Source organism: Celerinatantimonas diazotrophica (assembly GCF_004339545.1).
Classification (GTDB): domain Bacteria; phylum Pseudomonadota; class Gammaproteobacteria; order Enterobacterales; family Celerinatantimonadaceae; genus Celerinatantimonas; species Celerinatantimonas diazotrophica.
In genome coordinates, this window is sequence record NZ_SMGD01000019.1 from 57672 (window position 1) to 171519 (window position 113848).

Below are 113848 nucleotides of genomic sequence, written 5' to 3' on the forward strand. Positions count from 1 at the left end.
GCGATTGTACTCGGGGGGAATGTTGGTCTTGAGCTGGCGATTAACGCGACAGGATTGTCACTGACCGTGCCTTTCACACCCGGCCGCGGCGATGCAACCCAAGAGATGACCGATGTTGAATCGTTCGACGTTCTCGAACCACTAGCAGATGGTTTCCGTAACTGGCAAAAAGAGCACTATAGCGTCAAACCTGAAGAATTGTTGCTCGATCGCGCTCAGTTAATGGGACTAACAGCCCCAGAAATGACTGTACTACTTGGTGGTTTGCGTGTTCTTGGCGTAAACCATGGGAATAGTCAGCATGGCGTCTTTACCGATCATGTCGGAGCACTCACAAATGACTTTTTTGTCAATCTAACCGACATGGCGAACAGCTGGGTTCCCACAGGTCGCAATAGCTACGATATCTGTGATCGAGAAAGCGGTGATGTGAAATGGACTGCGACTCGAGTGGACTTAGTGTTTGGTTCAAATTCTATCTTGAGAAACTACGCTGAGTTTTATGCTCAAGATGATAACAAAGAGAAAATGGCGCGTGATTTCGTCGCGGCCTGGACCAAAGTGATGAACTCAGATCGATACGACGTTTAACTGAATCACTCATAATCGGAAAAGCTGGCGAAAATCTTCGCCAGCTTTTTTATGCATCCGCTCCGCTAGCCTCAGTTCTAATCACTAAGCCAACATCCATAATATGTTGATGCCCCCACTTTAGAGTCATACACGAATCTATCAGTCCAAAGTGATCCGAAGACACAGAAATAATAGTTTTCCTACTGCACCAAATGCAATACGAAAAGCGACTGTCACATAGAACTTGGTCAACACCAAAAGCAACGCTCAGTGAGCGATCTCGGCCCTTCAAAGGCAACATCGAGACAGCAACTAGATAAAAAATTTAATTCATTTATTCACAGTCTTTAGGGAGAGCGAGCTCTCCCTATTTTACCGCCGTATCATTGCTTCGCGGCTGGCCACAATGAGGGCGAATGAAACGCCCGATCCAGCTCATCGCTAAACCAACGCCCGTTCAAAACGGTATGAATCAGCTCCATTTTGGTAGCCTGAGGCAGGCTGTGATCTTGCTTCATCGCCGCAATGAGTTCTTTCTCATTATAAGTTTTAGCAGACATCGTCATCACAGCCTTGTACTGGTTGGCATTTAGGATCATCAAAGACTGCCCTTGTTGTTGATGCTGTGGGCTCCAACGTAACCACTTAGGTTGCTGGGCAGCGCGGTTAGGATTGCCATGGCGAATAAATGCGGCTAAATATTGCCGAAAATGCGCGGATAAATCCAATGCGCCGGCTCGCTGAAATGCCTTGCCGAGTAGCTTCTGGTTCCAGTGGTGATCCAGCAATGGCATAAATACACCATGAAATGCCCCTAACAGCGACATTGTCGCCCCTGGAGTGACATAATTATTACGTCCTAAAGCCACCTCAGTCCCATAAATAGGTGCTGGATAATGGGGATACATCCGTTCTGCCGAACGTTGCACATTAAACAAACTATAAAGCTGCCCGCCATAATGATAGACAAAGCGATACTGCTGCAGTAGTGAAGGCGTTTTGAGTAACGTACCATCATGCCAAGCTTTGGCAAAATGAGGATCACCTAAAGCAAAGAACGAGAACTCAGTTTGTCCACTGAGCATGATCACTGGCACAGCGTTGTAATGGGTCGTTTTAAACCCCTTTTTAGGTAATACGTAACCATCTCGATAAAGATGGGGGAAGGCACTCATGCGGATCCCGGCGTTGGTCATCAATGCGGCCAGCCTAGAGGCGGGAAGTTTCATGAGGTATTTTCGTACCGCTTGATCCCCCTGAGCTAACCAAGTCTTAGCCGCAGCCAGATCGGGTTTCATCTTATCCTTAACCACCAACGGTGCCAGCGCATTGATAAAGATCTTTTGACTCGCCGCTACTGGAGCAGTCGTCATCCCACCACTAAATACGATCGCTCGCTGGAATGCGCCTTTAAATAACGGTGAAATCAACATCGCCATGACATCTCGTCCACCGGCGGAAAATCCAGCTACGGTCACCTGCGAAGGATCGCCACCGAAGGCCTTAATATGTTGATGAACCCATTTTAAAGCCGTGCGTTGATCTAACAGTCCAAAATTACCTGACGCCTGAGCCGGGTTGGATGTTTTGATGGCTTTAAGAGGATTAAATCCGAGAACACCGAGACGGTAGTTAATCTGCACCACAACTGCATTCAGTGCTTTAGCAAGTTCAGTCGGGTCAAACTCATGCGCTTTCCCCCCTTGATTATTCCCGCCGTGCACATAAACCAGCACTGGCAATGCATGTGAATGAGTCGCCGGTCGATAAATATCCAGATTCAAACAGTTTTCCTGACCAATATACTGGTCATTGTGATACTGCGGACAAATGGCTCCTTCATGAGTGGCATTAAACGTGCCCGCAGGCAGCTTATCCAACTGAGCCACCTGCCAGCGGCGCCCCCCAACAGGTGCTTTTGCATAGGGTATTCCTAAAAAGGACTCAACGGCATGTTCGCTTTGCCCGGTGACATGGACTCCATCTGACAAGGTCACTTGTGGCGCAGCTATTGCTAAGCTGCTCACTAACCCCAAAGCCCCAATGAGCGCTCGCTTAAATAAATAAGAGTGCATTAATGTGCTCCTTTGACATAAGTCTGAATATTTACCCTTGTTAATTTGTTAGCCGCTAGCGAATGAAATAGAGGCCAGCTAAACCTAGCTTATTTTTGAATATACCAAACGACTTATCCCCCATTGGAAGTGCTGTGAATATCGGTGGATTAAAGACCTTGCTGACGATAAAAACGTTGCTTCATTGCTACCTTCACTTGCTTAGGTGTTGCTCGCTCTTTCATCAATTCAAATATCCCAACCATTCGAGGAATGGTGTGAGTAAAATAAGTCTTATATCCATCACAAAAATAGTTTCGATTCGGTCGACCATCACTGGATAATTCAAACCGATGCTTAGGGCACCCACCATGGCAGGCCTGGCGCACTTCACAGTCCACACAATCACAACTGATATTTGATAATTTATTCTCACCAAACAAAATATTCTGTGATGAATTGACTAAGTCGGAGAGCTCATCATCATTAATATTGCCGAGTTGATGTTCTGGATATACAAAATGATCGCACGAATACACATCACCATTGGCTTCAACAGTCAAGTCACCACCGCAAGTTTTACTAAAAATACAAGCCCCTGGGCGACCAATCATCTGGGCCATCGTTTGCTCAAAATTCATCACAAACACTCGCCCAAAATCATGCTGAACCCAGTAGTCAAAAATAGTATTCAAAAATTTGCCATATGCTTTCGCGGGGACAGACCATTGTGTCACTTCACATTGCCCCTCAAATGTCGGTTGAATCAGCGTTAAACCATTTTCATCTGGCTCATTCGCTCGACGTTCAACCAGAGGGATAAACTGCATATAACGACTACCAATGCGCTTTAAGAAGTTATACACATCCATAGGACGACGGACATTTTCCGCATTTACAACCGTTAAGGTATTAAACTCAACCTTGTATTTCTTTAACCACTCAAGCCCTTTTAAAACTTGATCAAACGTACTCTTTCCCGAACGAGTATGCCGATAGGTATCATTACTAATCCGATCACCGTCTATCGAGACCCCCACTAAAAATTCATGCTCTTTTAAAAATTTCGCCCACTCTTCATCAATCCGAGTCGCATTGGTCTGGAAAAAGTTCTGCACCTTTTTAGAACCGCGATATTGCTCCTGAAGGGCCAAAGCTTTCTGATAAAATTCGATGCCTAACAGAGTCGGCTCTCCCCCCTGCCAGATAAAATCAACGATATTTGCTTTCTGGGACTCAATCTGTTGACGAACATAACTCTCTAGCGTCTTCTCATCCATCTTCCAATGGCTTTTACGCTCTGGGTAAAGCTTCTCTTTTTCCAGGTAAAAGCAATATTCACAATCAATATTGCATACTGAGCCACTGGGCTTAGCAATCATCTGAAAATTTTTAATCTCTTTCACTTCTGCACTCCTCCACAGTTGAGTACTTTTGGAGAAAATCAATTTCTTGAAGGCACAAAAAAACCTGATAAGTGCTTTCAGAATGAAAGCACTTATCAGGTTTTGCCTGTATCAATACAGTTACAATCCTAGTTAATTTAATACTACTAGGGAGTAATCTATCCAAGCAACAGGTAGACTTAGAAAATGTGATACACCCCTTATCTGTTATCTATAGAAGCAACCTTCGCGACTCGTCAATGAACAAGCCATAGTCAAGCTATGGCTTGTTAAGATAACTGTCAATTAGTCATTCAGACCATCTGACATATGGTTGAACTTATACAATACCGGATTAGGCTTAATAATTGGTGGATTGCTATATTTTCTTGCCTCTTTCCACCATAATTTTTTCATCTCCTTCAATTTTTCAGGATATTTTTTAGCTAAGTCAGTCGACTCAGAAAAGTCTTTTTCAGTATTAAAGAGCTGCCATTGATCTTCAGAGAATGGGGCACCTAAACGATGCATTGCTACAGCACGCCACTTGCCATCTGTGATCGCCCGATCACCACGAAGAGAAAAGAACTGAACTGAACGCGTTTTAGCATTCTTATCTTCAAAGGTTTTCAAAAATGAACGGCCAGCCACTGGAATTTGCTTAACACCGTCCACTTTTTTGGCAAATTTGGTTCCAGCTGCATCTAACATAGTTGGCGCCAAATCCACGACATTGACATACTGATCTCGAACCGAACCTGGCGACTTAATATGACCCGGCCAAGACACGATCAGTGGCGTACGAACCCCACCCAAATATGGCCATAATTTATAACGACGGAATGGAGTATCGTCAGCATAGGCCCAAGGACGCTGATACAACATGTACGTTTTCGGTCCACCAGCTTCATCTAAATGGGCATCCATTTGAGCAACAGTCGTCCGATCACCATAGGCTGTTCTAAAGCCACCGTTCGGTCCACCTTCAGAAGCTGCCCCATTATCAGTGATTAACATAATTAGAGTATTTTTATATTGATGGGTTTTCTTCAGATATTTAATTAAACGGCCAATTTGCTCATCTGTTTGTGTCATAAATCCAGCATAAGTCGCCATAAACCGGGCAAATACTCGTTTATGCTGTGCATCTAAAGAATTCCATGCCGCATCCCCCTTCCCTCGAGGAGGCAAAACAGTGTTTTGAGGAATAATCCCTAGCTGTTTTTGACGGATAAAACGCTCTTGACGCAGTTTATCCCATCCAATTGCATATTTACCTTTATATTCATCAATATAAGATTTAGAAACTTGCAAAGGCGCATGTGTCGCCCCCAAAGCTAAATAGAGAAACTTAGGTTTCTTACTATCAGGTTTCATCAGATTAATCGCATGATCAACCAAATCAACTGACAAATCATACTTAGGATCTTGGGGGGTTGGTAACTTGTGGTTATCTTCAATCAATAGCGGATGATATTGATCAGTATGACCACTGATAAATCCATAATAATAGTTAAAACCACGCTGCAGAGGCCAAAATGCTTTGTTCCGCTTCACGTTGTCGACATATTCAGGTGCTAAGTGCCACTTTCCTAGTGCATAGGTTGAATAACCAGAAGCTTGGAAGGCCTGAGCGACATTTTCGGCATTCGTAGGAATTTCACCGCTAGTTGCAGGCCCCGAACCTAACGGAACACTATTAGCAGGTGCTTTCGAACGAGTAATCTTCATGCCACCATTTGGACCTGGTTTGATAACGATTTTAGGTGGAAGATCTTCCATATTAACCGTTTGAGGATTACGCCCAGTAATTAATGCCGCTCTGGTTGGCGCACTAATGGCTGCTGAATCAAACCGGTTATACCGAAGTCCAGAATAAGCTAGCTGGTCAATGTTAGGCGTTTCGATTTCGGAACCAAAGGCACCTAATGAGGCGAACCCTGCATCATCAATAACGATCATGATAACATTGGGCTTTTTAGCATGATTCCCCGTCGCTTTTGTATGCGAACCAGCCGCTAAAGCAGGCATAGCTAAGCAAGAGACGAGTGCTCCAGTTCCAAGCAATTTCAATAGATACTTCTTAGAAAAAGTATTTATTTTAGGCAGCATTCCGCTCATTTCAGACTCTGACACAGTACTTAATGACTGCCTCTTATTCCTAATATTATTAGTTATGAAATTTCTATCCATAACGTATCCCTCTCAATATTAATAATGACTATGATATTTTCTATCTATAGCCATGGGTACAAAGATAATTGTATTGAATTAAATAACCCTATGTATAAGTTAAATAATTTAATAACACTAAGCTTCCACCCGTATTGCATGGCCCAAATATAAACTCTTTCTCACCACACCAAGGTAAAAACTATCAATATACATATTCCATTTCTTTTCATTTTAGTGGCAATTGATTAATATACAATTCACTCAATTAACAATAAATCAAAAATCCCACTGAGCTTCCAGTCTGATATTATCATCAGTTCTTTGCTCCCAAGTATAAGATAACCACGCTCTTAAATTAGGAGAACCAAACCAATACTCAACTTGGGGGGTTACACTAAATTTACCGAGCTCATCCCATGTGTTATATAAAACATATGCAAAACCATCAGCATTTTTTGGGAAACGCTCTATCCCAACAGTTCCTGAAAATCCTAAACCTCCTTTAGCATATCCCTGACTCAGTATTTGTTCATAGCTTTCACTATTATCCCGTCGTGAATATGCAAATTCACTCACGAGTCTATATTGCATATTGTAGTTATAGAAACTAGATATTGCGTAGGTGAATAACCTTGGATCTGTTCTTGCGTATGGAGTGTCACTATTAGAAGTATGACCAGCTTTGGTTTTATTTATATCGACATTACCTATAATAGGTTTATTTTGAGCAAACACTGCTGGCTGTCCATTATGAATGGACATATAAAGACCGTAAGTATTAGGTTTAATTTGATAAATATCAGTTTGCTGATAACCGATATCTGCCCCCCAAATGTGTGAGTTGCGGTCATAACTGGCAGCCAAAAATAATCCATTATCCATAAATTTTTTATATAAGAACTTGCCGGAATCTTTTCCTGCTGCTTCAGCCTGTGTATCATAAAGCCCTTGAGACCCCATATCTACAGTAAAAAATGACCAAGTTGTTGTATGCTTACCAAACATAAATGCACCTAAGGTGTCATTCTCAAACCCTATCCTCATCTGCTCCCATTTGGTGGTTTCATTAAAGTCATCAAATTTATTAACTACAGTTCCATCTTTAACATTATAGTTTTCAATAGCTCTAAACCATAAATCTCCAATAATCCCCCAATGATCTGAAATATATTTCTTCCCCCTTAGCCTAGAATTGAATTGAATATAATCAGAATTATTATCTTTATAATATCTATTACCTCCTTTAATACGGAAAGTAGCGTACCACCTAGATTTGTCTTTTGTATTTGTTATAGATGGAACAGTGCTCCCAAGATTATCATTAAGGTAGTTACCTACTACATCTGACTGCTGTTTATAAATTTGACCAAATGCACTGCTACTTCCTACTAATAACAGCAATGCTAATGAATTAATATAACTTCTTCGTGATAAATTGCTCATAAAAATTCCTTTTAAATTATTAAATTCCAAATTTATTTTATATCCCAGTCATAACCATTTAAGTCGACATACATTTTTGCTAAATCGGCACATCCAGCAATCAAGGCTAACGGCATCATTCCTGCCGTTAACATGACTCCGAAAATAACACTGGCAGCCCTACTTTTTTGCATTCATAATGATGGTCCTTCATCATAGCCACAATAAATGTGGCTATATCCTTAATCTTTTTTTTGGCTTTTAATAAAATTTTGGTACCAATAAAAACTTTTTTTACGTTTACGCTCTAACGTGCCATTGCCATCATCATCACGATCCACATAAATAAAGCCATAGCGTTTCGACATTTGGGCTGTAGATGCACTGACTAGATCAATCGGTCCCCAACTGGTATATCCCATCACATCAACGCCATCTTGAATCGCTTCACCAATTTGATGGATATGAGCACTTAAATAATCGATACGGTAGTCATCCTCAATCTCCCCTTTTTCATTGGGAACATCTTTAGCACCTAAGCCATTTTCCACCACAAACAAAGGTTTTTGGTACCGATCCCAAAGCATATTAAGTAGGATCCGCAGCCCTTTAGGATCGATCTGCCAGCCCCATTCAGACGACTCTAAATAAGGGTTAACAATCATCCGCAGCATATTGCCCTGAGCCTGTTGCTGCTGATTTGGATCGGCACTGGCACAGCCTGTCATGTAATAACTAAATGAGATGAAATCGACCGTCTCTTTTAAGGCTTCCCGATCATCGGCACTGATATCAAGATTGACCCCCAGTTCGGCAAACTTACGACGCATATAGCTAGGGTAATAACCACGAGCCTGTACATCCCCAAAGAACAACCAATCATGATTCTGTGCTTGCGCTTTTTGCACGTCATCTGGATTACAGGTAAACGGATAGATCAACGCCCCTAGCATCATATTGCCGATTTGTGCATCTGGAATAAGTTCATGACAGGCTTTAACAGCCTTAGCACTGGCCACCAGCTGATGGTGAATGGCCTGATAGCGTGTTTGTTCCGAGCAATCTCTTGGCAAACCTGAACCGGTGAAAGGTTCATGCAACGTCACGTTAATCTCATTAAAGGTCAGCCAATGCTTCACTTTTTTGCCATAACGAGAAAAAACAGTCTTGGCATACCGCTCGAAGAAGCCAATGACCTCCCGACTAGCCCAACCCTGATAATTTTTGGCCAAATGATAGGGCATTTCATAGTGAGACAAAGTAACCAGCGGAGTAATATTATATTTAGCCAGCTCATCGAAGATTTTGTCGTAATAGGCCAGACCTGCTTGATTAGGCTGCTCATCATCACCATTGGGGAAAATTCGACTCCAGGCAATGGATAGTCGCAAGCAGCTAAAGCCCATTTCAGCAAACAATGCGATATCCTGTGGATAGCGATGATAAAAATCGATGGCGATATCTTTAATATTAAAGTCGCCATCTTGGCGTTCCACTATTTCATTAAAAGCGCCATTTGGGCAAACATCTGAAGTTGAAAGCCCTTTGCCATCGCTCAGATGACTCCCTTCAACTTGGTTCGCGGCAATTGCACCACCCCATAGAAATGATTCTGGAAAACGAAAACTCATTTTTACTCCTTCATTTTGTACAAAATGTTCAGCGACTCTCTATCAAATAGAGAGCCATACCTATTTATGATTTAGCGACATCTCCAGAGGCAGAAGTAGCAACCACTGCACTGGGGTCGTTGTTAGCTTGAACAGCAGGCTCTCTTTTCAACCCAAACAAGAAAGTCAGCGTTGCAGCAACCACGATAGCAATCACCGATGCAATCACTGCGGCCCAGACACTGGCATTCATCCCTGTTGGAGGGATCAACTGTGGAAAAGTTAAAATACTGGGTAACCCGAATGAATAGATGTGGGTCTGATAAAAACCAATAATCGCAGCCCCAATTGCGCCACCAATGCAACCGAAGATGAAAGGCCGTTTATGAGGTAAGTTAATCCCATAGATGGCCGGCTCGGTAATGCCGAAAAGCCCCGATAAAAAGCAAGAACCAGCCAAGGTTTTCAGTTTACTATCCCGGGTGCGCAGGAAGATCCCCAAAGCGGCCCCCGCTTGAGCAAGAACAGCTGGAATCAGTAGCGGCATCATGCTGTCTGAACCCAACACGCTTAAGTTGTTGATGATAATCGGGACAAATCCCCAGTGCAGACCAAAAATCACTAAGATCTGCCAACAAGCGCCCATCACCAGACCCGCAACAACCGGACTCACTCCGTAGATCAACTCATAAGCATGAGCCAACAATTGACTGAGCCATGTCGCCACTGGGCCGATCGCCAAAAATGTCAGTGGCACCACCACAATGATGCACAATAATGGGGTGAAGAAATTTCTGACAGAGCTGTGTAACAGACGATTGAATAAGCGTTCGAGCCGACTACTCACCCAGCTTGAGAAGATAATCGGGATCACCGAAGAGGTATAATTCATTAAAATGACCGGGATCCCTAAAAATAACATAGGCGCCGCATCCGGAGCCTGAGACGCATGAAAAGCAGCCGTCATAGCCGGATAAACCAGAGCACCACCAATCACCATGGTCACAAATGGATTACCACCAAACTTCACACCGGCGGTATACCCCAAAATAATCGGGAAAAAGTAAAACAGCGCATCGCTACCGGCAAATAAAATTTTATAAGTGCCAGTATCAGTGGCAAGCCAGCCGCAAGCGACCAATAGAGCCAACAGCCCTTTTAAAATACCGGAAGCAGCCATAATTCCGAGTAACGGGGTAAAAATCCCAGAAATAATGTCGATAAAACGAGCCAATATGCTGTCATGGCTTGATTGTTCGGCTGCATTGGAGGTCTCACCTATATTGCCTGCTTCTAAATTTTGCAGTGCGGCAAAAACATCGCCAACGTGGTTGCCAATAACAACCTGAAACTGCCCGCCACTTTCAACCACCGTAATCACTCCAGGATTGGCTTTTAACGCATCCCGATTGGTCTTCTCGTGGTCTTTTAACTTAAATCGTAGTCGTGTAGCGCAATGGATCAGACTGACTATATTTTCAGACCCGCCCACACCCTCAATGATTTCGGCAGCCAACTCTTCATACGCCATATAGCTTTACCCCTAATTGATTAATATACATACAGAATTAACTGGACCAATGAAACTCAATGCAAAAAAAACCTGGATTAACAGCTATTTAAGTAAACTGTATAATCCAGGTTTTGCCCGATATTGCCGGTTACAATCCTGTCTGAACACACAAATTTTTACCAAAAAAAAACCTGATAGATGACATTGCTTCACTATAAGCAACTCAGCTATCAGGTTTTGCCTGCGAAACGCAGTAACAATCCATCAATGTTTATATTAACGCTCATGGACAAATAAACTGCAAACAGGGGCAATAAAAAATGGGACTTATCTCACTAATAAATTTCAATCTAACGCTATCTTGCGTATTGTCAAAATCAGCTATTTGAACTTTATACTCATATATTTCATATAGTTATATACAATTCCAATCCAAAACAAGCCATTGCTAAGAAAAAATATATTTTGGGATAGTTATCACATCCTAAAGGTAGGCCCCTACTCTCGTGTAGCGAATACTGCTATAAATGCCCGCTAAGGGACGTAACTATCTTGTTAGGCGAAACCCGATTTCAGCGCTTAGAACTATCTTTATCTTATGAGCACTGAAATCGGGTTTTTTAGTCGCTAATTAAGACTTATTTAGAATTATGGATCGACAACTTCTAACACAACTTATTCTTGAGCTCATCGGCGGTGGGAGAAACCTGCTCACCCTTGAGCTCACCCATGCCACATTAGTCGTCCAATTAAAAAAGCCTGACCAAGTACAAACTGATAGTTTAACGGCCATCAATGATATTTTGAGCATGACGCTCCAAGATCAACAACTGCGCCTTGGACTGGGCCCTAACTGCCGTCAGGTTTACCAACAATTATTAACACAAACTGGGCTCACTGAATCCACTGATGGTTTTGCCCAAGTCGTCAAAAAAAACGGGCTAAGCCAGCTGATTGATATTCTTACTGACTTATTCCAGCCATTGATTTATGTCCTTATAGGCGCTGGTATCACTAAGGGAGTGATTGATGTACTGCTCGCCTTGACCATCATCCCACCAGCCAGTATAACCGCCATTATTTTACAAACGGTCAGTAATAGTCTGTTCTACTTTCTTCCTATTTTCATTGCGGCCACTGCTGCGAAGCGCTTTCAAACCGACCAATTCATCGTCATGACGATTGCCGCAAGTCTAGTCTACCCTGGAGTAATGCAATTCATGCAATCAGTGTCGTCCCCACAGTTTAAAGGGGCCGCGATCATTATGGCCAATAGTAGTCGCTATATCTGGCCAATAGTTGTTTGTGTCTATGTCAGTAGTTTACTAGGCCGATGGCTCAACAAACACTTCCATGAATCATGTCGTACCCTGCTCACGCCATTCACTCTGTTAGCCGTTATGATGCCGGCAACTTTAATCATCACAGGTCCATTACTTAACACCGTTCGGCAGCTTGTGATGCACGGGGTTGATATCACTCAAACGATTGCGCCTATGCTGCCGCTCGGCATCTTGGCCAGCAGCTGGCATTTATTACAAATTTTAGGCATTGGGTCGCCTTTAGCTAATGAAGGATTGACGTTTGCGCAACTCCCTCGAAGCCAGTTGGCCCTCATTCTGATACTAGCCACTTATTCTCAATCGGGAGCTATCTTAGGGGTATGGATTAAAACACACGACCTACATTTAAAGCGTCTTTGCGCCGGTTCTTTGCTCGCAAGCCTGCTAGGCGTGAGCTTGCCAGGTATTTTTGCCGTCACACTACGTTATAAAACCCCGTTTCTTTGCGCAATGGTCTCTGCGGGTATAGGGGCGCTGGCCATCGGATTACTCAGTCTGATCTTGCGGGTTCCCCCCGCAACACTGCCAGAAAGTGTCTCTTATTGGCCCATAGCTATCAGTGCCACTGTGTTAACCGCTATGTGTAGCACTGTATTAAGTTATTGGTGTTATCAGGAGCACCGTCCCCATCACAAACAGCGCCATAAAGCGGATCTAGAAACGATATATGCCCCATTCAACGGCCACTTACGGCCGCTAGAACAACTCGATGATGGCCTGTTTTCGATCGGCGTCATGGGACAAGGAATTGCGATTACGCCGATAAATACACAACTGCGAGCCCCGGTGGATGGGACCGTCACCCAAATCGACAGCCATACACTGACACTCACCAGTCATACTGGTATCGAGTTGCTCATTCAAACCGGCCTCAACAACCATCGCTTAGATGAGCCCGGGCTGATGGCCCACTGTCAACGGGGCGATCAAATTACTCGCGGACAACTATTAGCGGAGTTAACACACCCATCCCATGGGGACGAAAAGTTAAACCTTGACGTCCCCATTGTGATTACCAATTCGGAGAACTACCATGTTACTTTTCCAGAACATCAGATAACCGATGCCACCTTTAACCAGGTGATCATGACGGTTAATTAGCGCCGATTGCAAAAATAATGTAATGACGATACCGGTGATGTAGTAAGAAGTTGTTTATCAAGGTAGGTTATCTTATGAAAATTATTAAAATCTTAAATAACAATGCAGTGATCGTTCTCGACCACAAAGGTCAGGAAAGCGTAGCGATGGGTCGCGGCATTGGTTTTGGTAAAAAAATTGACGACTCAATTGATCAGGACAAAATCGAGAGCCAATTTTTACGTAAAAAAGGCGATTTAAATGAATTTTTCACCGAGATCCTTTCAGAAATTCCGCCAGTATTCTTTGCCATTAGTGAAGCAATCATCAATATTGCCCATCAGCGGTTGAATGTTAAAATTCATGACACGCTTTTTTTGGCACTCAGCGACCACATTAATTTCGCAGTCGAGCGGGCCAAAGAAGGCTATCCAATCAAGAACAAAATGCTGTGGGAGATCCAAAATTTTTACCCCAAAGAGTTTCAGATTGCCCTCGAAGCGCTAAACATTATTGAGCAAAAAACCGCAGTTACATTGCCAGAAGACGAAGCCGGGTTTATTGCCTTACACATCGTCAATGCAACCGCCGATAGTGACATGCAAAAAGTCGTAGAAAGCACCCAAATTATTCGCGATATGCTCAATATTGTAAAACATAAAATAGGGGTGCAACTGGATGAAAGTACGCTTGATTACCAGCGTTTTGTCACACATCTGCGCTTTTTTGCCCAGCGCATGCTCAATCGAGACCAAGTACATCATGACGACCTCGATCTTTATGACAACTTAGATCAAAAACTGCCTGAAGCCTGGGCCTGTGCACTGCATTTAGCCAGCTATATTAACAGTAATTACCAGCACAAACTAACCACTGATGAGCTGTCATTTTTAACGATTCATATCGAGCGGTTACGCAAGCGTCGTGCAGCTGATCCCCGTATATCCTAAGCACTGCTAGGCCTAACTCCTTAACAGCACTCTTACCAGAATTGGCTCAGCTTGATGACATATGAGTCCCGCAGCCAAGCAAGTTCAATACGTTCATTGCTATTATTGATTATTTTAATTATTACTAACAGCGAACTGATACCATTCATCCTATACCCAATCGATACTTCCAAACAGCTCCTGTGATATCACGTGAACACAGGCGGCTTAGAGGTAAAAGTGAATCGTCAGGAACCTCTGAGAAAGTTGCCCCAAAAGGTGGTCATGAGCCATAAATATCATCCCGAAGAATTAAAAATTGAAGTAACTAAGTAAATCATTCTTCTCAATACCTTATCTCTCAGAAAGGTATTGAATGTATCCGCTTCATGTGAGCACTTAAATTTGCGTGACTTTAGAACGAAGACAGTAGATCAGTGTTAATTCTCATCTTAAAATGAGTTATATAAGCATAAGAATGTTATATTTTATCTAAATTAGGGTTAAGGTAGATATCAATTTGAGTATAAAATCTATTCAAAAACAAAATGTTGTATCTGCAGTATACGAACAGATTCGAGAAAAATTACTAGATGGTAGCTGGCCTCCAGGCAGCCGATTACCCTCAGAGGCGAGTTTAACGACCGCATTTAACGTTAGTAGAGTCAGTATTCGTAGTGCAATGCAGCGTTTTCGCGATTTAGGAATTGTTATCACAAAACAAGGGAGTGGAAGTTTTGTGAGTGAACGATTCACTCCGAGCATGCTAGATAAAGATGCTCAGCCAATCATGCATCTAAGCCGAGAAGAATTCTATGACATGATGGTATTCCGCCAAACAGTAGAATTTAAATGTATGGAATTGGCTGTTGAAAAAGCCACTGCCGAAGATATAGACAGGCTTGAACAAGCATTAAACAATATGCTCTCCAATAAAGATGATTATAAAAAGTATTCCAAAGCAGATTACGAATTCCATCTGGCCGTTGTAAATGCATCACATAACAAAGTTTTTTATAACATAATGGAGTCAATTAGGGATATTTATTATTATTATTTAGAAGAATTAAACAGAGCTATAGGGATCACATTAGAGAGTGTAGAAGCTCATATAAAAGTTTTCATGGCAATAAAAAATCGTGATTCATCAGCAGCAGTCGCAATATTAAATGAGGCAATGCTAGAAAATAACTTCTCTATTGAAAAACTAAAAGAAAATGAAACCATTGATTAACACTTACAAAGACGCCCCATCTTCTGGGCGCCTTTTAACTCAAATTATATCTTATTCAAAATTAATAAGAACTTTGGATGAGATTTCTTTATTTCCAGCCGTAATCAATGCTTCCTGAACTTGATCAGGAGAAAATTCAGCGCTGATTAAAGGGGTAGGATCGACTCGTCCTTGTTCTAACCACTGCACAGAGGTTGCAAACTCATGGACAAATCGAAATGACCCTTTGAAACTGATCTCTTTTGCCAGCATTGAAGAAACCGGCCATGTCATTGGGCTTGCTCCCATACCGATTTGCACAATAACACCGTTAGGATGAGTAAAATCAACAGTCGATGCAATGGCTGCTGATGCACCAGATGCTTCAAAAACAACATCAAAGTACCCTCTATTATTCTGATAATAAGAGACTTGTGAGTCATCAGTAGGATCGAATACTGTACTAGCCCCCATTTGGGATGCTAGCTCCCGACAACGTTGACTCAGATCAGATGCAACCACAATAGATGCGCCCGCACATTTCGCGGCCGCTAAAATCAAACAGCCAATCGGACCAGCGCCAATGACTAAAACTTTTTTACCCGTTAATTGCCCGGCCACATTGACAGCATGAATCGCAACGGAAAGTGGTTCGGAAAAAGCCATCACTTTAGGTGAAACTTGCTCACTGTATGGGAGACACTGTTCAGGTTTAACCGCAACATACTCAGAAAAACCACCATTCACATGGGGATTGAATTGCGCACTTCCCATAAACCTCATCGACTGACAGAGGTTTTGGTGTCCGGTTAAACACTCTGGACATTCGTTACAAGGTCTCGAAGGGTTAACAACAACCGGTTGACCAACACAAAATCGCTCATCATCGCTATTAACTTCACACACCTTACCCACAAATTCGTGACCAATAATCATCGGATGGTGTAAAACTGACATTCCAGCTCGACCATGCTGGTAATAGTGAACATCTGAGCCACAAATACCACCGCATGTCACTTTTACTAAGATCTCTCCTTCAGCTAATTTCACTTGATGAGGTTCAAAATGAATGTCACCTTCCCCATGAACAAAACAAGCGTTACATGTTATTTCTTTTTCACTAAAACTCATACAAACCTCTTTATTTAAAAGTCATCGTTCCATCTAAATCACTATCTATTAAATCTGATGATTTATCTGATTCAGGAGAAATAACATCTATTTTTCCGACAAGGAAGATATATGCTAATAACCCTATCCCGGCAATACCTGCTACATATAAGATGGTATAATCAAAATTACCTGTACGTTGTAATATGTATCCAATAATCATAGGACTAACAATGCCAGATAAATTCCCACAAACATTTAAAATACCACCCATTGTTCCCAAAAAGTTACGTGGAATAACATCACTCCAAACAACCCAACCTAAATTTGAGAATGCATTAGCAAAAAAGGCAATAGATAAAAGTGTAATCGCTATAATAGGACTATTATCAAAGAAATTAACAAAGATAATAATCATTGTGCCACCTAGTCCTAGCATAATAGGAAGTTTCCTAGCGAAAGTTCTAGATTTTCCTCTTTTCAATAGAATATCACTTAATGCACCCCCACATAATGCACCGAGCATTGCCATCAGGTATGGAAAAATTGCGCCAAAGCCCGCTTTAGATATAGATAAATGCAATCCTTTTTCCAAATAAACCATAAACCATGTTAAGAAGAAATAAAGCGTAGATGAACAAGAAAATTGTGTAATAAATAGTCCCCAAATAGTTTTGTTTTTAAGGAAAAACCGAACATCATTCCAACTTATCTTGTCTTTTACCATCAATTGATTTTCTGAACCATATCCACCACCTGCTTTAATGTAGTCCAGTTCGGCTTGATTAGCAGATGGACTATTTTCAGGGTCTCTATAAAAAAGTAACCAATATATTCCAAATAGAATACCTACTACTCCCGATATATAAAATGACATTTCCCACCCATAGACTACTACAATATATGAAAGAACAGGTGTAAGGAGAGCCAGTCCAATATATTGGGCACTTGAATAAATAGCAGTAGCTCGAGCACGCTCATGGTCAGGGAACCAATTCGCGATTATCTTCGTATTACATGGAAATGATGGTGATTCAGATATCCCAATTAAAGCTCGACAGACTAATAACATTATAAATGAAGCTGCAGTTGTTGTGAAAATATGGTGTGAAGAAAGCCCCATCATAAAGGTAAATATACTCCATAATACAATTCCTCCACCATATAATATACGGGACCCAATACGGTCTAATGCATAACCGACTGGAATTTGACCTACTACATAAGCCCATGTAAACATAGAAAATAGCAGTCCTAATTGAGTCGGTGATAGATGAAATTCAGCTTGTAAACTAGAACCTGCCACAGCTAAATTAGCTCTATCAGTATAATTTATTGCCGTTGCTATAAACATTAATGTAAGAATAAATAATCTTGATCTAGAAGCCTTCATAAAATGTTCCTATCGCATTAAGATTTTTATTTAAATATAATTTTGACTGCGACATAGATTTGTAGGGACAAAGTTAATCTAATAGTCAATAAATTAGAACTACAATACAGCTAGCCAGCCACCATCAACATAAATAAGCTGTCCATTAATATAATCAGAAGCTTTAGACGATAAGAAAATCGCGGTACCAATTAACTCTTCAGGATCCCCCCAACGTTGAGAAGGATTACTGCTTTTAACCCATTTATCAAAATCTTTATCTTCGATTAAAGCAGTATTCATATCTGTTAAGATATACCCAGGACCAATAGCATTAGTCTGAATATTGAATTGAGCCCACTCAGCAGCCATAGAACAGGTGAGCATTTTGATACCACCTTTTGCGGCTGTGTATGGTGCGACCGTCGGTCTAGCTGCTTGGCTTGTGAGAGAACCAATATTAATGATCTTGCCTCCAGAATGACGATTAATCATTCTTTTTGCGGCAGCTCGAGAAACTAAGAACGCGCTAGTTAAATTGGTATCAATCACTTTTTGCCAATTTTCTAACTCCAGTTCTACCATTGGTTTGCGATATTGAATCCCTGCATTATTAATTAATATATCAACTTTAATTCCCTCATCATCTAATGCTAAAAAACATTGTTCGATCTCTTCTTCATTTGTTACATCAAAACGTTTACCTAGAGCCTCGTATCCTTTATTTCTTAGATTACTAACAGATTCTTTAAGTAACTCGTCTCTAATATCATTTAAAATCACACGAGCCCCAGCACCGGCCAGCCCTTCGGCATACGCGAACCCCAACCCTCTTGCTGAGCCTGTAACTAACGCTGTTTTACCTGACAAATCAAATAAGTTTTGCATAATATCCCCGCAACATAAATTGTATGACAACTAACATATAAATCGTATTTGCGCCCCTTCGATAAAGCAACGAACTTATCGCCATTTTTTGATTAAGGTAACGTTTTTTAGAAAAAATAATTTGATATAAAAATAAATATTTATATTTTTCATATAGTTATATGATATATCTCAAACATATTAATTTAATTATCTTTACCCCCATATTTTATAGATATAAAAAATGCTACATTTAAATATGTAGGACAACATACATATGTACAGCGATATTCTATGCGATACATTAGATTGTTAGAAGCATGTAAGCGAACGAATGGGGAATGATGAAAGTGAATAATCTTCGAATTACAAATGTTAAGACGATTTTGACTGCGCCAGGAGGGATTGATTTAGCAGTGGTTAAAGTCGAAACGAATGTTCCTGAACTATATGGATTAGGTTGCGCAACATTTACGCAGCGAATATCTAGTGTTAAAAAAACCATCGACGACTATATGGCTCCTTTTTTAGAAGGAAAGGACCCCTCTCGCATTGAAGATATATGGCAGTCAGCAGCAGTCAGTGGATACTGGCGTAATGGACCTATTATGAACAATGCCCTCTCGGGTATTGATATGGCACTATGGGATATCAAAGGAAAACTTGCCAATCTTCCTGTATATGAATTATTAGGCGGAAAATGTCGTGATGGGATCCCTCTTTACCGTCATACCGATGGCAAAGATGAATTTGAAGTCGAAGATAACATTCTAGCTTGCATGGAAGAAGGCTATCAATATGTAAGATGTCAAATGGGGATGTATGGCGGAGCAGGTACTGAAGATTTAAAACTAATTGCGACAAAATTAGAAAGAGCGCGGAATATTCACCCTAAAACGTCCCCCAAAAATAAAACTCCTGGCATTTATTTCGATCCTGATGCGTATGCAAAAAGTCTTTCTAATTTATTTGATCACCTGCGAAATAAGTTAGGTTTTGGCATTGAATTTATTCACGATGTTCATGAACGAGTATCACCTATCAGCGCTATAAATATTGCTAAGAATCTTGAGCAATTCCAACTTTTCTACTTAGAAGATCCCGTTGCCCCCGAAAACATTGGTTGGCTAGACCTGTTACGGCAACAAACAAGCACACCGATCGCTATGGGAGAGTTATTTGTAAACATAAATGAGTGGAAGTCCTTAATTGATAGAAAATTAATAGATTTTATTCGTTGCCACGTGAGTACCATAGGAGGGATCACTCCAGCGAAAAAACTTGCAACCTATGCCGAATTTAATGGTGTCCGAACAGCCTGGCATGGTCCTGGTGACATATCACCAGTGGGAGTCAGTGCAAATATGCACTTAGATTTGAGCCTCTCGAATTTTGGTATTCAAGAATACACGCCCATGAATGACGCTCTGCAAGAAGTTTTCCCTGGCTGCCCCACCATCGAAAAAGGCTATGCCTATTTAAATAGTCGTCCAGGCTTAGGAATTGATATTAATGAAACAGAAGCTCTAAAATATCCGTGCCAAGGGGGATTACCGTCTTGGACATTAGCAAGAACTCCGGATGGAACAATAGCACGACCGTAAACGCATAGTTGGAGCTCATAGTAGTGGCCAAGTAACATGGCCACTAAGTTTTAGTATAGCCGAATGCCTTTGTGGCTAGGTCGCGACTAAATTAAAAGAGACCGGATCTAACTGCCTCCTCGTGAGATAATTACTCTCACATGAGCACCGCTGTTCGGGGCCAATCGGGGCGATCAACAATGACGCCAGTGCCATCAGTCATATCTTACTATCTGATCAAAATACTGGCTTTTTATATGTATACGGACTGAAAAAACTATGAGCTCAACTCAGCGATGATCTGTATATCTGCTGAGGTAAAAATTTCTCGATCTTTTAGCGAGTGGCTTACAAGCATTTTTTGAACCATATCCAAACGCAGTAATCACAGTATCAAATCTCGTATCACCCTCCTTAAACTCAATATCTCCTACTAGCCGAACGATTCCGGGTGATTGCCCCATCGCAGAGCAAATGCTTTTGGGTGATAGTCTTGTTCATTCATTGATAACCACTCAGCCACAACGTACGCGATCAACGGTATTGATGCATTCACCAAGCAATCAAATCAATATAAGTGGGCTTGTCATAAATAAGTAGAATTCTATATCCCTAACTTACTTTTTAAACCGACACGGTTCTCGTTCGACTTTACATAATAATAACAATCAGTGGTGGCAATGAAATAAGCCAATGAATATAAATAGTTGTCAATTTTTCCACTTTGTATTGGTATTCTATCGCCCCTTAAATAACAATTAACACTATAGATAATAATAATATTTAAAATGTATTATTATTGAATTAATAGATTAAGTTTAAGTCGAACTATTGGTACCAAGGGTAGTACCGAGTACAAGGAATCATAACAACCCAGTTACACTGAACTCAATGCCCAAAACTACGGGCACAAGGCCTTTCACCATCCTGCGCAGAGTCCTCAAAAAAATTTTTATCTTCATTCATTTATTGTGCTTTCTTTTTAATCACCATTTTTATTTTGTATTAAACTAAATAATATTGAAGTCGAAGTTGCGAGTAAAAATCCAACGGGAGCTGACGGCTCAACTATGGTTTATTTAGCTGTGCCGAATCGGTCCTATTCTGAACAACACACATAGCTAGATAGGGAAATCAAATGTTTAAAAATTTTAAGATCAGCTTAAAAATGGGACTAGGATTTGGCTCAATCCTAGTGCTATTGGCAATTGTGTTAGCGATTAATATCACCTCTTTTCAAAATACCAATGACGGTATTGATCAGTATCGAAAACTCGCGAGTAATTCGAACCTTTCCAGCCGACTGTTCGCAAATATGCTGATGGTCCGTATGAACGTTAAAGATTACCTCATCACCAAAAATGATAAAGACTTTAAAGAATACAATCGTTTTTATGCAATCATGCAAGATTATTTACAAAAGGCGAAGCGTGACATTCAAAACCCTAAGCGTGCAGCATTAATCTCTAATGTAGATTCATTAGTGAGTGAGTATGAAAAATCGTTTAATCAAGTTGTTAATTTAGTTAAAAAAAGAAATGAAGTTGAGGAACAATTACTACTCCCTAATGGCGATAAAATGCGAACTCTGATCAATGATATTCTTGAGTCTGCTTATCAAAGTGGGGATAAAGAAGCTGCCTATTATGCGAGCCATGTTCAGCATAAAATGTTAGTGGGTCGTCTGTTTGTCGTGAAATTTTTGCAAATGAATCGAAAAAGTGACTATGAGATGGCGCTCGAAAATATGAGCAAGTCATTAGGTAAGGCCATCGCAGACCTAGATCAGCACCTGCAAAATCCAGAACGGCGTCAACAGTTTGCAAAATTTGTGAGTGCACAGAAAGGCTACATTAAAGGGATGAAAGACATCCAAGATTTAATCGTCGAAAGAAATAATATCATCAATACAAAGCTCAATATAATTGGCCCTAAAGTTGCTGAAGATTTAGAAAATATCCAATTATCTATCATGAAGGACCAAGATACACTTGGGCCTGAACTAAAAGCAGATACAGAAAGAAGCATCGAAATCGCCCTCATATTAGCAATTATTGCTATCGCATTCGGTATCATCGCGGCATACCTATTAACAAGAAATATCACTAAACCGATTCGCACAGCGGTCAATGCGGCCAATCGACTCGCCCAAGGCGACCTGACGGTGAATGTGACGAGTGACAGTAAAGATGAAACGGGTATGTTGTTGAATGCAGTGCAACATACTGTGTCGAATTTAAAACAAATGATCTTAACCATTACCAGTGCGAGTCAGGAATTGGTTTCGGCCTCGCAAGAGTTGGCAGTCGTAACGGAGCAAATGTCAAAAGGTATCTCGCAACAAGAATCTGAAACCGATATGGTCGCAACGGCAATGAACGAAATGTCGGTAACCGTTCATGAAATTGCTGACAATGCCGCTAACGCAGCGAATGCCGCGAATCAGGCAGATAAAGAAGCGGAAGGTGGCGCTCAAGTCGTCGATCAGACGATCACTTTGATTCACTCCCTCTCAAAGAGCGTTAATGATTCCACGGATAAATTAGATGCATTAAAAACCGAGGTTCTGAATATCAGTCAGATATTGGATGTGATTAAGGGGATCGCTGATCAAACTAATTTACTGGCACTTAATGCGGCAATCGAAGCGGCACGGGCAGGAGAACAAGGTCGAGGATTTGCAGTTGTCGCCGATGAAGTTCGTTCTTTAGCAGCAAGAACGCAAGGGTCAACCTCTGAAATTCAAAGTATTATTGAGCAACTTCAAGTAGGAACTCAAAGTACCGTAGACGTGATGGGGCAAGGTAAGGTTCAGGCAGACAGCTGCGTTGAACAAGCTGGGAAAGCTAACGCAGCACTTCAAGCCATTACTCATGCCGTCACAGTGATCAATGATATGAACATTCAAATTGCCAGCGCCTCTGAAGAACAAAGTTCCGTGGCTGAAAGTATCAATGAAAATATCGTCAATGTGAAAAATATCGCTAAAGAAAACTCGGCTGCATCCAGCCAAACTCAGAGCTCAAGTGCAGGCATTGCCCGCTTGGCCGAACAGCTCAAACAACTTGTCGCGCAATTTAATGTATAGGCGGTAGAATTGAAAACATGTTTAATGTCAATAAATGAATAAAAAACACCCCTAACGATGAATGGCGTACAAACAAACGCCATTCATCAAACAGATCGGCAATCAGCCTGTGCGTCATCGAAAATCGCTTGAGGGATCAAGTCTGCGAGGTTCGTATTGAGCCTTGCAACGTTCATTGAATAGAATAAATCCACCAATACGAGCTAAAAATACAGGCCAAGTTACATTTTCAACCTGATCAAAACAATCAGCCCGTGTTGCCCTTGTATGATTATTTTTGCAGTAATTGCCTTCGCTTCAATTGCACTCAACCATTTACACCACCTGCCCGGCAGCCCAGCCACTGCTCCAGGCCCATTGGAAGTTATAACCACCAAGCCAGCCGGTCACATCCACGACTTCACCGATAAAATACAATCCGGGCACTTTCTGGCTTTCCATGGTTTTAGATGAGAGCTCGTTGGTATCGACGCCACCCAGCGTCACCTCTGCAGTACGATAACCCTCGGTGCTATTGGGTTTTATCTGCCAATGATTTAACAAATAAGCAAGTTCATCGCGCTGAGTACTTGGCAGTTGGCCAATCGCCACCGATGCCGCCGAATGCTCCTCGACCAGCTGCTCCACAAAGCGTTTTGGGAGCTTCTCACTGAGCAATGTTTTACAGGTAACTTTGGCGCGCTCACGCGCCATCGCTTTAAGCCATTGCTGAGCATCAAAGCCATTTAAAAGGTCAACTTCAATCGTTTCACCGGGTTGCCAGTAATTCGAGGTTTGTAAGATCACCGGTCCGGATAAACCGCGATGGGTAAATAACAGGCTCTCAGTAAATGACGGGCCATGAGTGCTGTGTATCTGAACCGGAATACTTACCCCAGCAAGACCTTCAAAACGCTGTTTATCATGCTCGTGCAACGTCAGCGGCACTAAACCCGCGCGTGTCGGATAAACGTGATGACCAAAATGCTCGGCAAGTTGATAGCCAAAAGGCGATGCGCCCAGTTTGGGCATCGACAACCCACCCGTGGCAACCACCAAAGAGTCGCACTCAAGAGGGCCTTGATTCGTCGTTAACTCAAACCCCACCGAAGTTGTGCTCACATCAAGGACTTCACAGCGCATTTGCAATTGGGCACCAGAGTATTGCAGTTCAGTCAGTAGAATATTGAGCAGATCTTTGGCGCTATCCTGACAAAACAGCTGCCCGAGCGTTTTTTCAAAATAATCCAAGCCATGACGCTCAACAAGTTCAACAAAATCATCGGCACTAAAGCGTTTCAGCGCTGATTTTACAAAATGAGGGTTATGACACAAATAAGCAGAAGGTTCAGCATGCAGGTTGGTAAAATTACAACGACCACCCCCTGAGATAAGAATTTTTCGGCCGGGTTTTTTACCATGATCCACCACCAGCACTTGCCGACCTCGATAGGCGGCCTGAGCGGCGCACATCAATCCAGCAGCACCCGCGCCAATCACGATGACATCCCAATGTTGCATGAGCAATCCCACTTTGCAAAAAAGCGCAATCTATATGATTTTCACCCAAAAGAAAACGGGAGAAGCAAAAGCTTCTCCCGTTTTCGGTCGGTCAACAAAGGTCAGATGTTATCTCTTTCCATTACCACGCTATCCTTGCGCGATACAATTAATCTAGTCCGCCCCAATGATAAGTGCAAATTTCTGAACCAGATTTGTACTAGAAATTAGAGCTAAATCACTCAATTACGCCGATAACCCTTTCGTCAAGGCAAATAAATATCAAAACGATGGTTTTTAGTTTTCAACTCAGCTTGCGGCTTTTCATGGTTCAGCGGTTCAGCATAATCCGGTCGTTTTACCACAATCCGTTTGGCATGCGTTGCGCGAGCAGCAGCGAGTAATCCGTCAGCATCGAGATCATCCCCCACCAAAAGTTGAAACAACCGCATCTCTTTTTTAACTTGCGCCGATTTCTTTTTATGTGGATACATCGGATCAAGATAAACGGCATCCACATCACTTGCCACATCGGCTAACGTTTCAAGACTACTGGCATATATTAAGTGAAGTCGCTCACCAACCCAGCCTAAATCGGCATTTAAGCGTGCACGTTCTAAGCCATCACTTAACAGCGCTGCGACGGGCGCACAGCGTTCCACCATCGTCACAGAACACCCCAGCGACGCAATCACAAATGCATCACGACCTAAGCCCGCAGTTGCATCGAGCACTCGTGGACGAAAGCCTTTTTTAATCCCGAGGGCTTTCGTCACCGCCTCGGCACCACCATGTTTGCGTCGATAACCGCTACGACCATGCACAAAATCAACCTGAACGCCTTTCAATTTGGGCTCGTCTGCGTACATCAGCGTTAACCCTTCGCTGTTATATTCTAGATATAACCCATTTCTCGGGCGCGAGCGCACCACTTCCAATGCAAACTGCCCTGCCAACGCATCAACCTGCGCTTTAAAAAAGGGATCTCGATAAAACAGTGGGGTCACGCGTTACTCCTGCTCTCAATTATTCTCGGCAGTTTATACATTAAGCAAGTATTGGACAATACACCGCGATAAGCGCACCGTGAAATGCGGCTTGTAACATGACAGATCGCATTCGATGGTCCAACAATTTGAACTTGTTTGTTTTTATCAGACATAGAAATTGCTATTGGCGTTGAGGCACTTTAAAATTTCATAGAGACTCTTAAGAACAGGATATCCAGATGATTATTGTCACCGGCGGTGCCGGATTTATCGGCTCAAATATAGTGAAAACACTTAATGATCAAGGTTACACCGACATTATTGTTGTCGACGACCTTAAAGATGGTACTAAGTTTGTAAATTTAGTGGACTTAAAAATTGCCGATTATCTGGATAAGGACGAATTCATCGCGCGCATTGTTTCCGGTGAAGATTTTGGTCCGATTGAAGCTATTTTTCATGAAGGTGCCTGTTCTGCGACAACGGAGTGGGATGGCAAATTTATGATGGAGAACAACTACGAGTACTCCAAAGAACTACTGCATTACTGCCTGGAGCGTGAAATTCCCTTCTTGTATGCTTCATCAGCTGCCACATATGGTAAAACCGAAACCTTTATCGAAGACCCAGCCTATGAGGGCCCGCTGAACGTTTACGGTTATTCAAAACTGCAGTTTGATAATTATGTTCGTCGCCTGTTGCCCGAGATTGACTCTCAAGTTGTGGGATTTCGTTATTTTAATGTTTATGGCCCTCGTGAACAGCACAAAGGCTCCATGGCAAGCGTTGCGTTCCATTTAAACACTCAGATTCAAAAAGGGGAAAACCCGAAATTGTTCGAAGGCATTGATGGCTATCCCAATGGCGGCCAAAAACGCGATTTTGTCTATGTCAGCGATGTTTGTGATGTGAATCTTTGGTTCTTGCAACACCCCGAACAATCAGGCATTTTCAACCTCGGCACGGGCCGGGCTGAACCATTCCAAGCCATCGCAGAAGCAGTACTTGCTTATCACCAAAAAGGGCGTATTGAATACATTCCTTTCCCCGATCACCTGCGAGGCCGCTACCAGAGTTTTACGCAAGCCGATATTCAAAAACTGCGGCAAGCAGGTTATGACAAAGAATTTAAAACCGTCGCGCAGGGCGTCGGCGAATATATGGCGTGGCTGAACAGAGCATAATCTTATTTGGCCAGGCGAATAAGCCTGGCTGATAGCCACCGTTAGCTCTCTGCACAGGATATCTGTTAATGAATATTCTCGTTATTGGCCCCGCATGGGTCGGTGACATGGTGATGTCGCACAGCCTATATCAAGCTCTGAAACAAACCTATCCCGATGCAAATATCGATGTTATGGCACCCGATTGGTGTCGACCACTATTGCAAAGAATGCCCGAAGTTCGCCAAGCGATTCGTATGCCACTGGGACATGGGGAATTTAAACTCACAACTCGTTGGCGATTAGGTCGTGCTCTCAAAGGCCAATATGACTGGGCAATTATTCAACCTAACTCGTTAAAATCAGCCCTCATTCCTTGGTTTGCCGGAATCAAAAAACGCACCGGTTGGAAAGGTGAAAGCCGCTACATCCTGCTCAATGATCTGCGCGCTAATAAACGCGATTTTAGCCGAATGGTTGACCGCTATGTATCTTTGGCCTACCCCAAGGCGCAAATGCAAAGTGAACGCGATCTAAAAGCAATTGCATCGCCCTATCTTAAGGTCGACGCAAGTGATCAAAATGCGGCACTGGCAGCTTTAGAGCTTAACACTGAGCGCCCCATTCTTGCGATATGTCCAGGAGCAGAATTTGGCCCAGCCAAACGTTGGCCTGAAAACCAATATGCCAGCGTGGCCGCTCATTGGATCCGTCAACGACAAGGACAGGTTTGGATCTTTGGCTCTAAAAAAGACCAATCTGTCGCGCAAGATATTCACGCACAACTGGATGTTGACCAGCAGCACCACTGCCATCTGCTGACTGGACAAACATCATTAGGTCAAGCCATTGATCTGATGGGGTTAAGTGCCGCCATTGTCAGTAACGACTCAGGACTAATGCATATTGGTGCAGCCTTGCAGCGCCCTATTGTGGCTGTTTATGGTTCAACCTCGCCCCAATACACCCCTCCACTGAGTGAAAAAGTCGCCATTTTGCATACCGATATCGAATGCCGTCCGTGTTTTCAGCGAACCTGCCCATTGGGCCACATGCGCTGTTTAACCGAGCTGCCCGCAAGCCAGGCGATTCAGGCGTTAGAGCAATTGTTGCCGGTTGGAGCCATCAGTGATTAAGCGACTATTCATTGCCCTGCTCTACAATCTATTATTAATTCCCGGCTTATTATTTGCCTGCTATAAACTCTATTGGCCCCGCGAGGGGAAAACCCCGTTTGGCAAACGCGCGGTAGAGCATTTTGGTTTCGGAGGCAGAGTGTCGCGCCCAGATGTCTGGCTACATGCTGTATCGGTTGGCGAAGTCATCGCCTGTGTGCCTCTGGTCAAAGCACTGCTGAAGGAACATCCGAACTGGTGTGTGCTGGTCACCACAACCTCTGCCACAGGTGCTCAAGAGGTCAAACGACGATTAGGCGATACGGTCATTCACCGTTATAGCCCTTTTGATCTACTGCCTTGCATCAGTTTATTTCTATTGAAAAACCGCCCTAAACAACTCTGGATTATGGAAACTGAGCTGTGGTTAAACTGGCTGCTGTTGTGTCGTTGGTTACATATCCCGGTGAAATTGATCAATGCTCGGTTGTCCAATCGCAGTGCTGAGCGTTATCAACGCTTCGCCAGTTTTGCTCAAATGTTGCTCAGTCGCATCAGCTGGATTGGCGCGCAATATGACCATGACCGAGCAAACTTCATTCGCTGCGGAGCGGCCCCTGCCCATGTCCAGGCCATCGGCTCAATTAAGTACGATCTCAACTTAGATCCGCAACGTATCAAACAAGCTCGGCAGATACGACAAGCGCAATGGCAGGCGCGAAAAACGCTGATCGCCATCAGCACACATCGCGGTGAAGATCAGATCATGCTGGATATCGCGGCCAAACTGCGCGACACATTTGCAGACTTACTGCTGATTATAGTCCCCCGCCATCCAGAGCGTTTTGATGACGTTGCTAAACTCATTGAAGCTCAAGCCAATATGGCCCGACGCAGCCAAAACCAACCCGTCAACGCCCAAACGCAAGTCTACTTAGCCGATACGATGGGTGAATTAATCGACCTCTTGGCAATGAGTGATATTGCCATTATGGGCGGAACTTTTGACAACATCGGTGGCCATAACTATTTAGAGCCCGCAGCTCTGGGGTTGCCCTGTGTCAGTGGCCCACACGATTTTAATTTTCAAGAAATCAGTCAGCAGCTACAACAAGCCCAGGCACTGGTTTTAAATCAAAATATCGAGACGTTAATCGCTCAGTTAACACTGTGGTTTAACGACCGCCAATGCTATCATGCGGCAAGCCAAGCCGCGCTTAAAACCGTTCAGGCCAATCAGGGTGCAACCGCTCGAACGCTACATGCACTCGTCTTTGATATGGAGTCATAATGACCAATTCTCTCAAGAATCACACCTCCCGAGCGACACTGGGGGTTGCCATGATCACCAAAAATGCAGCCGCCGATCTCGAGACTTGTCTGAGTCGTTTAGAGAGTATTTATGATCAATTAGTGATTGTTGATTCAGGCAGCAGTGATGAAACCGAAACCATTGCCCGGCGTTACACCCATGAATTTTATACCCATGACGACTGGCCAGGGTTTGGCAAGCAGCGTCAAAGAGCGCAGCAATACCTCACCACCGACTGGGTTTTATTTATCGATGCTGACGAGTTTGTCACGGATCAACTCAAACAAAGTATTATCCAGGTTCTAACTGAGAACCCCGCAGATAGCTGTTACAAAATCAACCGGCTCTCTATCGCATTTGGTAAAGCCATTCGCCACAGTGGTTGGAATCCAGACTGGGTGACACGGTTATATCGACGCGAACAAACGCATTACAACGATGCACTCGTGCATGAACATTTGGTGATCCCTAAGCATATTAAGGTTAAACCGCTGGCCGGACGCATGGAGCATCTGACTTGCCGCAATATTACCCAGTATGTACAAAAAACCCAAGGGTATATGAAGGCCTGGGCCGATCAACGTGAAGGTAAAAAAAAGGCATCATTAGGTTCAGCAATCAGCCATAGTCTGTTCCGTTTTATCCGTATGTATATCCTTAAATTAGGTTTTTTAGATGGCCGCCATGGCCTATTAATATCGATTCTGAGTGCCTACACTGTATTTGTTCGTTATTCAGATCTCTGGCTACGCCAGAGTGCTACCCGCAAAGAGGATAACGATTTATGAGAGTGCTACATGTCAACTTAGCCTCTGGTTTTAGTGGTGGCGAAAGTCAAACCCTACAACTAATTAAAGAACAACAGCGCCTTGGCTATGAATTAGCCGTTGTTGCCAATCCTAAAAGCCCATTTGCCGAACAGATCCGTCAACTCGATATTCCTGTACATGAATGTCGCCACTTTTTACTCGCGCATCGAAGCGCCATCACTAACGGTGCGCAGCTTATTCATGTGCATGAGGGCAAAGCCCTTTACTGGGCGATGTTACAAGGCTGGGCCTACAAGGTTCCTTATCTGATTACCCGACGCATTGATAACCCGATCAAAAATAAGCAATTGCTGCGCTTCGGATATCGCCAAGCCAGTGCGGTTGTGGGACTGAGTCATGTCATTGCCGAGCGCATCAAAGAAGCCACCGCACACCCTAATATCCATATTATCCCAAGCTCGCCAGTCAGTTATCCAGTCGACCAGCGTGAAGTTGCCGCCATTAAAGCACGCTTTGCGGAGCGTTTTATTGTGATTCAAGCGGGGAACCTACTCAAACATAAAGGGTTTGATGTCACGATTAAGGCCGCTCAACAACTCGCCAAAGATTCTCCTCAAGTGCAATTGGTTCTGTTAGGGGACGGACCAGAAATGTCTGCGCTCAAAACCCAAGCAAAAGATCTTCCCAACATCACCTTTGCCGGCAAACAACCCCGTGAAATGATGGGCAACTGGTTTGCTGCCGCCGATTTACAAATTCACCCCTCTTATAGCGAAGGGCTTGGTTCGGTAATTTTAGAAGGGATGCAAAGCGGACTGACCGTGATTGGCACTCGAGCAGGTGGTATCGTCGACATCATCAAAGATGGTGACAATGGTTTTTTAATTGAACCAGGCGATGCCAACGCACTCGCCGCTAAAATTCAACTCTTAGCCCACGACAGCCAGCTTAACAGTCAAATGCAAAAACAGGCACGTCAATCGATGAAAAGTTTTTCTATCGAACATACCGCGCAAATTTATGGTGATTTATACCGCCATATTGCATTGCTTTAAAAGGTTAAGTGTACTGCCAATCATCTAAGAAAATATTGGATTCACCATAACAGCGGCTCAGGTTCAGATAACGGCTAATCACCGTGATCGCGATAGTATTCTCTAACGCTTCATTTTGAAACTGGGCTACGTAATGCTGAGCATTCGCGATGATCTCGGCCGCTTCTCGAGGATGAGACAAGTAATAGTCCATCTGCTGTTCTAGATCGGAATAATCATCTTGCACTTCAACATAATGCACCCCACCTTGCAGGCGCCCTTCCATAAACCAAGTTTCAAATTTAGGTTTGGGCATCACCGCCAGTGAGTTCGACGACATAATCCATTTGAGATTTGATGCGACATCATTGCCTTCTAGCGACAGAACAAACTTATACTGCAATTGTTCACTGATGGTCATCCGCTCTTTCATCCAAGCGTGATTATCACAATGATTCGTCTGGCCAATATTACAACGCGGATGATCAATGTAACGTGCCATAAACTGTTTACGATGGGGTTGATAAGCGGCTCCCCGCCAAACTAACAGATCTTTTTTCCGAGCATATGGCATGACATCATTGGCATGAATAAAATGCCTGATTTTATTCAGATTTAATAAAATGGAGGAGTGGTTGCCCGCAACGATCGGACGACTTTTAACAAAGGTAGGGCATTCTGGAACATCTCGCACATCACCAAATTTATAACAAAACCGCGCCTTAGGAAATAACCGAATATAACGGTATAAATCGAAAAAATAGGTCTTTCTAGCGTGTCGGCGAAACTGGGCCAAACTCACAGCATTATCATCCAATGAGAACGGACTTGACCAGCGGTGGTAATAGTTAACACGGTCAGCAATTGCCACCTGGTTTGCCGCATTCACCGGGGCACAATTGAGCATTTGTTTGTGCAACCAATCCGGAGCAGTTAAGCTCAGATAATTATTTAAATAATAACGAAATTTGCTATTTTTAGAGGGATCTATCCGCGATAAAAAATCCAACATATTCGTTTACCCATTGCATCCATACACATACCGCTGTCCAATAAATATACACAATATGTGCCAAAAGCGACAAAATAATGACAAAAAAAGTATCAGTATTATTAGATGATGCAGAAATGGGGGAGATAAACTTCGCGCCGGAGAGACGACCGCTGAGCACAGCTCGGTGGAATTTAACGCTAAAAAACCGACCTCACCAAAGTTCAAAGCGCTTTTTAAAGCACCTTAAACCATAAAAAATCAAGTAAGCCGCTAGGTCGCGGCATCCGTCAGCCCTTGATAACCTTTTTTCAGTAATGCCCAATCCGATTTGAGCCAATACCAATGCGGCAATTGTTGCCGCTCTTTTTCAAGAGAGCGATATAATCGTTCCAAGTTCGCTCGCTGCCATGCAAAAGCGGGTTTACGCAGGCAGCTTTTATCCAGATCGATGATCCAAACTTTCTCATCCTCATCCAACATAATGTTGTGAATATTCAAATCGCTATGATCAACTCCCGCATCATGAAACTGACGGATCACCCGCCCGACCTTCAACCAAATGTCACTGGAAAGCCGCTGATGAATCAATAAAGTTGAGAGATCACGAGCGTTGGGGATCAGCTGAGTAATCAAATCAGCCCGATAAAACAAGCCCTCGCGAATTAGCCGAATCGCCACCGGGATTGGTGCCGGGAGCCCCAACTGATTTAATTTTCCTAACAAGGCAAATTCACGCCAAGGACGTGAGCGTTTTTTTCCGGTAAAAAAATAACGATCATCACTGAACAGCTGTCCCACTAGACCACCACGGCGATAATGCCTTAAAACAAACGATTGCTCCTGATAAGAAAAAAACACCACCTGCCCTCGACCTTTCGCCTGGCCGATGATAGCGTGCTGGTTTTTCCAATAACGAGGTTCAAAAAAATCCACAGGACATTGCTGCCATATATCGCCATCAAACCAAATACGGCAATTTTTTTCAGCTTGTTTAATGATATTCATTCGATTCTTGATTAATTCCATTATCAAGGATTTTACATTGCTCAACAGTATTTGCATAATGCAATGCATAGCCGATTTTCGACAACCCATATGCATCCTAATTCGCAAAAAGTTCCTAACATATGCATCATTCGCCTTTCTGCCATTGGTGATGTGTGCAATGCAGCCACCATTATCAACCGCATTCGCATGCAATGGTATGATGCGACCATTACTTGGGTCTGCGGCACTCAAGAAAAAGCCCTGCTGGAGATGATCCCGAATCTAAACCTGATCGTCTATGACAAAAAGGCCGGATTCAAAGGGAATCGCCAAGTTTGGCAGCAACTCCGGGGGCAATCATTTGACTTACTATTGCATCTACAAGCCTCGTTCCGAGCCAGCATTTTAACACTGGGAATTAAAGCCAAACGGCGCATTGGGTATCACCGCAGCCGAGCCTACGAAATGCAATGGTTATTTACCCGAGAACACACCAAAGCGCCTCAAGGTTGGCATGTTGTCGATAATTATCAAGCATTTGCAGACTATCTTGGGTGTCCCGCGGCCCCTGTAAGCTGGCCATTTGAACTGCCCGAAAACGCCATAGCAAATGCCAATGAACATCTTAAAAATGTCCCAAAACCTTTTATTGCAATCTGCCCGGGAGCCAGTAAAGCTTATAAGAACTGGCACAGTGATGGCTACGTGACGCTCATCAAGGCTCTGGCTCAACAAAACTGGCCCATTGTATTGGTTGGAAGCCCGGCCGACATAGAAGTTAAACTAGCGAAGCGCATTGAAAACGCATTGGATTTTCACATCACTAATTTAGTAGGTCGCACGAGTATTGCCGAATTAGTTGCACTACTCAATCAAGCGCAGTTACTCATTACCCCCGATACGGGGCCAGCCCATCTAGCCGCCTCGCAACACACCCCCGTGATTGGTTTGTATGCCCACCACAACCCTGAACGCGTGGGCCCATATGGCTATCTTGATTTGGCTGTTAGTCACTGGGGACAATTGATTGAACAGCAAACCGGAAAAAAACCTTCACAACTGCCTTGGAGAAGCCGTGTCAAAGACGCCAAAGCCATGCAAACCATCACGGCTGATGAAATTTTAGCTAAGATACCTCAAGCGCTTGAAGCTGCGAAAACCAGCGCCGGATCCGAACCGCCGAATCCGTCATGTTAATCAGTGAGATATCCTCTTGAGTTAACCGCCCCGACGGTGGCGAAAACATCAGGCACCGCTGAGGATTGGCAATCGGATGACGCAATACGTCGACTCCCAGCGGCAAAGCACCAAAACCAACGCAGGGCACATCCAGTGCTCCGGCAAAATATAAGAGCATCCCTTTTTCTGCGATAACCAGATCACACTGTGCGACCATTTTCGCCACCTGGTAACTGTCATTATCCAGCTCATTGATACGCGCCTTGATATCATATTTGGCCAGACATTCGCATAAATACCGGCAATAAGACAGCGACTCAGTCGAGCCACACAAAATAAACTCACAGCGCTTACCAATGAGATCTAAACTGCACAAGAGTTGTTCGTACTGTTCCGCTAACAAATGCTCATGTGTTTGCGGTACCTGCGGATGGACCACAATCTGTAGCGGACTATCAGCATGCACGGGCAAATCGGTAAAAACCAAATAAGGAGGCTGGACCGCAATACATGCTAACTGTTTAGCGCTCAAGAAACGTTGCACGAGGGTCTCATAGCTTTGCCGAATCGTATTTGGCTGTGCCACTCGGCCAATGGCTTCACCATCCCATAACAGACGCTGTCCAAAGCCTGTAGAGTAGCGCTGAGCGATACCAAGTCGCCAACCTAACCAACGATGCCGACGTTCAGGAGAAAGGCAGATATACGAGGCGTAACCGTTTTCTTTGAGTTGCTGATACAATCCCTTCGCTGAGATAAAACCACTCTCATCGATAACATTGAGCGATTTACAAAAAAGCTGCGCCATTAAACGCCCTTGAGGGCCCGTTAACAAATCAACCTGATATGAAGATTGCGCCAAAGAACGGACCAAACAACTTAAAGCTGGTAATGCTAATAAACCATCAGTGGCATCATCACTTATTACAACTAAAATCCGTTCTTCTTTTGATGTCACGCGCGTCACTCCTTAATGGTAAGCCCCAATTTTGACGAATTAATCTTATCGACTCAAGTCATTCCACCACTTTATGCAAGTCGTTATAATGTGCCTTTGATCAGAGGCAAAGAATAAACAGGAATAGCCATGACAAATCGCGTAATTTATCCAGGAACCTTCGATCCGATCACCCACGGCCACAGCGATTTAATCGCTCGTGCAGCCCGACTTTTTGATGAAGTTATTGTTGCTATTGCCTCTAATCCGACCAAAAAGCCACTATTCACACTAGAAGAACGCGTTGCACAAAGCCAATTGGTCGTCGCCGCATATAAAAATGTTAAAGTGATCGGTTTTAGCGGACTACTAGCCGACTTTGCCCGAACGCACCAGGCCAATATCTTACTTCGAGGGTTACGAGCAGTATCCGATTTTGAATATGAATTTCAGCTAGCTAACTTAAATCGTCACCTCAATAGCGAGCTTGAAAGCGTCTTTTTAACCCCTGCCGAACAATACTCCTTTCTCTCTTCAACCATCGTCAAAGAGGTTGCCATACACCACGGCGATGTCTCAGGGTTTGTCGCACCAGAGATTGAAGCAGCACTAAAAGAGAAATTCAAAAATTAACGCCGTTTCTGGCAATTCGGGCAATAAAATGTATTACGCTGGCCAATCCGCATACTTTGAATTTGGCACCCGCAAACGGGGCAAGCTAAACCATCCCGCCCATAGACGGCAAGCTCCTGTTTAAAATAACCGGGCTTGCCATCTGCCTTGGAAAAATCGCGCAGGGTTGTTCCGCCCTGCTTAATAGCCTCGGTTAATACCGCTTTAATTTCCCAAGCGAGTTTTTCATAACGCTTCAAGCCAATTTGACCGGCACTCAATTTTGGATGAATACCCGCATGAAATAGTGCTTCGTTAGCGTAGATATTCCCCACACCAACGACAACCGCATTATCCATGATAAATTGCTTTACGGCTAAAGTTCGCCCTCGTGAGCATTGATAAAGCCGCTTGGCATTAAAAGCATCGGTCAGAGGTTCAGGGCCCAACTTACTCAATAAAGGATGCACCTCGAGTGGTAATTCCCACCACAGCACGGCACCAAATCGACGAGGATCACACAAGCGCAGCACATTCCCATTGGCCAGACACCAGTCAACGTGATCGTGTTTACCTACTGGGGTGCTTTTATCGACAATCCGCAAACTGCCAGACATCCCTAAATGGATGATACACACCCCCGCTTTTGTTTTTAACAACAAATATTTGGCTCGGCGTTCAACCGCATCAATGACCTGCTCATTTAAATGGGCAATAGTTTCCGGAATCGGCCAGCGCAATTTTCGCTGGCGCACGATGACGTCGCTCACACACTGATGCAACAGATATGGAGCAATCCCCCGACGGGAGGTTTCAACTTCAGGTAATTCAGGCATTTTATGATAACGGCGATTTTACAACAGCCCGTATGATAGCAGATTGTTCATAATCTGCACGTCGTAGCTATCGCCTTTATGGCGAGTCACTAAACAGTGCCTGATAGGTCACTTGATCCAGTTTTAATAACTTACCCTGCCAATTGGTCAGAAAATACTGTTTTCCTTTGCGAAATAAAGTTAACTGAATTGGCTCACTGCGATGGGCAACAAAAATCTGAATCGACTGGCCCGCCACCCCTGCCCCAATCGGCTTTTTCCATTCATGCAGACGCACATGGAGCCACGCATCGACCGTCACCACCGGACGAGATGCGGCTGGAGAGCTTTGCCAGCCAGTGCCAACGCGTTGAATGGTGCGATCAGGCAAATCAATCTCTAGCACGGTGGCACCGGGGGGTAATAATGACAGCCCAGAGACAGCCTGAGGGCCTTGCTGAGTGTCTTGCGCCTGTTTTTGACTATTGTGCTCAAGTTTCTCTCCGGTCAGGCGAAAAATTAAAATCATCGCTAACACGACGAAAATTAAGACATTATTCCACCCTCGCCGACCTAAGCGCATATCAACCCCTTTCTCATATCCGTTGCTTGAAAATCAAACTCATCGCTAGGGACTGTTGACCTTTTGTGATTAGTTTTGCAGAAATCTGAGAGGGATTTAGGCAAGGCAAACGTTGTGCCGTTATTCTCCACAAAGAACGTTTAACGCTGGATAAATTCCTCTCAGATACTGCCCTTGGGGTTCATTTAAACGCATCCTGAACTTTGTTGCCCCCTGCTTGCTTAACTCATTAAGCGACGCAGGGGGCGCCGCGTTCAAAATACGTTTAATTTGAACAAAATTCAACCACCAAAGATCAACAGTCCCTAGGTGCTATTCACCTTTTGAGTTCATTTAAACGCACCCTGAGCTTTATTGCCCCCCGCATGCTGCACTCATTTAAGCTGCACAGACTACGCTGGGTTCAAAACGCGTTTAACTTAAACCAAATTTACCCCAAAAGGATCCCCTAATGTAGGGAAGTATAACGAGGGTTTGAAAGAAATACCTCACCAGGCTTCTGATTTACAACCTTTGCTCTTAAGCAATTAACGGTGAGAAATAAATTTTAGGCAAAAAAAACCCGAGAATAAATCTCGGGCTTTCAAAGAAGTTAATCAATTACTTGATTTTGCCTTCTTTGTAGACAACGTGTTTGCGAACAACGGGATCGTATTTTTTGATCTCCATTTTTTCAGGCATATTGCGTTTGTTTTTATCAGTCGTATAGAAATGACCTGTACCAGCTGAAGAATTCAAACGAATTTTTTCACGTGCACCTTTCTTAGCCATGATTTAAGCTCCTTAAACGTTTTCGCCACGACTACGGATATCAGCTAATACAGCGTCGATACCTTTTTTGTCGATGATCCGCATTCCTTTGGTAGAAACGCGTAGTTTAACAAAACGTTTCTCGCTTTCGACCCAGAAACGATGTGATTGCAAATTAGGCAAAAAACGGCGACGAGTGCGGTTTTTTGCATGTGATACGTTGTTACCAACGGCTGGTTTTTTACCAGTAACTTGGCATACTTTAGACATGTCAGTCTCTCCAAAAATTACTTCTGCTCGAGCATCTGTTTGCCCCGTGAGGCCGTCGCCCGGGACGACAGAAAGGCCGCATTTTATACAGCAAAACACACGCAATATCAACTAAAATATCACATTATGCTGGATTTTTAAGCTAAATCCACCCTCGCTGCGCAAACGAGACGATTTGCCCACATCCAACAACGATATGGTCCAAAACTCGGACATCGATCAAATTAAGTGCTTCAATCAACTTATCGGTAATAGCCCGATCCGCATGACTGGGCTCAGCGACCCCCGATGGATGATTATGCGCCAATATCACGGCTGCGGCATTGTGCTCCAATACCTGTTGAACCACAACCCGCGGATAAACACTCGCCGCATCGATGGTTCCAAAGAAAATCGGCGCGAATTGTAACACTCGATGCTGATTATCCAAAAGCAATAATGCAAATACCTCACGGTTAAATCCACAAAGTTCACTTTGAAGGTACTCAAATACCTGCTCAGGGTTACTCATTGAGTCTTTGATTGTTAACTCTGAGCGTAAAAATCTACGACTCATTTCAAGGGCCGCCTGTAACTGACTATATTTGGCGCTACCCACACCATGGTGGGCACAAAAGGCCAACTCACTGGCCCCAAGCAACGCTGGCAGCGACCCAAAGTCATTTAATAATTCCCGGGCCAATCCAACCGCATCGGTTCCTTGGTATCCTGTGCGTAAAAAAATTGCCAGCAATTCGGCATCGGATAAGGCTTTAGCACCTTTTTCAAGTAATTTTTCACGTGGCCGCTCTGTCACGGGCCACTGCGAGATCGCCATGGTTGGGATCCTTAGATAGCTTTATATTAATAAATATATCAATAAATATAAATTCCCAATTTGTCAATGACATGCTGCCCGATCGCCAACATGAAACCAATAAAATGAATCGTCTTAGCACTGGAGTAACACTGTGTTTTTTAAAATTTATGGTACAGTAAAACTAGTTTTTAACTATGGCTGAACTCCCCGTGTTAGAAGGAAAACAGATACTCATCGCAGGCAGTGGCGGAATTGCTGCCTATAAACTTCCCGAGCTAGTTCGGGCGTTTGTCAAACAAGGCGCAAGTGTGCGAGTAGCGCTCACCGAACATGCCAGTCACTTTGTCTCGCCGATGGCTTTGCAGGCAGTGAGTGGCTATCCCGTGGCGCAAGCATTAATGGACCCACACGCAGAACTGTCGATGAGCCACATTGAACTGGCCAAATGGGCCGATGTCGTGCTGGTCGCACCCGCAACGGCAAATTGCATCGCCAAACTTGCCCACGGCATTGCCGATGATTTAGTAAGCACCCTATTGCTGGCCACACCCTCTCCCATTGCCATTGCGCCCGCGATGAATCAGCAGATGTATCGCGCCGCAGCGACCACCGAGAATTTAGCGATCTTAAAAAAACGCGGAGTTTGGCAACTCGGCCCGGCAGCGGGTGAGCAAGCTTGCGGTGATGTTGGCCCCGGTCGGATGCTGCAGCCCGAAGAGCTCGTTTTAGGCGTGATTGAACACTTAAAACCACAGTCGACGCCATTAACTGGCAAACGAGTTACCATTACCGCCGGTCCAACTCAAGAAGCCATTGATCCAGTGCGTTATATCAGCAACTACAGCTCCGGGAAAATGGGCTATGCGCTGGCCAGAGCGGCACGCAATGCAGGTGCGGACGTGACCCTTATCAGTGGTCCAGTTAGCCTAGCAACCCCTCAAGGATGCCAGCGGATTGATGTTAAAAGTGCCCGCCAGATGCATCAAACAGCACTCGAGGTCGCCACGCGCAGCGATATTTTTATCGCTTGTGCGGCAGTAGCAGATTATCGGGTCGGTGATATTGCTGAGCAAAAGATCAAAAAAAGCAATGAACAAATGCAGCTGACGTTAGTTCGTAACCCTGATATAGTCGCCGCTGTAGCCAGTTTAGCGCAACGTCCTTTTGTCGTTGGCTTTGCCGCAGAAACCCAAGATGTGGCCCGCTACGCAAAAGATAAAATGCAACGTAAACATCTAGATATGATTGCCGCTAACAATGTAGCGTCACCCGATAGTGGCTTTAATGTCGATGAAAATGCCCTCCAGGTGTTCTGGGCCGATGGTGAAAAAACTCTCCCTCGCGCCAGCAAACAGCAGTTGGCAGATCAATTAATTAAACTGATAACGACTCAATACCAGCATGAAACAAATTGAACTGAAAATCCTCGACCCACGGGTCGGCCAAGAATTCCCTCTGCCTTCATACGCAACAGCAGGCTCTGCCGGAATGGACCTGCGAGTTTGTCTGGATGAGCCGGTGACCTTAAAGCCAGGCCAGAGTAAACTGTTGCCAACCGGTCTAGCGATCCATATTAAAGATCCAAACTTAGCCGCTACCATTTTACCGCGCTCCGGCCTTGGTCATAAACATGGTTTAGTCCTGGGTAATCTGGTTGGTTTGATCGACTCTGATTATCAAGGCGAGCTAAAAATTTCATTGTGGAATCGCTCCGATGCTCCTTACACTATCGAACCGGGAGAGCGTGTTGCCCAACTTGTCATCATGCCTGTTGTTCAAGCGCAATTTGCGCTCGTGGATGACTTTGATGCAAGTGAACGGGGAACCGGCGGCTTCGGCCACTCTGGAGTTAAATAATTTCTTACGTGTCGCGCTAATCAGATAACCAGGAAGTCAGAATGGCGGGTAAAACCAAAACAAATCGTCGAGAACAGATCCTTCAAGCACTTGCAGTGATGCTGGAAACCAGCCCCGGGAAACGGATCACAACCGCCCGGCTGGCCAGTGAAGTTGGAGTTTCAGAAGCTGCTCTTTATCGCCATTTTCCAAGTAAGGCGCGCATGTTTGAAGGACTCATCGAATTTATTGAAGATTCGCTGCTCTCGCGCATTAATATCATTCAAAGCGAAGAAAAAGATACGCTGACCCGTTGTCAGCATGTCTTGCAATTGTTGTTAGGATTTGCCGAGCGCAACCCCGGGATCACTCGACTGCTCAACGGTGATGCGCTGCAAGGTGAACATGAACGTTTGCGCACTCGGGTGGATAATCTCTATTCAAAGATTGAATCACAGCTGAAACAAATTCTGCGAGAAAAGCGCATTCGCGAAGGACATGGATTTAATCTGGATGAAGGCCAGTTAGCGAACTTTTTACTTGCGTATGCTGAAGGCCGTATTGCTCAGTTTGTGCGCAGTAATTTTGCGTTAAAACCCACTGAGTATTTTGAACTACAATGGCAATTTATCCATCAACAACTTTTACAAAGTTAATCCTCATTCGGATGCTTCATCACTCGGCATCCGGTCCCGCTACACTTCCAAAAACAATCGTAGCCCGGATGCAATGCACTGAAATCCGGGATATTTGTGCACAAATCTATTCGAAGCAACGCAATATCCGGCTCCTCGCCATCTGCTTCGCTTCTAGCGGGCTACACTTTCAAGAACAAGTAGCCCGGATGGAATGCAATGAAATCCGGAGGATTTGTGCTCAAATCTCTTCGAAGCAACGCATTATCCGCCTCCCCGCCATCCGCTTCACTTCTAGCGGGCTACACTTTCAAGAACAATCGTAGCCCGGATGGAATGCAATGAAATCCGGGGGATTTGTGCATAAATCTGCTTAAACTACGCGGCATCAAGATCCCCGCCATTCGCTTCTAGCAGGCTACACTTTCAAAACACTCGTAGCCCGGATGGAATGCAATGAAATCCGGGATATTTGTGCATAAATCCGCTTAAGCTACGCGGCATCAAGATCCCCGCCATCCGCTTCGCTTCTAGCGGGCTACAATTCCAAAACAATCGTAGCCCGGATGGAATGCAATAAAATCCGGGGCCGGGCAGGCGCTTGTGCGCAATACAAAGCCAACAAGAGTGTAGATATACAGAGATTTCTGGCTTGAGCTGGCGTCAATTACCTACTAATGAGATCCATGCAAATATAGCGCATGAAACTGATTCTTATGCTAAATTCAAATTTTAGCAATTTTTCTTAAGCAAGGAACGTTATGGACATTATCAACCATGCTTCAGGCTGGTTTGCAAATAATGAAGAACTGGTATTGCAGTATATTGTCAATGCCGCATCCGCCCTAGTCATCATTGTCGTAGGCTTTATCGTTGCTGGCATTATCGCTTCTAGCATCGAAAGGGTCATGAACAAGCGCAAAGTTGATAACACCATTAGCTCATTCACTGGCTCAATGGTGAAATACTTACTGATTGCTTTTGTTATTATCGCAGCATTATCTCGAGTGGGTGTTCAAACTGCTTCGTTTGTAGCAGTGTTAGGTGCAGCAGGTTTAGCGATTGGTTTAGCTCTGCAAGGCAGTCTATCTAACTTTGCCGCAGGGGTTTTAATCGTTGGGTTCCGTCCTTTCCGTGCAGGCGATTATGTCGAAATGGCGGGAACTGCTGGAACGGTAAAATCGGTCCAAATTTTAACAACAACACTCACCACTCCCGATAATAAAGAGGTGATTGTGCCAAACTCCAGTGTTTTTGGAGGAGCAATCACGAACTATTCGCGTCACGAAAAACGCCGTCTAGACCTTATCATTGGAGTGAGTTACAAAGCAGATTTAAAGCAGACGAAAGCGGTGATCCAAGCGGTTTTAGACAATGAACCACGTATCTTAAAAGATGAACCTATCACGCTTGGGGTCTTAGAGCTTGCAAATAGTTCAGTAAACTTTGCCGTTCGTCCATGGGTTAAAACTAGTGACTTCTGGCCAGTTCGCTATGATCTACTTGAAGCGATCAAAAACGCGCTGGATGAAGCCGGAATTGAGATTCCATTCCCGCAGATGGATGTGCACATCGACCGTAACGCCTAAACCTTTGCCATATAATAAGCCAGAGCAGGAAACAACGGCTCTGGCTTTAGTGTGCTGCAAAGGGCCAGAACATTGACGTTTTTTACGTCTCTTTGATTCTGCTCCACTGAGTATTGCAACAAAAAAGCGTTTACTTGCTAACCGGGAAAGCAACTCACTGAAGATATCACAATACACCTAAAAAAATTGGCCAACGTTTTTTGAACACAGCTTCTGAATAATGTTTATCTAAAAAAACATAATTTATTCAATAGATTACAACCAAATCTGTCGTTATCTAGATAATTTCTTAACACAGCGTTACACAATTTTAGCTTTCCAAATGTTTAATATGTTAAATGTTAGTTAATAACTTTACGATGATTTACACATTTAAACATCTGGTTTTCGTGACAGGCATCACTTTTTATGGTTAAATAACCATACATTGTTACTTGTTTGTTAAAAAACTGTTTTCATATTTGATATTTTGTAATATATTTAATTGGAAAGAGCCGCATCCCACCTCACTGACAACATGAGCCTTTGCCAGTATCTGAGACGTCGACCCGCTAACACAGCAACGACAAACAGTGTTATTTGATACGAGTTAAGGAGCACGATATGAGACTCATCTTCGAATTTTTTGAGGCGATGGTCATTGCAGCCGTTGGTATTTTCAGCTTAGAAGCAATTAGTCTTGAATATAACCAACGCAAACTCAATGAACGCAAACAGACAGCTGAAATCAAGTAAGCTAAGTCAGATTATTATGAAAATAATACCTTAAAAGGCTCCGTATTCAACGGAGCTTTTCTTATTGCCCATCTTGTTGGCTGGCTAATCATGCAGCGCGTTAGCTTTAAGCTATTGCCCAAACGTTTTCAACATCTAGCATACCTAGTTAAAAACATATTGGCTTTTTAGCTCAGAGCAACGTTCAGTCAGTGAATGGACAGCATCATCAAGCTATCCAACCCACTGCCAACATTCCTTAGACAAATCATTCAAACACTCAAAAACTATTTTGCACTAAAAGAATTACCTCTAGCGCCTGAACAACGCTATTAGTGACATGGCCATGAGCAAAAGACTAACCATTTGGACTGACCAGTTATAAAAAAACCTGCGTTCACCCAGTAAATCACTGAGCACATACACAGACCCATCAGCCGAAATGATATCGCTCCCCGAGTAAAATTGATTTTAACGCTTGCTCAGCGTGAGCTAAGGTGATCAACAATGCTTTGTCATGACCAAATATATCCATATCTAGCGGATCACCAGACACCGTTGATTGAGTCAACTCAGTAAAAAATCTTCGAATATCGAAACCCAAATACGATAATAACGTGTCTCAAAAATAAATTTTTTCATGCACCATTATGGGTTCCTCTCAATAATAATGGAGAGATTCGTTCAATAAATTGCTTTATAATACATATATATAGTCAAATTAAACCCCCTCCGAAATGTTAATCATTTGTTATTCTTAAACTGATTGTTAAATTTTCTTTTCGTGACAAATTTGCGTAAATGTACTGAAATATAAGCTGTTAGCAAACGAAATGAAGCGAAAATCTATAAATAATTATTAAAAATAAAACTTGAAAAGTGTTAACAAGATCTCCATAATAATTGGCAGATACAAATAAAAAGAGTCATGAAGAATTTGCACTATTATGAAGCAACAAAAAATAGCAGAAAGTAAAAAATCTGAAAGTTGAATTTAAAATAGTGTGACATTTTGATGAAACCATCGTGGAAGCAGTCATAAATGATGGTTTCTATGTCGTAGCAAATATGTCCTGTATGTCGTAGGTCTTAATCTGACATTTTTCGTCAGTAACACTATTTAATCTTCTTCATTGCACGGTAATCAAAATTACTGTGTGGGGTTTTTTGGCCTTAAAACCAAACCCATTCCCCAAAGGGGAGAGATAAAAACGGTGCGTTAGAATTAAGCGATTATGCATAAATTCAAACTTATCGAGGAGAGAATTATGAAAAGTAACAAAATGTTAGCCGCTGTTATGGCAACCATGATTGGTCTGTTTAGCGCAAGCGCAATGGCAACCCAGTTTCTCCCACAGCAGCACCAGGTGCCAGTGAGTCAAGCTGATCATTACAGTATTCAGGATACAGCCGGCGGTCATTAAGTCGCTGAGCTAAAAACTATAAAAAATAATTGAAGCCAAATTAATCAATACGATAGAAATCGAGGAAGAATTATGAAAAGTAACAAAATGTTAGCCGCTGTTATGGCAACCATGATTGGTCTGTTTAGCGCAAGTGCAATGGCAACCCAGTTTCTCCCACAGCAGCACCAGGTGCCAGTGAGCCAAGCTGATCATTACAGTATACAGGATACTGCCGGCGGCCATTAAGTCGCTGAGCTAAAAACTATAAAAATATAATTTAAGCCAAATTAATCAATACGATAGAAATCGAGGAAGAATTATGAAAAGTAACAAAATGTTAGCTGCCGTTATGGCAACCATGATTGGTCTGTTTAGCGCAAGTGCAATGGCTACCCAGTTTCTCCCACAGCAGCACCAGGTGCCAGTAAGCCAAGCTGACCATTACAGTATTCAGGATACTGCCGGCGGTCATTAAGTCGCCAAGCTAAAAACTATAAAAATATAATTGAAGCCAAATTAATCAATACGATAGAAATCGAGGAAGAATTATGAAAAGCAACAAAATGTTAGCTGCCGTTATGGCAACCATGATTGGTCTGTTTAGCGCAAGTGCAATGGCTACCCAGTTTCTCCCACAGCAGCACCAGGTACCAGTGAGCCAAGCTGACCATTACAGTATTCAGGATACTGCCGGCGGCCATTAAGTCGCTGAGTTACAAACTATAAAAAAATAATTGAAGCCAAATTAATCAATACGATAGAAATCGAGGAAAAATTATGAAAAGCAACAAAATGTTAGCTGCCGTTATGGCAACCATGATTGGTCTGTTTAGCGCAAGTGCAATGGCTACCCAGTTTCTCCCACAGCAGCACCAGGTGCCAGTGAGCCAAGCTGACCATTACAGTATTCAGGATACTGCCGGCGGCCATTAAGTCGCCAAGCTAAAAACTATAAAAAAATAATTGAAGCCAATTCAATCAATACGATAGAAATCGAGGAAGAATTATGAAAAGTAACAAAATCTTAGCCGCTGTTATGGCAACCATGATTGGTCTGTTTAGCGCAAGTGCAATGGCAACCCAGTTTCTCCCACAGCAGCACCAGGTGCCAGTGAGCCAAGCTGACCATTACAGTATTCAGGATACTGCCGGCGGCCATTAAGTCGCCAAGCTAAAAACTATAAAAATATAATTGAAGCCAAATTAATCAATACGATAGTGATCGAGGAAGAATTATGAAAAGCAACAAAATCTTAGCCGCTGTTATGGCAACCATGATTGGTCTGTTTAGTGCGAGCGCAATGGCTGCGCAGTTTCTCCCACAACAGCATCAGGTGCCAGTTAGCCAAGCCGACCATTACAGCATCCAGAACACCGCGGGTGGACGGTAATATTTATTACTTCATCTATTCAAGGCGGTTAAGGATGACCTTTTTGAATCTCCATTGCTAAAAGCCGGTCACATTAGATTGTGTCCGGCTTTGCTTTATGACATAAGTAATTGAGCATCAACGATCAGGAAAATAAGCAAACAGCCTATGCAATCCCATATTGGGCCCGATAAGCCTGAATCGCTTCTAATGCCTGATCATTATCACCATGATTTTTAAGATACTCAATTAAATCAGCAAGGGTGATAATTGCCGTCACTCTGGCACCGCTATCGCGCTCCACTTCCTGAATAGCCGAAAGCTCACCTTGACCGCGTTCTTGACGGTCTAACGCAATTAATACCCCCGCCAACTGGCAAGGATGATGAGAAAACAGCTCTAGCGATTCACGTATGGCAGTGCCGGCGGTAATCACATCATCAACCAGCATCACGCGCCCTTCTAAGGCCGAGCCCACCAAATTGCCACCTTCACCGTGATCTTTCGCTTCTTTACGATTAAAGCAATATGGTTTGTCAATATCATATGCCTCATCGAGTGCTATCACCGTGGCACTGGCTAGTGGGATACCTTTATAAGCAGGGCCAAAGACCATGTCGTAATTCATACCAGATTCGACCAGCGCAGCAGCATAAAAGCGGCCTAAACGAGCTAAATCAGCTCCCCGGTTGAACAGTCCTGCATTAAAAAAATATGGACTCACTCGACCCGACTTGAGAGTAAACTGACCAAATTTTAACACCCCACGGTTGAGGGCAAATTCAATAAACTCTTTTTGATACGCTTTCATTCTACTTCCTTACATCTTAGCCTTCATTAAGTACCTGACGCTGCAGATTGAAAATCGAATCAATCCCGCCTTTTGCCAATTCTAACAGCTCTAAGAGCTCTTCGTGACTAAAAGGTTCGCCTTCAGCAGTGCCTTGAACCTCGATCATCCGGCCATCTTCACTCATGACCACATTCATATCGGTTTCAGCACTCGAATCTTCCACATATTCCAGATCGCAGCGCGGCTGCCCCTCGACGATGCCAACCGAAATCGCCGCGATCAAATATTTCATTGGATTAACTTTGATTTTACCCTGCGCTTGCATCCACCAAATGGCATCCATCAATGCCACACAAGCACCGCTAATTGCAGCGGTCCGAGTTCCACCGTCAGCCTGGAGGACATCGCAATCAACGGTAATAGTGACGTCACCGAGAGCTTTTAAATCAACAGCAGCACGCAGTGAACGACCGATCAAACGCTGGATCTCCATTGTCCGTCCGCCCTGTTTACCGCGGGCTGATTCACGCGCCATTCTTGAGCCGGTAGAACGTGGCAACATACCATATTCAGCGGTAATCCACCCCTGACCTTTGCCTTTTAAAAACCGTGGGACTCCGTCTTCAACCGTTGCTGTACATAACACTTGGGTATCCCCAAAAGTCACCAGAACTGACCCTTCAGCATGACGAGTATAGTGTCGAGTGAATGTAACCGGTCGAATGTCGGTCACGGCTCTGCCGTTTGGACGCATCTTGTATACCTTATAACCATGAAAGATAATTCAAATTATACGGATTTTGCACCGCTTCGGCCATGAATGACACTGACGTGTGTCCACATTAACGGTATAATCAGTTAAATTTTCCTCGTGGACTCAATAGAATGATTCATAGTATGACGGGCTACGCACGCCGTGAAGTTTCCGGTGACTGGGGAAGTGCAACCTGGGAAATCCGCAGTGTTAATCAACGTTATCTCGAAACCTACTGGCGTATGCCGGAAAACTTTCGCGGTTTAGAACCGCAATTGCGCGATAAAATTCGCAAACAACTGCAACGCGGCAAAGTCGAAAATAACCTGCGCTTTGAATCGGGCCAGTCGCAAAATGATGAACTGACGCTGAATCAAGAGCTCGCTAAAAAAATGATTCAAAATGCCGAATGGGTTCAACAACAAGCCGGCGGCCAGATTAACCCGCTCGATATTTTGCGTTGGCCAGGCGTCATGGAAACCCCCGAGCAAGATGTAGATGCCATCAGCCAAGAATTACTCAAGCTCTGGCAAGCCACCTTGACCGACTTTATTGCCAGTCGCGCCAGCGAAGGTGAAAAGATTCAGGTAATGATTGAAGCACGCCTTAGTGCCATTACTGAACAAGCCAATTTTGTCCGCTCGCGGCTGCCACAAGTCATTGAATGGCAACGTGATAAACTGCGCACCCGGTTAACCGAAGTGGCCGAAGAACTAGACGAAAGTCGCCTTGAGCAAGAAATTGTCTTGCTGGCCCAAAAGCTGGATGTGGCCGAAGAACTGGATCGCTTAGACGCCCACGTCACCGAGACCCACAATATCCTTAAAAAAGGTGGCACCTGTGGCCGTCGTTTAGACTTTATGATGCAAGAGTTTAACCGCGAAGCCAACACCTTGGCCTCAAAATCAATCGATGCCGACATCACCAAGGCAGCAGTTGAGCTGAAAGTGTTAATCGAGCAAATGCGCGAGCAGATCCAAAACATCGAATAATGTATCGTTCCGAGCAGGTAGCAATGCTGTCTGCTCATTGAAGGCTATTACCCTAGTGCAGTTTAGCTGCTTGTTGCCATATAAAATGCGGCATCGGCGATTGCCATGTAATACTTGTTAGCGGATAGCCAGTATGAGACACATATTCCACTTCTCCATAGTTTACAAAGCCCATAGTACATCCGTACTCGTCTTTGCTTTGCTCTCGCACGAATAGGAATAAACGCTGACCCATTTCTCGGTGGCGAAGACAGTCACGACCACGCACTCGATCCGAACTTACCCTGTTTTGCGAAAAGATGTCTCCGACAGATTGCTTTAGATTGGCCGCAACAGAATTTTCTGGACGACCTAACTTAAGTCACCGTTGCTGAAGAACTGGGATGAAAGCGGCAAAACCTCCAATAATTCCTGAATAAAAAATAAGAGCGTCTAGAACTAACCCATATCAAATGGATTTTTGGCTGTGTCATCATGAAGTAACTCAGATGCGATGGCATTTACCTCACCCTGAACGTATGTCCAATACTCTGGGTTATCTAAAGTTCTCTCTTTAATTTGCTTGGGGATAAAACGGCTCATTTCCATATTGAAGTCATTGTGTACTTCGTCTTCCAACATTAATTTGGCTAACGCAGTAGACAGCATTTGTCTAAAGTCATCTGTTTGCTTGTGTCTGGCGTTGAGTTTCTTTTCAACCAATACCTTGGATAAATCAATCCCACGCTGCTTAATCCAAACAATATCCCAGATATCACGAGGCTTAATACGCCTTGCTCGATACGCTAACGCAATAAGCTTATCGGCCAATATCTCTTGTAGTGACTGTACAGGGACCAAGATGCCTTCAGTCGGGACAACAATGTCGTAATGATTGATTAACGGACGCTTTTCGATATCGAATGAGGGCATCGCACAGACATCAATATGCATTTTTTGCCGCGGTAAATCAGGACGATTAGGCTCTTTCACGATGCTAATTTTCCACGAAACGGTATTCCCTTGCTGCTCGCCAGAGGGCTTGCTTACCCAAACTTCGGTTTCATACTTATTTTGAATATAGGTCTGGATTTCGGACTCCAGCCCCTCAAACTCGGATGGTTTGAAATCATCACCACCGTTGAAATCAAGATCCTCTGATAACCGACTGCTGTTGTAACACATGCGTAATGAGGTGTCGCCAATAAAGGTCAATCGCTGCAGAACACCTTGTTTGATCAGCACATCCATAATGTCATGATGCAAGATCTCTTTTTCTATCACGGGGGTTACTGCTGCATAGTCAGGATTTGACTGTACGATTTGGCGAATTTGTTGCTTCAGCATACTTTATCTCCTACACGCTCCCCCATACTTAGCGCTCCAACATATGTAGATTGCGTCGGCAGTGCTTTAGATCTGCAAGCGCTTGTGCTCTGTTTGCGCGATACATTTTGATGTCGGAGTCATAGTACAAATGGAGTGCGATTTGTTCGACTGGCTTCTTAGTGTGGGTAAATTCGATCACGCCATAAGGCGTATCAAAACAACCACTCCGACCTTTAGTCACTACCGTGACTCTGCCCATCATAATTTGTGAAATATCGCCGGTATAGCTGAGCTGACTTTCTAGGCTGATATAGTTCAATACGCCACTACGCAATTTTTTGATGATTTTATAAATAGCCGTCTCAGGCTCAGGTGGTGTAATCATACTTTCATAGAAGCCTTTCACCACTCGTCTTAGTAAGCCCTTCTTTACGCTATCAGCGAGAAACTTTCTAAAAGCTGGGTCACAAGGCTCGCCCAACATAAAAGCAAGCTCAGTTGCACTGTGCACGCCACCGCCAGCGTTAACCGCTTTTGCTAATGCGCTGAGTAGCTCATCAGATTTAGCCATAGGTCTACACTAAATTACCAAATAACTCACTTAGTGTAGATCTACTATTAAACTTGCACAAGGCATTGGTCTACATAAAGTTACTTTATGAGTAATAATTTGTAGACCTAAAGATAGACACTCAGTCTCTCAGGCAAGCCATGTTTAGCGAGTTTTTTGCTAACATGCTTGACTGCTTTAACATATTGTCCATACAACAATGTTGAAATTTTACCGCTACCGCAATGACAAGAAGCATTACGTCCTTGTTTCATCGGTTGATAGGCAGTACTTTTTCCATGAAAGCTTTACCCCCGCCGCTCCGGCCACTGATACTCCGGCGCAGGCCAACCCATCGATGCAGCCAGTCAACATTCGCGTACCGGCTTACGAGCAAACGCTCGCGGCCCATGCCGGAGATGTGTTAGCCGATGTACTCGAGCAAGGGCAACTGCCCATCATCATCGCCTGTCGTAGTGGCATCTGTGGTTCATGTAAGTGCAAGGTGAATCACGGCAAAGTTTCATCGACCAGTCAAAGCCCCCTCACCACCGAGGAAATCGAGCAAGGGTATGTACTGGCCTGCTCATCCACGATTGAGTCAGACCTTGATATCCAAATTGGATAAATCCATCACAACCGTATCGAAAGGGGAACCAATGGTTAGTTTTGTAGAACCGGAAAAACTCGCTTTAATTTTTGACGGTGAGAACCGCCAAGAATAGCAAAACACGTCCCATATTATTGATTATTTAAGCATCGCTCAAAATGAAGTGGTAGCAGATTTAGGCGCAGGGACGGGCTATTTTTGCCAGCAATTTTTAACGCACACCGCGGCGGCCAAGATTTACGCAATCGATCTCGAACCGAACATTCGCATTTACCTGCAACGACGATTTGCAGATGTGCCGAACCTGACATGCACCGCCTGTACCCCCACCAGCCCATGCCTGCCGGATGACGTTGATCTACTATTTATGGCGAACACCTATCGATTTATCACCGAGCGCAGTACCTTTTTAGCCAACCTTAAACAGCAGTTACCCGAAAAAGCGCGCGTTGTGATCGTTGACTTTAAAGGCAACCATGCTCGAGTCACGCCGAAAATGGCCATGGAAGAAGTCATCGCCGCAGGGTTTGAAATTTACCATTATGAGCGCGACAGCTGCCCCGATCACTATTTACTCAGCTTTCGCCTAGCCCCGTAACTGTCCATCGTCCCCCATGTGTAGATGAGGCTTAGTTTTATATTTAAGTCTCTTGGAAAAGGATCATGAATGCGGTCTTAAGAAGTTTAAAAAACTCCATTTTTGCGTCAATAATTAACGTATATTTAATTATTTTTAAACTATAAAAATCAAATCTAGTTTGAAAAAATGACAAACTACGTCAATAATTAACGTATATTTTTATTTTTTCAAACCAAATTAAGGTCAGTTATGCTGAACACTGAAGCCAGACAGCAGTTACAGAAAATGCTGCCCTTAGATATGATCGCCACCAAATCATGGCTTAAAGCTCAAGGATTTAACCGGCACTTTCTGGACAATGCAGTACGCAGCCAAACACTATTCCCTCTTGCCGCCGGTGTTTACGCTAGGCAGGGCGCAAGGCTATCTTGGAAAGGAATCGTAGCTTCATTACAACGTATGTCCGATGCTCCTGTCCATGTTGGCGGTTTGAGCGCGCTAGAAGAGGAAGGACTTAGTCATTACCTATCCAAAGGGGAGAAAACTAGGATTCACCTCTATTCCGCAAAGATGCTTCCTCAATGGCTGGACAGAATCGATACTCCAACACAATTTGAATGGCATGGCACTCGTCGCCTTTGGCCAGAGACACTCATGCGAGACAATAAATACCTACGGCAAGCTACTTGGCAAGCATCACTCCCGCCACTGCAATATTCCTGCCCAGAGAAAGCCATTTTGGAGCTTTTGGCTGCAGTACCCAATGCCATCAGCTTTGAACATGCCGACCAGCTTATGCAAGGATTACATAACCTATCGCCTCGCAAGCTGAATAACTTGCTGAAAACCTGTAGCAGTATCAAAGTAAAGCGACTCTTTCTCTGGCTAGCAGGAAGACACCAACATTCCTGGCTCAAGCACTTAACACCGGAGCAATGTGCGTTGGGTTCAGGTAAACGACTGATCGCTAAAGGCGGCAAACTAGATCCAACTTGGCAGATCACCGTACCAAAGGAGATGTAAAGAACAATGGATAGACAAAGCCATTACTATCGGCAAGTCCAGCTATTGCTACAAATTATACCTTTTATAGCATCGCACGATTGCTTCGCCCTCAAAGGTGGAACCGCTATCAATTTGTTCGTTCGTGACTTTCCTCGCCTTTCGGTTGATATCGACTTAGTTTTTCTGCCTATGATGGAACGGACTGAGGCCCTTCAGACCATCAAGAGTAACCTAGATACCCTGGCTGTCACGATCACAACCCGCATCAACAATACTCGGGTTGTTCGCGCCTTCCGAGATAAATCAGATGCACTGCGTTTATTGGTGGAGCGAGATCACGTTCAAATAAAGATTGAACTTTCTCCCGTACTACGCGGTACAGTTTACGAGCCCAGCATCATGCCAGTATGTGAAGCCGTTGAGAATGAATTTGGTTTTGCAGAGATGCCAGTGGTAAGTTTTGCCGATTTATACGCGGGGAAAATCTGTGCAGCTCTGGATCGTCAACACCCGCGAGATCTCTTTGACGTCAAGCTGCTACTTGATAACGAAGGACTCACCGATGACCTCCGAAAAGCCCTACTGGTGTATATGATTAGCCATCCACGTCCTATTGCCGAGATGCTCAGACCAAACTTCAAAGACATTTCAGGTGTTTACGAAGGGGAATTTCGGAATATGGCCGGACAAGACATATCCCAAGCGGCTCTTGAAACGACACGAGAGCAGCTAGTCATGCTTATCAATACCTCACTGACGTCCCATGAGCGAGCATTTTTATTGTCATTCACAAATTGTGAGCCCAATTGGCCACAGCTTGGTCTCTCTGGTATTGAGCGGTTACCCGCAGTGCGCTGGAAACTGCAAAACCTAGCCAAAATGGCCCCAGAGAAACATGCTAAAGCTTACCATCGGATTGAAAAAATACTGATTGGATAACCCCAAAGCATAAAATTTAGAGAGCAAAGCTTACTAAAAGTAGCTTTTAGGTGATGAAGCACCTATGAGAACCTTCGAACGCCAAATAGAACAACTCAAAGCAAAAACTCGCGCCGATGCACCATTTAGTAGTACCGTACAGACACAACTTAGAAAACTAGGGGCTGATGCTTACTTAATTGATCGACGTTTAGATGTTGCCTGAAGCCCACTATTAGGAATATGTTGAGCAGTGTAAAAATCGTGTGCAAAATATCCATGTGGCTTTAGTAAGCTGTCAAGAGACCAGTTATCCCTGTTTGTAATAATAGGTCCCCATTTCTAATAACTATCTGGTAATGAAATCGCTTCCGTGGATAGCAAATTGGGTAGTGAATATAGGAAAAATACTCATAACAAAGATAATGCATTGTTTTTATTTGAATAATAAATTTTAATTTACAAGCAAAATCAAATATTGAGTCATTCCTTCTCGTCTTCCAAAGCTTGCTGATAGATTTCAATACCCTGTTTTACGGAACTTTTTATTTAAACCTCACTCTACCCCAGTTCATTTTTTCTCTAAACGGTGGATCAACTGGTACGTAATTTCTCGCGATACTCACATCAAATAGTGAATGGCAACAGAACAAATAAAGCTCTATAGCAATGCATCCTGATTCATTACCAGCCACGGTGAGGCTTGATCATTTGACCATAGCTGTAAGAGTAATTCATGGAACCGCTGGGCTGAGGGGCTAAGTTCGGTATTGCGGCGTTGCACCAACCCCAAGGTACGGCGAATCACTGGGTCGACCAGCGGGCGGCTCACTAATAGATGATGTTGTTCATCAAACGGCATGGCTAGACTGGGTACCACTGCTACCCCTAACCCGGCTTCGACTAACCCCAACGAAGTCGATAAATGGCGCACTTCATAAAACCAGTTCGGATGGCAACTGGTACTCTCTAACGCCTGTTCTATCAAGGAGCGGTTACCGCTGGAGTGACGAACGCCAATCAATTTGTACTCACACAATTGCTGCCAGCTCACCAGTTTATGTTGCGTTAATTCATGGTCGCGCCGACAAGCCACCACAAACGGTTCATTCACTAATGGCGTAAAGTCAATACTCAAATCAGTGATGTTTATCATATTTATGCCAAAATCAGCATCGCCACTGAGCACTGCTTCAAGACAATCGTTTGCACTGTGCTCCATCACCCGAATCCGGATATTGGGGAAGCTTTCATTATATTTGCGAATCACTTTCGGTAAAAAATAAAAGGCGGCGGTTGGCAAACAAGAAATCGTAATCACACCGGTCTGATTGGTCGCTAACTCTTTGATATCTAAGATTGAATTCTCATAAAAATCGAGGAGATTGCGCGCGTTCGGAAGAAAGCTCTTGCCTACCGGTGTTAAACGAACCTGGCGGGTTGAACGCTCAAAAAGCGCCGCCCCTAGGTCATCCTCGAGCTTTTTCAAGCGTCGGGTTAACGCCGGTTGAGAAATATGCAATAATTCTGCTGCTCGGGTAAAACTGCCAATTTCTGCAATTTTTACAAACGTTTGCACGCCTTTTAGTTCATGTTGCATCACTTCTCCTGCTCAAACACTAAACTTCATCAAACTCGATTAATACCTTTATTGCATTAATTATAATATTTTTTTCATTAGAGTTATCAATTATTCTGTATCAATCTATACCCATGTTTTCCTGATGGACTTAGACGAGTGAAACAGATCCCTTGTTTATTAATGCGTGGAGGAACCTCTAAAGGTCCCGTTCTTTTGGCCAGTGATTTACCCCGTGACCGCAGCCAGCGAGATGCGTTTTTACTTAATTTAATGGGCTCCGGTCATGAATTAGAAATCGATGGTCTGGGCGGCGGTTATGCGCAATCCAGCAAAGTCGCTATCATCAGTCCTTCCACCAGCCCAGATGCCGATATTGATTATCTCTTTGCTCAAGTTAAGGTCAATGAGCGCCGAGTCGATACCACGCCTAATTGTGGCAATATGCTCTGTGCCGTAGGGCCTGCCGCGATTGAGCGTGGATTGATTTGCGCCCAAGAGTCAATTACACCGATTCGGATCCGAAACGTCAATACCAATACATTGATTGACGTTGAGATCCAAACCCAAAACGGTGAAGTCGTCTATGACGGCGAAACCCATATTGATGGGGTCCCCGGAACAGCGGCACCGATCAGTGTGACGTTTCTCGATGCAGCTGGCTGTAAAACCGGCAAACTGCTGCCAACAGGCCATACCAGCGATCACATCGACGGCATCAAGGTCACCTGTATCGATATGGCCATGCCAATGGTTCTGATCAAAGCCAGCGATCTCGGCAAGCAAGGCAATGAAACACCCCAAGAGTTAGATAAAGATGCCGCATTTTTAGCTCGACTAGAAGCCATCCGTCTTAAAGCGGGTCGATTAATGGGCTTTGGCGATGTCAGTGACATGGTAATACCTAAACCGGTATTAGTCAGCAAGCCGGAACATGGCGGATCGATTCAAGTTCGCTACTTTATGCCACATCAATGCCATAAATCCTTGGCCATTACCGGTTCTATTGGATTATCAACAGCCTGTGTCATTGATGGCAGTGTGGCTGCCGAAGTCGCCCAGCTCAAACGAACCAATCCATTTATTCAACCGGTTACCATCGAGCACCCGAGCGGCCGTATTCAGGTGGTTCTGAATCAGCCCGACGAACAACCCGAGCATATCAAAGCCTCGGTGATTCGTACCGCTCGAAAACTATTTATTGGACAAGCTTTTGTTCAAGAAGCAAAAGTCTGTCATAAAGAAGAAGACGTAGAACAGCATACCACTGCATAACAATAGCCCAAAAAATTTAATTTAATAATATGAGGCACATTATGAACATATCAAACACCCGTGGCGACACATCGCCACGTAAGCCCTACATTACGGTCATTTTTGCACTCGCTCTTTCAGGACTCTCTGAATTAGCGTCATTATTTTTTATTCAACCTCTCTTGCCGATTCTATCTAAGCATTATCAGGTACCGATTGATCATGTCAGTATTATTCTATCGGTTGAAACGGCATTGCTGGCGATAGGTCTGCTGTTTACCGGGAGCCTATCGGATCGGTTTGGTCGAAAAAAATTAATCGTAGCTTCACTTTTTTCTGGCTCAGTACTGACATGTTTGTGCGGATTCGTCAGCTCTTGGGGCATTCTAGTTGCTGTGATGGGCCTGCTCGGCTTAACCCTCAGTGGTATTGCCGCTGCTGCGACTGCATATATTAGTGAAGAGGTCGCCCCCGCGTTTGCAGGCGTTGTCACTGGGTATTTTGTATTTGGTAACTCGATGGGTGGCATGTCAGGACGAGTATTTGCCAGCCAGATGATTACTCATACGAGTTTACATAACATCTTTTATGGCTTTTCAGGCCTGCTGTTTTGTATTTCGATTCTAGTATTTCTCATTTTACCCGAATCAAAAAATTTCAAACCTGCTGCAAAACTTAAATTAACCCGCATGATCAATGGCGCGAGCGATCATTTTAGAAACAAAATGATTCTCCCAATGTACGGTGTTGGCTTTATCATCTTTGGCGTATTTACCTCTTTGTATAACTACCTGACATTTTATGTCTCACATGCGCCATTTAATCTGTCTCATGCTCATGCCGGGCTTATCTCTATTTGCTTTGCCTTAAGTGTGATTACTGCGCCTCAGGCTGGTCGACTTTCCAATAAATACGGTGCCACTAAAGTTCTCACCGGTTTATTTAGCATCATGATCATTGGCATGTTGTTATCACTAACCCATACCTTGCCAACATTGCTGCTGGGTGTCGTGATCTTTACCGGTTGTTTCTTCGGGTGCCACTCGATCGGCCTGCGTTGGGTGAACAAACATGCCACTCATGACCGTGGACAAGCCGCTTCACTTTATCTGTTCTGTTATTACTTGGGTGGTTCTACCCTCGGTTACTGCAACGGCTACGTTTATACCTTCATGGGTTGGGCGGGTATGGCTTCATTCGTCATTGTACTGCTGCTAATCGGAATTAGCGTCGCCACCTATTTAAGACACCATATTAATCAACAGGACGTTGAAGAAGTAGTTGCCGTCAAAAGCTAATTAACTCCTGTTATTTTCATAGCGAGCTGCATGGCAGCTCGCACAACTCTCACGCTAGCTTTGGAAGTTGTATGAACATTGCTAATTATTTACATCAAGGGACTCAAAGTTACGGGATCGTCACTGATCAAGGAATTATCGATTTAGGGCGAAAACTGGCGCACAGCTATCCTGATTTAAAATCACTTCTGCAAGACGATGCACTCGATCAAATACGCTCCTATGCATCGTCTCCAGTGGATTTTGCAATTGAAGATATCGACTTCCTACCGGTTATCGCAAACCCTGGGAAAATCCTGTGTGTCGGCATGAACTATGCTCAGAAACGACTTGAATTCGATGAAACCAGTCCGGCCCCCACTTTATTTGTCCGCTTCCCCGACTCCCAAACAGGCCACCAGCAACCTATTCTTAAACCAGCTTATTCAACCCAGTTCGATTATGAAGGTGAGTTAGCCGTGATCATTGGCCGAGGCGGCTATCGCATCAGCCAAGCGCAAGCATTAAACCATGTTGCCGGTTACAGTTGTTATATGGACGGCTCTGCGCGTGATTGGCAACACACGTGGTTTACGGCAGGTAAAAACTGGCGTCAAAGTGGTGGGTTTGGCCCGTGGATGACCACCGCCGATGAAATTCCCGATCCACAAACACTGACGATACAGACTTACCTCAATGGCCAACAGGTTCAGTCGGATTCAACGGCGAATATGGTTCATCCCGTCGCCGAACTCATCGCCTACATTTCAACTTTCTCTGAATTGAGTGCTGGTGATGTCATTATTACTGGCTCTCCAGGTGGCGTTGGCAAAATGCGCCATCCGCCGTTATTCCTCAATCCTGGCGACCGAATTGAAGTGTCTATTTCTGAGATTGGAACGCTATCTAACCCGATTGTCGATGACGTTGACCAACAACCAAATTTACTGATGCGCACAGCCTAAGGTAACAAGGCACCTATGAACAATGACGATATACAGCTGAACTGGACATCACTTACTGAGCTGAAATTCCTTCCAGTCGATCTGGACCGACTGTTAAAACGGGTTAATCTTCATTTGGATCAAAGCATTGAGCAACTGTTGATTGCGACCTATCAAAATAAGGTCGTCGGTTGTGCCGGACTCAGCGGATCAACGATTCGCAATGTCGCAGTTGATCCAGACTACCAAGGGCACCAACTGGCCGTGAAGTTAGTCGATGAATGCCAGTACAAAGCCTGCGAATTGGGTCAACATCATCTATTTCTCTACACCAAACCGTCAAATCAAAGCCTGTTTGAAGGCTGTGGTTTTTATAAATTAGTCAGCTCACCGGATGCGTTGTTAATGGAAAACACCCCGGTTGGGATTGCCAATTTTTGCAAAAAGTTATCGCAATCTCGTCGCGCAGGTGCTTCGCAGTCCAGTATCGTCATCAATGCTAATCCGTTTACACTCGGCCATCGGTATTTAATCGAACAAGCCTGCCAACAAAGTGATTGGCTCCATTTGTTCGTTGTCAGTGAAGATTTATCTGAGTTTAGTTATCATCAGCGACTCGCTATGATCAAAGATGGCACTCGGGGGATACCCAATATTACGCTGTATCCTGGCGGGCCTTACCTGATCTCCAGAGCGACATTTCCCAGTTATTTTTTAAAAGATCAACAACAAGTCGATAACGCGTACGCTGCCATCGATCTCTTATTGTTTCGCAACTATATTGCGCCAGCATTAGGATTGACCCATCGTTTTATCGGTACCGAACCTTTTTGCCCAATTACAGCCGCCTATAACGCCCAAATCCATTACTGGTTAGGGACTGAAAACATCAATGAATACCCAGCACTCGATATTGTTGAGGTTCAACGCCAAACAGATCCAGACGGAATGCCGATCTCCGCTTCGCGCGTCCGTCACCTGCTACACAAAGGACAGCTTGCCAAAATAAAAGAAATTGTTCCCTCAAGCACTTATACCCGACTCCAACATAATGTTGAGCCGTTAATGACCGTTTCGACGAAATAAAAGCACTAGGACATGTTATGAAAATTGTACAAGAGGCCATTGCCGGGACACTGGAATCCAGTGATCTAATGGTCAAAATTTCTCCCGACCCAGAGCAGCTGCAAGTCATCATCAAAAGTGAAGTCATTAAACAATTTGGTGACCAGATCAAAGCTATCGTTAACCACGAATTAAGCCAGTTGGGCGTGACCACGGGCTTGATCGTGATCCAAGATAAAGGCGCACTGGATTGCGTCATCCGGGCACGAGTTCAAAGCGCCGTCTTAAGAGCCGCCAAATCTGAAGCTCTGAATTGGGAGGTCTTATTATGAAAAAACTACGTCGTAGTATGTTATTTATTCCAGGCGCCAATGCGGCCATGTTATCTACCTCATTTGTCTATAAACCTGATTCGGTGATGTTCGACCTTGAAGATGCAGTTTCACTGCGGGAAAAAGATAGTGCCCGTTTATTAGTGATGCATGCCCTTGGATTATCCGCTTATGAAGGGATTGAAAAAGTAGTTCGAATCAACCCATTAGATACTGAATTTGGTTTAAAAGACTTAGAAGCTTGTGTCCGTGCTGGCGCGGATGTGATTCGTTTACCAAAAACTGACAGCCCAGAAGATCTCCATAAATTAGAAGAACAGATCGCCCGTATCGAAAAAGAGTGCGGACGTGAAGTTGGCTCAACCGGAACCATGGCGGCTATTGAATCAGCCAAGGGTGTTGTGAATGCCGTTGATATAGCCTGCTGCTCAAAACGTCTCATCGGGATTGCTCTGGCGGCCTTTGACTACGTCATGGATATGCAAACTGAACGTGGTGATGGCTCAGAGCTGTTTTATGCCCGTTGCGCTGTCCTACACGCGGCCCGTGTTGCTGGCATCGATGCATTTGATGTCGTTTACTCGGATGTCAACAACGATGAAGGTTTCTTAGAAGAAGTCGAGTTAGTCCGTAAACTTGGCTACAACGGCAAATCATTGATTAATCCTCGTCAAATCGAGTTGTTACACAATGCGTATGCACCGAGTGAAGAAGAAGTGGAACACGCTCATCGTGTTTTAGCTGCCGCCGCAGAAGCGGAAGAAAAAGGGCTCGGAGTCATATCCTTGAACGGGAAAATGATCGATGCCCCGATCATCAACCGTGCTCGCTCCGTCTTAGAACGTGCTAAAGCATCTGGTGTCCGCCACTAATCGACAGGATTTAATCTCATGACTGATATAACCGAAAATTTAAACAGGCAATTCGCCTTACCCGTAGAGTTAAAACCTTTTCAGGGAGCCCATCATCAGACCCCGTGGTTAGACGATCAACAAACAAAACATCAACGTAAAATTTGCCCAACCCTTGAACAAGTCATCCAAAAAACGGGGCTTAAAGATGGGATGACCATCTCTTTCCATCACGCTTTTCGTGAAGGGGACAAAGTCATCAACCGTGTCGTCGCGTGTCTGGCTGAAATGGGGTTTCAAGGTCTAACCTTAGCTTCTAGCTCACTGATGACCTGTAACGATGTGTTAATTGAACATATCAAATCTGGCGTTATCCGCCGTATTTATACCTCTGGAATGCGCGGTAAACTGGCCGAAGAAATTTCCAATGGCCTGATGGAAGAGCCCGTACAAATCCACTCACACGGCGGACGAGTCAAACTCATTCAAGATGGCGAACTGAACATTGATGTCGCTTTCTTAGGGGTTCCGTGTTGCGATGAATTTGGTAATGCTAGCGGTACTCAGGGCCATTCAAATTGTGGTTCACTGGGTTATGCCATGGTCGACGCTCAATTTGCTCACCAAGTGGTTCTTTTGAGCGAAGAGATCGTTGCATTCCCACACATGCCAGCCAGTATTCGTCAGGATCAGGTTGACTATATCGTTCCGGTTGAACAGGTAGGTGACCCAGCTAAAATCAGTGTTGGGGCGGCTCGTATCACTTCAAATCCTCGTGAATTGATGATTGCCCGAAGCGCTGCCGATGTCATCGAACATTCTGGCTACTTCAAAACCGGTTTCTCAATTCAGACCGGTTCAGGTGCCGCTTCAACAGCTTGTACCCGGTTCATGGCTGAACGCATGAAACGCCAACAGATTGTCGCTAAATTTGCACTGGGCGGGATTACCGGTAGCATTGTCGACCTGCATGAACAGGGATTGATCGAAAAAGTGTTAGATACCCAATGTTTTGACCGCCGTGCGGCCGAATCACTCGGTAAAAACCCAAATCATGTTGAAATATCAACCCATGTTTACGCAAACCCAGCCTCAAAAGCCGCATGTTGTGACCAGGTCGATATTGTCATTCTAAGTGCACTCGAAGTTGATACTGATTTTAATGTCAACGTATTAACCGGCTCTGACGGTGTAATGCGCGGCGCATCAGGGGGGCACTGCGACGTTGCAGCTGCAGCTAACTTAACCATCATTGTCGCGCCTCTGCTACGAACACGGATCCCAACGGTCGTTAAACATGTCACCACACAAGTGACTCCCGGTGAAAACATCGATGTTGTAGTCACAGACCACGGCATCGCAGTCAATCCCGCTCGACCTGAAATCAAAGAGCGACTGGAAGCAGCTGGCATGCAGGTCACGACCATTGAAGCGCTGTATGAAAAAGCAATCAGCCTCACTGGCACCCCCAAACCGATTGAATTCACTGATCGTGTAGTCGGCATTGTTCGCTATCGTGACGGCTCAGTCATCGATGTGGTCCGCCAAGTCAAACCGATGGAATAAATTCATCCTTCGCGCTGAAGATTCTATCGTTCGTGCTTGCCGTGTTTGGCGGCAAGCATTCTTTAACCGCATTTAAACGTTGTGGAGCTCCCATTGGCTACCGGATTAACGCCACTTGCGTCGCCCGAATATGAACCATTTGAGCCGCCAAGACAAAGCTATTTTGCACAAATGGCGACTCAGTCGCTACGCGCCGAAGTGCATCTCACCCCTAAACCGGGGTTGGTCGATGAAGCCAATAATGGTGCACATCACGATATGGATTTGGCATTATTCGAAGCCAGTATTGACGCCATATCCCCTTGGTTTGATCGCTTTATCGAGATTGGCCGACAATCCGCAAAATTAGCCGCACCGGTTTCACTTTTCAAAGCACGCCCCTGTGGACTGGCCTGTGAACGAGCTATGTTTGCTGCCACCGGTCAAATTAATACCCATAAAGGTGCTATCTTTGCGCTGAGCCTACTGTGTTTAGCTTATGGTCGGTTATCGCAGCAACGCTCTGATGTGACGCCAACGCTCTTGACGGATCAGGTCGCGCAAATGACCGCTCAGCTGGTTTTAAATGAGTTGCAACACTGCACAGAGCCGATGAGCGCTGGACAACGATTATTTCAAGCGTTCGGACTATTGGGCGCAAGAGGCGAGGCAGCTAGCGGGTTTGCAACGGTACACCGCTATGCACTGCCTATCTGGAACCTTGCCATGACAAAAGGCTACTCGCAACGCCAAGCTCTATTGCGAGTATTAGTCTCATTAATGGCTCACAATCCAGATACCAATATCGTCTCCAGAGGGGGGATCCAGGCATTGAATTTTGTTCAGCAACGAGCCTCTCAGATTCTGTCCCATCTCTGGAATGATGACGATTCACTGATCATGCAACTCCAGCAATTGGATATGGAGATGATCCGCCACCACTTAAGCCCTGGCGGCAGTGCCGACTTATTGAGTGTCACTTGGTTACTTTCCCGTTTTCCACAACCATCAACAACACATCCTTTTGAAAATTCGAGTCAACCGATATGCTAGAAGATTATCAACAACACTGCGCAGAACGCGCAAAACTCGGGATTCCCCCACAACCACTGACTGCTGCTCAAGTCGTTCAATTGACAACGCTTTTAGAGCAGTCTGTTCAAAAACAACCCGAACTGATTGAGCTGTTGGAACAACGGGTTCCCTGTGGCGTCGATGACGCGGCGAAAATCAAAGCAGAATTTTTGGCGCGTATTGCGCTGGATGGCTTAACGATCGCCGGTATAGATGCCCCCAGAGCAATCGAGCTACTAGGGACCATGCGCGGTGGCTATAATATTCAACCGTTAATCGACGCATTGGATATTGATAAATTAGCCCCTTTAGCGGCCAACGCTCTAAGCCAGACACTGCTTATTTTCGATAAATTCGATGATGTAGCCGAGAAATGCAAAGCCAACAACCCATACGCCAAACAGGTGATGCAATCCTGGGCGGATGCACAATGGTTTCTATCTCGCCCAGCCGTGGCTGAAAAAATAACACTCACCGTATTTAACGTGCCCGGGGAAACCAATACCGATGACTTATCCCCCGCTCCAATGGCTTGGAGCCGTCCGGATATTCCGTTGCACGCCATGTCTATGCTGGCCAACCCCAGAGAAGGCGTAACACCGGATAAAGCAGGCGAAGTTGGGCCACTTCAAGAGATTGCAACGCTCAAAGCCAAAGGCAACCCTCTGATTTACGTCGGTGATGTGGTTGGAACTGGCTCATCACGCAAATCAGCGACCAACTCACTGCTGTGGAATTTTGCCAACGATATCCCTTATGTGCCAAACCAGCGGGATGGGGGGTATGTCATTGCTGGCAAAATCGCACCGATCTTCTTTAATACTTTAGAAGACTCCGGGGCTTTGCCCATGGAAGGCGATGTCAGTGCACTGAAACATGGCCAGGTGATTGATTTATTGCCCTATCAGGGACAGATTCAGGATCATGAAAGTGGCCAGGTCATCGGTTCATTTCAGCTCAAAACCGATATTTTACTGGATGAAGTGCGAGCCGGTGGCCGTCTGTTCTTAATCATCGGTCGTAAACTGACCGCTCAGGCTCGGCAGTTCCTTAACCTGCCAGCCAGTGATGTATTCCGTCAGCCTAAGGCCGTCAACGCGTCGAATAAAGGCTTTTCGCTGGCTCAAAAAATGGTTGGTAAAGCCTGCAACTGTGAAGGGGTCCGTCCCGGCCAATACTGCGAACCTAAAATGACTACGGTCGGTTCACAAGACACAACGGGAGGGATGACTCGGGATGAGCTGAAAAATCTGGCTTGCCTGAAATTCTCGGCCGATTTAGTGATGCAATCTTTTTGTCATACCTCGGCTTATCCAAACGAAGTCGATGTTAAGCTGCAACACACATTGCCTGAGTTCATTGCCAGCCGAGGCGGCGTTGCATTAAGACCCGGCGATGGCATTATTCATTCATGGTTGAACCGGATGTTACTGCCCAACACCGTGGGCACAGGGGGAGATTCACATACCCGCTTCCCGCTGGGAATTTCATTCCCTGCCGGCTCTGGGTTAGTGGCGTTTGCCGCCGCAACCGGCATGATGCCGCTGGATATGCCAGAATCGGTTCTGGTCCGCTTTAAAGGGAAAATGCAGCCTCATATGACACTGCGAGATTTGGTGCATGCGATCCCTTACTGCGCGATTCAGCAAGGTCTGCTGACAGTTGAAAAACAGAACAAGAAAAACATCTTCTCGGGTCGTATCATCGAAATCGAAGGACTTAACGAGCTCAAAGCAGAGCAGGCTTTCGAACTGGCCGATGCCACCGCTGAACGTTCCGCTGCTGCCTGTACGGTGCAGATGTCACAGGAAAATATCGAAGAATATATCCGCTCTAACATCGCGCTGCTGCGGTGGATGATCGCCCAAGGTTATAGTGATGCCCAAACACTGCAACAGCGTGTCGATGCCATGCAGCAATGGCTGGATCAGCCCACGATGATTCAAGCCGATCCAGATGCCGAATATGCTGCGGTGATCGACATTGACTTAGCCGATATCACAGAGCCTCTATTATGTGCGCCGAACGATCCAGATGACGTTCGCCGGTTATCCGATGTAGCGAACAACCCAATCGATGAAGTGTTCATTGGTTCATGTATGACCAATATCGGTCACTTCCGAGCAACGGGGCAATTGTTAGAACAGTCTCAAGCGCAAGTGAAAGCTAAATTATGGCTGGCGCCCCCCACTAAAATGGATGCCAAACAGCTCGCTCAAGAGGGCTATCTCAACCGCTATATCCGCGCTGGCGCCCGAGTTGAGCCTGCTGGCTGCTCTCTTTGCATGGGCAACCAGGCGCGTGTCGCCCCCGGCTGTCAGGCGGTTTCGACTTCGACTCGAAACTTCCCCAATCGCTTAGGCTCCGGAGCACATGTTTATCTGGCCTCTGCAGAATTGAGCGCGATTATTGCAATCTTGGGGTATATTCCAACTGCCGAAGAATATCACGCGTTTATGGAAAAACTCGACCCCGCTAGTCCGGATGTCTATCGTTATCTCAATTTTGACCAGATTGATGACTATTGCCCAACCGAGCAAACCATCGCCATTACCCCGGCCTAAAATAACGAAACGTCTGACACTGTTTGAGTGAATCGCTCATTGGGTGTTCAGACGTTTATTTTTTATAAATATGCAGGTTAGCGGAACAAATAAAACATCCATATCCCGATAAATGTCGCTAACGCAGTATGCGTGAATATATTTTCGGTGATATTTAAATACAGCCCTATTGCTGAATCGACTACGTAGTTGATTCAGCAATAGGGCTAGAAATGCTTTTCATTGTCATATGAATACAGGACTAATCATACTAGGGGCTAAGAGTACGATGATTATCCATAGAATGATTTTAATACTTCGAGGCTTTATCACCCCCATACTCTATTATCTAGCTGTCTAAGATTATCTGGCCATCACACAAAATGTTCTTCGGACCAAACCACGCAATTTTTGCCCCGGCCTTTGGCGACATACAAGGCTTTATCAGCTTTAGAAAATAGCGTCGAGCTGGAGGTGGTGTCATTAGGGATGCAGCTGGAGCCGCCGGCACTAATGGTCACATTGGTGTGATCACTCACTTGCTTGACCGATTGCTCGATTAATTGGCGGGCTTTGGGTTGACCAAAGGTTGGCATGAGCGCAACAAACTCTTCCCCCCCAAAACGGGAAATCAACAGCGGCTCTTGATCAAACTGGCTGGCTAAAATCGAGGACACTTGGCACAATAGATGGTCACCTGCATCATGGCCAAATTCATCGTTGTAATGTTTAAAATTATCGATGTCAAAAATCGCTAATGAAACAGGCTGCTTATTCTGAATGGCATTAATCCACTCTCGGGTGAGGATCTTTTTATAATAACGTCGGTTGGCCAGTGAGGTGAGGCTATCACAGTTAGCGAGATGCTCGAGCATTGTGCGTTGGCGAACCAGCTGCAAATGAGTATGGACTCGCGCCTTGACGATCCCAGGATGAAACGGCTTAAAAATATAATCTGCCGCCCCTAACAAGAGCCCTTTCTCTTCGTAATGCTCGTCACTTAAGCCGGTAATAAAAATCACCGGGATTGCAGCCGTCTGTGGTAATTGATGCAGCTCAGAGAGCGTTTCAAAACCGTCCATTTCTGGCATTTTAATATCAAGAATGATCAAATCAGGCCTGAGTTCGCGAGCCTTGCGGATGGCCTGTTTGCCACTTTTGGCCAAAATAATACTGGCTTCATCGCGCAATAAATTGCTCAGTACTTTCAAATTAATCACCTCATCATCAACAATTAACACTTGTTGAGTGGGGTGTGACAATGAATCGATTGTCATACAAAGTTAACTCCATGTAACGCTTAGCGAGATCCATTTTTATGTACTTATTCAATCGCAACGAATAAGTATAAATTGCTACTCACACACGATACCATAATCAGATTCTGTTATTCACTCAGGCCAAAATAAACTTTCTTAATCGATAGCACTGCGCCACTGCGCAACTAATTTGGCGGCCGTTTCTAGCTCAATTTCTTCCACTGCGTTCTGAATTTGCTGAAGTCGATTCAGATCATCCCTTCGCGTCACAAACGAGGTAAGCTTTTTAAGCGTCTTCTCAAAGGCGAAATCGGCCGTACGCAGTTGTCCTTCTAACTGGGATAGATGCTGTTTAAAAGCATTAACGCTGTTGATCGACTGCTCCGTGAGATAATGTTCAAGCAGTGGATCTAACTTCACCAATAGTTTCTCCAGCGATTCAAACAACGTTAACCCCTGAGGTTGGACCTCGCCATCAAGCAGCTCTGATTCCAACTCCAGACAGCGATTCACTAACTCATAAGCGCCAATATAAGCAGCATTCGATTTCAGCGCATGAACAAAATTACGAAGTTCTTCCGGGGTCGCCGTTTGCAGTTGTTCGATAAAGTGACGATGGCGATATTGACTATAGAAGGTCTCTAAAAGAGAAAAATATAGTTCATTACGACCACCAATGCGACTCATCGCCTCTTGGAGGTTCAGCTCTTGAATTTGTGAAAGTGCTTCGCACAATTGCGGGTGTGTCAGGGGCCCTTTCTCTTGATGATCTTTGAAATGACTTAAATCGTTATCACTGGCTAAATATCTCAATAAAACAGAAAATAATTCAACTGAGTCAATGGGTTTACCTACATGAGCGTCCATGCCGCTATGAAGACATTCACTAATCGCACTATCACTGACATGAGCGGTCATAGCAATAATGGGTTTGTCAAAACCCAACTCTTGTCGTAATTTCTGCGTAGCAGTCAACCCATCCATATAAGGCATTTGAATGTCCATCAAAACAATATCGACATCATTTTTTGACAGAAATTCAATCGCTTGTTCACCATTATTGGCGATATCAACGTGAATATGGGTATCTTCTAAATACCCCTGCGCTACCTGCTGGTTAATCGGGTTATCTTCCACCAGCAATAACCGATAGGCACTCAGGTCTTTTTGTTTCACCTTGGGATCGGTGTTTTTAGTCATCCGCAGATGACGAGACAATAGCGATTCCACAGCATCAAACAGTGACGAAGGCGATACGGGCTTCTCGATAAATGAGCTGATCAAACCATCGTTGCAATACGCCTGCATCTTTTGTCGCTCATAGGCAGAGATCATCAAAATAGGGGGCGTTTGTTCCTGAAAACGCGAGTGAATTTGCTCAGAGGTTTCAATGCCGTCCATTCGTGGCATCTTCCAGTCCAGCAAAATAACATCAAAGGGTTGACGGATATCAAAGGCTTGATTGACATATTCAACGGCTTCATAGCCATCGGTGGCTACTTCAACCTGATACCCCAGCTCACCCAGCATGGTTTTAAGCACCTGCCGAGAAATCGGCAGATCATCCACCACCAGCACCCGGAACCCATCGCCAGAGCCATGGCGTTCACTATCACTCTGGTTCTGCACAAGCCCCAACGGTAATGAAACATGAAAACAACTGCCCTCGCCCGGGGTACTTTTGCAACTAAGCTCCCCACCCATTAACTGCGCGTATTTGCGACTAATGACTAACCCTAAGCCACTGCCACCAAAACGCCGTGTAATGCTATCATCGGCCTGTGAAAATGAGTGAAACAAACGTTGTTGTTGTTCTTGAGTAATCCCAATACCCGTATCTTGCACATCGATTTCAAGTAAAACTTTGTCGCAATTACCAGTTGGCTTAGCACTGATATTGACACTGACGTATCCTGAATCGGTGAACTTAACCGCATTATTCACTAAATTAATCAAAATCTGCTTGATCCGAACCGGATCGCCAATGAGCTTTTGCGGAACAGATGAATCCAACGATAGTACAATCTCGAGGTCTTTTGTATCGGCATTCAAACTGTTGATATTAATCGCCTGATGAATCGTCGGCTCCAGCTCAAACTCAATATTCTCGATACTGACGCTGTCGGCTTCAAGTTTTGAAAAATCGAGAATATCATTAACTTGACGAAGAAGAACTTCACCAGAGTCGAGAATTTTTGCAATGTAATCACGCTGCATATCATCCAGTGAGGTTTTATTGAGCAGGTTACAAAACCCCAGCACCGCATTAATAGGTGTGCGGATCTCGTGGCTCATACGCGCCACAAATGACGATTTAGTCTCTAGGGCAGCCTCTAGCTCTTGGGCGGTTTGTTCCAGCTCACAAGTTCGCTCGCGAACTTTGTCATCCAAGTTTTTATTGATATTTTCCAGAGCCTGACTATATTCCTGAAGCTTCTCATTGGCATCTAAGGTCATCTGCTCCATCGCTTTGCGATCGGAAATATCGCGACTGACGCCACAGACAAAAATCGGATTATCATCTTTATCGTAGATCGGAACCAACAAGGTATTTGCAAATATCGCATTATCTTCGCCACGGGTGGCATATTGCTCAAAAGACACCGGTTTATGGGCATCAATGGCCTGCTGATACGAGGCATAAAGCCCTTCAACAATTTCATCATCCCACAGATCACGGATATTAAAGTGATCAACACAAGTATCCATGGGCAGCCCCATCACTTTGCGCGAGGCGGGATTATTGTCATAAAGGGTAAATTCGCCATTCGGCTCAACAGCCATCACAAACATAAAATCGGCAGAATGTTGCCAGAGACTTTCAAAACATTCCCGCATGACTCGTTGATGCTGCTCATCGCGTTGACTAAACAACTGCATTATTTTCTCCACTGGATACAGATGAGTATCCACAGATATCCATACAATTTAAATTGATTTGCGCTAAGGGTATTTATTCTTAGCTCACCTTGATTCGCAGGCTCTGTCAACTAAAAGTCTTGATTGCCTATCATTTTTAAAGGTTCTATCAGCGATCATGATAGTTATCTAAAATATATAACTAGAATTGATATAAGAGCGACTTTTTTAGTTCTTTATGAACAAGAAAGTCAACAATAATGGATGATACATAAAAAAATCGGGATGGCAGCAAGCCATCCCGAAAACTGTGGGGTCGAAAACAATAATTAACGTACGAAATGATAAGCCGCGGCACTTGCTTGCAAATATTCATCGCCAGGAGCTGTTCCATGGGCCTGCCAACGGGTCAATTTGAGTTGATTGCAAGCCACATCTAAATAACCGCTAAACGATAAAATCTGCGTCTCACAACAGACATTAAAGCTCACGCTCTGGCGCCACGGCGTTTCACCTAACAATGACGCTTGTGTATCGGTAAACCCTTGAATTGCGATAGTCGATTGATCCGCCAACAATAGTTGGCCCTGAATCAGACCATAATCACTGACCACAGCGAGCTCAAGAGCGCACTCACTACCGGGCAATAACCAGTAACCATTTATCGGATTATCGACTTTCTCCCCCGCGTTCAGCCAGTTGGGGTCAAAAAATGCAACATCGCCCAGGCGGTTAAAACTTAATTTATCGATATAATCGCCTTGCGCAATTTGCTCAAAACTCGTGGTGGCGACCAGAGAGTTAATCACCGATAACTGCCCACTGGTTGTTAGCTGCCCGCAGTAAGTTGAAACCCAATGCCACGTGTTATTATTAGGGACTGTTGACCTTTCGTGATTAGTTTTGCAGAAATCTGAGAGGGATTTAGGCAAGGCAAACGTTGTGCCGTGTAGTTATTCTCCACAAAGAACGTTTAACGCTGGATAAATTCCTCTCAGATACTGCCCTTGGGGTTCATTTAAACGCATCCTGAACTTTGTTGCCCCCTGCTTGCTTAACTCATTAAGCGACGCAGGGCGCGCCGCGTTCAAAATGCGTTTAATTTGAACAAAATTCAACCACCAAAGGTCAACAGTCCCTAGGAGCTGGGTCGGTATTGCTCAGCGCTCGCCAACTAATGCCCAGCACTAACCCTATCCCTGTACCAGCAGCATTCGTCTGACACTGCCCTAACACTGGATAAGTGCCACTGGCACCGGTAGTGGAGGCATACTGTCCCACTAAACTACCGTTGTGCGCAACGTTCAGATCCAGCGTTGAACCATAACTATTCTGCCAGTGCCCAGTTAATGGCACGACCATCGATGAATTGCCCATCAGTGACTCCTTAACATGAAAAGATTGCAGCAGGTTTTTCCTGTTGTTTAGCGATAATTTTGACATCGTCCGGTTTGTTAAACAGCCACATGCCCAGTGGGGCTAGGCGGTTATTGTCATCTAGTTGATATTGATACACACAGTAGAGATGATCCAACAACACTGATCCAACCAATGTGAGCCCTTCTAAACCGGCCATCGGTTGAAACTGAGCCAAGGTTTCACCCATCAGAACACCGGCTTCAATTTCAACGTCATACAAGCTGGCTGGCAGCGTCAGTGATTGACTTTGCCCATGCGCATCCGGCCCTAGCTCAATTATTAAATCGCCGTGGGTTAATGAGGCCTGATAGTAGGCTCGCAGCATCATATCCGGATCGCCTTTAAACAGTGACGAGCCCGAATCAAGGCAAAATGAGAGCGGCTGATCGGCGTGAGCCTGAGCAATTAACTGATCACCGATCGCCAGGCTTTGCATCGGTGTGGTCCAAATGTAGTAAAGTGACTGGAGCGGCTCGCCGGGAACCTGCCGCCAGGGTAAAAACAGGTATTCTAAACTGTCTCGATAACGCTCATCCAACTGGCCAAAACTGACCTTGCCCCGTTTGGTGAGCGCATTGGTGTGAAAACTAACGAACAAAGAGTGCTGATCAATGATACCTTGGTGATATAACGACTCCATAAAATGAAACGATCCGGTTTCCCCCGCCACCTCACAGCGATGCACCCCGCGATAGGCTTGCAGCACCCCGGTCTCGGTCACAGGCTGATAACTATAGCTGGGCACGCCAATACCACCGTCCCAATCGAGCTCAGCAAACTGCCGTCCCTGGTATTTTTCAGAAAAATACAACTCATTGACCAACAGATCTTGCTCTGTGGTCATCGCTAAGGTCAACTGCTCTTGTCCTAAGCAGACCTGCATGCAGCCCCAAGGCCCAAAATCAACGGTGATGGCCTCCTTGCTCAGTATCTTAAAAGAGCTGGATGCTTGGGTATCAAAACAAAGGCCGCCATAATGCTGGCGGTTCATCACTGAGCTCAATGATGAACTGATCCAGTTAAAGTTACTTCCAGTATCTATCGCTAATTTGAGTTGCTGCGCCGGGGTACCAATGCCAATCTGTGCGTACCAAGGCGAAGCGCCATTATATTGGTAGGGCCCACGATACAGGGGTAACGTCAACCCCTTGATGGTTTTTGCACCTTGATGGGTCATATTGCAATATCCTTATTAAAATGAACGGAGCAAAAATGCTCCGTATCATTCATCTCACAATCACCGCGTTCAATGCAACGAATTGATAAAAATACATTCTTGGCAAGATATGCCACGAATCAATCGCCAACCTCAGTTTTCCTGATCCAACATCTTTAATAAATTCAGCACTAACGCTGAGCGCTCATAGCGACGGTAAATAAAGGTAACAGTAGAGTACAAAATCGGCCGCACCGGCACGAAACAAACCCCGGGCAACTGAATAAACTTCATCGAGGCCGGAATTAACGAAATGCCAAACCCCGCAGCCACCATGTTGACGATCGATGATACCTGTGGCGATTCCATCTGTATGGTCGGGATAAACCCGGCTTGCTGGCAGCTATGAATAATATAATCGTACAAATGGGTGCCGATGGCACGCGGGAACATAATAAATGGTTCATCTGCTAACATCGCAACATCGACAATGGGTTCACGACTAAGTCGATGCAACGTCGGCACCACCAACACCAGCTCTTCGCTCACTAGTGCCAGTCGTTGCAAGTCGCCACAATCAAGGGGTTCACGAACAAAGGCGCAATCAAGTCGGGAACTGAGCACTGACTCTACCAACTGAATACTGTCATTTTCGTGAGAGCTGAGGTGCACATCCGGGTAAGCAGCACGAAATGAACGAATGGCGCGTGGAACTTTCGGGTGAAACGCAATCGACCCGGCAAACCCTATCGACAGGTGCCCACTGACACCGCGCGCTAAACTCTGCACTTCGCTCATGGCCTGCGCACTATCGGCTAAAATCTGTAATGCCCGCACCTTAAACAGCTCACCGGCGGCAGTCAGCCTGACCCCGCGGGAAGCACGAATAAACAATGCAGTACCAATTTCTCGCTCAAGACTTTGGATCTGTCGACTTAACGGCGGCTGAGCCATTCCTAACTGCTCGGCAGCTCGAGTAAAGTGGGCACACTCGGCGACCGCTAAAAAATAGCGGAGTTGACGAAGTTCCATTTTTTGCTCCTCAACATAACACTCACCTTATTATACTTTTTAAGTATCAAAAAACGCTATATCTGTCATTGGCTGTATCGTTACATGCTTTAATATATTGTTAATAAATCGTTGCAAGCCTATTTAATTTCCCAACACTTAACCCAATGGGACAGGAACGTACATGAACGTGAACTTTTTTGTGACCTGTTTGTGTGACACCATTAAAGCCGATGTTGCCAAACAATCTGTTCTCTTACTGGAGAAACTCGGCTGCCAGATTCATTTTCCATCTGAGCAGAGCTGCTGCGGGATGCCATCGATTAACAGCGGTTATATCAAGGACAGTCTGCCCGCAATGAAATCAATGATCCGTGCTTTTGAAGGCAATGATGACCCGATCATTGTACCAGCGGGCTCCTGCAGTGCGATGCTTAAAAACTACCCAGATTACTTAACCGACGAGCCAAGCTGGCATCAACGTGCAGTCCAGGTTGCCCAGCGAGTTCAAGAGATGACCAGCTTTATTGTCGATACGCTTGGGGTTGTCGATGTTGGCGCAAAACTTCAGGGACGCGCCGTGTATCACCCCTCCTGTAGCCTGCTGCGCAAAATGAACGTGGTCAATCAACCCCTTCAACTGCTCGAACATGTCGAAGGGTTAACACTCGAGCCGATAGCCAACCAGCAAACTTGCTGCGGGTTTGGTGGTACCTTCTCGGTGAAAATGCCAGAGATCTCAGCGGCGATGGTCAGCGAAAAAGTCCAGCATATTGAACAGGTTCAGCCGGATTACTTAATTGGTGCCGATATCAGCTGTTTAATCAATATTGGAGGCCGGCTGCACCGACAAGGGAATCCGCTCAAAGTCATGCATATTGCTCAAGTTCTGATGAGTCATTAAGGAGTCGCTGATGTCGATGAAAACGAGTCAGGAGAGCTTTCAAGCTCGCCTGGAACACAACATGAACGACGCCTTCATGCGCAAGGCGGTAGCCAACGCCCAAACCCGCATGTTTAGCGGCCGAGCCAAAGCGGCCGAGGAACTGGGGCACTGGGAACAATGGCGTGAAATGGGCGCGACCATTCGCGACCATGTCTTGGAAAATCTTGATTATTATCTGGAACAGCTTAGCGATAACGTCGAAAAAAATGGCGGACATGTCTTTTTTGCCAAAGATGCGGCCCAGGCCCAGCACTATATCAGCGAAGTCATTCAACGTAAAAAAGCGCGCAAAATCGTTAAATCTAAATCGATGGTCAGCGAGGAGATTAGCCTAAACCAGCTCCTTCAAGCGCAAGGCTGCGAGGTATTAGAAACCGACCTTGGCGAATATATTCTGCAGTTGGCCGAAGATGCACCATCGCATATTGTGGTTCCGGCCCTGCATAAAAATCGCCAACAAATTCAGCAGTTATTGCAACATAAACTCGGCTACTCCGGCTCTGATACCCCCGAGGAGATGACCCGCTTTGTCCGAGAAAAAATGCGCAGCCATTTCCTTGAAGCAGATGTGGGGATCACCGGCTGTAACTTTGCCGTTGCGCAATCGGGCACGGTCGCGCTCGTTACCAACGAGGGCAATGCACGCTTTGCCACCACACTGCCCAAAACCCATATTGCTGTGATGGGGATGGAGCGCGTGGTTCCTACCTTTAAAGAGTTGGACATTGTGCTTAGCCTATTGTGCCGCAGCGCCGTTGGCCAACCACTCACCAGTTACATTACAGCTCTAACCGGGCCCCGAGAAAACGACCAGATTGATGGCCCTGAAGATTTCCATCTGGTCATTATCGATAACGGCCGTTCATCTATTTTAGGCTCAGAGTTTCGCCCTATATTGCGCTGCATTCGCTGCGCGGCCTGCATCAATACCTGCCCAGCCTACCGACATATTGGCGGACACAGTTATGGTTCTATCTATCCCGGCCCGATTGGAGCGGTTCTCTCCCCACTACTCGGCGGTTACGACGATTATCATGAGCTACCCTACGCGTGCAGTTTGTGTAAAGGCTGTAATGAAGTCTGTCCGGTCAAAATTCCGCTCGCGGAGCTGTTACTTAAACATCGCCAGAAAATTGCTGAAAGCAAACAGACCACCCTTGGTGAACGAGCCACGGTTGGATTTTTCAACTACGTGAATGCGCATCCGAAGTTGTGGGACAAATCCGTTAAAGGGGGTGCCCGCATCGCCACCAAAGTGATTCACGAAGGCAAAAGTAAAGTAAATGTCGGGGCCGTGAAGTTATGGAGCCAGTCACGCGATCTCCCCGAACCGGAAGGTCAGTCATTTCGCAGCTGGTTTAAACAGCATCAGCGCAAACAACAATAGCGGAGGAGATTATGGCTATCTATCAGCGCGACTCTTTTTTGGCCGAATTGTCAGCCCAACTGGGGCGTGCCAAACCGACACAGGTTACCCCGCCAACATTGCCCTATGATGTGCACCACCAAGTGCTCCAAGACGCCAGTAGCGATGAACTTACAGAGCAACTTAAAGCGTATTCGCAAAACGCTCTGGGGGCTCGTTTTGAGTTGGTAACACAGGCTGATTTCAGTCACCGATTGATGCAGGTCTGTTGTGACTATGTCGGCCAGAGTAATCAAGAGACAGTATTAAGTGCCGACCCACGCTTAACAGCATTGATTGAGCACAGCGACTTTGAGAAAGCCAATCTGGCGCTTTATCAGTTTGATGAAACTACGCCAGAGACAGAGAATCTTCGTCATGTTGAAGCGGCTAAAGTGGGCGTAGTTTACTGTGAGCAAGCGCTGGCCGAGTCTGGCACAATGGTATTGTATTCGACATCGAAACAAAGCCGAATGCTCAGCCTTTTGCCAGAGGTAACCGTATTTGTGGTGGCTAAAAGTACGTTAGTTGCGCGCATTACCCAAGCCATGGAGCCTTTATCTCAACAAGCAACCGACGGCCAGCGAATAGCCTCGTGCGTCAATTTAATCTCTGGGCCTAGTTCAACCGCCGATATTGAGCTCACCAAAGTGGTCGGGGTACATGGCCCAACTGAAGCCTGTTATATCGTGCTTGATGATCTCTAGGGACTGTTGACCTTTCGTGATTAGTTTTGCAGAAATCTGAGAGGGATTTAGGCAAGGCAAACGTTATGCCGTGTAGTTATCTTTATCGATCTGAACGGGTGAAGTCACTTCATCCGACTGATGCTCATCAAATATGATGACTCATCCTACAACAGGTGAGTTTAATAATTCGAAACGAAGCGAGTAGAAGCTCTTGCGCTCATCAAAGCGCTACTTGAAGCAACGGCATCTCAGTCATTTTCTGCTGCCGCAATCCCTTATGCGTTAATATAAGCTGCTGATAAGGAGAAAAACTCAATGAAGCTAAGTTCTGGCGAATACCTTTATCAAATTTCAATTGTTTCGTTGGAAGCTGAGCCGTCGACACAACCTTATTCAATTGTTCAAATTCAGGGAGCAGCATTGTCGAATAACCTTCGTTTAGAGCAATACTAACCCCTTTTAGATCAAAGTCGCCAAAATAACACAGCGGTTTCCCGGTCTTTAGCCACTGTTCTTTAAGTGCCGCAGCGCCTTTACCATATGCAAAATCGCCACGATAAATCACTAACATCTGCTCTAGGTTGAGTTCCATGGAGAATTGTTCTAGCACATAAAAACAATCCAGATTTTCAACGACCAGTAATTGTTGATAACTCAGCAAATCTATATCATGGAAATCCATATCAACAAACTGCGCACCAAGATGACAGTGCATAATAGGTTGAGGCAGCCGAACCAGCACCCGATATTCACGAGGTTGTATCCCAACAGATTTGTCTTCTTGATCACTAACATTCTCCATTCGAGTCTTTGACGCAAGAGATGTACGAAAAGAAGTTTCTCCCAATTGCTGCTGAGTAAGTTCGATTTGATCTAAAAGCGCCTTGGTCCAAGAAAAAGAAGGTAAATTGCTGCTATTATCGGCAATGAGCTCATGGGCTGAACACCACTGAAGGACTCTGTGAATCATTCCGTCCTTCGTCACCCTATCTTTCACTGATGATTTAAATTTTAATTGTTCATCACGGTGCCTAAGCCAGCGACGTTCGCGAGGAGTCAATGGTTTATCATTAATCATCGCATGCTCACTTCAATATCTTCAATCAACCGTAGCTCATTAAACTCAGAGGCATTGGTTTCATAATGTGCCAACTTTAGTCGCTGCTGTACTTTCACCGGCAATGCCTGATATTCAGCGACGATCTGATAAAGCCAGATCTCACCATCCCAACTGAGTTGATTCGCCTCACGATAGGCTAATGCGGTCGTTTTTTCCCCCGACTCAATCACGCTGAGATAGAAGTTCTCTACATCTGTTTTCAGTTGCTGCTGACGAATAGCAACGGCCTCATCAACTTCATGAACAGTAACAGATGCAGTCTGTACCTCGGGGGTGAGCATCAGTTGTGGCCGCGGAATGCTTCGGGCAATGGTCGCCAAAGTATCCACATCAGCACTGTGATCAAGGGCAATGGCTGCGGCGGGGATAATCGCCTGCGCACGGTTAAAACAATCCGGCACCTCACTGCGATGAGGGTAATCAGCAGGCTGATAACGCGGATGTTCTCGCAAAAAGGCGGCCATATTCGCAATGAGCAGTGAGCGCGCCTGTTGCTGACGGAAACGAGCCAATAATTCAATCAGTCGCTTCTGAACTTCCAATAAGCTGGAATGGTGGGCACTCAAATGCCGCTGCAACTGACTCACCAGCAATTTGCGCAGACTGTTACTGCCTTCAGAAAGCTCGATGAGTTCGGCAAAATCAATCAAGGCTAACCCATCTAGTAACCGCCGTAGCTGTTTCTGCGCTCGCTGATTCTCACGGATCTTATCTTCCAGACTAGAAACAAACCCGAAATCGCTATTTAAACGATGCCAAAGGCTGTCGATCGCCTCTTCAAACTGGCCGCTCAAGTCATGTACATGCTCGGTGAGGCGCTGCAGTTGCAGTTCACTGACGCTGTAATCCCCTTGATATTGAGCATCCCGATAAGCTTGTACCCGATTGCGGATCTGCTCTAGTTTTTCTGCCACATCGGCGTTGATCTGACGGCGCTGTTCATCCGCCACCATGCTGGCGATCAACTCACTCACCAGCGGCCGCAGCGTCAGCGGCTGATCTTCACTCGGACGCCAGAGAATACGTGCGGCCACCAGCTTTTTCAGCGCATTTTCAGTCAATGTCGACTCATCCACAGCGCCACTGAGATAGGCTTGCATCAAAACCTTGGCATGTTTACCCAACAATGCCAGTCGCTTCGCCCCGGTTGGTAGCAGGTTGGAGGCCAGCGTTTGCTCATCGGCCACCATCAGAGCAGTTCCTCTTGCGTGGCCCTGTCATCGACCGGCAGATGCTCTTCATGGCGGATAAAGTCAATCACCTCGATCAGATAATCAATCTTACCGGTAACGATGTAGTAGTGCCGTTCTGCATGGGGCTGCAACAGATAGCCGTGCTCTTTAAGTCGCCGGAAGATCAGTTTCATCTGCGCATCGAGGGCATCACTGTGGCTATTAAAAAATGGCAGCCCTGCTAACTGATTGACGCGCTGGCGCAAGCTCTGATTATCTTCACAGCGCAACACAAATTCCTGCAATTTTAGGGTGTCGCCCGCGGTCAGCGCGCGATCATGGCCCATCACTTCCTGCACTAACTGTAACCACTCAAGCAATGGCAATAACGCGCCGATGGTTTCATTAAACTGTTTACTTAAGGATTCTCGCGCTTCTTTGGTAAGCTCCACATACCCTAAATAAAACACCCCGCCGCTATCGCTTTTCACCAGCCGGCGATTCAATGGTCGCAGATAATGGTTGATATCTTGTACGGTCTGCTCGTCACTTAAATGGCGAAATGCATCTTCATCACTGATCTGACAGATAAATTCTCCGGCCAGCAATCGTGTCAGTAGAGGTCCATATTGGATCATGGCTAATTCTCCGTCGCGTCAAGCAGACGCTGCGCCAGTCGGCTCATTTTCGGTTGGATCCGCTTAATCTGGCGTTGATTTGGGTTTTGCTCACTCGGCTGCAATAGATAGCGATGCTTGAATAACATCAAGACATCCGATTCTGGGTTCGGGAATGCGCCGACAATAATAATTTGGTTTTCACTACAGGCTTGGAATAACTTCTCAACATTGTGATAAGCCAACGTGCCAATCTCGTCGATTGGCCAATGCACCCACAGATCGGCACTACCACGCATCAGGCGGGTAAAGGCTAACAGGTACTTACATAAGATCAGATAAGCCATCCCATGACTCGATGATTCCAGTAGCTGGCGATCATTTTTAATCACCAGCTCTGAGCCGCCCTCTTTGAGATGCAATTCAAGTCGCAACAGCGATTCCATCCGATATTGCTCGTCAGCACGCAACAATTCCACGACATCCGAAAGTGCATTAAGATACTCATCGCTGGGCAGCACACGTCCTGAATTACCCCAATCATCATAAGCCTCGGCAAACATTTTAAGTGGTTCCCAGAACCCTAATTCATCAATCGTTGAGATGATTTTAACTTCGGACTTCTCAATTCCTTCTAACGAGAGATCATCGGCTACCGCAGCACTCAAGCGGCTACTCTGGCGAGCGATCCGCCGGTTGATATCACGAAAGACAATAAAGAATTTTTTAAGATCACCCCCAATATTCTCTCCCATCTCCAACAGTTGTTGTTGCTGGTCACGAAGGATGTGGAGTAGTTCCGATAAGATCTTGAGCTGAAGACTGAGCGGGCTGCCCTCTGGTAATTGGCGTTTTTCATGTTCGAGCCGGTCAAGAAAATCACTGCTGGCATCTTTACTTAACAGCAATTCAAACTGTTCAATCGCGCTGCGTAACTGGCTGCGTAACTGATTATGCCGTGACAGAGCTTCACTGGCACGGGAGAGATGTTCACTGAGATCGCCAGCGCCGATTTCAGTTGCTGCAGCTACTGGCGCCAGTTCCAACTGCTGCAACTGGGTTAACAACGGCGTCAACTGATCCAACCACTGTCGCGCCTGCTCTTCAGCCGTTTGATGCTGCAGACGCTGCGCATCCAACTGATGTCGTTTGGCCGTATAGTTGGTTTTCAATTCGTTAAGTTCTGCATGTAATATCCGCAGTTGTTGCTTTAGCGCCGTCTCCTCTTCTAACAATTTCGGTCGAAATTGTTGCCAGTCAAACTGGATAAATTGTTGGTAGCGATTCAGTTCATCTTGACGGTTTTGAACCGTCTGGATCTGCTCATGGAGTTGCTGTTGCTGCTGTTTGGATTGGGCAAGTCGTTTCGGATCAACGCCCATATCAGAGAGCTCTTCGTTAAAGGCCTGTTCTAAATCCTTGAGCTGCGCTTGGTTGCTGGCGCGTTTCTCTTCGAGCTGAGCCTCTAAGGCTTCGAGCTGCTCATCATAAACTTGGAGCTCACTTTGCCAGTCCAACTGGAATTCTAATTTCTGCTGCTGATGATCATCGCGCAGTTGGCTTATCTGTTGCTGCTGCGCTTGCTCAAGCTGTTTGAGCTGATTGTTGGCCCTTTGCAGTTGCTCGGCAAGTGCTGATTTACGTTGTTGTTGTAACTGCTGCTGTTGCTGGGAGAGTCGATCACGAGCCTCACGCGCATACTCAATATTCTGTTCAGCTTCGCTCACCTGCCATTGCGCTTGTTCTACTTGTGAGCGGCACTGCTGCGCAGCATCATGGGCAGTTTTCAGTGCCTTTTCAGCCTGCTGGCGTTGTTGCGTCACGACGCTCAGATGCTGCTCTGCCTGTTGCAGTGCGATGGTAACGGCGACATCATCCTGAGCATAATCGCTCAGCTCGATCGCGTTCAGTTCCAGCTTCAGGCCATAGAGACTCTCGGCAACTTCGACCAAATCAGGCTGTAAATCACTGCGATCTAGCAAGCTGGCATCGATCACCTTACCAACCCGCTGATGCCACTGCGGATAGTGCTGCTGCAGAAAGTGTCGCAACGTGCCGTGTTCCGGCGAAAGTTGTCGTTTTAATTGAGCAAGCTGTTGTTCAGCCTGATTCTGTTCTCGCCGGGCCTGCGTCAACGCCTGATCGGCAGCATCGCGTTGTTGGCGAGTTTGCTGGTGCTGAGACTGCAATGAGGCAAGCTGGCGCGAGGCACTTTGATAATTTTGTTGGGCCTGCTCTAAACGACGTTCACTGGCCGCCATCGCGTCTAACTCATCGGTGTTCAGTTGCAAATGAGCTTGTTGATGCTCCAGAACCGCTATCTGACTTTTGAGTGTGGCGCTCTGTTCGCTAAATTGCGTTTGCAGGGTCTGCAGCTGCTCCTGATAGGTTTGTTCCAGCTGCGCGTTTTTCGCCTGTTGCCGTTCTCGCGTGGCATCTTTTTGCTGCTGCAATTGTTTGCTCTTAGCACGGTTCTGCTCGCTCAGGCGCTGCAGAGCATCATTCAACTTCGCTTTGCGCTGCTCTAGCTGTCGTTCTAAATCGCTATGTTGTTCTACCATCAAGGCGTGCTGTTCAACCAGCTCTTGCAGGTTTTCGCGCCACAGCGGCAGGGCATCAACATCCCGCTGCAATTTAGCCATATCACCGCTTTCAAACTCATCGTAACGTTTTTGCAATTGATCAAGGCGATGTTCTTTTTCATCCAGATCAGCCTCGGCTTTAGAAAGCTGCCCATTGCATTCATTCTGTTTAAGCGAAAATTGTTCACGAACCTGTGCCCATTCATCTCGCACCTGCTGCAGCTGGTCCTGTGCATCGGCCTGAATGGTTTGCTGTTGGCTACGATCACTTTCCAGCTGTGGTAGCAACGCGGCCAACTGAGCATCGGTTCCCTTTAACTGGGTTGCTAACTGGCTGAGATTGGCAAAATCAGTTTCTAATTTTTCCAGTCGCATCGACTGGCGCATCTGCGCAATCCACTCCCGTGCTTTAGTATTTTTCACCTTGGTCGTCGGCAAGGTCACGCCATCTTCTTCAAAGATCGCGGCCAGCATCGATTTGAGGGTATCCATTTTGCCCTCTTTGGCATGTACTGCACTCACCAGTTTCTCGATGTGACGCAACTTATGGTTGTGTCCTACCAGCGCAAAGCTTGCCGCCAAACGGCGCAATTTCATACTATCGGAGTTACTTCCGCCCAACGTTGCTACATCATTTTGAATAATGCTGCGATATTCGCTAGTCGCACTAATTTTTGGCGAAACCTGAATATCCGGATGGGCGCGCATCGCACTGGCCCACTGCGGATAGCGATAGGCGCTCACGCCCGTATCACTGCGAGTCAGATAATGTTCACTTTGATAGGCACTACCGACAAATCGATATTCCACACCACCATCACTTTTGCGAGTCAAAACCGCTTGGCAGATCGCGCCATTATCCCGCTGATATTCATAGATGATGTAACTGTTGTTATAAGGAAGATAGAATTCATCAAATTTTTTACGCGTTTTCGGGACTACACGATTAGGCTGTTCCCCATAAAAAACAGGAATGAGTCGCTGCAAAGTTGTTTTGCCAGAGGCATTGGTGCCACAGAAATTGGTATGTGCATCAACATCAATTTCAACCACGCCATCGAGGTGAGTATGCAACAATATTATGCGCCGTAACTGAGCCATGAAACCTCTAAAAATAGGAAGATGTGCAGCTGGTGTACGCCATCGACCTCACTTGCTTAATCATGGCCCCTATTATTCATGGATCGCACTAAAACGCCAGTTCATTGAGAAAATTGCCATCATTTGAACGGCTAAATCGACCAATCTTTTTAACCCTCGCCCCGACCAAGCGCGCACATATCGAAGCTAACTGTTTTAGATTTCTCAGGCTTTCTTCGCATGCCATTGCGACTATCATTATCCGACTTTGTTTTTGGCTAAAGTTCTCTGGCAGTGCGCAACAAATGCCAGCAGAGCCAATCACTTGAGCGCATTCCAGCCTCATCTGCGGTCAAAAAAAGCCAGTCAGCGAAACTGACTGGCTTTATATATTCCAACTCATTTAATGGTTACAGCAACCATTAGCCAGCATTCCGTCCTAACTCATCAAGCTTAGCAAATTGCTCATCGCTTAGGGTCACATTCGCTGCGCTCACATTCTGCTCAAGATGAGCTACTTTTGAGGTCCCAGGGATCGGCAACATTACGGGTGAACGTTTTAACAACCATGCGAGAGCAACTTGGCTGGGAGAAACCTGCTGCTCTTTAGCAATGTCAGTTAATAACGAACTACTTGCCGCGAGGTCGCCTTGATCCAGTGGCGCCCAGGGGATAAAGCCAATCCCTTGCTGCTGACAATAATCAAGCACGGCTTCATGTTTACGATCCACAAAGTTATAACGGTTTTGCACCGTCGCCACCGGGAAATATTTCTGTGCAAGTTGAATATCTTCAACGCCGACTTCACTTAACCCGACATAGCGAATAAGCCCTTCGTCCAACATCGATTTAATCGCGTCGAACTGTTCATCTTTCTTCACTTTCGGATCGATACGATGTAATTGCCAGAGATCAAGTTGCTCAACCGCTAAGTTGCGAAGACTTTTGTGAACTTGTTGCAACAGATATTCAGGCCGGCCAACGGGGATCCACTGATTTGCGCCGGTGCGAGTTAACCCACCTTTAGTGGCAATAACCAATCCAGAATAGGGGTGAAGTGCTTTGTGGATCAACCATTCAGAAATATCCGGACCATAGGCATCGGCCGTATCAATGAAATTAATATTAAGTTCGGGGATCCGTTGTAATGTGCGTAACGCTTCATCCGGATCAGCTGGCTCCCCCCAAACACCGTCACCGGTAATGCGCATGGCCCCATAGCCAAGGCGGTTAATTGAAAGCTCGCCGCCAAGTTTAAACGTACCTGATAAGCTTGCATCTGGCTGTGCCATAAATCCTCCGTTTATACCGACTCAGCGATTCTAAAAAACCATTTAGAACGCTCATCGATCAACAGTAATGTGTATCATGAAAATACTCTTTAATAACCTGCCGACAATTACGTCTAAGTACAAGAGGAAAATTGTAAATTCTATCCGTCTGCGCATATGCGCTCGGTTAAGCTGATTGTTGCAACGGCAGCGCAATTTCGCGACAGCGCTGTTTCAGGCATTTTTTTAACGCCAGTGTTGATCGCGATTGCGGCATATCAGCACGGCTTAAAAACATCACCTCAAAAGGCAAAGAATCTGCAATGGGGACAACCTGCAAGCGGTGTTCATAGCAACGTGCGGTAAATAAATCCACCACCCCCACACCACCGCCGGCAAGCACCATATCAGCAATCACCGAGTAGGTTTTGATCTGCATTGCCCCCGTACTGGAGAGTTGTTGGTTTTTCAGTGCCCGATGCAACACTTTGCCCAGCGGATCATTACTTTGCATCATAACCAGCCCTTGCTGGTATAGCCAAGCCAGCGAAACAATCCGCGGGGCTTTCATCGATAGTGGTAACACGGCCACCATATTTGATTGGAACAGCGGTTCGGCTAGTAAATTGGCAGGCACATGCTGACCAAAGGCAAGGACAAAATCGACTTCGTTCTCTAATACCAAATTACAAAGCGTTGCAAAATGTTCTGTCATCAACTCAATCTGCAATCCAGAATGCTGACGATTAAAATCGACAATCGTCGGAGCGACCACCATCTGGCCGAAAGCATGTGCTGCACCAACATGGATCACTCTTGCACCGCTATCACTCATTCTACGGGTTAGTTCACTGATATCTCGAAGCTTGTGATAGACCTCTTCGACATGGGGTAATAATTGCCTACCAGCCAAGGTGACATGCAGTCCTTTAGCGGTTCGCTCAAATAAACGAAAACCCAATTGTTGCTCCGTATGGCTGAGAATACGGCTCACATTGGGTTGTGAAACGTTCAACAATCTAGCCGCACCACTGATCGATCCGGCCTGATAAATGGCTTGAAAAACCTCTATCTGTCGTAACCTCATTGCCTCTCCCAACATCCAATTTTATGCAGAGCCTTTCAAAATAGTTGCAAGGATTACGCCTTGACCAACAGTTAAGTTCAACTTTTGCCAACAACAGAGGTTAATGTCTAACCAACTCCTTTTAATGAAAGATTAATCTGTTCACTTAGCCATTGACAGAATATTGCACGGTTTCCACAAAATGACTGCTCACTCAGCAGATAATAAGCACTGTTATCTTTAGCAAAGCCATACGGTGCATCTAATTGACTATTGGCGAGCTCATCCTGAACCATCAAAAAAGAGGCCATCGCCACCCCAAGAGCGGCCACCGCGGCCTGAACAGACAGATAAAAGTGCTCATACGACTTATGCTCAAACTTTAGATGTTGGCCGCTTAGCTGCTGCCACTCGGCCCAAGCATTAGGCCGGGTGGCCGTATCTAACAAAATTGTATCAGGAGCCGTCATTGACAGCTTGGGACTGCTGACCGGCCCCATATATTCGTCACAAAGTTTGTGTTGATACAGATGTGTTGGCCACTGAAAATCATTCCGCCTAAGCGCTAGCATTGCCCCACTTTGACGCCAATCGATGGGCCCACCCGAGGCCACTAGCTGCACATTAATCTGTGGATATTTTTCTTTAAAATCGCCCAACCGTGGGATAAGCCATTTCATCGCAATGGTTGGTTCACATGAGACCACCAGTGACTGAGCTTGCTGCTCTGCGGTTAACTGCTCCAATTGCTTTTCAAGCTGCGAGAAGACGCTGTGGCAGGTTTGAGCCAGCTGCTGGCCTTGCTCCGTTAAAAAAACGGCCCGATTACGCCGCTCAAACAGCTGGATCCCTAACTGATTTTCTAACAGCGCGATCTGTCGGCTCACCGCACCATGGGTAACATGGAGGGATTCACCCGCCTGAACAAAGCTGCCGGTCTTCGCTGCAACGGTAAAGTAATGCAACGCCTTAAGTGATGGAAGAGACATAATAAGTTACAAATTCTCACAGATATCAGTGACCATAAATCGCTTTTATCTAATTAGCAACCCACTAATATAGCTCTCTCATAGCTATGAATTGAAGAATGCAGCGCTACCATTTTGAGTCAAAAAATTAAACTAATGACAAAAAGGAAGATGTGATGAATGAAATGCTTGCAATGATGACGATTACCATTGTAGCGGTCATCAGCCCCGGCCCAGATTTTGCCATGATTACGCGAACCAGCTATGCCAACGGGCGCAGAACCGGCTTATTGGCGGCTTTGGGGATCGCCTGTGGGGTACAGGTTCATGTATTTTATACGCTTTTTGGCGTGACATTGCTCAGCACGCACGCCCCTTTACTAATGAATGTCATGCAATATATTGGGGCAGCATATCTTATTTATCTGGGGATCAGCGCACTCTTGCACCACCCATCGTCCCAACCGACTCAATCGGTTACCAACGTCAGCGGCTTTGCGGCGTTTAAAATGGGCTTTCTAACCAATGCACTCAACCCCAAAACGATGCTCTTTGTCATCGCCACATTTACACAGGTTATGAGCGCACACAGCTCAATCTGGCACGGCTTAGGTTATGGTTTGTTTATGTCATTTGCCCATTGGCTATGGTTTTCGCTGGTCGCACTGTTTTTTACCGCCCAGACCATTCGCTTGCGAATTCTTAGCCATCAGCTGATCGCCGATCGTATCATGGCAGTGGTATTGATAGGCCTCGGGATGTTGCTGGCAGTCAGCCATCTAAACATCACCAGCACTTAATTTCCCCAAGTTGCTTTGAGCACTCGCAACCAGTTTTTGTGGGCAATTTTATTAAGTAATGAGGCATCATAACCGCGTTTTTCGAGGGCGGTGAAAATTTTCGGCAGCCCGGTGACATCACCAAATCGATCCGGAGTTGGACAACCATCAAAATCAGAGCCCAAACTGACACAGTCTTCGCCGACATGCTCAAGCAGATATTCGATATGGCGAACTTGTTGTTCTTCACCTTCATCTGGATTAACTTGACCATTTGTTGCTAAAAACTGAGCACCAAAGTTCACTCCGACAACTCCATGGCTGTCTCGAATAGCGTGTAACTGATCGTCGGTCAAATTACGTGACTGTGCACATAAGGCATGAGCATTACTATGACTGGCAACCAATGGCGCTTCAGCTAATTCTGCCGTTTGCCAAAACCCGCGCGCATCCATATGCGACAGATCCACCAAAATCCCTTTACGATAGCACGACTTAATTAACGCCAAACCACTTTGATTCAAGCCTGTGCCAGTATCCGGTGATCCAGGAAAACGAAACTTAACCCCATCCCCGAAGCGAGTCGGCCGACTCCAAACCGGGCCTAAACTACGCAATCCTGCTGCATGTAGCACATCGAGCAGACACAGTGACTGATCAATCGCCTCGGAGCCTTCCATATGAATCACAGCCGCAACCTGGCGACTGGCCATTGCCTGCTGAATGTCCACCACGCTGCGACAAATTTTTAACTGCTGTGGACAGGCTTCTTCGATGCGTAACAACATCGACAGCACATTAAAAATGTACGCTTGCGACTGACACAATGCCGGGATTTCAAACTGGGATAAGACCGGGCTATCCTGCCAAGGTGCAGTCGTTTTACGTTCGCCATCGATCGGCTCAGAAGGGACCCACAGCGCAAATAAACCGCCAATAAAGCCGCCGCGCTGCATTCGCGGCCAATCCAAATGGCCGTCATCCGTACCATTTAAAAAGGCCTGAGCCGGATCACTGCGATAATTTTTCCATAACCGATGAAGTAGATCATTATGGCCATCGAAAACTCGATATCTGGGGGGATGAGTCATTGCTCTGTCTCCCGGTAGATGCCAACGCGAGGCTCATCACCAACATAACCAAAGCCTCGATACATGCCTTCACTATTAAAGATCAAGGCGATATTGCCTTTGGCATCGACCCCCACCATACCGCCACTGCCAGCAATTTTGGGCAATTTCTCCATCACCACCGTATTCATCGCCTCATTGAGCGACGCGCCAGTATAGGCCATCAGGGCGGACACATCATAAGCTGCCACCATTTTCATAAAAGCTTCGCCAGTGCCAGTGGAAGAGATAGCAACCGTGGCATCATTGGCGTAACAGCCCGCACCAATAATAGGGGAATCGCCAATTCGTCCCACCATTTTATTGGTCATACCACCGGTTGAGGTCGCAGCGGCTAAATGACCGTGTACATCGATAGCGACAGCCCCCACTGTGCCATATTTTTTATCCGGGTCGAGCGGATCCCCGGGTTGGTCTGCATCTAACGCTTGAGCATCATGATCCAGTAGCACCTGAGCACTTTGCGAGACTCGTTTTAACTGCGCTAAACGAGTTGCCGTTGAGAAAAAATCTGGATCGACCATTTCGAGGTTTTGGGCTTTGGCAAACGCTTCTGCACCTTTGCCGGTTAACAGCACATGCTCACTGTTTTCCATCACGCTACGAGCCGCTAAAATTGGATTCCGGATTTTTGCCACTGCACATACGGCGCCGCTATTTAGTGTTGCGCCGTCCATCATACAAGCATCCAGCTCATGCGTTTGCTCATGGGTAAAGACCGCCCCATAACCGGCATTAAACAGCGGATTTTCTTCAAGCTGGCGCACCGCTTCGCTCACGGCATCCAGTGCACTGCCACCCGCGGCCAAAATCTCCTGACCAGCCTTCACGATGGCTTTGAGCGACTGGCGATAATTATTTTCTAATTCTTGGTCCATCGCAGAACGCGTTAAGGCACCTGCGCCGCCATGGATCACAATAACAGGCTGGATCATTACAACTCCTTAATTACCCCTGAGTACTGGCCAGATATGAGAAGGCACTGAGCAAACTAATGATTTCACGCATGGTTGAGCCGGTGTATGTGACCGTGCGTGCATCTAACTGTTCAACCTGCGGGATCAACGCAAAGATATCGGCCAGCACCGGTTTAGTCGCCGTGAGTTCCAGCTGGTACGGCGCCTCAATGCGTGTTGTTCGGGCGGTTGATGCTTGCTGCATTGCCAGCAAGGCCTGCTGACGAATCAGTTTTTGCGCGGCTTTTGGACTCAGTGATTCGGCCGCCGTGGTTGAAATAGCCCGTTTCACACAAGCATAGTGCGCACTTGGGTAATACTGCTCAACCCATTTGCCAAATAAATGGTCACCACTAACCAGCCACAACGGTGTTTGATATTCACAAGCTGCGGCAGCATAAATATCGACTTCGGCCATCGCTTCGCCATTAATACGCACACTAAAAAAGGAACGCCCATTGATGGTATGTGCCAAAACGCCTTTTTGCCCAACTCCGCTGTGATAACCAATGCAAAACAGACCATCATAATGGCTATGTTCAATGCCTTCGACCATCGACAATGGCCGCGGCTTACTCTGTACTAGGCGAGCTCGCCCATCGATATAAGCTGATCGCAGATTGGTCATTGAACCGTGGCTATCGGCAACCACCACTTCGCTGGCACCGCCGGCAAAGGCCCCGTCAATCGCAGCATTGACTTCTTCTTCCATCAGCGAACGAGCTAACTCATATTCACCATTGCCCTGAGAACATTGTTGAGGGCTAACGACACCGGCAATCCCTTCGATATCAGCTGAGATAAAAATTTTCATAACTAGTCATTTCCTCCCTCGCCACCACTACACAATGGTGGTGGCTAAATAATCCAGAACATCGCTTAGCGCCATGCGGGTATGATTGCGAAAGCCCGTCACAGGACGGGCCTGTAAAAGCGCATCCAGAACCGCAAATTCGCAGCCTTCAGCAGCAGCACAGAGCAGCTCTTCAAGATGGCTATCATCGAGATCATGGGCGGCTTCATGCGCTGTTGAGAACGCCACCGCGATATCCCCCGAACCATGTCCCCAATAACTACCAAGCCGGCCTAATCCTGCCCCTGAGCGTTTAGCCACTCGTCTGAGTTGACGAGAGCTTAACGGCGCATCGGTGGCCATCACGATGATAATTGAGCCGGCATCTCGCTGAGCAGCAACCTCAGTGAGTGCCGTTTCGACCCACTCACCAATAGCCAAACCCTCTAAATGCAAGGCCTGCAAACGGCCAAAGTTAGCCAACACTAAGACGCCAAGCGTGGCATCAAGCTCAGGAATATAACGAGAACTAGTACCGATGCCACCTTTTAGCCCAAAACAGCTCATCCCTCGCCCAGCACCCACGCTGCCACGCGCAAAATCACTTTGCGCGCTGGTAATGGCATCGACCGCCATCGATTCGGTTAACGCAAACGCTTGCTGGTCGTTTAAAAAGCCATCGTTACACTCTAAAACCAGCGGATTGACAGTTGCCAGTTCGCGTCCCACTTCGGGGTTTTGCGAAATGCTGTAGCGCACAACTCCCGTATATAAGCGGCCCACTGAAAAGGTATTGCTCAGTACGATAGGGGTTTGCAAAATACCCAGTTCATCCAGTTGCGTCAGGCCGATAGGTTTGGCAAAACCATTTAATACCGCCGCGCCAGCGCGCAGTGGTTTGACAAACAGATTGTCATCATTAGGCACAATAGCGCTGACACCGGTCTGAATATCACCTTCGTTTAAGGTGACATGCCCAACTTTCACACCATGGACATCACTGATGCGGTTCGTAGGGCCAGGTTGCAATTGGGGATACCCTATCGTGCGCTGGGTTTGCCAGCGCTCGAGCATGCTTTTCAGCCGCGTTTGGATTGCGTGTTCCAGTGCCATTCATTTTCCTTACAACCTGTCGCTATAACGACCTACAAGTTAATTCTTCAGTTTGGGATCCAGCGTATCGCGAAGGGCATCACCCAGCAGGTTAAACGCCAATACCGTGACAAAAATAGCAATCCCTGGGAACAAGCTGATATGCCAGACACCAGCCATCATACTACTGCGCCCCATTGCTAGAATATTGCCCCACTCAGGAACATCTGGTTCTGGACCCAAACCAATAAAGCTTAAGCTCGCTGCGGTCAGAATACTGGTCCCGATACGCATAGTGAAAAAGACAATCACATTGGAGAGCGTGCCCGGCAGGATATGTCGCAGCAAGATCAATCGATCTCGCGCACCGGCGCAACGCACCGCTTCAACATAAGCGGCCTGTTTCAATGATAACGTTGAGGCACGCACAATTCGCGCAAAAACAGGGACACTGAACACCGCTACCGCGACGATTACGTTATTAAGCCCCGGCCCTAAGATGGCAACTACAGCAATCGCTAGTAACATCCCAGGAAAGGCAAACAAAACATCGGCGCCACGCATAATCAGCATATCGAGCCAGCCACCGTAATAGCCCGCGAACAGTCCTAATAAAATGCCCAGAACCATGCCAAGTGTGACCGAGAAAAAGCCAACATATAATGAGATACGAGCACCGAAAATAATCCGGCTGAACAGATCGCGTCCCAGTTCATCGGTCCCCATCAGATGATGCCAACTGGGCGGTGCCGATAGTGCGGTCCAATCGGACTGCATCGGATTATAAGGTGCCAACCATGGGGCAAATACTGCCACCAGCACCAGTAACAGGATAAAACCACCAGAGCCAACCGCCACAGGATTTGTGATAATTCGACGCCAGAATTCCCGCCATGGAGAGCGAATATCACCTTGATGATTAATTTCGATTAACGAATCCATAAAGCGCTCCTACTTCAGGCGAATGGCAGGGTTGATCACTGCATAAAGCAGGTCGACCAGCAGGTTAATAACAATAAACTCCAACACAAACAGCATGACTAACGCTTGAATCACCGGTTGGTCCTGGGTCTGAATGGACTGAATCAAAAGCCATCCTAGCCCCGGCCAGCTAAAGACACTTTCGACAACGATTGATCCCCCCAATAAGAAGCCAAACTGCAGCCCCAGCATAGTAACCACCGGGATCAGGGCGTTACGCATGATATGTTTCCAAGTCACCAGTTTTTCACGCAGCCCTTTCGATTTGGCCGTGCGCACATAATCTTCTTGGGCAACTTCTAAAAAAGCTGAGCGGGTAAAGCGAGCCATCACAGCCGCAACCGATGCGCCCAGCGTAAATGCGGGAAGCACAATATCACTAGGCTTGTTAAAGCCACTCACAGAAAAAATGCCAAACGGCATAGCGACAAATTGGATCAACAACAATCCTAGCCAAAATGGCGGAAGCGAAATGCCTCCGATAGCAATACTCATCAGTGTCCAATCTTGCCATTTCCCCCGCTTCAGTGCTGAGAAAACCCCCACCAGCAAGCCCAGAATGACCGACCAAAGAAATCCAGCAACGGCCAGATACAGAGTTGGCATAAAACTTTCGCCAACCACTTTGCTGACACTCTGTTGAGTCCGATAAGTAATCCCTAAATTGCCTTGAACTAAACCGCTTAACCAATGCCAGTACTGCATTGGCAGCGATTGGTTTAAGCCCAGATGAACCCGAGCAGCCTCAATGGCTGCTTGGGTTGCATCCGGCCCGGCATAGATCCGTGCAGGATCACCGGGCAATAGCTTGATAAAGCCAAAGACCAACAGGGAGACCACCAGTAACACCGGGATCATTTCTAGGATACGGCGGATCACGTAAGTTAACATCAGGCTCTCCCTCGAGACTTATTTGAACTGCGCTTGATCAAACAACAACGTACCGTCAGCTAGCATCGAAACGCCAGTTAAGTCTTTCTGTCGCCCAACTAAGTTATCCGGTGATCCCAAGAAGACGATTGGAGCATTTTTCCAAATCAGCTTCTGAGCACGGGCATAGGCTTTGGCTCGAACTTTCGGATTGGCCGTTGCCAAACCATCGGTAATAGCCTGATCCACTTTTTTGTTGGAGAAATAAGAGACGTTATACGCCCTTGGCACCCAAGAGTCGGTTGAAAACAGTGGCCGCAATGCCCAATCCGCATCACCGGTTGAAGGTGACCAACCACCGTAATACAAATCATATTGTGCTTTTTTCGGATCGCGAACGCTCCACAGTTTGGCATCACGAGTTCCCGAGTCCATAGGCACAACGGTCACCTGAACACCGACTTGAGCCAGCTGCTGTTTGAAGAACTGCGCGCAACGAACGGCCGTGGTGGCATTGGAAACCCAGAGGTTAAGTTTCAAGCCATTGCCATAACCTGCTTCTTTTAAGAGCTTTTTAGCTTTGGCTGGATTGTAGCTATATTTTGGGTCGGTTTGTTTAACAAAGAATTGCACCCCCGGCGCAATCACTGACTCAGCAGGTACGCCCATGCCAGCAAAACCAACTTTTAACCACAATTTACGGTTAATCGCATAGTTCAGCGCCTGACGGACTTTTAAGTTAGCCAGCGGTTTATGCTGAGTGTTCAGCGCCAAGTAATACATGTAGATACTGGGATCTCGTTGAACCGCCAGCTTGGGATCATTTTTGACGGTATTCACCAAATCTGCAGGCAGCGGATAAATCGCATTCACCTGACCTGATTTCAGCGCTGCAACTCGTGTTGAATCTTCTGGAGCTGGGTAGAAAGTAACACTATCCACTTTCGGCCAACCTTTTTGCCAATAGTGGTCATTCTTAGTCAGCTTCACATCTTTACCGGGTTGCCACTGTACAAATTTAAATGGACCCGTGCCAACAGGGTGTTTGCGTAATTGCGCTTCGGTTGGGTATTTTTTCAGTACTGCGGGGCTCCACATTACCGCAGATGGATGAGCCAAAGTGTTAATAAACGCACCAAAAGATTTGCTTAAATCCACTTTTACGGTGTAATTGTTAATCACCGTAACTGACTTCACCAGTTTAAACAGACTATTCCGTTTAAGCCCTAAGCTCTGATCGGCTAAACGATCTAGGTTCGCTTTAACCGCAGCCGCATTAAAGGGGGTTCCGTCTTGAAAGTTCACGCCATGACGCAAGTGAATCACAAATTCAGTCGCATTCTTATTGCTGGTGTAGCTAGTAGCCAGTTTTGGAATCAATTTCATGTTGGCATCGAACTGAAACAATCGCTCGAAAATACCACTTTGAACCGAATAACTGACATTGTCTGAGGTATCTTGCGGGTCTAGACCCGTGATATCCGCATACATCGAAATTTTAAGACTTTGGGCATAAGCACATCCCATTCCCAAGCTTAATGCCAGCGCAAGAGCTGCGCGGCGGTAGTGTTTGCATTGCATGAGTCTCTCCTCAACTTCCTGTTTTTATTGTGTATTTCAAAACTCTCTTGCTTTATTCATCCATCGCAACCCAATGTTGTTCGCTAACCTTGCGATAACGCAGCCGAGTCACCTCTTCACCCACCGCTTTCATAGGCGATGGCCGCAGCTCATCCCCATCAAAGTGGCGGCCGTCACGGCGGCTCGGATCAGCAATCGGCACACTCGCTAACAAGCGTTTAGTATAGGCATGCGTTGGATGATTAAAGATGGCATTGCGTGAGCCAAATTCGACAATTTGACCTAAATACATCACCGCGACGCGGTTCGCAATTCGTTCCACCACGGCCATATCATGGGAAATAAATATCCACGAGACACCCGTTTGCTGCTGCAAGTCCATCATCAAATTAATCACCTGTGCCTGAATCGATACATCGAGCGCCGAAACGGCTTCATCAGCAATAATGACTTTGGGCTTGAGCGCCATCGCCCGAGCGATAGCAATTCGTTGGCGTTGCCCACCAGAGAATTCATGTGGATAACGCCGGGCATGTTCCGGCTGCAGACCCACACTGATGAGCAACTTCTCCACAATAGGCGTGGCTTGTTTAAGATTTTTCGCCAAACCATGAATGAGCAGCGGTTCAGCAATGGTAAATCCTACCGTTAAACGTGGATTTAATGAGGCGTATGGGTCTTGGAAAACCATCTGTAACTCACGACGCAGCGGTTTAAAGTTGCGATCTTTTAGTAGAGAAATCTCTTTTCCCTGAAAATGAATCGACTCACTTTGGTTTTCCACAAGCCGCAACAATGCCCGGCCCGTAGTTGATTTACCACAGCCTGACTCGCCAACAATCGCTAAAGTCTCTCCCGGGTAGACATTAAAATCAATCTGCTCCACGGCATGCACTTCGTGGGTGACACGACTCATGATCCCGGAACTGATTGGGTAGTAAACTTTCAACCCTCGGACATCTAGTAACGGTTTCGCAGAATAATCGGCGGTACGCTGCTCACTTAACTGCACCCCCGGTTCATCTTCTCCGACGATGGCAAATCGTTTTGGCCATTCAGAGTGGCCCATATCGCCTAGCCTTGGCACCGCCGCCAACAACGACTGTGTGTAGGGATGCTGCGGCGCTTTAAAGATCTGTTCAACGCTGCCCGTCTCAACCACCTTGCCGCGTAACATCACCACAACGCGATCAGCGATTTCTGCCACAACACCCATATCATGGGTAATAAACATGACCGCCATTTGCCGCTCTTTTTGCAGATCCCGGAGGATCTGCAAGATCCGCGCTTGCACGGTCACATCAAGCGCAGTGGTCGGTTCATCCGCGATAAGCATCTGTGGGTCGCAAGTCAGTGCCAGAGCAATCATCACTCTTTGACGCATACCACCTGAAAGCGACTGCGGGTAACTGTGCATCACCCGTTCCACATCACTAATATGAACCTTCTCGAGCAATCTCATCGCTTTTTGCCATGCCTCATCACGCGAACAAAGGTGATGGTCATTCAATGCTTCGGTTAACTGATCACCGATCTTTAGCACCGGGTTGAGCGAGGTCATGGGTTCTTGAAAGATCATCGCCAACGACTGACCACGAAGCTTGCGCTGCGAGGAGCCATCGATAGTGGTCAAGTCATAACAGTTGGTCTCGTCGGGTTTATACAGAGCCTGACCTTTTTCAATCACCGCGTTATCGCTTAACAATCCCATTAACGAGAGCGAGGTAACCGATTTTCCCGACCCACTTTCCCCGACAACAGCAACCACTTCGCCGCGATGGATATCAAAGCTCACCCCATCTAATGCGCGATTTAAGCCGTCGCGACTTTGAAAGCCAATGGTTAAATCAGATATCTGTAATAAAGGCGAATCAGTCATATCACTCCTTGATAACATATTATTGCAACTCAATTTGACCGCGGTGATAACAAAGGTAGGGGGCACTATCGGCAGCCAGCCAAAGCGGGCCATCTAAGTCCACAAACTCGGCTTGTAAGGCCACTGGCAAAGCAGCTTCCATCGCCATTGATGAACCTAACATACATCCGACCATGACTCGCATTTGGCAGGCTTTGGCAACTTCAACCATCTTCAGGGCCTCAGTCAACCCGCCACATTTATCTAGCTTGATATTGACCATATCGTAGCGATCTGACAACTTTTTAATATCCTCGCTAGTGTGACAGCTTTCGTCAGCACAGACTGGCAGCGGATGGTCAAATAGCGCCAGCAATTTATCTGCTTCGGCAGGTAGCGGCTGCTCAACCATCTCGATTCCATATTCACTCAATTGCGCGAGGATATCCGGCAATGCCAATGATGCCCATGCTTCATTGGCATCAATAATCAGCTGCGCATTGGGCGCGTTTTGGCAAATCGCAGCAACTTTTTCAATCACTTGCTCGGCATCAAGTTTGATCTTGAGTAACTTGGCACCACTAGCAACGGCTTCAGCAGCACTTTGGGCCATCGCGGCAACGCTATCCAAGCCTAAAGTTTGGGCGGTGATGAGCGAATTGCGGATGGGAATGCTGGCATATTCACAAAGAGAACGACCTTGTTGCGCTGCATCCAATCGCCACAGTGCACAATCAAGCACATTGCGGGCTGAACCATGGGGCAATATCTGTTGCAATTGTTCACGGCTAAGACCTTCGGCAATTAACGGGCGCACAGACTCAAGTTGTTCGACAACACTTGCACAACTTTGCTGATAATGGGCTGTCGGAGTACATTCGCCCCAACCAACAAAGCCATTTTCCTCAATACTCACCCGCACCACTTCGGTGGCATTGCGTGTCCCGCGGGAGATAGCAAATGGGCGAGCAAGCGGCAGCCGCAATGCATCGATTTCAACCTGACGCATGCCTATCCTCCGTGCACTTTTAAAAACTGCGCGATCTCAGCAATGCCATAACGCACCGGATCGGTTGCTGGAACACCAAATTCTTGGCTAATCTCACTTAAATAGCGATGTGCCTGCTCGTCTGAGTATTGCGAAGTATTCACCGCAATCCCAGCCAACTCAGTATGAGCATTGGTCACCTTAGCAACACGCAGGTTTTCTTTAATGCAATCGGCCAAACTCACTAATGGATGGTGCGGCAAATGACGCGTATGAGGGCGCCCCATTTCATGACACATCACCAGATAATCAGGCTGCGAGCCGTGCAACAAGCCCAGACTCACGCCCGCATATGACGGGTGAAACAGCGATCCTTGTCCTTCAATAATATCCCAGTGATCATCACTGTTTTCAGGTGAGATCAGTTCTGCTGCGCCGGAGATAAAATCTGATACGACCGCATCAATAGAGATCCCCGTCCCAGCGACTAAAATGCCCGTCTGGCCCGTTGCACGAAACTGCGCATTCATGTTCAGTTCTAACATCGCCGCTTCCAGCGCCAACGAGGTGTACATTTTGCCAACCGCGCAGTCGGTCCCTACGGTCAAAACTCGTTTACCCGCGCGAGGTTTACCGTTCCCCACTTTGAGTTTTTCCTGAGTATGACGGACATCAAACAGCTTCACTTGATGTGTTTTTGCCAGTTCAGTGAGCTCAACATTATCGTTGAGTCGCTCATGTAAACCACTGGCGACATTCATCCCTGAGCGAATCGCCTGACGAATCGTCTCGAGCCAATGTTCAGGCAAAAAACCACCAGCGTTCGCCGTGCCCAATACCAGTGTTTTCGCGCCCTTCTCACAGGCTTGTTCAATCGTTAGATCATCCAAGCCAAGTGTTACGCCGGTAGTCGCAATACGCAATTGCCCGACACATTGCTGTGGACGCCATGCATGAATTCCGCGTGCTGTTTTTGCGGCCAGAGGGTCCGTCACATCACCTAAAAAAAGAAGGTAAGGTTGTGGTATGTCCATATCCATCCTAGTTCTATTCAAATGTTAAAGATTGATTACATTCCAATATCCACACCTACACCTAACTTGGCGAATACTTATATATTGCAGGGGTATAACCTTAGGTTATAGTCATGATCAGTTTATTCCGCATAAATAATGGCGCAAACATGACTCATCACCAGAGCGCTCAAATCAGATAGGACAGCTTTTTCAAATTAGCCGGTTGTGAACCATTGCTTAGGGACCACGACAAACTCGGGGCACCTCCCTCGCGGGTCATTAAAGAGCAGATTCCACAACGGATACGATTGGGGCGACGTTGTCAGCCTGAAAAAATCCAAGCGGGCAAACAGTCTCAGGCGGATAGATGTACAATAAATCGTCTTGTTAGCGATCCAAGAGGCTTCCCTATGTCGGAAATGTCCATGAGAAACGGTGACGATAAGCGTTGAATCGCTTTATGATTATGTTCGAAGTAAGGCTTACAGATTATATGTCATTCGACTGTTACACAGCATGATTGACGAGCTCATTATCTATTTTTATATATAGCATATACAAAACGATAGACACTCTATGTCTATACAACTATTTCCACATTATTTTCATAGTCCTGAATTGGAGAACAAATAATTTTGTCTAATGTTTCAATGGTTTTAAATGTACATGAACACATTATATTTTGACACTGATAATAAGATTCCTTAGTTGTTTTCGTTAAATAACGACTCGTTCTAATATGAGCTGGTTTATTACATATTGGACAACGCATCATAATCATTCCCACCTAACATCAATAAATTATGTTTAAATTTAGAGGCGACATGTTCTATTTAGATCTTTGGGTGATAATTTATAATAATAATTATAAAAATACATAATAAGTAGCGAACCTGAAAAATCTACTATTATTTAATCTATCATTTTCTACACAACAAACTATTTTCATTGTTGTTTCATTTATTAAAGAACATTTTTGATTATATTTAATAACTTATTTATGTTTTTATTAAACCTCCTTAAACACGACCTAATAAAGAAGGTTTATTATGACATTACAAGATAAAGTTATGACAACAGCTTGGTCTCGAGCAGACGCACTCAAAGTTCACGCTGATGACCCAACAACAACTCAGCCAGAGGTTTCTATTTCATTTCCAACCATGGATGAAAATCTATTTATTTGGGATACCTTACCTTTAAGAACATTGGATGGCAGTATCGTTTCTGTGGATGGCTGGTCCGTTATCTTTACATTGACGGCAATCAAAGACCCAGAAACATATAAAAATGCAGATGGCAGTTATGACATCACCACTGACTGGGAAAATCGCCATGGCCGTGCCCGAATCTACTATTGGTATGCCAAAGATAGTAAGAACTGGATATTGGGGGGACGGGTGATGCGTGAAGGCGTATCACCAACAACCCGAGAATGGGCTGGTACCCCCATTTTATTAAACGACCAAGGAGACATTGAACTTTACTATACCTGTGTCACCCCCGGGGCCACGATTGCTAAAGTCAGAGGGAAAATCACCACAACAGAGAATGCAGTCGAACTCTCAGAATTTGATCACGTCACTGAGCTATTTTCTGCCGACGGTTTCTACTACCAGACCGAAGAACAAAACCAATTTTGGAATTTCAGGGATCCAAGCCCTTTCATTGACCCGAAAGATGGCCGGCTATATATGGTCTTTGAAGGGAATGTCGCCGGTAATCGAGGCTCCCATGAAATTACTACAACCGATATGGGGGATGTACCTCCAGGTTATAGTGATGTGGGTGGTGCTCGATATCAAGCTGGATGCATTGGTTTAGCTGTAGCCACCGACACTGACGGCAATAACTGGCAACTTCTTCCGCCACTGATTACAGCAGTTGGGGTCAATGACCAGACTGAACGGCCGCATTTTGTCTTTAAAGATGGGAAATATTACCTATTTACCATTAGCCACAAATACACTTATGCAGATGGTCTGACGGGACCAGATGGGGTATATGGTTTCGTTAGTGATTCGTTATTCGGCCCTTATCAACCATTAAATGGCTCAGGTTTGGTTTTGGGTAATCCATCATCTCAACCATTCCAAACTTATTCACATTGCGTTATGCCCAATGGCTTGGTGACATCATTTATTGATAGTGTGCCATCCACAAGTGACGATGATTATGATGGTGATTATCGTATTGGCGGAACAGAAGCGCCAACGGTACAAATTAAGCTTGAAGGGAATCAAACCTTTATGGTGAAAGAATTCGATTATGGATTTATTCCACCGATGAAAAATATTGTCTTGCAATAATGATAGCAAAGTGGTGCTTTTGCACCACTTTATTTAAAAAGGTAAAAAATGGATATCAATACTCTTTATAGCTTTTTTAAAGGTTTATTAAAAGGTGACTCAATTCTGTTTAGCCTTTTTATTTCTATCTTTATGGCTGCCCTTAGAATTATATATTCAGGAGGGAGTTTCCTTGAAATAATCTTAGAGGGAATGTTATGTGGTTGTCTAACTTTAATAGCTGTATCACTCATCAATTTTATGGGTGTTTCTAGTCATCTCACTGTTTCTATTGGTGGTTTTATTGGCTTTATGGGCGTCAAAAAAATCAACTACTGGATTAACAAAATTATATCAAAGAATTTACCCTAAAATCATAATACAAATGCAACTCTTCAATACCATACATTGCCAATGTTGGCTAAGTTAACCATTAAATGACAACCATATACCTCGCGCCACAGATAAATAAAGATAAACAAGGTACAGTGTAAAATACAGCTATAAAACCAACCAGAGACTAAAATCTAAAAAATCCGATATCAAAGGCAGATATCGGATTTAGTCGTCACTAACCAGCATTAAACAAATTCTGCGGGTTCATCCATTGCTTTACAGTTTAAACTGACTAACCTGCTCATGCAGACGCTGTGCAATCTCATTCAATTGGCGCACCTGAGTCGAGTTATTGTCAGAATTTTGTTGCAGCTGCTCTGAAACATCCGAAATTTGCTGAGTATTGCGCGAAATTTCCTCCGTCACAGCCCGCTGCTCTTCAGCAGCACTCGAGATTTGCGTTGACATGTCACTAATTTCAGTGATTGAACGTGTTATTTTATCTAACTCTTCTTTGGCTTTATTCGCCTCTTCAACGCTAAGCTGTGCCTGTTGCTGACTCTGTTCCATGGTTGCAACTGTTTCGCGGGTATTTTCCGCCAACCGAGACAGCATAGTATGAATTTCCTCCGTCGACTCAGCGGTACGTTGTGCCAAATGGCGCACTTCATCCGCAACCACGGCGAATCCACGACCATGCTCACCGGCTCGAGCCGATTCAATCGCAGCATTCAGAGCCAATAGGTTGGTCTGTTCAGCGATACTTTGAATCGTGGTTAAAATACTGGCAATCTCTTTGCTATCTTGTTCGAGTTGTTGAACACCTTGGGCCGTCGTTTCCAGATGATGCGCCAATGCCGTAATCTGTTCCTGATTATTTTCAATCACCGCACGCCCCTGCATGCTCGCCTCAGAGGAGAACTGAGCAGCAGCAGCGGTTTGTTCAGCATTCGCCGCAACTTCACTGGCGGTGGCACTCATTTCGTTGATAGCCGTGGCGACCTGTGACACTTCCTGCTGCTGATTCGCTAACTGTTGGCTGGTTTGACTCGCACCTTGGGCACTAATATGGGCATTCTCATAAAGAGCTTCGGTATCACGACGCACCGCGAGTAACATTTGATGCAGTCGCTCCAGAAAAATATCAACACTTTGAGAGAGTTGACCAATTTCATCGCTACGGACAAAATCGAGCCGTTGGGTTAGGTCTGCATCCCCCTGTCGCCCCAATTCATCCATCGCAATTTGTAGTCGTTTGAGTGGTAAAAAGGCCCGGGCAATTGCAAAATATAACAGGACAACCACCAGTACAAAGCCAACCAGAATACAGATCACCGTATAAAAAGAGGTCTGGTTGAAATTGGCCAAAGCCGCCTTTTTATTAAAACTAAGCGCCAGATACCATTGCGTATGCGGAACCGGCGTAAAACTAACAAGGCTTTCCACTCCATCAACGTTTGCATCGATTAGCTGATGCTGTTGCAATGAATCCAGATTAAGCTTGGGGCTTAGTTCATTCAGCTCTTTAAGCTCCCATTTTGCTTTGGGATAGACCAAGATTTTACCATTGTGCCCCACCAAAAATGCCTGCATATTTTCATTGGAAAGAGCTTTAAGTTGGGCAACCATTTTATCCAGTGATAAATCCACGCCATACACCCCATCGGGGACGCTTTGCAAGAGGCTCATCACCAATGCATGGGTTCCCTTATCAAGGTACGGTGCTGATTTATAAAGACCCAATTTTTTTGCTTGCTGATACCAAGGACGATCCCTGGGATCATAGCCATCAGGGAGTTTATAACTGGTGTCACCGGTAATAAATTGCCCCTGAGAGGTACCTAGGTAGGTCAAGCTTAACCCGCCGGCTTGCTGTGCCTGCAGCAGACGACTTGGCAGGTTATCATCTTGTTTAAGTTTGCTGATTGTTTTTAAGACTGTAACTTTACTCTCTAACCACTCGCCCAGTTGTCCTGCGGTGGTATTGCCCAGTTCGTTGGCACGCAACCGAACATTTGCCATGGCATTATCGCTTAGTAAGCGATGCTGTACACCATACAATCCGGCAGCTAAAAGCAGTAAAGCTAAAAAAACCGTTAAGGTAAGTTTTTGTTTAATAGTCATACGACTTCCTCCACTTCAACAAACATCAATGGAGGCTGTAAAGAGCACTGATCCATCATTGAGATTGTCTACTTTCCTTAGTTGAAGACCACTGATCACAAACAACGATACAGAGCATTTAATCATGCCAGGATTAATCTAATGTGATCGCATCAACCTTGCGCTAAGCAGGGCGTTGACTCGATTGAGTCTACGGGAAGAAAATATTTTTTAAAACTTATTTATATAGGGAGCCAGCAAGTTCATACAAATGGCTTAATCCCTTTAGCGAGGCGGATCAATACGCCCCTGCAGTGAGTTATTCAACCGATACCACCCAGCAATCGAATAACGATCTCGCATCGCCGGTAACACTTCATGAGGAAACTCTTCGCTGAGAAAAACGGCAATGGTTCCCATCGTTGGTAATATTTGAGTCCCAATGAGGTCATCTTGATTGCGATACAGCACCATCTGCCCCCCATCTTCTTTTTGCCAGTTTTGGTTCAGATACGTGACGACGGTTAACACTCGATTCGATTGCCCATGAAAAGCATCAAAATGGCGTTTGTAAAAATCTCCGCGAGCATAATGGGCATAATGACTTTCAAATGAGAATAACCCTAAGAATAATCGCCGATTCAAATAGTTCTGTAGCTGTGCGGTCCAATCCAACCAGCAGCGCCCAGTCGCAGTTGAACCATCGATCCAGCAAATTTCATCACGGCGAATAAACTGATTCTGCTGGAACTCATCTTTGCGGCCCACACCAGCACGAATAAATTCCTGCTCATGTAATTTTGTCACTTGCTCATAGAGCGCTTCGCTCATGTGCTGCGGCAATGCTTGTAGTTGAATACTATAACCCTGTTCCAATAGATCACTGGCGATTTTGGCAAATAAGCTTTGCGAATCATCGTGTGAAAAGTCGAGATTGGATAAATGAATGGCACCCATAGGTATTAGTCCTTATGACTAGGTGCTCTTAAGGGCATGCCTTTAAGAGTAAGGTTATATAATTTTACTCGGTTTGCCCCACTCAAAATGAGCCATGAATCTACACACCACTGTCTTTAAAAGAGCCAACCGATACACATATTCTACCCTGCCATCGGGCGATGACTTTATATATTTGTTCATGTGAAGAGGCAACAAAATTATTTAAAATTTTGTAAAGATGCATCGAGTATAGTTGAACTTGAAGCGATTTGACCGTAAATAGTAATAATCTGAGTCTGGCTGATGTGCTAAACCTCATTTGGACTCATCACATTTCTATGCTTTGAGGTAAGTAGTTATGGAGCAGAATACCCAACAATTGATTGATGATTTGTTCGCCAAGCTCAAACAGGCTGAGCAACAAAATGGCCAACGCGATAGCGATGCCCAATCATTGATTGATAAACATCTGATCGCCCAGCCGAGTGCACCTTACTATATGGCTCAAACCATGATTATTCAGCAAGCGACCATCAAACAGTTACAAAGCCAGGTGGAAGCACTTAACGCTCGCCAACAGCAAACGAGCCATAATAAGGAAGGGTTTCTGTCGGGATTATTTGGCCATAAACAGCAACAAGCTCCCAATAATGGGGGTTGGCAACAGCAACCGAATTATAACCAAAACGCCCAGCCTAATTATAACCAACCCCATTATAATCAACCTAGTGGTCCTAGTGGTGGTTTCGGCGGTTACTCCCGGACGGGAAGCTTCTTAGGCGGAGCACTACAAACCGCTGCCGGGGTGGCAGGTGGCATGATGATCGGTAATTTGATGATGGATATGTTCTCAAGTCATCGTCCCGAGGAAATTGTTAACATCATGAACGACAACCCAACGGATATGAACAACACCCCAGACATGGCCAATAACGGTTTTATGCCCGACAATAACAACATGCCAGATGCCAACTTTGATTCAGCCGACCCAAACAGCATGAATAATGCAGGATTTGATAACAATCAGTTTGCCGATACATCCAATGGGATGGATGATATGAACGATCCATTCAATAATGGTATGGACAGTAATTTTGATGGCGGTTATGACAACGGTTTCGATGACGACTCTTTTGGCGGCGGTGGTGGATTCGACGACAATAGTTTTTTTAGCTAATACCAACGCCGGCATTGCCGGCGTTTTTTATCGACTGCAACGAAAAACTTGGCCTTCCGGAGCCAAGTTAGAGCCAATTTATCTGCGGCATTGCTATTAATGCAACAAAGGACGTTGAGCCACCATTTCCACCACATCAGCCATACCAGTGTGATAGATGCCCTCAACGATTTTTTTCTGTAATTGCCGACAGGTCATAAAATTTAAAGCGGAAAAATCCTGCTCCAGTTCAGATAGCTCGACTAACATTTCGCGCTTTTTGGGCCCGCCAGTTCCTAATTGTAACTGCCAGGGAGAATATGCTTGATAGATAATTACGCCACCAGGGGCTAAATGTTCACACATTTGTTGGTGCACTTTGGTACGAATCGCCAACGGCAGGTGACAAAAGATCATCACCATCAAGTCGTACTGTCCTTCAAATTGATAATCGGCCAAATCAGCAACGCTATAATCGAGCGAAACATGCTGCGCTTCGGCAAGATTGAGAGCTTTACTCTGCCCAGCAACGGAGCCATCCACCGCATGCACCTCATGGCCTAGGCGCGCCAAATAAACGCCGTTGCGTCCTTCGCCTTCACCAAGAGTTAATACACGCCGTGATTGATTCCCCAGCAATTGCATCTGTTCAACCAGAAACTGACTGGGTTCACACCCATAAACATAAATACTGTCTGAAAATCGCTCATCCCACATTGAATCACCTCTTTATTTTAGAACTATCTAATATAGGGCATTCCAGAAAATCCAACAACTATCTTTACCCGTCTCCCAAAGCTGGCTATGGTAAAGGACCAACGCGATAAAAGGATTTTTCGTCATGAGCAGTTCATCTTCAGCCATTACTCATGCTTCAGAGCAGGCTTGGCTGAGTAACCCCATGGTTCGTTTAACACTGGCATTGATTGCCACGTTGCTCTGGGGCAGCGCTTTTCCGTTGGTCAAACTCGGTTATAGTAGCCTGGCTATCGCTCATAATCAGCCCTTTATGCAACTGCTTTTTGCCGGATATCGCTTTAGTGGTGCCGGATTATTACTGTTGATGCTCAGCAGTGTTATATATCGTACAACTTGGCAGTTTAGCTTTTCGAAATTGCGCTCGGTTGTCAAGGTCGGCAGCACTCAGACTCTGGCTCAATATATTTTCTTTTATATGGGGTTGGCACTAGCCAGCGGCATTTCCAGCGCCATTGTCGCCAGTGCAGCACCTTTTTTTCAGCTGATTATTGCTCATTTACTATTTGCCGATGATCGTTTATCGCGGCGTAAACTGTTCAGTGCCCTGCTGGGATTTTGTGGCATTGGCTTTTACCATTTGATGGAACATGGTTGGGCATTTCATCTAGGCATTGGTGAGGGGCTCATGCTAATAGCGATGCTCTTTAGCGCCTACGGCAACATTTTAAATAAACGCAATGTCAGCCGTGAACTTCCCGTTCTACCTCTGACTGCATGGCAAATGCTCTTTGGGGGTATGCTCCTGATCCTGATTGGCGCGAGTAAAGTTGGTTTTATGCCCTTTCAGTTTTCTTGGCATGCCAGCCTGTTATTGCTCTATTTATGCGGATTATCCGCCAGTGCATTTTTAATTTGGAATACGTTGATGGCGCATAATCAGGTCAGTAAAGTGTCGATTTTTTTATTTTTGATCCCCATTTTCGGCGTTTCACTGTCGGCACTCATCTTAAATGAAGTGCTGCATTGGTATGTCATTCCTGCTTTGATATTGATTATCATAGGTATCATTTTATCCAATCGCCCCCCGAAAACAGCGCCTTGAGCCCCTATTCGCAATAAATAGCTAGCAGCCATTAGCCGCGCGGTTCCTCATCGTTGACGAGGCGACACGACTTTAGCCTGTGCAGATGAGCCGATCCCTATGGCAAAAAGTTGCGAGTCAACGCTCAATCGGTCTGCCGAACTGAGTATGAAAAATGCCCCCTAAGAGCGCTGTGTGGGGAGAGATGCATTGCGCTTAGGGAGCAGATAGCACCAACGATTATTTGATCCCAGAAAAACCAAAGCTGCGCATAAACTGCTTTTGAAACACTAAAAACGCAATCACCAATGGTGCACAGACCATCAATGTTCCCGAGCTTACTAATCCCCAATCGCCACCTGATTCAGCACCCATTGCAAACGAAACCAAGCCAATCGTTAACAGCTGCTTGCTGGGGTCACTTAATACCATCAGAGGCCATAGATATTCATTCCAATGGTAGGTCACGCTCACCACTGCAAAGGCGAGCATCGCCGGGCGCGCCATCGGTAATAGCACATGCCAGATCACTTGCCACCAGCGAGCGCCTTCTAAAATAGCGGCCTCTTCGAGCTCTTTAGGCACATTTCTAAAGGTCTGGCGCATCAAGAAGACCCCAATTCCCGAGGCAAAATAAGGCAGCATCGCCCCGGTTAATGTGTCTAATAAGCCAATCGATTTTAACGTCAGCAGATTTGGCACCATCACCATTACGGGCATAATCATCATCTGCATTAAGAAGGCGTAAAACAACAGTTGTTTCCCGGCGAACTCGTAATAAGCAAACACATAACCACAAATGGTAATGGCAACTAACTGAACCGCCAACGTACCAAAGGTGAAAAAGAGAGTGTTCAGATACAAACCAACCCAATCAGCACTACTCCAAGCTTCTTTAAAATGGTTAATAGAAAAAGCACCTGATGGGATCAGTGATGCCATCTTCGGCCCAAACAGAGTCGGCCCGAAAGACGATTTAATCATCCATAAGATCGGTGCCAACCAGACAATCGCTAGCGCAATTAATAGTAGCGCCAGAATTCCCTTACTCATGCGAGGCTTATTTGCGCTCATAATATGTTCCTTTTTCCATCATCCGCAGATTAACCACCGTAATCACCATCATTACAATCAACAGGACAAAGGTCGCCGCAGATGCCTTGCCATAGTCATTAGTTTGAGTCGCGAGTTGAGTAATGTAATAGAGCAGCACGTTCGTTGACTGATTCGGCCCACCTTGGGTCATCACGGCTACATGGTCAATCTGAGTGACGGCATAGATAAAGGCCACGATAACCACAAAATTTAAGGTCGGACGCAATAATGGCAGGGTGACAGACCAAAATATTTGCCAACGATTCGCCCCTTCCATACGTGCTGCCGCGATAATGTCGTTATCAATCGACTGTAATCCGGCTAAGAAAAACAACATGTAGTAACCGGTAAACTTCCAGATCCCAATCACCGCCAGCGAAATTAATGCTGAATTTTCCATCCCTAGATAGTTATTATTCATCCAGCCAAACAGCTGACTTAAATAGTAATCGAGCAGCCCCATTGACGGCAGATAAACAAATAAGAACAAGGTCGCCACACTCACTAATGGCAACACCATCGGCATAAAAATTGCCGCCCTAAGCCACTGATTAAAGCGAGTATTGGCTTGCAGGGCTAAAGCTAGCCCTAACGCCAGTAACAAACTGGGGATCATCGTCATGAGGATATACAAAAGATTGTTTAAACAGGCTTGCCAGAATACCGGGTCATGGAACAGTCGCAGGTAATTCCCCCATCCGACATAATGCACCTGACCGGCTAACCGGGTATCAAACAAACTATCATAGATAGAACGGAACACTGGCAAATAAGTAAATGACGCCAAAAAGATGAGCGTGGGAAACAATAATAGATAGGGACGGATACGCAAGCTCATAATCATCCTTTGCAATTAAAAAGGGCAGAGGCTTCTGCCCTTAACCAAGTTATTGCTGATTTAACGCAGTTTCTCTCTGATATGGTGCTAAAATTTTATCGGCATTTTTCTGGGCAGTTGCTGCAACCTCTGCCGGCGATAAATCTTTATTACTAATCAGAGCCGCTACCTGATTTTCCATCGCCTGACGCACGGCAACGGTTTCATAAGTACTGTACCAAGGGTAAGCGTATTTCAGCTGCTCGAAAGCGACCTTCGCACTTGGGTGTTTGGCTAAGAATTGCTTCATTTTAGGTAAGTCATACGCTTTTTTGCGTGGCGCGAAATACCCGGTAAAACGAGACCATTCACCGTTGATTTTCGGGCTAGTCAAATAACGTAGTAACTGATAAGCCGCTTTTTTCTGCGCATCACTAATTCCTTTAAATGACACCAGTGAAGCACCTCCGATAATCACCCCTCGGCGGAATTTCTTCGGCAACATCGCCACCCCTAAGTGAAAAGACTTAGCGTGGTTACGAATAAAGGTCAGTGAACCGGTAGAGAGAATTGTCATACCTAATTTGCCAGAGAGGAACTGAGCATCAATCTGTTTTGAATCCAATACGCCTTCAGGCATACTCTTATCTTTAAAGATAAGATCCTTATACAGATCGAGTGCACCGATGGTCGTCACCGAGTTGTAATAGACTTCCCCTGGATAATCGGGATTATTAAAATTACCACCATTCGCATGCACCAAGGACGAAAGCACCCAAGCGCAGTAATCGTTATTCGTTGAAGGCAGCATAATGCCCCATTGACCATTTTGCCGAGAGGTTAACTTTCGAGCATCTTCACGCAGCTCTTTCCAAGTCTGTGGAGCGCCCTGAATTCCCGCTTTTTTGAATAAGTCTTTATTAAAATATAAAATTGGCGTGGAGTTCTGAAATGGCATCGCGTATGCCTTGCCATTGAACATGGCGTTTTTTTGCACGGCTTTAAAAAAGTTCTCTTTTAAAAAGGCCGTTGCATTTTTATCCGGCCCATATTGAAACAGCTCACTCATTGGCAAAATTTCATGGTTGATAGCCAAATCAGTGGTGTAATTGGCTGACATGATCACCAGCGCTGGTGGTCGTCCAGCTTTAGCCGCCGCTTCGGCTTTTTGTTTGGTGGTATCATAACTACCGGTAAAAATAGGCCGAACCTTAATATCAGAATGCATCTGATTAAAATCTTTAATCAGCTGATTCATTTTAACGGTTAACTTACCATCAACGGGAGCGGGGAACATCATATCAATATGGGTAGTAGCCATGGCAGGCGCAGAGGAGCCCAGTGCGAATGCCGCAGCGATTAACATCTGTTTATTCATCATAAATCCTTTATCGATAGGCGTTGCAGAGTATTAGCGCAAAACAGATGGATCCGCTGCGCCTGGAAATGACACGTCAGCGATTGCCCGATATCCGGAAGGATCGCTTCGTTATCACAAAAGAGTTGAACTGGACCAAAATCGGCACGAAGCGTTAATAAACGAACATGCCCGAGTAGTTCTTGACGTTCAAAAATGCCACTAAACTGGTTACGACCATCATCACTTTCGCCCAAATGAATATGTTCCGGACGAAGCCCCAGCCAAATCGAATTCCGCTGAGAACTCACCGAGATCTGCCAGTTGGCAAAATGCAGCATGTGCTCAGCGACGCTTAGCTGCCAAGTATTCATACTGGGTGAACCAATAAAGCGGGCAACAAAGAGGTTTTTCGGCGTTCGATAAAGCTCTTCGGGTGTGCCAACTTGCTGGATCTGGCCTTGATCAAGAACCACAATACGATCAGCCATGGTCATCGCTTCAACTTGATCATGGGTGACATAAATTGTTGTAACTTGCAGCTGCTCGTGCATGGCCATAATGCCATCACGGACATCATGACGAAGTTTGGCATCTAAATTTGAAAGCGGCTCATCCATTAAAAAAAGCCGCGGATTACGCACAATCGCACGCGCCATCGCCACCCGCTGACGCTGCCCGCCAGAGAGTTCTTTAGGACGACGTTTCAGCAGCTCATCCAGTTGCAACATCGAAACTGTTTTCGCCACTAATTGCTTATTGTCTTTTAGTTTTTCACCTCGAACTTTCATCCCGAAGGTGATGTTTTGTTCTACACTCATATGGGGAAATAGCGCATAGTTTTGGAAAATCATCGAAAAATTGCGCTCTCGAGGTGACTGGTGAGTAATATCCTGCTGGTCACAATAGATGTGTCCAGCTGAGACTTCTTCCAGTCCTGCGATGATACGTAACAAAGTTGATTTACCACATCCGGAAGCACCGACTAACACCAGAAACTCACCATTTTCAATCTCTAGCGAAAGATTTTCGATGACCGGTTGGTCGGTATATTGTTTGTTAATCTGCTGAAGGTGTAACTGACTCATTTGCCACCTGTTCCATTGACCCAAGGAAAGCGTCGCACTCCCTGAAATAGCTGAAAATGATGCTGATAACTCACCCAACGATTGTCACCACTTAAGGAGTGCAACAAACATGAGGGCTGATCAAATTGGTAATATGGAGTTGCATCGTGTTGATAGACGGGGATCTGAATCGATGTTGCTGGCGCACTCATCACCACGACATTGCGGTAAACAGTGGTCGTATAGCAATGGTTATGTCCGCAATAAATTCCTTCCAGATGCGGAAATTCTTCAGCAAAATCCAACAATTTTGTACCATTGCGGCAATTGATCGGATCCATATGTGCTGAATTCAATGCCAGTGGGGGATGGTGCATAAAAATGGCGACTGGCAGGCGGGTCTGCGCAAGCTGCTCAGCGACCCAATCCAACGTAGATTGACTCAGTTGTCCATAGGTTTGACCTGGAACCGTTGAGTCGATAAACAGCAGCTGTCGCTTGCCCATATCAACCTGATAGCGCACTTGGGCAGCACTCTCTAAAGGAGCACACAATGGCGCAAGATACTCTATAAATGATTCAGTTTTATCGTGATTACCGTTAATCAAATACAGAGGATAGCGCGCATAACCGAGAATTTTGGCAGCCGCCTGGTACTGTTCGGCAGTACCATCATTGGTAATATCACCAGAAACCACAATCGCATCGAGCGGATCAATGAGATGGTTCAATTGATGAATAATATCTGCATTGCACGCATTAACATCGACACTGTCATACAGTCGCTCGCCCAGAGCGACAAAGTGCATATCACTGAGTTGCGCAATTCTCATAGTTGCCTGTCCACCTTGAATTCTGGCAACTAGGCTAGCGATGATTAATGACAGTTACATGGCAGATTATTTACAAATAGGTAACACTAAATTACTAATTTTTTTATCAAAAATGGAGGGCGAGTTGATGAGAGGAGGGCTGCCGACCTAACTGCGAAATTAGGATTACAAAAAAGTAATGGATGTCGACAGCCCAACAAAGGTGATTGGGTTTGCACGCAATCGTCATATAGGATGCACATTTTTAACGATAAAAATCAAGATATAATACGTAATCCCAACGAATGGTTGGCTATACTAACGATATTCAACAGAATGTCCACCGTTAAAAATAAATTTATCAATTTAAATTTTACGGCTAACAGGTTTTGCAGACAGCATCTTGATATTGCATCTAAATTGGCTATTGAGCACACATGTATTAAGTATTTTGAACCAATAACGAGCAAACAGCGACTATCGTTTATAGATAGGTGTTGTTATAGTGCGTACATCATCTATCGGCCTAATGTGCATCCACTTGAATCACTGTCTGCTTAAAACCAAGATTGGCCCATTGGCATTAAGTGCATCCGCTGCGGGCTTGTCCCAAATTCGTTTTTACCAACCCTCTCAGTTACTGGACTTTACAGAGACGCATCACGATCCGATTCTCGAGCAAGCCTGTCAAGAATTAGAAGAATACTTCTTAGGGACTGTTGATCTTTGCTGTACATATTTTATTCAGCAATACATCGGTAGCCACATTATCGTAAATGCTAGTGATACCATACTGGCGTAATTC

Annotated in this window: 105 protein-coding genes and 2 pseudogenes (1 of these 107 running past the window's edge); 49 read left to right on the forward strand and 58 right to left on the reverse strand. The window is 45.4% G+C overall.

From position 1 onward, the window contains the following. A protein-coding gene (katG, locus tag EV690_RS17685) for a catalase/peroxidase HPI (protein ID WP_131914356.1) crosses the window boundary here: on the forward strand, positions 1-591 show its final stretch. It extends 1578 nt beyond the left edge of the window; 591 of the gene's 2169 nt are visible here — the last part of the coding sequence; its start codon lies off the left edge, out of view; its stop codon occupies positions 589-591. A gap of 365 nt (positions 592-956) precedes the next feature. Here katG and EV690_RS17690 read toward each other — a convergent pair whose 3' ends face one another. The 7 genes and pseudogenes from EV690_RS17690 to EV690_RS17715 all read right to left on the reverse strand — a co-directional run. Then, a complete protein-coding gene (locus EV690_RS17690) occupies positions 957-2648 on the reverse strand; it encodes a carboxylesterase family protein (RefSeq protein WP_131914357.1) in 1692 nt (563 codons plus the stop codon). Positions 2649-2797: 149 nt separating this feature from the next. Beyond that, on the reverse strand, positions 2798-4009 hold the full coding sequence (locus EV690_RS17695; RefSeq protein ID WP_131914453.1) for an anaerobic sulfatase maturase: 1212 nt from the start codon (positions 4007-4009) through the stop codon (positions 2798-2800). A 309-nt stretch (positions 4010-4318) separates the two neighbouring features. Then, positions 4319-6124: an arylsulfatase gene (locus EV690_RS17700; RefSeq protein ID WP_224054965.1), complete on the reverse strand. Its 1806-nt coding sequence runs from the start codon at positions 6122-6124 to the stop codon at positions 4319-4321. Between the two features lie 339 nt (positions 6125-6463). Then, positions 6464-7630: a hypothetical protein gene (locus EV690_RS17705; protein ID WP_131914359.1), complete on the reverse strand. Its 1167-nt coding sequence runs from the start codon at positions 7628-7630 to the stop codon at positions 6464-6466. A 32-nt stretch (positions 7631-7662) separates the two neighbouring features. Continuing rightward, positions 7663-7803, reverse strand: a complete 141-nt coding sequence (locus EV690_RS18295; RefSeq protein ID WP_165872810.1) for a hypothetical protein — start codon at positions 7801-7803, stop codon at positions 7663-7665. Positions 7804-7851: 48 nt separating this feature from the next. Next, the gene (locus EV690_RS17710) at positions 7852-9240 is read right to left on the reverse strand and encodes a glycoside hydrolase family 1 protein (protein WP_131914360.1); all 1389 of its coding nucleotides are present in this window, start codon (positions 9238-9240) and stop codon (positions 7852-7854) included. 76 nt (positions 9241-9316) lie between these two features. Then, positions 9317-10750 (reverse strand): annotated as a pseudogene (locus EV690_RS17715) (PTS transporter subunit EIIC); the annotation flags it as partial. Between the two features lie 632 nt (positions 10751-11382). Here EV690_RS17715 and EV690_RS17720 point away from each other — a divergent pair. The 3 genes from EV690_RS17720 to EV690_RS17730 all read left to right on the forward strand — a co-directional run bounded on the left by EV690_RS17720 (position 11383) and on the right by EV690_RS17730 (position 15318). Then, complete coding sequence (locus EV690_RS17720; protein ID WP_131914362.1) at positions 11383-13176, forward strand: PTS glucose transporter subunit IIA; 1794 nt, start codon at positions 11383-11385, stop codon at positions 13174-13176. A gap of 74 nt (positions 13177-13250) precedes the next feature. Further along, complete coding sequence (gene licT / locus EV690_RS17725) at positions 13251-14105, forward strand: BglG family transcription antiterminator LicT (RefSeq protein WP_131914363.1); 855 nt, start codon at positions 13251-13253, stop codon at positions 14103-14105. A gap of 499 nt (positions 14106-14604) precedes the next feature. Continuing rightward, complete coding sequence (locus tag EV690_RS17730) at positions 14605-15318, forward strand: FadR/GntR family transcriptional regulator (RefSeq protein ID WP_131914364.1); 714 nt, start codon at positions 14605-14607, stop codon at positions 15316-15318. 51 nt (positions 15319-15369) lie between these two features. Here the strand turns inward: EV690_RS17730 and idnD are convergent, their stop codons facing one another. The 3 genes from idnD to EV690_RS17745 form a co-directional block, all read right to left on the reverse strand. Continuing rightward, positions 15370-16428 (reverse strand): L-idonate 5-dehydrogenase, encoded by a 1059-nt coding sequence (idnD, locus tag EV690_RS17735; protein WP_131914365.1) that lies wholly within the window; start codon positions 16426-16428, stop codon positions 15370-15372. Positions 16429-16438: 10 nt separating this feature from the next. Further along, on the reverse strand, positions 16439-17800 hold the full coding sequence (locus EV690_RS17740) for an MFS transporter (protein ID WP_131914366.1): 1362 nt from the start codon (positions 17798-17800) through the stop codon (positions 16439-16441). 99 nt (positions 17801-17899) lie between these two features. Then, positions 17900-18667: an SDR family oxidoreductase gene (locus EV690_RS17745; RefSeq protein ID WP_131914367.1), complete on the reverse strand. Its 768-nt coding sequence runs from the start codon at positions 18665-18667 to the stop codon at positions 17900-17902. Positions 18668-18996: 329 nt separating this feature from the next. Between EV690_RS17745 and EV690_RS17750 the strand changes: the two genes are divergently transcribed. Beyond that, positions 18997-20250, forward strand: a complete 1254-nt coding sequence (locus EV690_RS17750; RefSeq protein WP_131914454.1) for an enolase C-terminal domain-like protein — start codon at positions 18997-18999, stop codon at positions 20248-20250. A 1117-nt stretch (positions 20251-21367) separates the two neighbouring features. Continuing rightward, positions 21368-23317, forward strand: coding sequence for a HAMP domain-containing methyl-accepting chemotaxis protein (locus tag EV690_RS17755; protein WP_131914368.1), 1950 nt, complete (start codon positions 21368-21370; stop codon positions 23315-23317). Between the two features lie 315 nt (positions 23318-23632). Here the strand turns inward: EV690_RS17755 and EV690_RS17760 are convergent, their stop codons facing one another. Then, a complete protein-coding gene (locus EV690_RS17760) occupies positions 23633-24817 on the reverse strand; it encodes a BaiN/RdsA family NAD(P)/FAD-dependent oxidoreductase (RefSeq protein WP_131914369.1) in 1185 nt (394 codons plus the stop codon). Between the two features lie 245 nt (positions 24818-25062). Beyond that, positions 25063-25752 (reverse strand): class I SAM-dependent methyltransferase, encoded by a 690-nt coding sequence (locus tag EV690_RS17765; protein WP_224055034.1) that lies wholly within the window; start codon positions 25750-25752, stop codon positions 25063-25065. A 272-nt stretch (positions 25753-26024) separates the two neighbouring features. Here EV690_RS17765 and rfaD point away from each other — a divergent pair, with 272 nt between their 5' ends. From rfaD to EV690_RS17790, 5 genes are all read left to right on the forward strand, one after another. Beyond that, positions 26025-26969, forward strand: coding sequence for an ADP-glyceromanno-heptose 6-epimerase (gene rfaD, locus EV690_RS17770; protein WP_131914370.1), 945 nt, complete (start codon positions 26025-26027; stop codon positions 26967-26969). A 68-nt stretch (positions 26970-27037) separates the two neighbouring features. Continuing rightward, on the forward strand, positions 27038-28084 hold the full coding sequence (gene waaF / locus EV690_RS17775) for a lipopolysaccharide heptosyltransferase II (protein ID WP_131914371.1): 1047 nt from the start codon (positions 27038-27040) through the stop codon (positions 28082-28084). Then, positions 28077-29354: a lipid IV(A) 3-deoxy-D-manno-octulosonic acid transferase gene (gene waaA / locus EV690_RS17780; protein WP_165872812.1), complete on the forward strand. Its 1278-nt coding sequence runs from the start codon at positions 28077-28079 to the stop codon at positions 29352-29354. The genes waaF and waaA overlap by 8 nt, the downstream gene beginning before the upstream one ends. Continuing rightward, complete coding sequence (locus EV690_RS17785) at positions 29354-30163, forward strand: glycosyltransferase family 2 protein (protein ID WP_131914373.1); 810 nt, start codon at positions 29354-29356, stop codon at positions 30161-30163. Before waaA ends, EV690_RS17785 begins: the two co-directional genes overlap by 1 nt. Beyond that, positions 30160-31200, forward strand: coding sequence for a glycosyltransferase family 4 protein (locus EV690_RS17790; RefSeq protein WP_131914374.1), 1041 nt, complete (start codon positions 30160-30162; stop codon positions 31198-31200). The genes EV690_RS17785 and EV690_RS17790 overlap by 4 nt, the downstream gene beginning before the upstream one ends. A gap of 4 nt (positions 31201-31204) precedes the next feature. Here EV690_RS17790 and EV690_RS17795 read toward each other — a convergent pair whose 3' ends face one another. Further along, positions 31205-32191 (reverse strand): glycosyl transferase family 90, encoded by a 987-nt coding sequence (locus tag EV690_RS17795; protein ID WP_131914375.1) that lies wholly within the window; start codon positions 32189-32191, stop codon positions 31205-31207. A 252-nt stretch (positions 32192-32443) separates the two neighbouring features. Beyond that, complete coding sequence (locus EV690_RS17800) at positions 32444-33178, reverse strand: 3-deoxy-D-manno-octulosonic acid kinase (protein WP_165872813.1); 735 nt, start codon at positions 33176-33178, stop codon at positions 32444-32446. Between the two features lie 63 nt (positions 33179-33241). Here EV690_RS17800 and EV690_RS17805 point away from each other — a divergent pair, with 63 nt between their 5' ends. Beyond that, on the forward strand, positions 33242-34357 hold the full coding sequence (locus tag EV690_RS17805) for a glycosyltransferase family 9 protein (protein WP_131914377.1): 1116 nt from the start codon (positions 33242-33244) through the stop codon (positions 34355-34357). Here EV690_RS17805 and EV690_RS17810 read toward each other — a convergent pair. Continuing rightward, complete coding sequence (locus EV690_RS17810; RefSeq protein WP_131914378.1) at positions 34287-35297, reverse strand: glycosyltransferase family 9 protein; 1011 nt, start codon at positions 35295-35297, stop codon at positions 34287-34289. The two genes, EV690_RS17805 and EV690_RS17810, sit on opposite strands and share 71 nt — an antisense overlap. A 129-nt stretch (positions 35298-35426) precedes the next feature. On the opposite strand from EV690_RS17810, the gene coaD reads away from it, so the two are divergent. Then, positions 35427-35909, forward strand: coding sequence for a pantetheine-phosphate adenylyltransferase (gene coaD, locus EV690_RS17815; RefSeq protein ID WP_131914379.1), 483 nt, complete (start codon positions 35427-35429; stop codon positions 35907-35909). Here coaD and mutM read toward each other — a convergent pair. The 5 genes from mutM to radC all read right to left on the reverse strand — a co-directional run bounded on the left by mutM (position 35906) and on the right by radC (position 39123). Further along, positions 35906-36724, reverse strand: a complete 819-nt coding sequence (gene mutM, locus EV690_RS17820; protein ID WP_131914380.1) for a bifunctional DNA-formamidopyrimidine glycosylase/DNA-(apurinic or apyrimidinic site) lyase — start codon at positions 36722-36724, stop codon at positions 35906-35908. The two genes, coaD and mutM, sit on opposite strands and share 4 nt — an antisense overlap. Positions 36725-36800: 76 nt before the next feature. After that, positions 36801-37286: a hypothetical protein gene (locus EV690_RS17825; protein WP_131914381.1), complete on the reverse strand. Its 486-nt coding sequence runs from the start codon at positions 37284-37286 to the stop codon at positions 36801-36803. Positions 37287-37886: 600 nt separating this feature from the next. Then, a complete protein-coding gene (gene rpmG, locus EV690_RS17830; protein WP_131914382.1) occupies positions 37887-38057 on the reverse strand; it encodes a 50S ribosomal protein L33 in 171 nt (56 codons plus the stop codon). 12 nt (positions 38058-38069) lie between these two features. After that, positions 38070-38306, reverse strand: a complete 237-nt coding sequence (gene rpmB, locus EV690_RS17835) for a 50S ribosomal protein L28 (protein ID WP_131914383.1) — start codon at positions 38304-38306, stop codon at positions 38070-38072. 142 nt (positions 38307-38448) lie between these two features. Continuing rightward, entirely contained in the window at positions 38449-39123 is a 675-nt protein-coding gene (gene radC, locus EV690_RS17840) for a RadC family protein (protein ID WP_131914384.1), read from the reverse strand. A gap of 176 nt (positions 39124-39299) precedes the next feature. Here radC and coaBC point away from each other — a divergent pair, with 176 nt between their 5' ends. The 12 genes from coaBC (at position 39300) to EV690_RS18330 (ending at position 46676) form a co-directional block, all read left to right on the forward strand. Next, positions 39300-40520 carry a bifunctional phosphopantothenoylcysteine decarboxylase/phosphopantothenate--cysteine ligase CoaBC gene (coaBC, locus tag EV690_RS17845; protein ID WP_131914385.1) on the forward strand — a complete coding sequence of 407 codons (1221 nt, stop codon included), beginning with the start codon at positions 39300-39302 and terminating at the stop codon, positions 40518-40520. Continuing rightward, complete coding sequence (gene dut, locus EV690_RS17850) at positions 40507-40962, forward strand: dUTP diphosphatase (protein WP_131914386.1); 456 nt, start codon at positions 40507-40509, stop codon at positions 40960-40962. Before coaBC ends, dut begins: the two co-directional genes overlap by 14 nt. 41 nt (positions 40963-41003) lie before the next feature. Then, entirely contained in the window at positions 41004-41597 is a 594-nt protein-coding gene (gene slmA / locus EV690_RS17855; RefSeq protein WP_131914387.1) for a nucleoid occlusion factor SlmA, read from the forward strand. 740 nt (positions 41598-42337) lie between these two features. Then, a complete protein-coding gene (gene mscS / locus EV690_RS17860; protein WP_131914388.1) occupies positions 42338-43165 on the forward strand; it encodes a small-conductance mechanosensitive channel MscS in 828 nt (275 codons plus the stop codon). 603 nt (positions 43166-43768) lie between these two features. After that, positions 43769-43900 carry a hypothetical protein gene (locus EV690_RS18590; RefSeq protein WP_263433843.1) on the forward strand — a complete coding sequence of 44 codons (132 nt, stop codon included), beginning with the start codon at positions 43769-43771 and terminating at the stop codon, positions 43898-43900. A gap of 1247 nt (positions 43901-45147) precedes the next feature. Continuing rightward, positions 45148-45303 (forward strand): hypothetical protein, encoded by a 156-nt coding sequence (locus tag EV690_RS18300; protein ID WP_165872814.1) that lies wholly within the window; start codon positions 45148-45150, stop codon positions 45301-45303. Positions 45304-45375: 72 nt separating this feature from the next. Then, positions 45376-45531, forward strand: coding sequence for a hypothetical protein (locus EV690_RS18305; protein ID WP_165872814.1), 156 nt, complete (start codon positions 45376-45378; stop codon positions 45529-45531). Between the two features lie 73 nt (positions 45532-45604). Further along, positions 45605-45760 (forward strand): hypothetical protein, encoded by a 156-nt coding sequence (locus tag EV690_RS18310; protein ID WP_165872814.1) that lies wholly within the window; start codon positions 45605-45607, stop codon positions 45758-45760. Positions 45761-45833: 73 nt separating this feature from the next. Next, positions 45834-45989: a hypothetical protein gene (locus EV690_RS18315; RefSeq protein ID WP_165872814.1), complete on the forward strand. Its 156-nt coding sequence runs from the start codon at positions 45834-45836 to the stop codon at positions 45987-45989. Positions 45990-46062: 73 nt separating this feature from the next. Then, positions 46063-46218, forward strand: coding sequence for a hypothetical protein (locus tag EV690_RS18320; protein WP_165872814.1), 156 nt, complete (start codon positions 46063-46065; stop codon positions 46216-46218). Positions 46219-46291: 73 nt separating this feature from the next. Then, on the forward strand, positions 46292-46447 hold the full coding sequence (locus tag EV690_RS18325; RefSeq protein ID WP_165872815.1) for a hypothetical protein: 156 nt from the start codon (positions 46292-46294) through the stop codon (positions 46445-46447). A gap of 73 nt (positions 46448-46520) precedes the next feature. Further along, a complete protein-coding gene (locus EV690_RS18330; RefSeq protein WP_165872816.1) occupies positions 46521-46676 on the forward strand; it encodes a hypothetical protein in 156 nt (51 codons plus the stop codon). Between the two features lie 145 nt (positions 46677-46821). On the opposite strand, the gene pyrE is transcribed toward EV690_RS18330, so the two are convergent. Further along, entirely contained in the window at positions 46822-47466 is a 645-nt protein-coding gene (gene pyrE / locus EV690_RS17865; protein ID WP_131914389.1) for an orotate phosphoribosyltransferase, read from the reverse strand. 16 nt (positions 47467-47482) lie between these two features. Beyond that, a complete protein-coding gene (gene rph, locus EV690_RS17870; RefSeq protein ID WP_131914390.1) occupies positions 47483-48202 on the reverse strand; it encodes a ribonuclease PH in 720 nt (239 codons plus the stop codon). Between the two features lie 131 nt (positions 48203-48333). Here rph and EV690_RS17875 point away from each other — a divergent pair, with 131 nt between their 5' ends. Further along, a complete protein-coding gene (locus EV690_RS17875; RefSeq protein ID WP_131914391.1) occupies positions 48334-49194 on the forward strand; it encodes a YicC/YloC family endoribonuclease in 861 nt (286 codons plus the stop codon). Between the two features lie 52 nt (positions 49195-49246). Here EV690_RS17875 and EV690_RS18510 read toward each other — a convergent pair. The 3 genes and pseudogenes from EV690_RS18510 to abiEi form a co-directional block, all read right to left on the reverse strand. Beyond that, positions 49247-49489: pseudogene (locus EV690_RS18510) on the reverse strand (hypothetical protein); the annotation flags it as partial. Between the two features lie 143 nt (positions 49490-49632). Further along, a complete protein-coding gene (locus tag EV690_RS17885) occupies positions 49633-50520 on the reverse strand; it encodes a nucleotidyl transferase AbiEii/AbiGii toxin family protein (protein WP_131914392.1) in 888 nt (295 codons plus the stop codon). A gap of 28 nt (positions 50521-50548) precedes the next feature. Beyond that, positions 50549-51073 carry a type IV toxin-antitoxin system AbiEi family antitoxin gene (gene abiEi, locus EV690_RS17890; RefSeq protein WP_131914393.1) on the reverse strand — a complete coding sequence of 175 codons (525 nt, stop codon included), beginning with the start codon at positions 51071-51073 and terminating at the stop codon, positions 50549-50551. 199 nt (positions 51074-51272) lie between these two features. Here abiEi and EV690_RS18780 point away from each other — a divergent pair, with 199 nt between their 5' ends. The 5 genes from EV690_RS18780 (at position 51273) to EV690_RS18335 (ending at position 54391) form a co-directional block, all read left to right on the forward strand. Then, the gene (locus EV690_RS18780; RefSeq protein WP_131914394.1) at positions 51273-51680 is read left to right on the forward strand and encodes a 2Fe-2S iron-sulfur cluster-binding protein; all 408 of its coding nucleotides are present in this window, start codon (positions 51273-51275) and stop codon (positions 51678-51680) included. A gap of 130 nt (positions 51681-51810) precedes the next feature. Continuing rightward, positions 51811-52260, forward strand: a complete 450-nt coding sequence (locus tag EV690_RS17900) for a class I SAM-dependent methyltransferase (protein WP_263433858.1) — start codon at positions 51811-51813, stop codon at positions 52258-52260. Between the two features lie 231 nt (positions 52261-52491). After that, on the forward strand, positions 52492-53265 hold the full coding sequence (locus EV690_RS17905) for a type IV toxin-antitoxin system AbiEi family antitoxin (protein WP_131914396.1): 774 nt from the start codon (positions 52492-52494) through the stop codon (positions 53263-53265). 6 nt (positions 53266-53271) lie between these two features. Beyond that, on the forward strand, positions 53272-54186 hold the full coding sequence (locus EV690_RS17910; protein WP_131914397.1) for a nucleotidyl transferase AbiEii/AbiGii toxin family protein: 915 nt from the start codon (positions 53272-53274) through the stop codon (positions 54184-54186). 64 nt (positions 54187-54250) lie between these two features. Further along, on the forward strand, positions 54251-54391 hold the full coding sequence (locus tag EV690_RS18335; protein ID WP_165872818.1) for a hypothetical protein: 141 nt from the start codon (positions 54251-54253) through the stop codon (positions 54389-54391). 435 nt (positions 54392-54826) lie between these two features. On the opposite strand, the gene EV690_RS17915 is transcribed toward EV690_RS18335, so the two are convergent. Continuing rightward, a complete protein-coding gene (locus EV690_RS17915) occupies positions 54827-55765 on the reverse strand; it encodes a LysR family transcriptional regulator (RefSeq protein ID WP_131914398.1) in 939 nt (312 codons plus the stop codon). A gap of 138 nt (positions 55766-55903) precedes the next feature. On the opposite strand from EV690_RS17915, the gene EV690_RS17920 reads away from it, so the two are divergent. From EV690_RS17920 to acnB, 9 genes are all read left to right on the forward strand, one after another. After that, on the forward strand, positions 55904-57019 hold the full coding sequence (locus EV690_RS17920) for a 4-oxalomesaconate tautomerase (protein ID WP_131914399.1): 1116 nt from the start codon (positions 55904-55906) through the stop codon (positions 57017-57019). A 41-nt stretch (positions 57020-57060) separates the two neighbouring features. Next, the gene (locus EV690_RS17925) at positions 57061-58296 is read left to right on the forward strand and encodes an MFS transporter (protein ID WP_224054964.1); all 1236 of its coding nucleotides are present in this window, start codon (positions 57061-57063) and stop codon (positions 58294-58296) included. A gap of 71 nt (positions 58297-58367) precedes the next feature. Further along, a complete protein-coding gene (locus EV690_RS17930) occupies positions 58368-59240 on the forward strand; it encodes a fumarylacetoacetate hydrolase family protein (RefSeq protein ID WP_131914401.1) in 873 nt (290 codons plus the stop codon). Positions 59241-59255: 15 nt separating this feature from the next. Beyond that, the gene (gene citC, locus EV690_RS17935; protein WP_131914402.1) at positions 59256-60305 is read left to right on the forward strand and encodes a [citrate (pro-3S)-lyase] ligase; all 1050 of its coding nucleotides are present in this window, start codon (positions 59256-59258) and stop codon (positions 60303-60305) included. 17 nt (positions 60306-60322) lie between these two features. Continuing rightward, on the forward strand, positions 60323-60616 hold the full coding sequence (gene citD / locus EV690_RS17940; RefSeq protein WP_131914403.1) for a citrate lyase acyl carrier protein: 294 nt from the start codon (positions 60323-60325) through the stop codon (positions 60614-60616). Next, complete coding sequence (gene citE / locus EV690_RS17945) at positions 60613-61488, forward strand: citrate (pro-3S)-lyase subunit beta (RefSeq protein ID WP_131914404.1); 876 nt, start codon at positions 60613-60615, stop codon at positions 61486-61488. Before citD ends, citE begins: the two co-directional genes overlap by 4 nt. An 18-nt stretch (positions 61489-61506) precedes the next feature. Beyond that, positions 61507-63033 carry a citrate lyase subunit alpha gene (citF, locus tag EV690_RS17950; protein ID WP_131914405.1) on the forward strand — a complete coding sequence of 509 codons (1527 nt, stop codon included), beginning with the start codon at positions 61507-61509 and terminating at the stop codon, positions 63031-63033. Between the two features lie 93 nt (positions 63034-63126). Beyond that, complete coding sequence (gene citG, locus EV690_RS17955; RefSeq protein WP_396022813.1) at positions 63127-64065, forward strand: triphosphoribosyl-dephospho-CoA synthase CitG; 939 nt, start codon at positions 63127-63129, stop codon at positions 64063-64065. After that, positions 64059-66650 (forward strand): bifunctional aconitate hydratase 2/2-methylisocitrate dehydratase, encoded by a 2592-nt coding sequence (gene acnB, locus EV690_RS17960; RefSeq protein WP_131914406.1) that lies wholly within the window; start codon positions 64059-64061, stop codon positions 66648-66650. The genes citG and acnB overlap by 7 nt, the downstream gene beginning before the upstream one ends. A gap of 353 nt (positions 66651-67003) precedes the next feature. On the opposite strand, the gene EV690_RS17965 is transcribed toward acnB, so the two are convergent. The 6 genes from EV690_RS17965 to EV690_RS17990 form a co-directional block, all read right to left on the reverse strand. Beyond that, positions 67004-67906 (reverse strand): diguanylate cyclase, encoded by a 903-nt coding sequence (locus EV690_RS17965; protein ID WP_131914407.1) that lies wholly within the window; start codon positions 67904-67906, stop codon positions 67004-67006. A 138-nt stretch (positions 67907-68044) separates the two neighbouring features. Beyond that, complete coding sequence (locus EV690_RS17970) at positions 68045-70768, reverse strand: response regulator (protein WP_131914408.1); 2724 nt, start codon at positions 70766-70768, stop codon at positions 68045-68047. Between the two features lie 308 nt (positions 70769-71076). Next, positions 71077-71556, reverse strand: coding sequence for a hypothetical protein (locus EV690_RS17975; protein WP_131914409.1), 480 nt, complete (start codon positions 71554-71556; stop codon positions 71077-71079). A 319-nt stretch (positions 71557-71875) separates the two neighbouring features. Further along, complete coding sequence (locus EV690_RS17980) at positions 71876-72124, reverse strand: avidin/streptavidin family protein (RefSeq protein WP_165872819.1); 249 nt, start codon at positions 72122-72124, stop codon at positions 71876-71878. A gap of 10 nt (positions 72125-72134) precedes the next feature. Next, positions 72135-73343, reverse strand: coding sequence for a pepsin-like aspartic protease (locus EV690_RS17985; RefSeq protein ID WP_131914411.1), 1209 nt, complete (start codon positions 73341-73343; stop codon positions 72135-72137). A gap of 132 nt (positions 73344-73475) precedes the next feature. Beyond that, positions 73476-74354, reverse strand: coding sequence for a LysR family transcriptional regulator (locus EV690_RS17990; RefSeq protein ID WP_131914412.1), 879 nt, complete (start codon positions 74352-74354; stop codon positions 73476-73478). A gap of 163 nt (positions 74355-74517) precedes the next feature. Here EV690_RS17990 and EV690_RS17995 point away from each other — a divergent pair, with 163 nt between their 5' ends. From EV690_RS17995 to EV690_RS18005, 3 genes are read left to right on the forward strand one after another with little or no spacing between them, the layout of a single operon-like run. Continuing rightward, the gene (locus EV690_RS17995) at positions 74518-75237 is read left to right on the forward strand and encodes a (Fe-S)-binding protein (RefSeq protein ID WP_131914413.1); all 720 of its coding nucleotides are present in this window, start codon (positions 74518-74520) and stop codon (positions 75235-75237) included. Between the two features lie 10 nt (positions 75238-75247). After that, the gene (locus EV690_RS18000; protein WP_131914414.1) at positions 75248-76666 is read left to right on the forward strand and encodes a LutB/LldF family L-lactate oxidation iron-sulfur protein; all 1419 of its coding nucleotides are present in this window, start codon (positions 75248-75250) and stop codon (positions 76664-76666) included. Between the two features lie 11 nt (positions 76667-76677). Then, entirely contained in the window at positions 76678-77391 is a 714-nt protein-coding gene (locus EV690_RS18005; RefSeq protein ID WP_131914415.1) for a LutC/YkgG family protein, read from the forward strand. A 202-nt stretch (positions 77392-77593) separates the two neighbouring features. On the opposite strand, the gene EV690_RS18010 is transcribed toward EV690_RS18005, so the two are convergent. The 7 genes from EV690_RS18010 to EV690_RS18040 form a co-directional block, all read right to left on the reverse strand. Beyond that, positions 77594-78451 carry a DUF7281 domain-containing protein gene (locus EV690_RS18010; RefSeq protein WP_131914416.1) on the reverse strand — a complete coding sequence of 286 codons (858 nt, stop codon included), beginning with the start codon at positions 78449-78451 and terminating at the stop codon, positions 77594-77596. Beyond that, positions 78448-79683 (reverse strand): hypothetical protein, encoded by a 1236-nt coding sequence (locus tag EV690_RS18015; protein WP_131914417.1) that lies wholly within the window; start codon positions 79681-79683, stop codon positions 78448-78450. Before EV690_RS18015 ends, EV690_RS18010 begins: the two co-directional genes overlap by 4 nt. Further along, the gene (locus EV690_RS18020) at positions 79683-80303 is read right to left on the reverse strand and encodes a condensin complex protein MksE (protein ID WP_131914418.1); all 621 of its coding nucleotides are present in this window, start codon (positions 80301-80303) and stop codon (positions 79683-79685) included. Before EV690_RS18020 ends, EV690_RS18015 begins: the two co-directional genes overlap by 1 nt. 2 nt (positions 80304-80305) lie before the next feature. Further along, a complete protein-coding gene (locus EV690_RS18025; RefSeq protein WP_131914419.1) occupies positions 80306-83965 on the reverse strand; it encodes an ATP-binding protein in 3660 nt (1219 codons plus the stop codon). A gap of 401 nt (positions 83966-84366) precedes the next feature. Next, on the reverse strand, positions 84367-85236 hold the full coding sequence (locus tag EV690_RS18030) for an aldo/keto reductase (protein WP_131914420.1): 870 nt from the start codon (positions 85234-85236) through the stop codon (positions 84367-84369). Positions 85237-85402: 166 nt separating this feature from the next. Continuing rightward, positions 85403-86302, reverse strand: coding sequence for a LysR family transcriptional regulator (locus EV690_RS18035; RefSeq protein WP_131914421.1), 900 nt, complete (start codon positions 86300-86302; stop codon positions 85403-85405). Positions 86303-86409: 107 nt separating this feature from the next. Then, complete coding sequence (locus EV690_RS18040) at positions 86410-87270, reverse strand: LysR family transcriptional regulator (protein ID WP_131914422.1); 861 nt, start codon at positions 87268-87270, stop codon at positions 86410-86412. Positions 87271-87425: 155 nt separating this feature from the next. Here EV690_RS18040 and EV690_RS18045 point away from each other — a divergent pair, with 155 nt between their 5' ends. Further along, the gene (locus EV690_RS18045; protein ID WP_131914423.1) at positions 87426-88049 is read left to right on the forward strand and encodes a LysE family translocator; all 624 of its coding nucleotides are present in this window, start codon (positions 87426-87428) and stop codon (positions 88047-88049) included. Here EV690_RS18045 and EV690_RS18050 read toward each other — a convergent pair. The 11 genes from EV690_RS18050 to EV690_RS18100 all read right to left on the reverse strand — a co-directional run bounded on the left by EV690_RS18050 (position 88046) and on the right by EV690_RS18100 (position 100074). Next, a complete protein-coding gene (locus EV690_RS18050) occupies positions 88046-89119 on the reverse strand; it encodes a dipeptidase (RefSeq protein ID WP_131914424.1) in 1074 nt (357 codons plus the stop codon). The genes EV690_RS18045 and EV690_RS18050 overlap by 4 nt on opposite strands. After that, a complete protein-coding gene (locus EV690_RS18055; protein ID WP_131914425.1) occupies positions 89116-90093 on the reverse strand; it encodes an isoaspartyl peptidase/L-asparaginase family protein in 978 nt (325 codons plus the stop codon). Before EV690_RS18055 ends, EV690_RS18050 begins: the two co-directional genes overlap by 4 nt. A gap of 13 nt (positions 90094-90106) precedes the next feature. Then, the gene (locus EV690_RS18060; protein WP_131914426.1) at positions 90107-90928 is read right to left on the reverse strand and encodes a M55 family metallopeptidase; all 822 of its coding nucleotides are present in this window, start codon (positions 90926-90928) and stop codon (positions 90107-90109) included. Between the two features lie 27 nt (positions 90929-90955). Then, positions 90956-92020 carry a DmpA family aminopeptidase gene (locus EV690_RS18065; RefSeq protein ID WP_131914427.1) on the reverse strand — a complete coding sequence of 355 codons (1065 nt, stop codon included), beginning with the start codon at positions 92018-92020 and terminating at the stop codon, positions 90956-90958. A 39-nt stretch (positions 92021-92059) separates the two neighbouring features. After that, positions 92060-92941 carry an ABC transporter permease subunit gene (locus tag EV690_RS18070; protein WP_131914428.1) on the reverse strand — a complete coding sequence of 294 codons (882 nt, stop codon included), beginning with the start codon at positions 92939-92941 and terminating at the stop codon, positions 92060-92062. 9 nt (positions 92942-92950) lie between these two features. Beyond that, positions 92951-93871 (reverse strand): ABC transporter permease, encoded by a 921-nt coding sequence (locus tag EV690_RS18075; protein ID WP_131914429.1) that lies wholly within the window; start codon positions 93869-93871, stop codon positions 92951-92953. Between the two features lie 18 nt (positions 93872-93889). After that, a complete protein-coding gene (locus EV690_RS18080) occupies positions 93890-95431 on the reverse strand; it encodes a glutathione ABC transporter substrate-binding protein (RefSeq protein ID WP_131914430.1) in 1542 nt (513 codons plus the stop codon). 52 nt (positions 95432-95483) lie between these two features. Continuing rightward, positions 95484-97310: an ABC transporter ATP-binding protein gene (locus tag EV690_RS18085; protein ID WP_224054963.1), complete on the reverse strand. Its 1827-nt coding sequence runs from the start codon at positions 97308-97310 to the stop codon at positions 95484-95486. 19 nt (positions 97311-97329) lie between these two features. Next, positions 97330-98298 carry an N-acetyl-D-Glu racemase DgcA gene (dgcA, locus tag EV690_RS18090; RefSeq protein ID WP_131914432.1) on the reverse strand — a complete coding sequence of 323 codons (969 nt, stop codon included), beginning with the start codon at positions 98296-98298 and terminating at the stop codon, positions 97330-97332. A 2-nt stretch (positions 98299-98300) separates the two neighbouring features. Next, positions 98301-99311 (reverse strand): N-acetyltransferase DgcN, encoded by a 1011-nt coding sequence (gene dgcN / locus EV690_RS18095; RefSeq protein ID WP_131914433.1) that lies wholly within the window; start codon positions 99309-99311, stop codon positions 98301-98303. 562 nt (positions 99312-99873) lie between these two features. Next, on the reverse strand, positions 99874-100074 hold the full coding sequence (locus EV690_RS18100; protein WP_325063396.1) for an ogr/Delta-like zinc finger family protein: 201 nt from the start codon (positions 100072-100074) through the stop codon (positions 99874-99876). Between the two features lie 268 nt (positions 100075-100342). Between EV690_RS18100 and EV690_RS18105 the strand changes: the two genes are divergently transcribed. Together EV690_RS18105 and EV690_RS18110 are read left to right on the forward strand one after the other, a co-directional pair. Next, on the forward strand, positions 100343-101602 hold the full coding sequence (locus tag EV690_RS18105) for a glycoside hydrolase family 68 protein (protein ID WP_131914435.1): 1260 nt from the start codon (positions 100343-100345) through the stop codon (positions 101600-101602). Positions 101603-101650: 48 nt separating this feature from the next. Next, a complete protein-coding gene (locus tag EV690_RS18110; RefSeq protein ID WP_131914436.1) occupies positions 101651-101953 on the forward strand; it encodes a phage holin, lambda family in 303 nt (100 codons plus the stop codon). Positions 101954-102193: 240 nt separating this feature from the next. Here the strand turns inward: EV690_RS18110 and EV690_RS18115 are convergent, their stop codons facing one another. Together EV690_RS18115 and EV690_RS18120 are read right to left on the reverse strand one after the other, a co-directional pair. Beyond that, complete coding sequence (locus EV690_RS18115) at positions 102194-104041, reverse strand: methyl-accepting chemotaxis protein (protein ID WP_131914437.1); 1848 nt, start codon at positions 104039-104041, stop codon at positions 102194-102196. A gap of 264 nt (positions 104042-104305) precedes the next feature. After that, the gene (locus tag EV690_RS18120; RefSeq protein WP_131914438.1) at positions 104306-104977 is read right to left on the reverse strand and encodes a 2OG-Fe(II) oxygenase; all 672 of its coding nucleotides are present in this window, start codon (positions 104975-104977) and stop codon (positions 104306-104308) included. Between the two features lie 340 nt (positions 104978-105317). On the opposite strand from EV690_RS18120, the gene EV690_RS18125 reads away from it, so the two are divergent. Then, the gene (locus EV690_RS18125) at positions 105318-106136 is read left to right on the forward strand and encodes a DUF2076 domain-containing protein (protein WP_131914439.1); all 819 of its coding nucleotides are present in this window, start codon (positions 105318-105320) and stop codon (positions 106134-106136) included. A gap of 96 nt (positions 106137-106232) precedes the next feature. Here EV690_RS18125 and EV690_RS18130 read toward each other — a convergent pair whose 3' ends face one another. Then, positions 106233-106832, reverse strand: a complete 600-nt coding sequence (locus tag EV690_RS18130) for a class I SAM-dependent methyltransferase (protein ID WP_131914440.1) — start codon at positions 106830-106832, stop codon at positions 106233-106235. 124 nt (positions 106833-106956) lie between these two features. Between EV690_RS18130 and EV690_RS18135 the strand changes: the two genes are divergently transcribed. Then, the gene (locus tag EV690_RS18135) at positions 106957-107916 is read left to right on the forward strand and encodes a DMT family transporter (protein ID WP_131914441.1); all 960 of its coding nucleotides are present in this window, start codon (positions 106957-106959) and stop codon (positions 107914-107916) included. 219 nt (positions 107917-108135) lie between these two features. On the opposite strand, the gene EV690_RS18140 is transcribed toward EV690_RS18135, so the two are convergent. Genes EV690_RS18140 through EV690_RS18160 form a run of 5 tightly spaced genes read right to left on the reverse strand, consistent with a single transcriptional unit; the run spans position 108136 to position 113064 of the window. Further along, positions 108136-108969, reverse strand: coding sequence for a carbohydrate ABC transporter permease (locus EV690_RS18140; RefSeq protein WP_131914442.1), 834 nt, complete (start codon positions 108967-108969; stop codon positions 108136-108138). Next, complete coding sequence (locus EV690_RS18145; RefSeq protein ID WP_131914443.1) at positions 108956-109828, reverse strand: carbohydrate ABC transporter permease; 873 nt, start codon at positions 109826-109828, stop codon at positions 108956-108958. Before EV690_RS18145 ends, EV690_RS18140 begins: the two co-directional genes overlap by 14 nt. A gap of 49 nt (positions 109829-109877) precedes the next feature. Next, complete coding sequence (locus EV690_RS18150; RefSeq protein ID WP_396022812.1) at positions 109878-111188, reverse strand: ABC transporter substrate-binding protein; 1311 nt, start codon at positions 111186-111188, stop codon at positions 109878-109880. After that, positions 111185-112252 carry an ABC transporter ATP-binding protein gene (locus EV690_RS18155; RefSeq protein WP_131914445.1) on the reverse strand — a complete coding sequence of 356 codons (1068 nt, stop codon included), beginning with the start codon at positions 112250-112252 and terminating at the stop codon, positions 111185-111187. The genes EV690_RS18150 and EV690_RS18155 overlap by 4 nt, the downstream gene beginning before the upstream one ends. Next, entirely contained in the window at positions 112249-113064 is an 816-nt protein-coding gene (locus EV690_RS18160) for a phosphodiesterase (RefSeq protein WP_131914446.1), read from the reverse strand. Before EV690_RS18160 ends, EV690_RS18155 begins: the two co-directional genes overlap by 4 nt. 484 nt (positions 113065-113548) lie before the next feature. Between EV690_RS18160 and EV690_RS18165 the strand changes: the two genes are divergently transcribed. Next, positions 113549-113845, forward strand: a complete 297-nt coding sequence (locus EV690_RS18165) for a hypothetical protein (RefSeq protein ID WP_131914447.1) — start codon at positions 113549-113551, stop codon at positions 113843-113845. Positions 113846-113848: the final 3 nt, after the last annotated feature.

Excerpts from the sequence above, each read along its gene's own strand:
- EV690_RS17690 (WP_131914357.1), bottom strand. The coding sequence starts at position 2,648 with ATGCACTCTTATTTATTTAAGCGAGCGCTCATTGGGGCTTTGGGGTTA.
- EV690_RS17695 (WP_131914453.1), bottom strand. The coding sequence starts at position 4,009 with ATGATTGCTAAGCCCAGTGGCTCAGTATGCAATATTGATTGTGAATAT.
- EV690_RS17700 (WP_224054965.1), bottom strand. The coding sequence starts at position 6,124 with ATGCTGCCTAAAATAAATACTTTTTCTAAGAAGTATCTATTGAAATTG.
- EV690_RS17705 (WP_131914359.1), bottom strand. The coding sequence starts at position 7,630 with ATGAGCAATTTATCACGAAGAAGTTATATTAATTCATTAGCATTGCTG.
- EV690_RS18295 (WP_165872810.1), bottom strand. The coding sequence starts at position 7,803 with ATGCAAAAAAGTAGGGCTGCCAGTGTTATTTTCGGAGTCATGTTAACG.
- EV690_RS17710 (WP_131914360.1), bottom strand. The coding sequence starts at position 9,240 with ATGAGTTTTCGTTTTCCAGAATCATTTCTATGGGGTGGTGCAATTGCC.
- EV690_RS17720 (WP_131914362.1), top strand. The coding sequence starts at position 11,383 with ATGGATCGACAACTTCTAACACAACTTATTCTTGAGCTCATCGGCGGT.
- licT (WP_131914363.1), top strand. The coding sequence starts at position 13,251 with ATGAAAATTATTAAAATCTTAAATAACAATGCAGTGATCGTTCTCGAC.
- idnD (WP_131914365.1), bottom strand. The coding sequence starts at position 16,428 with ATGAGTTTTAGTGAAAAAGAAATAACATGTAACGCTTGTTTTGTTCAT.
- EV690_RS17740 (WP_131914366.1), bottom strand. The coding sequence starts at position 17,800 with ATGAAGGCTTCTAGATCAAGATTATTTATTCTTACATTAATGTTTATA.
- EV690_RS17745 (WP_131914367.1), bottom strand. The coding sequence starts at position 18,667 with ATGCAAAACTTATTTGATTTGTCAGGTAAAACAGCGTTAGTTACAGGC.
- EV690_RS17755 (WP_131914368.1), top strand. The coding sequence starts at position 21,368 with ATGTTTAAAAATTTTAAGATCAGCTTAAAAATGGGACTAGGATTTGGC.
- EV690_RS17760 (WP_131914369.1), bottom strand. The coding sequence starts at position 24,817 with ATGCAACATTGGGATGTCATCGTGATTGGCGCGGGTGCTGCTGGATTG.
- rfaD (WP_131914370.1), top strand. The coding sequence starts at position 26,025 with ATGATTATTGTCACCGGCGGTGCCGGATTTATCGGCTCAAATATAGTG.
- waaF (WP_131914371.1), top strand. The coding sequence starts at position 27,038 with ATGAATATTCTCGTTATTGGCCCCGCATGGGTCGGTGACATGGTGATG.
- EV690_RS17785 (WP_131914373.1), top strand. The coding sequence starts at position 29,354 with ATGACCAATTCTCTCAAGAATCACACCTCCCGAGCGACACTGGGGGTT.
- EV690_RS17790 (WP_131914374.1), top strand. The coding sequence starts at position 30,160 with ATGAGAGTGCTACATGTCAACTTAGCCTCTGGTTTTAGTGGTGGCGAA.
- EV690_RS17795 (WP_131914375.1), bottom strand. The coding sequence starts at position 32,191 with ATGTTGGATTTTTTATCGCGGATAGATCCCTCTAAAAATAGCAAATTT.
- EV690_RS17800 (WP_165872813.1), bottom strand. The coding sequence starts at position 33,178 with ATGAATATCATTAAACAAGCTGAAAAAAATTGCCGTATTTGGTTTGAT.
- EV690_RS17805 (WP_131914377.1), top strand. The coding sequence starts at position 33,242 with ATGCATAGCCGATTTTCGACAACCCATATGCATCCTAATTCGCAAAAA.
- coaD (WP_131914379.1), top strand. The coding sequence starts at position 35,427 with ATGACAAATCGCGTAATTTATCCAGGAACCTTCGATCCGATCACCCAC.
- mutM (WP_131914380.1), bottom strand. The coding sequence starts at position 36,724 with ATGCCTGAATTACCTGAAGTTGAAACCTCCCGTCGGGGGATTGCTCCA.
- EV690_RS17825 (WP_131914381.1), bottom strand. The coding sequence starts at position 37,286 with ATGCGCTTAGGTCGGCGAGGGTGGAATAATGTCTTAATTTTCGTCGTG.
- rpmG (WP_131914382.1), bottom strand. The coding sequence starts at position 38,057 with ATGGCTAAGAAAGGTGCACGTGAAAAAATTCGTTTGAATTCTTCAGCT.
- rpmB (WP_131914383.1), bottom strand. The coding sequence starts at position 38,306 with ATGTCTAAAGTATGCCAAGTTACTGGTAAAAAACCAGCCGTTGGTAAC.
- radC (WP_131914384.1), bottom strand. The coding sequence starts at position 39,123 with ATGGCGATCTCGCAGTGGCCCGTGACAGAGCGGCCACGTGAAAAATTA.
- coaBC (WP_131914385.1), top strand. The coding sequence starts at position 39,300 with ATGGCTGAACTCCCCGTGTTAGAAGGAAAACAGATACTCATCGCAGGC.
- dut (WP_131914386.1), top strand. The coding sequence starts at position 40,507 with ATGAAACAAATTGAACTGAAAATCCTCGACCCACGGGTCGGCCAAGAA.
- slmA (WP_131914387.1), top strand. The coding sequence starts at position 41,004 with ATGGCGGGTAAAACCAAAACAAATCGTCGAGAACAGATCCTTCAAGCA.
- mscS (WP_131914388.1), top strand. The coding sequence starts at position 42,338 with ATGGACATTATCAACCATGCTTCAGGCTGGTTTGCAAATAATGAAGAA.
- EV690_RS18590 (WP_263433843.1), top strand. The coding sequence starts at position 43,769 with ATGAGACTCATCTTCGAATTTTTTGAGGCGATGGTCATTGCAGCCGTT.
- EV690_RS18300 (WP_165872814.1), top strand. The coding sequence starts at position 45,148 with ATGAAAAGTAACAAAATGTTAGCCGCTGTTATGGCAACCATGATTGGT.
- EV690_RS18305 (WP_165872814.1), top strand. The coding sequence starts at position 45,376 with ATGAAAAGTAACAAAATGTTAGCCGCTGTTATGGCAACCATGATTGGT.
- EV690_RS18310 (WP_165872814.1), top strand. The coding sequence starts at position 45,605 with ATGAAAAGTAACAAAATGTTAGCTGCCGTTATGGCAACCATGATTGGT.
- EV690_RS18315 (WP_165872814.1), top strand. The coding sequence starts at position 45,834 with ATGAAAAGCAACAAAATGTTAGCTGCCGTTATGGCAACCATGATTGGT.
- EV690_RS18320 (WP_165872814.1), top strand. The coding sequence starts at position 46,063 with ATGAAAAGCAACAAAATGTTAGCTGCCGTTATGGCAACCATGATTGGT.
- EV690_RS18325 (WP_165872815.1), top strand. The coding sequence starts at position 46,292 with ATGAAAAGTAACAAAATCTTAGCCGCTGTTATGGCAACCATGATTGGT.
- EV690_RS18330 (WP_165872816.1), top strand. The coding sequence starts at position 46,521 with ATGAAAAGCAACAAAATCTTAGCCGCTGTTATGGCAACCATGATTGGT.
- pyrE (WP_131914389.1), bottom strand. The coding sequence starts at position 47,466 with ATGAAAGCGTATCAAAAAGAGTTTATTGAATTTGCCCTCAACCGTGGG.
- rph (WP_131914390.1), bottom strand. The coding sequence starts at position 48,202 with ATGCGTCCAAACGGCAGAGCCGTGACCGACATTCGACCGGTTACATTC.
- EV690_RS17875 (WP_131914391.1), top strand. The coding sequence starts at position 48,334 with ATGATTCATAGTATGACGGGCTACGCACGCCGTGAAGTTTCCGGTGAC.
- EV690_RS17885 (WP_131914392.1), bottom strand. The coding sequence starts at position 50,520 with ATGCTGAAGCAACAAATTCGCCAAATCGTACAGTCAAATCCTGACTAT.
- abiEi (WP_131914393.1), bottom strand. The coding sequence starts at position 51,073 with ATGGCTAAATCTGATGAGCTACTCAGCGCATTAGCAAAAGCGGTTAAC.
- EV690_RS18780 (WP_131914394.1), top strand. The coding sequence starts at position 51,273 with ATGTTGAAATTTTACCGCTACCGCAATGACAAGAAGCATTACGTCCTT.
- EV690_RS17905 (WP_131914396.1), top strand. The coding sequence starts at position 52,492 with ATGCTGAACACTGAAGCCAGACAGCAGTTACAGAAAATGCTGCCCTTA.
- EV690_RS17910 (WP_131914397.1), top strand. The coding sequence starts at position 53,272 with ATGGATAGACAAAGCCATTACTATCGGCAAGTCCAGCTATTGCTACAA.
- EV690_RS18335 (WP_165872818.1), top strand. The coding sequence starts at position 54,251 with ATGAGAACCTTCGAACGCCAAATAGAACAACTCAAAGCAAAAACTCGC.
- EV690_RS17915 (WP_131914398.1), bottom strand. The coding sequence starts at position 55,765 with ATGCAACATGAACTAAAAGGCGTGCAAACGTTTGTAAAAATTGCAGAA.
- EV690_RS17925 (WP_224054964.1), top strand. The coding sequence starts at position 57,061 with ATGAACATATCAAACACCCGTGGCGACACATCGCCACGTAAGCCCTAC.
- EV690_RS17930 (WP_131914401.1), top strand. The coding sequence starts at position 58,368 with ATGAACATTGCTAATTATTTACATCAAGGGACTCAAAGTTACGGGATC.
- citC (WP_131914402.1), top strand. The coding sequence starts at position 59,256 with ATGAACAATGACGATATACAGCTGAACTGGACATCACTTACTGAGCTG.
- citD (WP_131914403.1), top strand. The coding sequence starts at position 60,323 with ATGAAAATTGTACAAGAGGCCATTGCCGGGACACTGGAATCCAGTGAT.
- citE (WP_131914404.1), top strand. The coding sequence starts at position 60,613 with ATGAAAAAACTACGTCGTAGTATGTTATTTATTCCAGGCGCCAATGCG.
- citF (WP_131914405.1), top strand. The coding sequence starts at position 61,507 with ATGACTGATATAACCGAAAATTTAAACAGGCAATTCGCCTTACCCGTA.
- acnB (WP_131914406.1), top strand. The coding sequence starts at position 64,059 with ATGCTAGAAGATTATCAACAACACTGCGCAGAACGCGCAAAACTCGGG.
- EV690_RS17965 (WP_131914407.1), bottom strand. The coding sequence starts at position 67,906 with ATGACAATCGATTCATTGTCACACCCCACTCAACAAGTGTTAATTGTT.
- EV690_RS17970 (WP_131914408.1), bottom strand. The coding sequence starts at position 70,768 with ATGCAGTTGTTTAGTCAACGCGATGAGCAGCATCAACGAGTCATGCGG.
- EV690_RS17980 (WP_165872819.1), bottom strand. The coding sequence starts at position 72,124 with ATGGGCAATTCATCGATGGTCGTGCCATTAACTGGGCACTGGCAGAAT.
- EV690_RS17985 (WP_131914411.1), bottom strand. The coding sequence starts at position 73,343 with ATGACCCATCAAGGTGCAAAAACCATCAAGGGGTTGACGTTACCCCTG.
- EV690_RS17990 (WP_131914412.1), bottom strand. The coding sequence starts at position 74,354 with ATGGAACTTCGTCAACTCCGCTATTTTTTAGCGGTCGCCGAGTGTGCC.
- EV690_RS17995 (WP_131914413.1), top strand. The coding sequence starts at position 74,518 with ATGAACGTGAACTTTTTTGTGACCTGTTTGTGTGACACCATTAAAGCC.
- EV690_RS18000 (WP_131914414.1), top strand. The coding sequence starts at position 75,248 with ATGTCGATGAAAACGAGTCAGGAGAGCTTTCAAGCTCGCCTGGAACAC.
- EV690_RS18005 (WP_131914415.1), top strand. The coding sequence starts at position 76,678 with ATGGCTATCTATCAGCGCGACTCTTTTTTGGCCGAATTGTCAGCCCAA.
- EV690_RS18010 (WP_131914416.1), bottom strand. The coding sequence starts at position 78,451 with ATGATTAATGATAAACCATTGACTCCTCGCGAACGTCGCTGGCTTAGG.
- EV690_RS18015 (WP_131914417.1), bottom strand. The coding sequence starts at position 79,683 with ATGGTGGCCGATGAGCAAACGCTGGCCTCCAACCTGCTACCAACCGGG.
- EV690_RS18020 (WP_131914418.1), bottom strand. The coding sequence starts at position 80,303 with ATGATCCAATATGGACCTCTACTGACACGATTGCTGGCCGGAGAATTT.
- EV690_RS18025 (WP_131914419.1), bottom strand. The coding sequence starts at position 83,965 with ATGGCTCAGTTACGGCGCATAATATTGTTGCATACTCACCTCGATGGC.
- EV690_RS18030 (WP_131914420.1), bottom strand. The coding sequence starts at position 85,236 with ATGGCACAGCCAGATGCAAGCTTATCAGGTACGTTTAAACTTGGCGGC.
- EV690_RS18035 (WP_131914421.1), bottom strand. The coding sequence starts at position 86,302 with ATGAGGTTACGACAGATAGAGGTTTTTCAAGCCATTTATCAGGCCGGA.
- EV690_RS18040 (WP_131914422.1), bottom strand. The coding sequence starts at position 87,270 with ATGTCTCTTCCATCACTTAAGGCGTTGCATTACTTTACCGTTGCAGCG.
- EV690_RS18045 (WP_131914423.1), top strand. The coding sequence starts at position 87,426 with ATGAATGAAATGCTTGCAATGATGACGATTACCATTGTAGCGGTCATC.
- EV690_RS18050 (WP_131914424.1), bottom strand. The coding sequence starts at position 89,119 with ATGACTCATCCCCCCAGATATCGAGTTTTCGATGGCCATAATGATCTA.
- EV690_RS18055 (WP_131914425.1), bottom strand. The coding sequence starts at position 90,093 with ATGATCCAGCCTGTTATTGTGATCCATGGCGGCGCAGGTGCCTTAACG.
- EV690_RS18060 (WP_131914426.1), bottom strand. The coding sequence starts at position 90,928 with ATGAAAATTTTTATCTCAGCTGATATCGAAGGGATTGCCGGTGTCGTT.
- EV690_RS18065 (WP_131914427.1), bottom strand. The coding sequence starts at position 92,020 with ATGGCACTGGAACACGCAATCCAAACGCGGCTGAAAAGCATGCTCGAG.
- EV690_RS18070 (WP_131914428.1), bottom strand. The coding sequence starts at position 92,941 with ATGGATTCGTTAATCGAAATTAATCATCAAGGTGATATTCGCTCTCCA.
- EV690_RS18075 (WP_131914429.1), bottom strand. The coding sequence starts at position 93,871 with ATGTTAACTTACGTGATCCGCCGTATCCTAGAAATGATCCCGGTGTTA.
- EV690_RS18080 (WP_131914430.1), bottom strand. The coding sequence starts at position 95,431 with ATGCAATGCAAACACTACCGCCGCGCAGCTCTTGCGCTGGCATTAAGC.
- EV690_RS18085 (WP_224054963.1), bottom strand. The coding sequence starts at position 97,310 with ATGACTGATTCGCCTTTATTACAGATATCTGATTTAACCATTGGCTTT.
- dgcA (WP_131914432.1), bottom strand. The coding sequence starts at position 98,298 with ATGCGTCAGGTTGAAATCGATGCATTGCGGCTGCCGCTTGCTCGCCCA.
- dgcN (WP_131914433.1), bottom strand. The coding sequence starts at position 99,311 with ATGGACATACCACAACCTTACCTTCTTTTTTTAGGTGATGTGACGGAC.
- EV690_RS18100 (WP_325063396.1), bottom strand. The coding sequence starts at position 100,074 with ATGATTATGATGCGTTGTCCAATATGTAATAAACCAGCTCATATTAGA.
- EV690_RS18105 (WP_131914435.1), top strand. The coding sequence starts at position 100,343 with ATGACATTACAAGATAAAGTTATGACAACAGCTTGGTCTCGAGCAGAC.
- EV690_RS18110 (WP_131914436.1), top strand. The coding sequence starts at position 101,651 with ATGGATATCAATACTCTTTATAGCTTTTTTAAAGGTTTATTAAAAGGT.
- EV690_RS18115 (WP_131914437.1), bottom strand. The coding sequence starts at position 104,041 with ATGACTATTAAACAAAAACTTACCTTAACGGTTTTTTTAGCTTTACTG.
- EV690_RS18120 (WP_131914438.1), bottom strand. The coding sequence starts at position 104,977 with ATGGGTGCCATTCATTTATCCAATCTCGACTTTTCACACGATGATTCG.
- EV690_RS18125 (WP_131914439.1), top strand. The coding sequence starts at position 105,318 with ATGGAGCAGAATACCCAACAATTGATTGATGATTTGTTCGCCAAGCTC.
- EV690_RS18130 (WP_131914440.1), bottom strand. The coding sequence starts at position 106,832 with ATGTGGGATGAGCGATTTTCAGACAGTATTTATGTTTATGGGTGTGAA.
- EV690_RS18135 (WP_131914441.1), top strand. The coding sequence starts at position 106,957 with ATGAGCAGTTCATCTTCAGCCATTACTCATGCTTCAGAGCAGGCTTGG.
- EV690_RS18140 (WP_131914442.1), bottom strand. The coding sequence starts at position 108,969 with ATGAGCGCAAATAAGCCTCGCATGAGTAAGGGAATTCTGGCGCTACTA.
- EV690_RS18145 (WP_131914443.1), bottom strand. The coding sequence starts at position 109,828 with ATGAGCTTGCGTATCCGTCCCTATCTATTATTGTTTCCCACGCTCATC.
- EV690_RS18150 (WP_396022812.1), bottom strand. The coding sequence starts at position 111,188 with ATGATGAATAAACAGATGTTAATCGCTGCGGCATTCGCACTGGGCTCC.
- EV690_RS18155 (WP_131914445.1), bottom strand. The coding sequence starts at position 112,252 with ATGAGTCAGTTACACCTTCAGCAGATTAACAAACAATATACCGACCAA.
- EV690_RS18160 (WP_131914446.1), bottom strand. The coding sequence starts at position 113,064 with ATGAGAATTGCGCAACTCAGTGATATGCACTTTGTCGCTCTGGGCGAG.